This window comes from Streptomyces sp. NPDC001599 (assembly GCF_042893535.1).
In the GTDB taxonomy this organism is placed as follows: domain Bacteria; phylum Actinomycetota; class Actinomycetes; order Streptomycetales; family Streptomycetaceae; genus Streptomyces.
Genome location: NZ_JBIAVA010000005.1, coordinates 57,672 through 172,411, shown reverse-complemented (window position 1 = coordinate 172,411; position 114,740 = coordinate 57,672). Strand labels below are relative to the sequence as shown.

At 73.6% G+C, this 114,740-nt stretch carries 96 protein-coding genes, 1 tRNA gene and 1 pseudogene (1 of these 98 only partly in view); 42 read left to right on the top strand and 56 right to left on the bottom strand.

Annotation, left to right across the window (positions count from 1 at the left end):
- Positions 1-15: 15 nt before the first annotated feature.
- On the top strand, positions 16-1,305 hold the full coding sequence (locus ACFYZ3_RS15600; protein ID WP_388517197.1) for a citrate synthase: 1,290 nt from the start codon (positions 16-18) through the stop codon (positions 1,303-1,305).
- Positions 1,306-1,987: 682 nt separating this feature from the next.
- Here ACFYZ3_RS15600 and ACFYZ3_RS15595 read toward each other — a convergent pair.
- On the bottom strand, positions 1,988-2,470 hold the full coding sequence (locus tag ACFYZ3_RS15595; protein ID WP_388517194.1) for a hypothetical protein: 483 nt from the start codon (positions 2,468-2,470) through the stop codon (positions 1,988-1,990).
- An 82-nt stretch (positions 2,471-2,552) separates the two neighbouring features.
- Positions 2,553-3,593 (bottom strand): LysR family transcriptional regulator, encoded by a 1,041-nt coding sequence (locus ACFYZ3_RS15590; protein ID WP_388517192.1) that lies wholly within the window; start codon positions 3,591-3,593, stop codon positions 2,553-2,555.
- Between the two features lie 137 nt (positions 3,594-3,730).
- Here ACFYZ3_RS15590 and ACFYZ3_RS15585 point away from each other — a divergent pair, with 137 nt between their 5' ends.
- Positions 3,731-4,579 (top strand): SDR family oxidoreductase, encoded by an 849-nt coding sequence (locus tag ACFYZ3_RS15585; RefSeq protein ID WP_388517190.1) that lies wholly within the window; start codon positions 3,731-3,733, stop codon positions 4,577-4,579.
- Entirely contained in the window at positions 4,576-5,178 is a 603-nt protein-coding gene (locus ACFYZ3_RS15580) for a DUF1772 domain-containing protein (RefSeq protein ID WP_388517188.1), read from the top strand. The genes ACFYZ3_RS15585 and ACFYZ3_RS15580 overlap by 4 nt, the downstream gene beginning before the upstream one ends.
- A 68-nt stretch (positions 5,179-5,246) precedes the next feature.
- Here the strand turns inward: ACFYZ3_RS15580 and ACFYZ3_RS15575 are convergent, their stop codons facing one another.
- The 4 genes from ACFYZ3_RS15575 to ACFYZ3_RS15560 all read right to left on the bottom strand — a co-directional run bounded on the left by ACFYZ3_RS15575 (position 5,247) and on the right by ACFYZ3_RS15560 (position 8,746).
- Positions 5,247-7,541: a heavy metal translocating P-type ATPase gene (locus tag ACFYZ3_RS15575; RefSeq protein WP_388517186.1), complete on the bottom strand. Its 2,295-nt coding sequence runs from the start codon at positions 7,539-7,541 to the stop codon at positions 5,247-5,249.
- A 36-nt stretch (positions 7,542-7,577) separates the two neighbouring features.
- Positions 7,578-7,820, bottom strand: coding sequence for a heavy-metal-associated domain-containing protein (locus ACFYZ3_RS15570; protein ID WP_388517184.1), 243 nt, complete (start codon positions 7,818-7,820; stop codon positions 7,578-7,580).
- A 116-nt stretch (positions 7,821-7,936) separates the two neighbouring features.
- Positions 7,937-8,509: a GNAT family N-acetyltransferase gene (locus ACFYZ3_RS15565; RefSeq protein WP_388517182.1), complete on the bottom strand. Its 573-nt coding sequence runs from the start codon at positions 8,507-8,509 to the stop codon at positions 7,937-7,939.
- Positions 8,510-8,554: 45 nt separating this feature from the next.
- On the bottom strand, positions 8,555-8,746 hold the full coding sequence (locus ACFYZ3_RS15560; RefSeq protein ID WP_016326277.1) for an AlpA family transcriptional regulator: 192 nt from the start codon (positions 8,744-8,746) through the stop codon (positions 8,555-8,557).
- Positions 8,747-9,281: 535 nt separating this feature from the next.
- On the opposite strand from ACFYZ3_RS15560, the pseudogene ACFYZ3_RS15555 reads away from it, so the two are divergent.
- Positions 9,282-9,491 (top strand): annotated as a pseudogene (locus ACFYZ3_RS15555) (hypothetical protein); the annotation flags it as partial.
- A gap of 14 nt (positions 9,492-9,505) precedes the next feature.
- Positions 9,506-11,008: a CoA-acylating methylmalonate-semialdehyde dehydrogenase gene (gene mmsA / locus ACFYZ3_RS15550; RefSeq protein ID WP_388517180.1), complete on the top strand. Its 1,503-nt coding sequence runs from the start codon at positions 9,506-9,508 to the stop codon at positions 11,006-11,008.
- Positions 11,009-11,061: 53 nt separating this feature from the next.
- On the opposite strand, the gene ACFYZ3_RS15545 is transcribed toward mmsA, so the two are convergent.
- Positions 11,062-11,913 (bottom strand): hypothetical protein, encoded by an 852-nt coding sequence (locus ACFYZ3_RS15545; RefSeq protein WP_388517178.1) that lies wholly within the window; start codon positions 11,911-11,913, stop codon positions 11,062-11,064.
- Positions 11,914-12,257: 344 nt separating this feature from the next.
- Between ACFYZ3_RS15545 and ACFYZ3_RS15540 the strand changes: the two genes are divergently transcribed.
- From ACFYZ3_RS15540 to ACFYZ3_RS15520, 5 genes are all read left to right on the top strand, one after another.
- Complete coding sequence (locus ACFYZ3_RS15540; RefSeq protein WP_388517176.1) at positions 12,258-13,679, top strand: APC family permease; 1,422 nt, start codon at positions 12,258-12,260, stop codon at positions 13,677-13,679.
- 355 nt (positions 13,680-14,034) lie between these two features.
- The gene (locus ACFYZ3_RS15535; protein ID WP_388517174.1) at positions 14,035-16,686 is read left to right on the top strand and encodes a CocE/NonD family hydrolase; all 2,652 of its coding nucleotides are present in this window, start codon (positions 14,035-14,037) and stop codon (positions 16,684-16,686) included.
- Positions 16,683-17,582, top strand: a complete 900-nt coding sequence (locus ACFYZ3_RS15530) for an ABC transporter permease (protein WP_388517170.1) — start codon at positions 16,683-16,685, stop codon at positions 17,580-17,582. Before ACFYZ3_RS15535 ends, ACFYZ3_RS15530 begins: the two co-directional genes overlap by 4 nt.
- A 147-nt stretch (positions 17,583-17,729) precedes the next feature.
- Positions 17,730-19,328, top strand: a complete 1,599-nt coding sequence (locus ACFYZ3_RS15525; protein WP_388517167.1) for a von Willebrand factor type A domain-containing protein — start codon at positions 17,730-17,732, stop codon at positions 19,326-19,328.
- Between the two features lie 134 nt (positions 19,329-19,462).
- Positions 19,463-21,391, top strand: a complete 1,929-nt coding sequence (locus ACFYZ3_RS15520) for an AMP-dependent synthetase/ligase (RefSeq protein WP_388517164.1) — start codon at positions 19,463-19,465, stop codon at positions 21,389-21,391.
- 120 nt (positions 21,392-21,511) lie between these two features.
- On the opposite strand, the gene rdlB is transcribed toward ACFYZ3_RS15520, so the two are convergent.
- Positions 21,512-21,913: a rodlin RdlB gene (gene rdlB / locus ACFYZ3_RS15515; RefSeq protein ID WP_003976081.1), complete on the bottom strand. Its 402-nt coding sequence runs from the start codon at positions 21,911-21,913 to the stop codon at positions 21,512-21,514.
- Positions 21,914-22,174: 261 nt separating this feature from the next.
- On the opposite strand from rdlB, the gene rdlA reads away from it, so the two are divergent.
- The 3 genes from rdlA to chpA all read left to right on the top strand — a co-directional run bounded on the left by rdlA (position 22,175) and on the right by chpA (position 24,021).
- Complete coding sequence (rdlA, locus tag ACFYZ3_RS15510; RefSeq protein ID WP_352370135.1) at positions 22,175-22,570, top strand: rodlin RdlA; 396 nt, start codon at positions 22,175-22,177, stop codon at positions 22,568-22,570.
- Positions 22,571-22,856: 286 nt separating this feature from the next.
- Positions 22,857-23,084: a chaplin ChpD gene (gene chpD / locus ACFYZ3_RS15505; RefSeq protein ID WP_102929832.1), complete on the top strand. Its 228-nt coding sequence runs from the start codon at positions 22,857-22,859 to the stop codon at positions 23,082-23,084.
- Positions 23,085-23,235: 151 nt separating this feature from the next.
- On the top strand, positions 23,236-24,021 hold the full coding sequence (gene chpA / locus ACFYZ3_RS15500; protein ID WP_388517161.1) for an LAXTG-anchored chaplin ChpA: 786 nt from the start codon (positions 23,236-23,238) through the stop codon (positions 24,019-24,021).
- Between the two features lie 88 nt (positions 24,022-24,109).
- Here chpA and ACFYZ3_RS15495 read toward each other — a convergent pair whose 3' ends face one another.
- On the bottom strand, positions 24,110-25,408 hold the full coding sequence (locus ACFYZ3_RS15495) for an ATP-grasp domain-containing protein (protein ID WP_388517158.1): 1,299 nt from the start codon (positions 25,406-25,408) through the stop codon (positions 24,110-24,112).
- Positions 25,409-25,596: 188 nt separating this feature from the next.
- On the opposite strand from ACFYZ3_RS15495, the gene ACFYZ3_RS15490 reads away from it, so the two are divergent.
- On the top strand, positions 25,597-26,805 hold the full coding sequence (locus ACFYZ3_RS15490; RefSeq protein WP_388517155.1) for a glycoside hydrolase family 26 protein: 1,209 nt from the start codon (positions 25,597-25,599) through the stop codon (positions 26,803-26,805).
- 49 nt (positions 26,806-26,854) lie between these two features.
- Here ACFYZ3_RS15490 and ACFYZ3_RS15485 read toward each other — a convergent pair whose 3' ends face one another.
- The 8 genes from ACFYZ3_RS15485 to ACFYZ3_RS15450 all read right to left on the bottom strand — a co-directional run bounded on the left by ACFYZ3_RS15485 (position 26,855) and on the right by ACFYZ3_RS15450 (position 36,685).
- Positions 26,855-28,003, bottom strand: a complete 1,149-nt coding sequence (locus ACFYZ3_RS15485; RefSeq protein WP_388517153.1) for a GNAT family N-acetyltransferase — start codon at positions 28,001-28,003, stop codon at positions 26,855-26,857.
- Positions 28,000-28,719 (bottom strand): lipopolysaccharide biosynthesis protein, encoded by a 720-nt coding sequence (locus ACFYZ3_RS15480; protein ID WP_388517150.1) that lies wholly within the window; start codon positions 28,717-28,719, stop codon positions 28,000-28,002. Before ACFYZ3_RS15480 ends, ACFYZ3_RS15485 begins: the two co-directional genes overlap by 4 nt.
- Positions 28,716-29,897 carry a glycosyltransferase gene (locus ACFYZ3_RS15475; RefSeq protein ID WP_388517862.1) on the bottom strand — a complete coding sequence of 394 codons (1,182 nt, stop codon included), beginning with the start codon at positions 29,895-29,897 and terminating at the stop codon, positions 28,716-28,718. The genes ACFYZ3_RS15480 and ACFYZ3_RS15475 overlap by 4 nt, the downstream gene beginning before the upstream one ends.
- 10 nt (positions 29,898-29,907) lie before the next feature.
- Entirely contained in the window at positions 29,908-30,597 is a 690-nt protein-coding gene (locus tag ACFYZ3_RS15470; protein WP_388517147.1) for a polysaccharide deacetylase family protein, read from the bottom strand.
- 37 nt (positions 30,598-30,634) lie between these two features.
- Complete coding sequence (murJ, locus tag ACFYZ3_RS15465) at positions 30,635-32,440, bottom strand: murein biosynthesis integral membrane protein MurJ (protein ID WP_388517145.1); 1,806 nt, start codon at positions 32,438-32,440, stop codon at positions 30,635-30,637.
- 191 nt (positions 32,441-32,631) lie between these two features.
- Complete coding sequence (locus ACFYZ3_RS15460; RefSeq protein WP_388517142.1) at positions 32,632-33,948, bottom strand: O-antigen ligase family protein; 1,317 nt, start codon at positions 33,946-33,948, stop codon at positions 32,632-32,634.
- 5 nt (positions 33,949-33,953) lie between these two features.
- Entirely contained in the window at positions 33,954-35,408 is a 1,455-nt protein-coding gene (locus ACFYZ3_RS15455) for a sugar transferase (protein WP_388517139.1), read from the bottom strand.
- Positions 35,405-36,685, bottom strand: a complete 1,281-nt coding sequence (locus tag ACFYZ3_RS15450; RefSeq protein WP_388517136.1) for a glycosyltransferase — start codon at positions 36,683-36,685, stop codon at positions 35,405-35,407. The genes ACFYZ3_RS15455 and ACFYZ3_RS15450 overlap by 4 nt, the downstream gene beginning before the upstream one ends.
- A gap of 254 nt (positions 36,686-36,939) precedes the next feature.
- Here ACFYZ3_RS15450 and chpG point away from each other — a divergent pair, with 254 nt between their 5' ends.
- The 6 genes from chpG to ACFYZ3_RS15420 all read left to right on the top strand — a co-directional run bounded on the left by chpG (position 36,940) and on the right by ACFYZ3_RS15420 (position 40,839).
- Positions 36,940-37,179, top strand: coding sequence for a chaplin ChpG (chpG, locus tag ACFYZ3_RS15445; protein ID WP_030179666.1), 240 nt, complete (start codon positions 36,940-36,942; stop codon positions 37,177-37,179).
- Between the two features lie 277 nt (positions 37,180-37,456).
- Positions 37,457-38,188: a hypothetical protein gene (locus ACFYZ3_RS15440; RefSeq protein WP_388517133.1), complete on the top strand. Its 732-nt coding sequence runs from the start codon at positions 37,457-37,459 to the stop codon at positions 38,186-38,188.
- A 177-nt stretch (positions 38,189-38,365) separates the two neighbouring features.
- Positions 38,366-38,668: a hypothetical protein gene (locus tag ACFYZ3_RS15435; RefSeq protein WP_388517130.1), complete on the top strand. Its 303-nt coding sequence runs from the start codon at positions 38,366-38,368 to the stop codon at positions 38,666-38,668.
- 124 nt (positions 38,669-38,792) lie between these two features.
- Positions 38,793-39,308: a hypothetical protein gene (locus ACFYZ3_RS15430; RefSeq protein WP_388517128.1), complete on the top strand. Its 516-nt coding sequence runs from the start codon at positions 38,793-38,795 to the stop codon at positions 39,306-39,308.
- Positions 39,309-39,428: 120 nt separating this feature from the next.
- Positions 39,429-39,989, top strand: a complete 561-nt coding sequence (locus ACFYZ3_RS15425) for a tyrosinase family oxidase copper chaperone (RefSeq protein ID WP_388517125.1) — start codon at positions 39,429-39,431, stop codon at positions 39,987-39,989.
- On the top strand, positions 39,973-40,839 hold the full coding sequence (locus ACFYZ3_RS15420; RefSeq protein ID WP_388517122.1) for a tyrosinase family protein: 867 nt from the start codon (positions 39,973-39,975) through the stop codon (positions 40,837-40,839). Before ACFYZ3_RS15425 ends, ACFYZ3_RS15420 begins: the two co-directional genes overlap by 17 nt.
- Positions 40,840-40,896: 57 nt before the next feature.
- On the opposite strand, the gene chpF is transcribed toward ACFYZ3_RS15420, so the two are convergent.
- Positions 40,897-41,169, bottom strand: a complete 273-nt coding sequence (chpF, locus tag ACFYZ3_RS15415) for a chaplin ChpF (RefSeq protein WP_388517119.1) — start codon at positions 41,167-41,169, stop codon at positions 40,897-40,899.
- 267 nt (positions 41,170-41,436) lie between these two features.
- Here chpF and ACFYZ3_RS15410 point away from each other — a divergent pair, with 267 nt between their 5' ends.
- Positions 41,437-42,042 (top strand): DUF2087 domain-containing protein, encoded by a 606-nt coding sequence (locus ACFYZ3_RS15410; protein ID WP_388517860.1) that lies wholly within the window; start codon positions 41,437-41,439, stop codon positions 42,040-42,042.
- 6 nt (positions 42,043-42,048) lie between these two features.
- On the opposite strand, the gene ACFYZ3_RS15405 is transcribed toward ACFYZ3_RS15410, so the two are convergent.
- Both ACFYZ3_RS15405 and ACFYZ3_RS15400 read right to left on the bottom strand, forming a co-directional pair.
- Positions 42,049-43,041, bottom strand: coding sequence for a D-2-hydroxyacid dehydrogenase family protein (locus ACFYZ3_RS15405; protein ID WP_388517117.1), 993 nt, complete (start codon positions 43,039-43,041; stop codon positions 42,049-42,051).
- A 45-nt stretch (positions 43,042-43,086) separates the two neighbouring features.
- On the bottom strand, positions 43,087-43,863 hold the full coding sequence (locus ACFYZ3_RS15400) for a formylglycine-generating enzyme family protein (protein WP_388517114.1): 777 nt from the start codon (positions 43,861-43,863) through the stop codon (positions 43,087-43,089).
- Between the two features lie 213 nt (positions 43,864-44,076).
- On the opposite strand from ACFYZ3_RS15400, the gene ACFYZ3_RS15395 reads away from it, so the two are divergent.
- The gene (locus tag ACFYZ3_RS15395) at positions 44,077-44,268 is read left to right on the top strand and encodes a hypothetical protein (protein WP_388517111.1); all 192 of its coding nucleotides are present in this window, start codon (positions 44,077-44,079) and stop codon (positions 44,266-44,268) included.
- A gap of 69 nt (positions 44,269-44,337) precedes the next feature.
- Here ACFYZ3_RS15395 and ACFYZ3_RS15390 read toward each other — a convergent pair.
- Positions 44,338-44,410, bottom strand: a tRNA-Arg gene (locus tag ACFYZ3_RS15390).
- A gap of 331 nt (positions 44,411-44,741) precedes the next feature.
- Here ACFYZ3_RS15390 and ACFYZ3_RS15385 point away from each other — a divergent pair.
- The 4 genes from ACFYZ3_RS15385 (at position 44,742) to ACFYZ3_RS15370 (ending at position 51,122) form a co-directional block, all read left to right on the top strand.
- Positions 44,742-46,349: a dynamin family protein gene (locus ACFYZ3_RS15385; RefSeq protein ID WP_388517108.1), complete on the top strand. Its 1,608-nt coding sequence runs from the start codon at positions 44,742-44,744 to the stop codon at positions 46,347-46,349.
- Between the two features lie 3 nt (positions 46,350-46,352).
- Positions 46,353-48,779, top strand: a complete 2,427-nt coding sequence (locus ACFYZ3_RS15380; protein ID WP_388517105.1) for a YfjP family GTPase — start codon at positions 46,353-46,355, stop codon at positions 48,777-48,779.
- Between the two features lie 249 nt (positions 48,780-49,028).
- On the top strand, positions 49,029-49,499 hold the full coding sequence (locus ACFYZ3_RS15375) for a single-stranded DNA-binding protein (RefSeq protein WP_388517102.1): 471 nt from the start codon (positions 49,029-49,031) through the stop codon (positions 49,497-49,499).
- Positions 49,500-49,715: 216 nt separating this feature from the next.
- Positions 49,716-51,122: a Cys-Gln thioester bond-forming surface protein gene (locus tag ACFYZ3_RS15370; RefSeq protein WP_388517099.1), complete on the top strand. Its 1,407-nt coding sequence runs from the start codon at positions 49,716-49,718 to the stop codon at positions 51,120-51,122.
- 484 nt (positions 51,123-51,606) lie between these two features.
- Here ACFYZ3_RS15370 and ACFYZ3_RS15365 read toward each other — a convergent pair whose 3' ends face one another.
- Entirely contained in the window at positions 51,607-52,125 is a 519-nt protein-coding gene (locus ACFYZ3_RS15365) for an HAD domain-containing protein (protein WP_388517096.1), read from the bottom strand.
- A gap of 239 nt (positions 52,126-52,364) precedes the next feature.
- Between ACFYZ3_RS15365 and ettA the strand changes: the two genes are divergently transcribed.
- From ettA to ACFYZ3_RS15350, 3 genes are read left to right on the top strand one after another with little or no spacing between them, the layout of a single operon-like run.
- Positions 52,365-54,029, top strand: coding sequence for an energy-dependent translational throttle protein EttA (gene ettA, locus ACFYZ3_RS15360; RefSeq protein WP_109032875.1), 1,665 nt, complete (start codon positions 52,365-52,367; stop codon positions 54,027-54,029).
- Between the two features lie 2 nt (positions 54,030-54,031).
- Complete coding sequence (locus tag ACFYZ3_RS15355) at positions 54,032-54,442, top strand: thioesterase family protein (RefSeq protein WP_356861210.1); 411 nt, start codon at positions 54,032-54,034, stop codon at positions 54,440-54,442.
- The gene (locus ACFYZ3_RS15350) at positions 54,439-55,164 is read left to right on the top strand and encodes a hypothetical protein (RefSeq protein WP_388517093.1); all 726 of its coding nucleotides are present in this window, start codon (positions 54,439-54,441) and stop codon (positions 55,162-55,164) included. Before ACFYZ3_RS15355 ends, ACFYZ3_RS15350 begins: the two co-directional genes overlap by 4 nt.
- A gap of 24 nt (positions 55,165-55,188) precedes the next feature.
- On the opposite strand, the gene ACFYZ3_RS15345 is transcribed toward ACFYZ3_RS15350, so the two are convergent.
- The 4 genes from ACFYZ3_RS15345 to ACFYZ3_RS15330 all read right to left on the bottom strand — a co-directional run bounded on the left by ACFYZ3_RS15345 (position 55,189) and on the right by ACFYZ3_RS15330 (position 63,008).
- Positions 55,189-56,148, bottom strand: coding sequence for an ABC transporter ATP-binding protein (locus ACFYZ3_RS15345; protein WP_388517091.1), 960 nt, complete (start codon positions 56,146-56,148; stop codon positions 55,189-55,191).
- A gap of 52 nt (positions 56,149-56,200) precedes the next feature.
- Complete coding sequence (locus ACFYZ3_RS15340) at positions 56,201-58,924, bottom strand: FtsX-like permease family protein (protein WP_388517089.1); 2,724 nt, start codon at positions 58,922-58,924, stop codon at positions 56,201-56,203.
- A 169-nt stretch (positions 58,925-59,093) separates the two neighbouring features.
- Entirely contained in the window at positions 59,094-62,387 is a 3,294-nt protein-coding gene (locus tag ACFYZ3_RS15335) for an FtsX-like permease family protein (protein ID WP_388517086.1), read from the bottom strand.
- A gap of 207 nt (positions 62,388-62,594) precedes the next feature.
- On the bottom strand, positions 62,595-63,008 hold the full coding sequence (locus tag ACFYZ3_RS15330; RefSeq protein ID WP_011028501.1) for a globin: 414 nt from the start codon (positions 63,006-63,008) through the stop codon (positions 62,595-62,597).
- An 88-nt stretch (positions 63,009-63,096) separates the two neighbouring features.
- Here ACFYZ3_RS15330 and ACFYZ3_RS15325 point away from each other — a divergent pair, with 88 nt between their 5' ends.
- Positions 63,097-64,071 (top strand): methyltransferase domain-containing protein, encoded by a 975-nt coding sequence (locus tag ACFYZ3_RS15325; protein ID WP_388517083.1) that lies wholly within the window; start codon positions 63,097-63,099, stop codon positions 64,069-64,071.
- A 30-nt stretch (positions 64,072-64,101) separates the two neighbouring features.
- On the opposite strand, the gene ACFYZ3_RS15320 is transcribed toward ACFYZ3_RS15325, so the two are convergent.
- The 14 genes from ACFYZ3_RS15320 to ACFYZ3_RS15255 form a co-directional block, all read right to left on the bottom strand.
- Entirely contained in the window at positions 64,102-65,820 is a 1,719-nt protein-coding gene (locus tag ACFYZ3_RS15320; RefSeq protein ID WP_388517080.1) for an FHA domain-containing protein, read from the bottom strand.
- 46 nt (positions 65,821-65,866) lie between these two features.
- Positions 65,867-67,249, bottom strand: a complete 1,383-nt coding sequence (locus tag ACFYZ3_RS15315) for a VWA domain-containing protein (RefSeq protein ID WP_388517078.1) — start codon at positions 67,247-67,249, stop codon at positions 65,867-65,869.
- Between the two features lie 114 nt (positions 67,250-67,363).
- Positions 67,364-68,791 carry a PP2C family serine/threonine-protein phosphatase gene (locus tag ACFYZ3_RS15310; protein ID WP_388517075.1) on the bottom strand — a complete coding sequence of 476 codons (1,428 nt, stop codon included), beginning with the start codon at positions 68,789-68,791 and terminating at the stop codon, positions 67,364-67,366.
- A gap of 3 nt (positions 68,792-68,794) precedes the next feature.
- Positions 68,795-71,584 (bottom strand): tetratricopeptide repeat protein, encoded by a 2,790-nt coding sequence (locus ACFYZ3_RS15305; protein WP_388517072.1) that lies wholly within the window; start codon positions 71,582-71,584, stop codon positions 68,795-68,797.
- 58 nt (positions 71,585-71,642) lie between these two features.
- Positions 71,643-72,977, bottom strand: coding sequence for a hypothetical protein (locus ACFYZ3_RS15300; protein WP_388517069.1), 1,335 nt, complete (start codon positions 72,975-72,977; stop codon positions 71,643-71,645).
- Positions 72,978-73,048: 71 nt separating this feature from the next.
- The gene (locus tag ACFYZ3_RS15295; RefSeq protein WP_388517067.1) at positions 73,049-74,104 is read right to left on the bottom strand and encodes a glutamate ABC transporter substrate-binding protein; all 1,056 of its coding nucleotides are present in this window, start codon (positions 74,102-74,104) and stop codon (positions 73,049-73,051) included.
- 83 nt (positions 74,105-74,187) lie between these two features.
- Positions 74,188-75,552, bottom strand: coding sequence for a hypothetical protein (locus ACFYZ3_RS15290; RefSeq protein WP_388517064.1), 1,365 nt, complete (start codon positions 75,550-75,552; stop codon positions 74,188-74,190).
- A gap of 154 nt (positions 75,553-75,706) precedes the next feature.
- Positions 75,707-76,678: an N-acetylglucosamine kinase gene (locus tag ACFYZ3_RS15285; protein ID WP_388517061.1), complete on the bottom strand. Its 972-nt coding sequence runs from the start codon at positions 76,676-76,678 to the stop codon at positions 75,707-75,709.
- Positions 76,669-77,934, bottom strand: a complete 1,266-nt coding sequence (locus ACFYZ3_RS15280; protein WP_388517058.1) for a 6-phospho-beta-glucosidase — start codon at positions 77,932-77,934, stop codon at positions 76,669-76,671. Before ACFYZ3_RS15280 ends, ACFYZ3_RS15285 begins: the two co-directional genes overlap by 10 nt.
- A gap of 19 nt (positions 77,935-77,953) precedes the next feature.
- Positions 77,954-78,844: a carbohydrate ABC transporter permease gene (locus ACFYZ3_RS15275; RefSeq protein ID WP_388517055.1), complete on the bottom strand. Its 891-nt coding sequence runs from the start codon at positions 78,842-78,844 to the stop codon at positions 77,954-77,956.
- Positions 78,841-79,785, bottom strand: coding sequence for a carbohydrate ABC transporter permease (locus ACFYZ3_RS15270; protein ID WP_388517052.1), 945 nt, complete (start codon positions 79,783-79,785; stop codon positions 78,841-78,843). The genes ACFYZ3_RS15275 and ACFYZ3_RS15270 overlap by 4 nt, the downstream gene beginning before the upstream one ends.
- A gap of 6 nt (positions 79,786-79,791) precedes the next feature.
- Positions 79,792-81,129, bottom strand: coding sequence for an ABC transporter substrate-binding protein (locus tag ACFYZ3_RS15265; RefSeq protein WP_388517050.1), 1,338 nt, complete (start codon positions 81,127-81,129; stop codon positions 79,792-79,794).
- A 63-nt stretch (positions 81,130-81,192) separates the two neighbouring features.
- Positions 81,193-82,410 carry an ROK family protein gene (locus ACFYZ3_RS15260; RefSeq protein ID WP_388517047.1) on the bottom strand — a complete coding sequence of 406 codons (1,218 nt, stop codon included), beginning with the start codon at positions 82,408-82,410 and terminating at the stop codon, positions 81,193-81,195.
- Between the two features lie 225 nt (positions 82,411-82,635).
- Positions 82,636-83,820, bottom strand: coding sequence for a mechanosensitive ion channel domain-containing protein (locus ACFYZ3_RS15255; protein ID WP_388517857.1), 1,185 nt, complete (start codon positions 83,818-83,820; stop codon positions 82,636-82,638).
- 256 nt (positions 83,821-84,076) lie between these two features.
- Here ACFYZ3_RS15255 and ACFYZ3_RS15250 point away from each other — a divergent pair, with 256 nt between their 5' ends.
- Positions 84,077-84,613: an HNH endonuclease gene (locus ACFYZ3_RS15250; protein WP_061444733.1), complete on the top strand. Its 537-nt coding sequence runs from the start codon at positions 84,077-84,079 to the stop codon at positions 84,611-84,613.
- Between the two features lie 156 nt (positions 84,614-84,769).
- On the opposite strand, the gene ACFYZ3_RS15245 is transcribed toward ACFYZ3_RS15250, so the two are convergent.
- Together ACFYZ3_RS15245 and ACFYZ3_RS15240 are read right to left on the bottom strand one after the other, a co-directional pair.
- Positions 84,770-85,426, bottom strand: a complete 657-nt coding sequence (locus ACFYZ3_RS15245; protein ID WP_388517045.1) for a class I SAM-dependent methyltransferase — start codon at positions 85,424-85,426, stop codon at positions 84,770-84,772.
- A gap of 8 nt (positions 85,427-85,434) precedes the next feature.
- Complete coding sequence (locus tag ACFYZ3_RS15240) at positions 85,435-86,025, bottom strand: TetR/AcrR family transcriptional regulator (protein WP_388517043.1); 591 nt, start codon at positions 86,023-86,025, stop codon at positions 85,435-85,437.
- Positions 86,026-86,094: 69 nt separating this feature from the next.
- Between ACFYZ3_RS15240 and ACFYZ3_RS15235 the strand changes: the two genes are divergently transcribed.
- A complete protein-coding gene (locus ACFYZ3_RS15235) occupies positions 86,095-86,868 on the top strand; it encodes an oxidoreductase (RefSeq protein WP_388517040.1) in 774 nt (257 codons plus the stop codon).
- A gap of 33 nt (positions 86,869-86,901) precedes the next feature.
- Positions 86,902-87,360 (top strand): VOC family protein, encoded by a 459-nt coding sequence (locus ACFYZ3_RS15230; RefSeq protein WP_388517037.1) that lies wholly within the window; start codon positions 86,902-86,904, stop codon positions 87,358-87,360.
- Here ACFYZ3_RS15230 and ACFYZ3_RS15225 read toward each other — a convergent pair.
- On the bottom strand, positions 87,314-87,748 hold the full coding sequence (locus ACFYZ3_RS15225) for an Rrf2 family transcriptional regulator (RefSeq protein WP_388517034.1): 435 nt from the start codon (positions 87,746-87,748) through the stop codon (positions 87,314-87,316). The genes ACFYZ3_RS15230 and ACFYZ3_RS15225 overlap by 47 nt on opposite strands.
- Before the next feature lie 131 nt (positions 87,749-87,879).
- Between ACFYZ3_RS15225 and ACFYZ3_RS15220 the strand changes: the two genes are divergently transcribed.
- The 4 genes from ACFYZ3_RS15220 to ACFYZ3_RS15205 all read left to right on the top strand — a co-directional run bounded on the left by ACFYZ3_RS15220 (position 87,880) and on the right by ACFYZ3_RS15205 (position 91,733).
- Positions 87,880-88,617: an SDR family NAD(P)-dependent oxidoreductase gene (locus ACFYZ3_RS15220; RefSeq protein ID WP_388517031.1), complete on the top strand. Its 738-nt coding sequence runs from the start codon at positions 87,880-87,882 to the stop codon at positions 88,615-88,617.
- A gap of 310 nt (positions 88,618-88,927) precedes the next feature.
- A complete protein-coding gene (locus tag ACFYZ3_RS15215) occupies positions 88,928-89,239 on the top strand; it encodes a hypothetical protein (RefSeq protein WP_061444727.1) in 312 nt (103 codons plus the stop codon).
- A gap of 9 nt (positions 89,240-89,248) precedes the next feature.
- Complete coding sequence (gene malQ / locus ACFYZ3_RS15210) at positions 89,249-91,360, top strand: 4-alpha-glucanotransferase (protein ID WP_388517028.1); 2,112 nt, start codon at positions 89,249-89,251, stop codon at positions 91,358-91,360.
- Between the two features lie 85 nt (positions 91,361-91,445).
- Positions 91,446-91,733, top strand: coding sequence for a hypothetical protein (locus ACFYZ3_RS15205; RefSeq protein WP_388517025.1), 288 nt, complete (start codon positions 91,446-91,448; stop codon positions 91,731-91,733).
- A 214-nt stretch (positions 91,734-91,947) separates the two neighbouring features.
- On the opposite strand, the gene ACFYZ3_RS15200 is transcribed toward ACFYZ3_RS15205, so the two are convergent.
- Entirely contained in the window at positions 91,948-92,466 is a 519-nt protein-coding gene (locus ACFYZ3_RS15200) for a MarR family winged helix-turn-helix transcriptional regulator (protein WP_388517022.1), read from the bottom strand.
- Between the two features lie 115 nt (positions 92,467-92,581).
- Here ACFYZ3_RS15200 and ACFYZ3_RS15195 point away from each other — a divergent pair, with 115 nt between their 5' ends.
- Entirely contained in the window at positions 92,582-93,535 is a 954-nt protein-coding gene (locus ACFYZ3_RS15195; protein WP_388517019.1) for an EamA family transporter, read from the top strand.
- Between the two features lie 562 nt (positions 93,536-94,097).
- Here the strand turns inward: ACFYZ3_RS15195 and pepN (ACFYZ3_RS15190) are convergent.
- The gene (gene pepN, locus ACFYZ3_RS15190) at positions 94,098-96,671 is read right to left on the bottom strand and encodes an aminopeptidase N (protein ID WP_388517016.1); all 2,574 of its coding nucleotides are present in this window, start codon (positions 96,669-96,671) and stop codon (positions 94,098-94,100) included.
- Positions 96,672-96,783: 112 nt separating this feature from the next.
- Between pepN (ACFYZ3_RS15190) and ACFYZ3_RS15185 the strand changes: the two genes are divergently transcribed.
- Positions 96,784-97,260 carry a DUF1203 domain-containing protein gene (locus ACFYZ3_RS15185; protein WP_388517013.1) on the top strand — a complete coding sequence of 159 codons (477 nt, stop codon included), beginning with the start codon at positions 96,784-96,786 and terminating at the stop codon, positions 97,258-97,260.
- Here ACFYZ3_RS15185 and ACFYZ3_RS15180 read toward each other — a convergent pair.
- A complete protein-coding gene (locus ACFYZ3_RS15180) occupies positions 97,257-98,273 on the bottom strand; it encodes an aspartate-semialdehyde dehydrogenase (protein WP_388517010.1) in 1,017 nt (338 codons plus the stop codon). The two genes, ACFYZ3_RS15185 and ACFYZ3_RS15180, sit on opposite strands and share 4 nt — an antisense overlap.
- Before the next feature lie 266 nt (positions 98,274-98,539).
- Between ACFYZ3_RS15180 and ACFYZ3_RS15175 the strand changes: the two genes are divergently transcribed.
- Together ACFYZ3_RS15175 and ACFYZ3_RS15170 are read left to right on the top strand one after the other, a co-directional pair.
- Positions 98,540-99,076, top strand: coding sequence for a sigma-70 family RNA polymerase sigma factor (locus ACFYZ3_RS15175; RefSeq protein WP_388517007.1), 537 nt, complete (start codon positions 98,540-98,542; stop codon positions 99,074-99,076).
- Between the two features lies 1 nt (position 99,077).
- Complete coding sequence (locus ACFYZ3_RS15170) at positions 99,078-99,821, top strand: hypothetical protein (RefSeq protein ID WP_388517004.1); 744 nt, start codon at positions 99,078-99,080, stop codon at positions 99,819-99,821.
- Between the two features lie 138 nt (positions 99,822-99,959).
- Here the strand turns inward: ACFYZ3_RS15170 and ACFYZ3_RS15165 are convergent, their stop codons facing one another.
- The 3 genes from ACFYZ3_RS15165 to pepN (ACFYZ3_RS15155) form a co-directional block, all read right to left on the bottom strand.
- Positions 99,960-103,256, bottom strand: coding sequence for a S8 family serine peptidase (locus tag ACFYZ3_RS15165; protein ID WP_388517001.1), 3,297 nt, complete (start codon positions 103,254-103,256; stop codon positions 99,960-99,962).
- A gap of 267 nt (positions 103,257-103,523) precedes the next feature.
- The gene (locus tag ACFYZ3_RS15160; protein ID WP_388516998.1) at positions 103,524-104,594 is read right to left on the bottom strand and encodes a hypothetical protein; all 1,071 of its coding nucleotides are present in this window, start codon (positions 104,592-104,594) and stop codon (positions 103,524-103,526) included.
- A 214-nt stretch (positions 104,595-104,808) separates the two neighbouring features.
- The gene (gene pepN, locus ACFYZ3_RS15155; protein WP_388516995.1) at positions 104,809-107,391 is read right to left on the bottom strand and encodes an aminopeptidase N; all 2,583 of its coding nucleotides are present in this window, start codon (positions 107,389-107,391) and stop codon (positions 104,809-104,811) included.
- Positions 107,392-107,537: 146 nt separating this feature from the next.
- On the opposite strand from pepN (ACFYZ3_RS15155), the gene ACFYZ3_RS15150 reads away from it, so the two are divergent.
- Positions 107,538-108,176 (top strand): DsbA family protein, encoded by a 639-nt coding sequence (locus ACFYZ3_RS15150; protein ID WP_388516992.1) that lies wholly within the window; start codon positions 107,538-107,540, stop codon positions 108,174-108,176.
- A 59-nt stretch (positions 108,177-108,235) separates the two neighbouring features.
- Here the strand turns inward: ACFYZ3_RS15150 and ACFYZ3_RS15145 are convergent, their stop codons facing one another.
- From ACFYZ3_RS15145 to ACFYZ3_RS15115, 7 genes are all read right to left on the bottom strand, one after another.
- Positions 108,236-108,460: a hypothetical protein gene (locus ACFYZ3_RS15145; protein ID WP_356868352.1), complete on the bottom strand. Its 225-nt coding sequence runs from the start codon at positions 108,458-108,460 to the stop codon at positions 108,236-108,238.
- Between the two features lie 88 nt (positions 108,461-108,548).
- A complete protein-coding gene (locus ACFYZ3_RS15140; protein WP_388516989.1) occupies positions 108,549-109,442 on the bottom strand; it encodes a TauD/TfdA dioxygenase family protein in 894 nt (297 codons plus the stop codon).
- Between the two features lie 13 nt (positions 109,443-109,455).
- Entirely contained in the window at positions 109,456-110,829 is a 1,374-nt protein-coding gene (locus tag ACFYZ3_RS15135) for an LLM class flavin-dependent oxidoreductase (RefSeq protein WP_388516986.1), read from the bottom strand.
- Positions 110,829-111,560 (bottom strand): ABC transporter ATP-binding protein, encoded by a 732-nt coding sequence (locus ACFYZ3_RS15130; RefSeq protein WP_388516983.1) that lies wholly within the window; start codon positions 111,558-111,560, stop codon positions 110,829-110,831. The genes ACFYZ3_RS15135 and ACFYZ3_RS15130 overlap by 1 nt, the downstream gene beginning before the upstream one ends.
- Positions 111,536-112,387 carry an ABC transporter permease gene (locus ACFYZ3_RS15125; protein WP_388516981.1) on the bottom strand — a complete coding sequence of 284 codons (852 nt, stop codon included), beginning with the start codon at positions 112,385-112,387 and terminating at the stop codon, positions 111,536-111,538. The genes ACFYZ3_RS15130 and ACFYZ3_RS15125 overlap by 25 nt, the downstream gene beginning before the upstream one ends.
- Positions 112,384-113,448: an ABC transporter substrate-binding protein gene (locus ACFYZ3_RS15120; protein WP_388516978.1), complete on the bottom strand. Its 1,065-nt coding sequence runs from the start codon at positions 113,446-113,448 to the stop codon at positions 112,384-112,386. Before ACFYZ3_RS15120 ends, ACFYZ3_RS15125 begins: the two co-directional genes overlap by 4 nt.
- Positions 113,449-113,685: 237 nt before the next feature.
- Positions 113,686-114,740, bottom strand: the 3' portion of a protein-coding gene (locus ACFYZ3_RS15115) for an ROK family protein (RefSeq protein WP_388516975.1). Its footprint extends 145 nt past the window's final position; only the last 1,055 of its 1,200 coding nucleotides appear in the window; its start codon lies beyond the right edge, outside the window; it ends in the stop codon at positions 113,686-113,688.

Below are 114,740 nucleotides of genomic sequence, written 5' to 3'. Positions count from 1 at the left end.
CGGTGAGGGAAAGACGTGAGCGACAACTCTGTAGTACTGCGGTACGGCGACGGCGAGTACACCTACCCGGTGATCGACAGCACCGTCGGTGACAAGGGCTTCGACATCGGGAAGCTCCGCGCCCAGACCGGTCTGGTGACGCTGGACAGCGGTTACGGCAACACCGCCGCCTACAAATCCGCCATTACGTATCTGGACGGCGAGGCGGGCATCCTCCGGTACCGCGGCTACCCGATCGAGCAGCTGGCCGAGCGCTCCTCCTTCGTGGAGGTCGCCTACCTGCTGATCAACGGAGAGCTGCCGACCGTCGACGAGCTGTCCGCGTTCAAGGGCGAGATCACGCAGCACACCCTGCTGCACGAGGACGTCAAGAACTTCTACAAGGGCTTCCCGCGCGACGCCCACCCGATGGCCATGCTGTCGTCGGTGGTCTCGGCGCTGTCCACCTTCTACCAGGACAGCCACAACCCGTTCGACGAGCGTCAGCGCAACCTCTCCACGATCCGGCTGCTCGCGAAGCTTCCGACGATCGCGGCGTACGCGTACAAGAAGTCGATCGGCCACCCGTTCGTCTACCCGGCCAACGACCTCGGCTACGTCGAGAACTTCCTGCGCATGACCTTCTCGGTCCCGGCGCAGGAGTACGAGCTGGACCCGACGGTCGTCGCGGCGCTCGACAAGCTGCTGATCCTGCACGCGGACCACGAGCAGAACTGCTCGACCTCCACGGTCCGTCTGGTCGGCTCCTCGCAGGCGAACATGTTCGCCTCGATCTCCGCCGGCATCAACGCCCTGTGGGGCCCGCTGCACGGCGGCGCCAACCAGTCGGTGCTGGAGATGCTCGAGGGCATCCGCGACGCGGGCGGCGACGTCGACTCCTTCATCCGCAAGGTGAAGAACAAGGAGGACGGCGTCCGCCTGATGGGCTTCGGCCACCGGGTCTACAAGAACTTCGACCCGCGCGCCAAGATCATCAAGGCCGCCGCGCACGACGTCCTCTCGGCGCTCGGCAAGTCCGACGAGCTGCTGGACATCGCCCTGAAGCTGGAGGAGCACGCGCTCTCCGACGACTACTTCGTCTCGCGCAGCCTCTACCCGAACGTCGACTTCTACACCGGTCTGATCTACCGGGCCATGGGCTTCCCGACCGAGATGTTCACGGTCCTGTTCGCCCTCGGCCGGCTGCCGGGCTGGATCGCCCAGTGGCACGAGATGATCAAGGAGCCGGGTTCCCGCATCGGCCGCCCGCGCCAGATCTACACGGGCGTCGTCGAGCGCGACTTCATCCCCGTCGAGGAGCGCTGAGCCGCAAGGCACCCCCGCAGCGCAGCTGGTGAGTCCCGTACCGCCCCGAGTGGTACGGGACTTTTCCGTGCCCCGGGCGGTCCTGGAGGTCCCGTGAGGGTCCAGGAGGAGACGGACGGACAGCAGAAGGCGCCCTGGCGCCGGTCCCCCCACGGGCCGACGATCCAGGGCGCCTTCCCATGTCCCGGTGCGGATTCCCCCCACGGGATCCGGCCGGGCGTCTGTGAGGACAGCGCCTGAATTCGCTGTGTCGTGCTGGTGGTGCTGGTACTGCTGGTCGTGCCGGTGGTGCTTGCCGCGCGGTCTGCCGGGACAGCGCACGCCCGGGAGGGCCGCTCAAAGCTTCCCGGTGTACGTGTCCCGGCAACGCAGCTCTGGGAAAGTCCCCCAAGACATCCCCAGATGCCAGGTGGCGCCCCCCAAGACGCTGCCTGACATCGCCAACTTAGACCTTCGAACCCCTTCGATGGTTACGTTCGCATCACTGTGATCTGCGTCTCTTGCATATGTCCGTTAGGTGCGCAAGAGCCCCGTACGTCGCACGGGCCTCAAGCGTAAGGAAGATGCGCGAGCCTTGTGAAGAGCTTATGTGAGGTGCGTGCCGGACTCCAGAGGCGCAGCCCCTCTACCTGCATGAAATGCGGACCAGTCGTCGCGGCCCGTCCGCCCGTCCGCCCGCCCGTCACAGCGCGGCGGCCCGCCTGCGCACCAGGAGGTTCTGCGTCCCCAGACCGATCGCCAGGTACGCGTACAGCGACGCGGCCCCCAGCAGTCCGGCTCCGGCCGTGTGGTCCATCCACAGCGCCAGCACGATGTGTATGGCGACCGAGGCGAACCACAGGCCGGTCGTCGCCGCCGTCCCCTTGCGCAGCACCTCGCTCCGGGGCCCACGCCAGATCCGTACGGTCCGGGCCCTGGCCGCGCCGAACGACGCCGCGACGGCCAGGCTCGCCACCAGGAGGACGACGGACAGCGCGGTCAGGGGGTGGTGCTCGTCGACCGAGGCGATACCCAGGGCGAGCCCGGCCGCCCCAAGGACACCGAGGACCACAGGGGCGATCAGTGAGCCGGTGCGCCGCACGGGGCGGGTACGCAACTGCTGCCGCACCACCAGGCCCACGACCGCCACGGCCATGAGGGCAGGTCCGCTGTCGGTGTTCTGCACGTCAACTCCCCGTTGTAGTACCGCTGTGTGCGGCGGTGTCAGCGCTGATCGCGATCGAGACGGTCCGGGATCCTCGCGGCGCCTACGCGGGCGCGGTCAGTGGGTCGGGGTGCGCCGCCACGTAGTCGCAGGCCGCTTCGGAGAAGGCGTGGATGCGGTTGTTGTCCGCCGCGGAGAGCCAGATCAGGCGCCACTCGTACGGCGGGGCGCCCTTGACCGGGACGAACGCCACGTCGGGGCGGGCGTCGTACACCCTCGCGTGGGACGGGACGGGGAAGACCCCGTGGCCCGCGCCGACCAGCGCCCACATCTCCTGGACGCTGCCGAACTCCGTGCTCCTCCCGGCGGCCCGTCCCTGGGGCGCTCTGCCGAGGGGGGACGACGGCGAATCCGCCCGCCCCGCGCCGAACAACCGCTCCGCGCCCTCGGGAGCCTCCCATCGTGCCGTCTGCCCGGCGACGGTCCGCCCGGCCGCCTGCCCGGGAGCGGGGCTCCGCACCGTCTGTTCCGAAGACGCCCGCGGCCGCAGTACTTCGTACCGCGCGAGCTCCGCCACTTCTACCGCCGCCCGCCGCGCCAGCGGATGCCGTGCCGAGACGGCGAGCATCGGCGCCTCCCGGAACAGCACCGGGCCCGCGCTGTGCTCGGGCGCGAGCGTCGACACCGGAGCCGCGAAGTTGTCGATGAGCAGGACGTCGATCACGTCGTCGCGCAGTGGTGCCGTCCCGTCCGTGAAACGGCTCTCGTGCAGCCGTACCTCGCATCCCGGATGCCGGGTCCGCAGCAGCTCCGCCGCGCGCACCACGAACTCCGCGGTGGCCGTCCCCAGGAACCCGACCCGCAACACGCCGTCCACGCCCCGCCCCGAGGCAATGGCTCGCGCGAAGGCGTCCAGGACCGCCTGGTGCGCGGGCCTCAGATCCTCGAAGAGACGCCGCCCGATCGCGGTGAAGGCCACCCGTCGGCTGGTCCGTTCGAAGAGGGCCGCGCCGACCGACCGTTCCAGCTTCTGGACCGTCTTGCTGACCATGGCCACCGAGACGTGCAGCCGCTCGGCACTGCGCCCGAAGTGGAGTTCCTCGCCGACCGTCAGAAAGATCTCGATCTCACGTCGCTCCACCACGCCCCCCACCGTCAACCCACAGGTCAACGATCCTTGCACGATTGCCAATTGATGGCGATCCCCGGGTGGCCGAGGCTGGGAGCACACCGCGGGAACGCGGTCACGAAGCCCCCTCCACGAAAGCCGAGGCGATCACCATGACGTCCACGACGTCCCCCGCACTCACCCTGGTCCTGGGCGGAACCGGAAAGACCGGACGCCGTGTCGTGCGCCGGCTGACCGGACGCGGCCACATGGTCCGGATCGGCTCACGGTCCGGCGGAATCCCCTTCGACTGGAACGACTCCACGACCTGGCAGCCCGCCCTGACCGGCGTGGACGCCGTCTACGTCTCCTACCAGCCGGACCTCGCCGTGCCCGGCGCCCCCGAGGCGATCGGCGCCTTCGCCGAGCTCGCCGTACGGACCGGAGCACGCCGCCTGGTGCTGCTCTCCGGGCGCGGCGAGCCGGAGGCCGAGGCCTGCGAGAAGGCGCTGGCGGCCTCGGGTGCGGAGTGGACGGTCCTGCGTGCCTCGTTCTTCGCCCAGAACTTCAGCGAGGGCGACTTCCTCGGCCCGCTCCTCGACGGGGAACTCGCGCTGCCGGTCGCGGACGTCGAGGAGCCGTTCGTCGATGCCGACGACATCGCCGAGGTCGCCGCCACCGTCCTGGCCGAAGGCGGGCACACCGGCCGCACCTACGACCTGACCGGGCCCCGGCTGCTCACCTTCGCGCAGGCCACGGCCGCGATCGGAGCGGCGACCGGCCGCGAGATCGGCTACGTCACCGTCCCCGCGGAGGCCTACGCGGCCGAACTCGCCGCGCACGGCGTCCCGGCCGCCGTCACCGACCTGCTGACCTATCTGTTCACGAGCGTCCTCGACGGCCGTAACGCCCATCTCGGAGACGGCGTCCGGCAGGTCCTCGGCCGGCCGGCCCGCGACTTCGCCGACCACGTCGCCGAGGCCGCGGCCGCCGGCGTCTGGACCCCCGAGGCCGCCTCGTGAAAACCACGCAGACCGGTACCCTGCTCGCCTCCGTCATCGCCTCCGGCCTGATGGCGGGGCTCTTCGCAGCCTTCGCCTATGCCGTGATGCCGGGGCTGCGCGGCACGTCCGACCACACGTTCGTGGCGACGATGCAGGGCATCAACAAGGCGATCCTCAACCCCGTGTTCATGCTTCCGTTCGTGGGGACGATCCCGCTGATCGCTCTGGCGGTGTTCCTCGCCCGGCGCGGCCACGGGCGGCCGGCGTTGCCCTGGCTCGTCGCCGCGCTCGTGCTGTACCTGGTCGCGTTCGCGGTGACCGTCGCGGCCAACGTCCCGCTCAACGACCGGTTGGAGCGGGCCGGCGCGCCGGACTCCATCGGCGACCCGGCCGCCGTCCGCGAACGGTTCGAGGCGGCCTGGGTCACCTGGAACATCGTGCGCGCGCTGCTGCACACAGCGGCCTTCGCCTGCCTGGCCTGGGCCCTGGTCCTGTACGGCGCGGACCGGTTCCGCACCGACCGGGCGGCAGCGTCCACCTCCGGCGGGTCGCCGGCGTACGCGTACAGCGACGGTCACGAGCGGCCGCCCTTGACGATCGGCGCGAGCAGCATGTGAACAGAGGTGCGGCGGTCCGGTCGGCGGCCGGTGGGGGGACGGGTGCCGGGACCGGTGCCGGCGCGGGGCTATCGGAAGGCGCGCAGCCGGAGGCTGTTGGTGACCACGAAGACCGAGGAGAAGGCCATCGCCGCCCCCGCGATCATCGGGTTCAGCAGCCCGGCGGCGGCCAGCGGCAGCGCGGCCACGTTGTAGCCGAAGGCCCACACGAGATTGCCCTTGATCGTGGCCAGGGTGCGCCGGGAGAGCCGGATCGCGTCCGCCGCCACCCGCAGGTCACCGCGCACCAGCGTCAGGTCGCCCGCCTCGATCGCCGCGTCCGTCCCCGTGCCCATCGCCAGGCCCAGATCGGCGGTGGCGAGCGCGGCCGCGTCGTTGACGCCGTCGCCGACCATGGCGACCGTACGGCCCTCGGCCCGCAGCCGCTCCACCACCGCGACCTTGTCCTCGGGCAGCACCTCGGCGATCACCTCGTCGACGCCGACGGCCGCCGCGACCGACTCGGCCACCCGGCGGTTGTCGCCGGTCAGCAGGACCGGGTGCAGGCCCAGCCGGCGCAGCCCGGCCACCGCCTCGGCGCTGGTCTCCTTCACCGCGTCCGCCACGGCGAGGACCCCGCGCGCCTCGCCGTCCCAGCCGACGACGACGGCCGTACGGCCCCGCTGCTCGGCCTCGTCCCTGGCCCGGGACACCGCGGGCGGCAGAGCGTCGTAGAGGCGCCCCACGGCCACCTGACGGCCCTGCACACGCCCGCGTACACCGCGCCCGGGGACGTTCTCGAAGTCCTCGACGCCCGGCAGGGTGCCGAGCCGTTCCTCGGCACCGGTGGCGACCGCGCGGGCCACCGGGTGCTCGGAGGCGTGCTCGACGGCGCCCGCGAGCCGCAGCAGCTCCTCCTCGTCGGTGCCCTCGGCGGCGTACACCTCGTGCAGGGCCATGCGGCCGGTGGTGACGGTGCCGGTCTTGTCCAGGACGACCGTGTCGACGCGCCGCGTGGACTCCAGCACCTCCGGGCCCTTGATGAGGATGCCGAGCTGGGCGCCGCGACCGGTGCCGACCAGCAGCGCCGTCGGGGTGGCGAGGCCCAGCGCGCACGGGCAGGCGATGATCAGGACGGCGACGGCCGCGGTGAACGCGGCGACCGTGTCACCGGTGGCACCGAGCCAGCCGCCGAAGGTGGCGAACGCGATCAGCAGCACGACGGGGACGAAGATCCCCGAGATCCGGTCGGCGAGCCGCTGCACCTCGGCCTTGCCGCTCTGCGCGTCCTCCACCAGCTTCGCCATCCGCGCCAGCTGCGTGTCCGCGCCCACCCGGGTCGCCTCGACCACCAGCCGGCCCCCGGCGTTCACCGTGGCGCCGGTGACGGCGTCGCCGACGGTGACGTCCACCGGCACGGACTCGCCGGTCAGCAGCGAGGCGTCCACGGCCGAGGCGCCCTCGGCCACCGTGCCGTCGGTGGCGATCTTCTCGCCGGGGCGTACGACGAACCGGTCGCCCACCGCCAGGCGGGCCACCGGTATCCGCACCTCGCGCCCGTCCCTCAGTACGGCGACGTCCTTCGCGCCCAGCTCCAGCAGCGCCCGCAGCGCGGCACCGGCGCGGCGCTTGGAGCGGGCCTCCAGCCAGCGGCCGAGGAGCAGGAAGGCGGTGACCCCGGCGGCCGCCTCCAGGTAGATGGCGGAGGCGCCGTCGGTGCGGGAGACGGTGAGGTCGAAGCCGTGCCGCATGCCCGGCATGCCCGCGTCGCCGAAGAACAGCGCCCACAGGGACCAGCCGAACGCCGCCAGCGTGCCGAGCGAGACCAGCGTGTCCATGGTGGCCGCGCCGTGCCGCACGCCCGTCCAGGCGGCGCGGTGGAAGGGCAGCCCGCCCCAGACCACGACGGGCGCGGCCAGGGTGAGGGAGAGCCACTGCCAGTTGTCGAACTGGAGCGCCGGGACCATGGCGAGCAGGACGACGGGGGCGGCGAGGAGCACGGAGACCAGCAGGCGCTGACGCAGGGCCGACAGCTCCGGGTCGCCGTCGCCGTCTCCGGTGCCGCGCTCCTCGGCGCCGACCTCGTCCGAGGGCTCCGGCGGCGGCGCCGGCTCCTCTGCGGTGTACCCGGTCTTCACGACGGTGGCGATCAGGTCGGCGACCCCGGTGGTCACCGGGTAGCTGACCCGGGCCTTCTCCGTCGCGTAGTTCACCGTGGCGGTGACACCATCCATGCGGTTGAGCTTCTTCTCGACGCGGGCCGCGCAGGAGGCGCAGGTCATCCCGCCGATGAGCAGCTCGACCTCGGCGAGGCCGGGATCGGGGCCGGGATCGGGCCCGGTGGCCGTCGTGGAGGTGCGGGTGTCCGCGGTGGTGCTGGTCATGGTCCGGACTCCAGAACGGGGGTGGTTGCGCCGGGCTCAGACCCGGCCGACGAGCTCGAAGCCCGCCTCGTCCACGGCGGCGCGCACGGCCGCGTCGTCCAGGGGCGCCCCGGAGACGACGGTGACCTCGCCGGTGGCGGCGACGGCCTGTACGGAGGTGACGCCCGCGATCTCGGAGATCTCGCCGGAGACGGCGCCCTCGCAGTGTCCGCAGCTCATTCCGCTCACCTTGTAGACGGTGGTGACGGAGTCCTGGGTGGTGTCGGTCTGGGCGGTCATGTCGTTTACTCCTCGTCGGGGTGCGCGTGGGCGGGTACCGGCGGGTACCCGTGGTCCGGCCCGGACCACTCACCCTCCACCTTACCCCTAGGGGGTATAAAGGCGACGCTCACCCGTCACCCGCGTCCACCTGCGTCGCGTCCGTGCGCCTTCCACTCGTGGTCGAGGACCGCCATCAGCACCTCGTCCACCCGCACGCCGCCCCGCAGGGCGGCCTCCCGGCGCACCCCCTCCACCACGAAACCGGCCTTCTCGTACACCCGCCGGGCCCGCGGGTTGTCGGCGTAGACCTCCAGCTGGACGCGGTGCACGCCGACCTGTTCGAAGGCGTGCCCGACGATGAGCCGCGTCGCCTCGCTGCCCAGCCCGCGGCCGCGTCCCCGGGGCCCCATGAGGGTCCGGAAGGTGCAGCCGCGGGCCGCGGGGTCCCACTCGTACAGGACGACCTCGCCGACGAGTTCGCCGGTGGCGCGGTCGGTGACGGCGAGGTCGAGCCGGTCGGGATCGGCGGTGCGCACGCCGTACCAGGAGCGCAGTTTGTCGAGGGTGAGTTCGGTGGTGGGCTCGAAGGTGAAGCGGACCACCTCGGGATCGTTGACGATCTCCCACATCACGTCGGCGTCCTCGGCGGTGAACGGCCGCAGGACGGTCTTGTCGCCGGTGAGCACGGGTTTCTCGGAGAAGTCCATGCACGGCACTGTGCCCCACCCGGCGGTGGGGCACAGAACGGTTTTCTACCGGTTGCGGTTGCGGGGGCGGGACGCCACCCACGCCCGGACCGTCTCCGCGTACCAGTACGGCTTTCCGCCCTCCACGTGGTCGGGCGGGGGCAGCAGCCCGTGCTTGCGGTACGACCGCACGGTGTCCGGCTGGACCTTGATGTGGGCCGCGATGTCCTTGTAGGACCAGAGCCTTCGGTCGGTCACTAGTCGCACCTCCCTGCGCGCGCCGCGGCGGCGACCGGGGACGGCCGCCGGGGGGAGCCGGGCGCTGCTGGCGATCACCAAGCCTGTTCCGGGTGAACGACGCGGGGTGACGAGCGGTCAGGGCCCGTTCCCGGGTGTGACGGAAGACCCGCGTGCGCGTGACATGTGTGACGCGGAGGGCGCTTTTGTGACACGAGTGCCACACAGGCGTACGCCGTCGTTCAGGCGCGGCGCGTTGACTGCGGCGGACGCAGGCGTTCCGCCGTACGCCCCTCGGCCGCCACTCGGACTACGTCGTCCGAATGTCCGGACAAAACATTGACAGGCCGCACGCACGGGGCTAGAAACCGGGGTGACGCAAGGGCGCGGGCAAGGAGGGAACGCGATGGCGCACGACCCGACGGCACACGGCCGGGGCGCCGGTTCCCCCACCGAACGCCTCCGGCGCGGGAAGGCGGCCTCGCCCTGGCAGGAGCGAGGCACGAGCGCCAACTCCCCGCTCGCACCGGCTCCGCGCCGGAGGTTCCTGCGTCGCGCCCCGACGCGGGCCGCCCACACTGCCCCACGTGTCTACGCGGACACCCAAACCGCAGACACAGTGTCGGGCGCGCCCGCGGCGCCCGGCTGCTGGGATGGAGTCAGGGCCGAGACCGCGACCCGACCGTCCCCGGTCCCGGCCCGTGACCAGCACGAACAGCGTGAGCTGCACCAACGGCACGTCTCGACCCGTCGCCGCCATCTGTGAAGGAGTTCTCGGTCATGACGAACATCGTCAACCACTGGATCGGCGGCAAGACCGCCGAAGGCGCCTCGGGCACGTACGGGCCGGTGACGAACCCGGCGACCGGCGAGGTCACCACCAAGGTCGCCTTCGCCTCCGTCGACGAGGTGGACGCCGCGGTCGCCGCCGCCAAGGAGGCGTACCTGACCTGGGGTCAGTCCTCGCTGGCCCAGCGGACCTCGATCCTCTTCCGCTTCCGGGCGCTGCTGGACGCCCACCGCGACGAGATCGCCGAGCTGATCACCGCCGAGCACGGCAAGGTGCACTCCGACGCGCTCGGCGAGGTCGCGCGCGGCCTGGAGATCGTCGACCTGGCCTGCGGCATCAACGTGCAGCTCAAGGGCGAGCTGTCGACGCAGGTCGCCACCCGGGTCGACGTGTCCTCGATCCGGCAGCCGCTCGGCGTGGTCGCGGGCATCACGCCGTTCAACTTCCCGGCGATGGTGCCGCTGTGGATGTTCCCGATCGCCATCGCCTGCGGCAACACCTTCGTGCTCAAGCCCAGCGAGAAGGACCCCTCGGCCGCCGTGAAGGTCGCCGAACTGCTCTCCGAGGCCGGACTGCCGGACGGCGTCTTCAACGTCGTGCACGGCGACAAGGTGGCCGTGGACCGCCTTCTGGAGCACCCGGACGTCAAGGCCGTCTCCTTCGTCGGCTCGACCCCGATCGCCCGCTACATCCACACCACCGCCTCCGCCAACGGCAAGCGCGTGCAGGCCCTCGGCGGCGCCAAGAACCACATGCTGGTCCTGCCGGACGCCGACCTCGACGCCGCCGCCGACGCGGCCGTGAGCGCGGCCTACGGCTCGGCCGGCGAGCGCTGCATGGCGATCTCCGCGGTCGTCGCGGTCGGCGCCGTCGGCGACGAACTGGTCGAGAAGATCCGCGAGCGCGCCGAGAAGATCAAGATCGGCCCCGGCACCGACCCGTCCTCCGAGATGGGCCCGCTGATCACCAGGGCGCACCGCGACAAGGTCGCCTCCTACGTCGAGGGCGCGGCGGCCGAGGGCTGCGAGGTCGTCCTGGACGGCACCGGGTACACGGTCGACGGTCACGAGGACGGCCACTGGATCGGCATCTCCCTGCTCGACCGGGTGCCGACCACCGCGAAGGCGTACCAGGACGAGATCTTCGGCCCGGTGCTGTGCGTGCTGCGCGCCGAGACGTACGAGGAGGGCGTGGCCCTCATCAACGCCTCGCCGTTCGGCAACGGCACCGCGATCTTCACCCGGGACGGCGGCGCGGCCCGCCGCTTCCAACTGGAGATCGAGGCCGGCATGGTCGGCGTGAACGTGCCGATCCCGGTCCCGGTGGGCTACCACTCCTTCGGCGGCTGGAAGGACTCGCTCTTCGGCGACCACCACATCTACGGCAACGACGGCACGCACTTCTACACCCGCGGCAAGGTCGTCACCACCCGCTGGCCCGACCCGGCCGACGCCCCGGCGGGCGTGGACCTGGGCTTCCCGCGCAACCACTGACACACAAGGTGCCCCGTCCCGCTCCGGACGGGACGGGGCGCCTTCGCGTCTTCTCAGCCCTGCTGCACCCCGGCGTCCTTCACTTCCTGCGTGAGGTCACCGACCTGGTCGGCGGGCGGGGCGACGATGTCCTTCGTCGCGCCCCACTTGTCGAAGTCCATGGTGACCGTCATGGCTCCGAAGTCCTGCTTCAGGCGAACCGGCAGATCCTTGGCGCCCACCCAGATCTCCATGGTGATCGAGCTGCCGCCGGAGGCGGAGTTGAGCATGCTGTCGGCGCCGCTGAAGGCCTCCTTGAACTTGCCCATGTCCTCTTCGTCGAGCACCGCGCGGTAGTGGGTCGCCGGCTTGCCGTTGACGGTCTCCTTGCCGAGGTTCTCGACGTCACTGGCGTACTTCAGACCCTTCATGGAGTCCGCTGGGCTGCCCTCGCCACCTCCCCCGGCCATCGCGGCGGCACCCGACTCGCCGAATACCGCCGACCCGTCGATCTTCATCCACTCCTTGCCCGCGAGCGGGCCGGCGGGCTGCGGATCGATGTCGTAGTAGTACGCGCCGTCCACGAACAGGGTGCGCACGGTCGGCGAGTCCGTGAGCTCCTGCATCTGCGCGGCCTCGGCGTCCATCTCCACGTCGAGCGCGTAGCCGTCGCCCCAGGAGTACGTGCCGTCCATGGCGATCGGCTCGCCGGTGCCCAGCTCGGTCGTCGTCCTGACCTCGGCGGAGCCCAGCTCCTCGGTCCGGTCGGTGGCCCGGGTGAGGGCCGCCATGATCGTGTCCGCCTTGTCCACGGCCTTGTCGGCCGTCTCGGCCGCCGTCTTCGCGCCCTCCGAGCCGCACGCGGTCGCCGCCACCATCGCGGCCGCCGTGAGCCCCACCCAGGCCGCGGTGTACTTCAGCTTCATGAGTCCCCACCCGTTGCTGCGTTCCTGTGATTCAACTGTGCGAAGGACTCTACCGGGCCCCACCGACAGCCTCCGGATACCGGACGACGGCGGGTTTTTTCGGCCCGTCCCCTACGGTTCCCGCACGGCTCAAACTCCCGTTGCGTCAAGGGTCATGCTGCTGTTTCCGGATGTACAGACGGGTTTGATCAACGGTTTCCGTAGGTAAACACCCATTGACGCGGCGGTTTTCGTCGGGATTCCATCTGGCGTCGGGAGCGGACCAGAACCACGTACGACCCAGCCGCCGGAGGCGATAGCGCTCCCTCGCGAACCACGCCGCACGAGTCGATCGGAACCTCTCCATGACCGACACGCTCCGCCCCGTCGAGACCGCCGCCGCGCCCCCGGACGTTCCGGCACCTCCGGAGCCGAGGACGCTGAAGCGTTCCATCGGGGTCGTCGGCGGCACCCTCCTGACGCTGTCGTGCGTGACCCCCGCCTCCACGCTGTTCGTGGTCGTCCCCGACCTCTTCGGCTCGCTCGGCACCGCCACCGCGCTCACCATTGCCATCGGCTCCGTGCTCTGTGTCGCCGTGGCGTTCTGCTACTCGGAGCTGGGCACCCTCGTCCCCAGCGCGGGCGGCGAGTACGCCATGGTGTCGACGATGGCCGGGCGCCTGGCGGGTTGGCTGGTCTTCGTGCTGTCCCTGCTGGTCGTCATGATCGTGCCCCCGGTGATCGCCATGGGCACGGCCGACTACCTCGAACCGGTCCTGCACCTCGACCCCTCCCTGGCGGGCGCCGGCGTCATGCTGCTCGCCACCCTCGCCGGCCTGCTCGACCTGCGCGCCAACGCCTGGATCACCGGCGTGTTCCTGGTCCTGGAGGTCATCGCCGCGGCCGTCGTCGCGGTGCTGGGCTTCGCCCACGCCGAGCGCGGGCCCGGCAGCCTGGTGTCGATGGAGGTGGGCGCCACGGGCGGCAGTGCGGACCCCGTGACGGCCATGCTGGTCGTCTCCGGGCTCGCCATCGCCCTCTTCATCACCCAGGGCTTCTCCACCGCCGTCTACCTTTCCGAGGAGCTGGAGAACCCGCGCCGCAACGTCGCCCGCACGGTGCTGGCCACCCTCGCCATCTCCACCGTGATCATCCTGGTCCCGGTCGTCGCCATCACCTTCGGCGCCTCCGACCTGGCCGAACTGACCGGCGGCGACATCGGCGCCATGGTCACCGCCTGGTCCGACTCCGCCGTCGGCACCTTCGTGAGCCTGTGCGTGGCGCTCGCCATCGTCAACGCGGGCATCGTCATGGTCATCCAGAACTCGCGCGTGCTGTTCGCCTCCGCCCGCGACAGGGCCTGGCCCGCCCCGGTCAACGGACTCCTCGCCAGGCTCGGCCGGTTCGGCTCCCCGTGGGTCGCCACCCTCGCCGTCGGCGTGCCGGGCGCCGCGCTGTGCTACGTCGACCTCGACACCCTGTACGGCGTCACCGGCGTCTCGGTGACCGCCATGTACCTGCTGGTCGCGGTCGCCGCCCTGCTGTCCCGGCGCGGCGCGCACCGGCACGCGCACGCGTGGCGCATGCCCCTGTGGCCGGTGGTGCCGGTCCTGCTGATCGCGGTCCTCGCCTACGTCCTGACCCAGCAGGAGGCGAGCCACCTGCTGCTGACCGGCTCCATCGCCGCCGTCGCCACCCTGTACTGGGCCCTGTACCTGCGCCCGCGCCGCGACACCCGCTGGCTGGTGACGGTCCCGCAGGACGTCCGCGAGCCCGCGGGACCGTGACGGTCCGCTGACCGCTGTCCGCTGTCCGCTGTCCGCTGTCCGTTGTCCGCTGTCCGCTGTCCGCTGTCCGCCGGTCGCCGGTCGCCGACCGCCGGACCACGACGCCGCCGGGCCGGGACCGCCCGCTGGGCGTGACGGCTCACCGGACGGGACCACTCACCCGCCGGGACGGCCCACGGGGCCGTGACGGCAGCCCGGCTGCTCGGCGGTCTGCCGGACCTTGACCGGCCCGCCGGGCTCCGACCGGCCTACCGCGCCCGTGGTACGCGGGAGCGGCCCCGTACTTCCGTGGGAGGGCCGCCGGTTCAGCCCCGGGGCGGCCCCGGTTGTCGGCGGCGGCCCGTACCGTTGACACATGGATCTTCGACTGCCCCGCGTGCGAGGGCTGCTACGGGGGCCGCGGCGGATGCTCTCCGCCGCGGCCGCCGTCGTCGTGCTCGCCGGCGCCGGGACGTGGACGGCCGTCGCCGGTGACGACCCGGCCCCGGTGCGCCGTGCCGACCGGGTCATGGCGGTGGGCGACGGCGTGCGCCTGGACACCTCGTACTTCACGGCGGGCTCCGGCGGCCGCCGCCCGGCCGTCCTGCTGGCGCACGGCTTCGGCGGCAGCAAGGACGACGTACGGCAGCAGGCCGAGGACCTCGCCCGGGACGGGTACGCGGTCCTGACCTGGTCGGCGCGCGGCTTCGGGAAGTCCACGGGGAAGATCGGGCTGAACGCGCCGGACGGCGAGGTGGCCGACGTGTCCCGGCTGATCGACTGGCTCGCGGAGCAGCCCCAGGTCGAGCTGGACAAGGACGGCGACCCCCGCGTGGGCGTCGCGGGCGGTTCCTACGGCGGCGCGGTCGCGCTGCTCGCCGCCGGGCACGACACCCGGGTGGACGCCGTCGCCCCGGCGATCACGTACTGGAACCTGGCGGACGCGCTCTTCCCGAACGGCGTCTTCAAGAAGCTGTGGGCCGGCATCTTCGTCAACTCCGGCGGCGGCTGCGACCGGTTCGAGGCGGACCTGTGCCGCATGTACCAACGGGTCGCCGAGTCCGGCACGCCCGACGCCGAGGCCGTGAAGCTCCTGGAAGCGCGCAGCCCGCAGGCGGTGGGCGCGCGCATCAAGGTGCCCACCCTGCTGACGCAGGGCCAGACCGACTCCCTCTTCCCGCTCGGCCAGGCCGACGCCGCGGCGAAGGCGATCCGGGCGAACGGCGCCCCGGTGGACGTCGACTGGATCGCGGGCGGCCACGACGGCGGCGACCTGGAGAACGACCGCGTCCAGGCACGCATCGACGACTGGTTCGACCGCTACCTCAAGGACGACGAGGGCGCCGGCACCGGCCCGGCCTTCCGCGTCACCCGCACCGGAGGCGTCGACTCCACCGACGGACAGGCCCAGTTGCGCGGCGCTAGCGCCGACCGCTACCCGGGCCTGACGAACGGACAGCGCTCCGTGCCCCTGCGCGGCCGGGAGCAGAGCGTCGACAACCCGGCCGGAGCCAACCCGCCCGCCGTCTCCGCCCTCCCCGGCATCGGCGGCGCCGGCGGGCTCTCCCAGCTCTCCTCGCTCGGCGTCGGCGTCTCCCTGGACTTCCCCGGCCAGTACGCCGCGTTCGAGTCCGCCCCGGTCGGCGACGACCTGCGGATCACCGGCTCCCCGACGGCCACCGTCCACGTCCGCTCCACCACCGAGGACGCCGTCCTGTTCGCCAAGGTGTACGACGTCGGCCCCGGCGGCACCTCGCCCGTGCTCCCGTCGCAGCTGGTGACCCCCGTGCGCGTCGAGGACGCCAAGGCGGGCAAGGACGTCACGGTCACCCTCCCGGCGATCGACCACGAGGTGCAGAAGGGCCACCGACTGCGCCTGGTCCTCGCCTCCACCGACCTCGGCTACGCCTCCCCGGCCGCCCCGGCGACGTACACCGTCTCCCTCGAGGGCGACCTGAAGGTGCCCACCGCCCCCGGCGTGACGACCGCCGCCGCGCCGCTGCCCGCGTGGGTGTGGTGGCTGCCCCTGGCCGGTGCCGCCGTCGCCCTGGCCCTGCTGTGGACGGGCCGCCGCCGCACCGCCGCGCCCGCACCCGACCCGGCGCTCGCCGAGGTGCCCCTTCAGATCACCGGCCTGAGCAAGCGCTACGCCGGGTCCGCCGAGCGGTACGCGGTGCGGGAGCTGTCCTTCCGCGTGGAGAAGGGGCAGGTGCTCGGCCTGCTCGGGCCCAACGGCGCGGGCAAGACGACCACTCTGCGGATGCTGATGGGCCTGATCAAGCCGGACGAGGGCGAGATCAGGGTCTTCGGCCACGCCATCCGGCCCGGTGCCCCGGTGCTGTCCCGGGTCGGCGCCTTCGTCGAGGGCGCGGGCTTCCTGCCGCACCTGTCCGGCCGGGAGAACCTGGAGCTGTACTGGCGGGCGACCGGCCGCCCGCCCGAGGACGCCCACCTCGACGAGGCCCTTCAGATCGCCGGTCTCGGCGACGCGCTCGCCCGCGCGGTGCGCACCTACTCCCAGGGCATGCGCCAGCGCCTCGCCATCGCCCAGGCCATGCTCGGGCTGCCCGACCTGCTCATCCTCGACGAGCCGACCAACGGCCTGGACCCGCCGCAGATCCGCGAGATGCGCGAGGTGATGATCCGCTACGCGGCGGCCGGCCGCACCGTGATCGTCTCCAGCCACCTGCTGGCCGAGGTCGAGCAGTCCTGCACCCACCTCGTGGTCATGGACCGGGGCCGGCTGGTCCAGGCGGGCCCGGTCGCCGAGATCATCGGCTCCGGCGACACCCTCCTGGTCGGCACCGGCCTGCCCGTGGACGAACCGCTCGTGGACAAGGTCGCCGCCCTGCCCGGCGTCGCCTCGGTCGTGCACACCGACGACGGGCTCCTGGTCCGCCTCGCCCCCGGCGGCACGGCGCCCGGCCTGGTCGCCGAACTGGTCCGGCTGGAGATCCCCGTGGCATCGGTCGGCCCGCACCGCCGCCTGGAGGACGCCTTCCTCACCCTGATCGGAGGTTCCGCATGAGCACGCCCACCAAGCCGGCCACGACCGGACCCGCGCCCGAACCGGCGTCGGCGTCCGACTCCGCGTACGGCTACCGGGCGGGCCGCACGCTGCCCCTGCGGGTGGAGCTGGTGCGCCAGCTCAAGCGGCGCCGCACCCTGGTCATGGGCGCGATCCTCGCCGCGCTGCCGTTCGTGCTCGTCGTCGCCTTCGCGATCGGCGGCGAGCCGGAGGGCCCCGGCGACCGCATCACCCTGATGGACACCGCCACCGCCTCCGGCGCCAACTTCGCCGCCGTCAACCTCTTCGTCTCGGCGGGCTTCCTGCTGGTCGTCCCGGTCGCCCTGTTCTGCGGGGACACCGTGGCCTCCGAGGCGAGCTGGTCCTCCCTGCGCTACCTGCTCGCCGCGCCGGTGCCGCGCGCCCGGCTGCTCGCCTCCAAGCTGGCCGTCGGGCTGGGGCTGAGCCTGGCCGCGATGGTGCTGCTGCCGCTGGTGGCGCTGGCCGTGGGCACGGTCGCCTACGGCTGGGGGCCGCTGGCCATCCCCACGGGCGGTTCGCTCGCCCCCGGCACGGCCGCGCAGCGCCTGGTGGTGGTCGTGGCGTACATCTTCGTGTCCCAACTGGTCACCGCCGCACTCGCGTTCTGGCTGTCCACCCGGACCGACGCACCGCTGGGCGCGGTCGGCGGCGCCGTCGGCCTCACCATCGTCGGCAACGTCCTGGACGCGGTGACCGCGCTCGGCCACTGGCGCGACTTCCTGCCCGCGCACTGGCAGTTCGCCTGGGCGGACGCCGTCCAGCCGAATCCCGAGTGGTCGGGCATGATCCAGGGCACCGCCGTCTCGGTAACGTACGCGCTGGTGCTGTTCGCCCTGGCCTTCCGGGGTTTCGCCCGCAAGGACGTCGTCTCCTAGGTCAACGGAGGATCACCCACCGGTCTCGGCGGGCCGCCCCCGTGCCCGCTTCGAGACACAGCCGTAACACCCCGTGCCGCACGTTTCGCACCGCCGCCCCGTCACAGTCACGTACACCGGCGCCGAACAAGCACAGGGGGACGGACGATGAACCGGTACGGGACCGACGGGAAGCGGGGGCGGCGCGGCACGACCGCACTGCTCGCGCTGACCCTGGCGGGCGGGCTGCTGCTCACCGGCTGCGGGGGGACGGACGACGCGTCGGACGGGGCGAAGGACACCGCGGCCGACTCGCGGGGCGGCTCGGCCCCGATGCCCGCACCCGACCGCCCGCGCGGCGAGGGCGAGCAGCGCTACGACACCGGTACGAGGACCCCCGAGGGGGGCGAGGGCGAGAAGAACGGCGACTCCCGCCAGATCGCGCCCGACCCCGACTACCTGTCCACCTTCGCCCTCGACGTCGACACCGCCTCCTACGGCTACGCCCGCCGCACCCTGTCCGAGGGGCGGCTGCCCGACCCGTCCACGGTCCGCCCCGAGGAGTTCGTCAACAGCTTCCGCCAGGACTACGAACGCCCCGACGGCGACGGCTTCTCGGTGACCGTGGACGGCGCCCGCACCGACGACGAGGACTGGTCGCTGGTCCGCGTCGGCCTCGCCACCCGCACCGCCGAGGGCCAGGACGAACGCCCGCCGGCCGCCCTGACCTTCGTCATCGACATCTCCGGCTCCATGGGTGAACCCGGCCGCCTCGACCTCGCCCAGGAGGCCCTCGGCACCATGACCGACCGGCTCCGCGACGACGACTCCGTCGCGATCGTCACCTTCAGCGACGAGGCCGAGACCGTCCTGCCCATGACCCGGCTCGGCGACCACCGCGGCCGCGTGCACGACGCGATCGACGGCCTGGAGCCGACCGACTCCACCAACCTCGGCGCGGGTGTGGAGACCGGCTACGAGACCGCCGTCGAGGGCCGCCGCGAGGGCGTCACCAACCGCGTCGTCCTCGTCTCCGACGCGCTCGCCAACACCGGCGACACCGACGCGGACACCATCCTCGAACGCATCGCCACCGAGCGCCGCGAGCACGGCATCACCCTCTTCGGCGTCGGCGTCGGCAGCGACTACGGCGACGCCCTGATGGAACGCCTCGCCGACAAGGGCGACGGCCACACCACCTACGTCTCCACCAGCGAGGACGCCCGCGAGGTCTTCTGCGAACAGCTCCCGCGCCACATCGAGCTGACCGCGCGCGACGCCAAGGCCCAGGTCGCCTTCGACCCGGAGACCGTCGCCGAGTTCCGCCTCGTCGGCTACGACAACCGCCAGGTCGCCGACGAGGACTTCCGCGACGACCGCGTGGACGGCGGCGAGGTCGGCCCCGGCCACACCGTCACCGCCCTCTACGCCGTCCGCACCAGGCCGGGAGCCGACGGCCACCTCGCCACGGCCACCGTCCGCTGGCTCGACCCCGACAGCCGCACCCCGCACGAGGAGTCCGGCGACGTGGAGAGCGACGCCCTCGACGACTCCGTCTGGGAGTCGGACCGCGGGCTGCGGGTCACGGCGACCGCGGCCTACTTCGCCGACGCGCTCCGGTCCCCGGGCGGCGACGGCGGCTCCCTGCCGGGCGCACCGGGCCTGTCCGAACTCTCCGAGCGGGCCGACGGCCTGGCGGACCGCACGGAGAACGCGGACCTGCGCGAGCTGGCCGAGGCGATCGAGGACGCGAACCGGCTGACCTGACCCGGCCCCGGGGCGTGGTGCGCCCATTGACGTCTCCTTACGCGTGAGTAAGTTTACTCTGGAGTAAGTTCTAGGCGAGTTCGCAGCCGAGTACACGCGACAGCGCAGCAGTCCGACCGCGACCGGGAGCCGTCATGGGCGTACGCAGGGACCTGAAACGGGCGAGAGAGAGCGGTGACCTGGCGTCCCGCACCAGGACCGAGACCGTCAGGGGCGCGGACGGCACCGTCCGCGAGGCCCGCACCGCAGCCCTCGCGTCCCGCCCCGCCACGGGCAGCACCGCCGACATCCCGTTCACCAACGCCGCCGAGGACCCCGGCGCCGTCGTCCTGCGCCGCGAGGTGGACGGCGCCTGGCGGCCCGTCACCGCCGCCGAGTTCGCCCGCGAGGTCACCGCCGTCGCCAAGGGGCTGATCGCCGCCGGTGTGGAACCAGGCGGCCGGGTCGCCGTCATGTCCCGCACCCGCTACGAGTGGACGGTCCTGGACTTCGCGATCTGGGCGGCCGGCGGCCAGACCGTCCCGGTGTACCCCACCTCCTCGGCCGACCAGGTCGAGTGGATCGTCCGCGACTCCGGCGCCCGGTACGCCGTCACCGAGACCGCCGCCAACACCGCCACGGTCCGGGCCGGCACGGCCGACCACCTCAAGCACCCGCGCGTCTGGGAACTGGACGCCGGCGCGCTCGCCGACCTCACCGCCCTCGGCCGGGGCGTGAGCGACGAAGAGGTCACCAAGCGGCGCACCGCGCTGACCCCGGACACGGTCGCCACCGTCTGCTACACCTCCGGCACCACCGGCCGCCCCAAGGGCTGCGTCCTCACCCACGCCAACCTGCACGCCGAGGCCGCCAACACGGTCGAGCTGCTGCACCCGATCTTCAAGGAGGTCACCGGCCAGCGGGCCTCGACCCTCCTCTTCCTGCCGCTGGCCCACATCCTGGGCCGCACCATCCAGATCTCCTGCCTGCTGGCCCGCATCGAGATCGGCCACTTCCCGAGCATCAGGCCCGACGAACTGCGCCCCGCGCTCAAGTCGTTCCGGCCGACCTTCCTGGTCGGCGTCCCGTACCTGTTCGAGAAGATCCACGACACCGGCCGGGCGACCGCCGAGAAGATCGGCCGCGGCGCCTCCTTCGAACGCGCCCACCGCCTCGCCGTCCGCTTCGGCGCCGCCCACCTGGACCGCTTCCTCGGCCGCGGCAAGGGCCCCACCCCCGGCCTGTGGGCCGGCTGGGCCCTGTACGACCTGCTGGTCTACCGCCGGGTGCGCAAGGAACTGGGCGGCCGGATGCGCTACGCCATCAGTGGCGGCTCCCCGCTGGAGAGCGAACTCAACCTGTTCTTCTACGCCGCCGGAATCATGATCTACGAGGGCTACGGCCTGACCGAGACCACCGCGGCCGCCACCATCGTCCCGCCGCTCGGCCCCCGCCCCGGCACCGTCGGCCCGCCGGTCCCCGGCACCGCCGTGCGCATCGCGGACGACGGCGAGGTGCTCGTCAAGGGCGGCATCGTCTTCGGCGCCTACCGGGGCAACCCCGAGGCCACCGACGCGGCCCTCACCGACGGCTGGTTCGCCACCGGCGACCTCGGCTCCCTCGACGCCGACGGCTACCTCACCATCACCGGACGCAAGAAGGACCTCCTGGTCACCTCCGGCGGCAAGAACGTCTCCCCGGCCGTCCTGGAGGACCGTCTGCGCAGCCGCCCGCCCGTCGCCCAGTGCCTGGTCGTCGGCGACAACCGGCCCTTCGTCGCCGCCCTGATCACCCTCGACCCGGACGCCGTCGCCCACTGGCTGGCGGTGCGCGGGCTGCCCGCGAAGACGCCGATGTCCGAGGTCGTACGGGACGAGAGGATGCGGGCGGACGTCCAGAAGGCCGTGGACCACGCCAACGCGGCCGTCTCCCGCGCCGAGTCGATCCGCGCCTTCCGGCTGGTCGAGGGCGAGTTCACCGAGGAGAACGGCCTGCTGACCCCGTCCCTGAAGGTGAAACGGCACGCGGCCGTCGCGGCGTACGCGGACGACATCGAAGCGCTGTACACGACGCCGGGCCGCTGATCGGCGACCCGGCGACCCAACGACCAGGCGACCCGGCGCCCGGGCACGCGGGCATGCGGGCATGCGGGCATGCGAAAGGGCGGGCCGCCGAAGTGCTCGGCGGCCCGCCCCGGGGCGATGTCAGCCCTTGCCGCCCTCGCCGTTGGAGGACAGGATCGAGACGTCCTCCAGGAGGTGGGCCAGCGCACCGTCGCGCTTGGCCTGCGTCGAGTTCTCGGCGCACTGCTGGTTCATGTCGTCGCCCAGGACGTTGAGGTCCTGGATCGGCACGAGGCCGATGACACTGACCGGGATGTCGCTGACGGCGATGCACGGCTTGTTGAAGGAGCCCTGGATGAGCGCCATCTGCGGGCTCATGTTGCCCGTGGTCATCGAGTTGCCGAAGTACTGCGAGGCGCCGTTCCCGTTGGCCGAGACGGGTCCGCTGTCGTCGCCGATCGCCATCGCCTGCGGGGCCGCGGCAGCGGAGGCGCCCATGACGGAGGCGGCGATCGCCGCGTAGGCAACTACCTTCTTGATCACTGGCCAGTCCTTTCTGAGGAAACCCCGTCCACCGGAGCTCACTGGTCAACTCCGTGGGTCCGGTCGGGTTTCTCCCGTTCACTCCGTCGGCGGACAACGGGAAATGTGTACGGGTCCGCGTTCCACCCGGGATTCCGGGGATTTTTGCGGCGTTTTTGAGATCCCGTGCGGGCCAACCGGGTGAACGCCCGCAACCAATCATCGCGCACCGGGTTGATGAGGCCGTAGGACAGTGCGTCGCTACGACGAAAGGAACGCGAAGTGCTCAAGAAGGCAATGGTCGCCGCGGCGGCTGCCGCTTCTGTGATCGGCATGTCGGCTGCCGCCGCTCCCCAGGCCCTGGCCATCGGGGACGACAACGGGCCGGCCGTGGCCAACGGCAACGGCGCCACCTCGGCGTTCGGCAACTCGGCCACCAAGGGCGACATGAGCCCCCAGCTGTCGCTGGTCGAGGGCACGCTGAACAAGCCGTGCCTCGGTGTCGAGGACGTCAACGTCGCCGTCATCAACCTCGTCCCGATCCAGGACATCAACGTCCTGGCGGACGACCTGAACCAGCAGTGCGCGGACAACTCCACGCAGGCCAAGCGTGACGGCGCCCTGTCGCACGTCCTCGAGGACCTGTCGGTGCTGTCGGCGAACGGCGAGGGCCGCTGAGCCCAGCCCAGCCCGGACGGGCGGCCCGCTGACTTCCGCGTGGGCCGCCCGGCCGTGAACGGGACGGGAATTCGCCGGTGAGCGGAACGACGTCGTCGCTCTCCTGGGGGAACGGCCGGACCGGATCGTGAGGCATCCGAGTGAATTTCGGGGTGTCCCACGTTCATTAGTTTCCCCGGCCGTCAATTCCTCGTTTGCAGGCTGCAGGTCATGGTGCGAGCCGTCAATGCTGTGCTCGCGCGGTTTCGGCCGTCATTCAGGCATGACCGCAGAGAAGGGAAAGTTCATGAAGAAGAGCGCTGCTGTCGTCGCGGGCGCGATCATGGCCCTCGGCATGGCCGCCCCGGCCTTCGCCGACGGACACGCCGAGGGGGCCGCTGTCGGCTCCCCGGGGGTCCTGTCCGGCAACGTCGTCCAGATTCCGGTGAACGTCGACGCCAACGTGTGCGGCAACACCATCAACGTCGTTGGTCTGCTGAACCCCGCGTTCGGCAATGTGTGCGTGAACGACTGACGCAGTTCCGCACCGACCGGCTGCGTCACGGCCGGCCTTGGCCAACTCGTTTGGTTCGGGGCCGGCTTTTCCCCTTTCTGCAGCCCGTCCCCCCGGAGCGTTCTCCGGCCATCTCTCATCTCTCATCTCTCCAAGCAGGAAGACAACCAGAGTGCGACAGACCCTGAGCAGGGGGATGGTCGCGGCTGCCGCCGCGACGGGCATCCTTTCCCTGTGCGGCAGCCCCGCCCTTGCCGACTCGCATGCGGACGGGGCCGCCACGAACTCGCCGGGCGCCGTGTCCGGCAACGCCCTCCAGGTCCCCGTCGACGTGCCCGTGAACGCCTGCGGCAACACCGTCGACGTGATCGCCGCCCTGAACCCGGCCTTCGGCAACGAGTGCGAGAACACCTCGGACGAGAAGACCGACGGCAGCGGCGGCGGATACGGCGAGGACCCGTCGGAGGCCTCGTCCTCGTCCTCGACCTCGGCCTCCTCGTCCGGTTCCCACGCGGACGGCGCGACCGAGGGCTCGCCCGGCGTCGGTTCCGGCAACAACGCGCAGGTCCCGGTCGACGTGCCGGTCAACCTCTGCGGCAACACCGTCGACGTGATCGCCGCGCTGAACCCGGTCTTCGGCAACAAGTGCGAGAACGAGGCGGAGGAGCCCCCCGGCTACGGCGAGGAGGAGCCGCCGCCCCCCACCACGCCGCCCGGCTACGGCGAGGAGGAGCCCCCGCCGCCCACCCACGAGGAGCCGCCGCCGTCCTACGGCGAGGAGGAGCCCCCGCCGCCGTCCGAGGAGGGGCACACCCCGCCGGCTCCCCAGACGGAGCAGCCGCCCGCCCTGGCCGAGACCGGCAGTGAGGGCACGCTGGGCGCCGCGGCCGCCGGTGCCGTGCTGATCGCGGGCGGAGCGATCCTGTACCGCAGGGGCCGCGCCCTCACCGGCCGCTGACCTCACCAGCCCGTCCCGACGCCCCCGGCCGGCCCTCATGGGCCACCGGGGGCGTCGTCGTCGCCTCCGCCCCGGGTGGGCGGGCGGCTCAGCGGCTGCGCGCCCGGTCCTCGTCCGGGCGGTCGGCGTGGTCCGCCGGCGGGGCGGAGGCCTGGCGTACGACGCGGACGCCGGCCGGCGCCGAGGTGCCCGGCCGGGACCCGCCCCGGTGCACGCGGTCCCGCAGCCGGGCGCTCACGTGGCGGCCCCACAGGGCCCACAGCGCCCGGCCCGGCGCCCGGTCGTCCCGGGCGTGCCAGGCCAGCTCGCGCCCCCCGTGTGCCTCGCGGGCCGGACGCAGCGCGCTCAACGGCGCGTAGTTCTCCACCACGAACGCCCGCCCGGGCCGCGGCGCCCCCTGAGGCAGCGGGCGGTGGGTCAGGTCCAGGTGCAGGGCCCGTACGACGTCCAGTCCCGCGGTGTCGGCGAAGAGCCGGAACTGGGCGCCGGGGCGCGGATTGAAGTCGAGCAGGTGATAGCGGCCCGTCGTGCCGCAGCGACGGAAGTCGAGGTCGAAGACGCCCCGGTAGCCCAGCTCCGCGGTGACCCGCTCGGAGAGCGCCTGCACCTGCGGGTTCGGCGTCCAGCGGCCCACCGCCGTCAGACCGGCGCCGCGCGGCCTGGCCCGCGTCTTGCGGCCGGGACCACCCGCCCGGACCGTGCCGAAGCGGTCGGCGTACCCGTGGAAGAACCAGTCCCGGTCGGGGCCCGGCGGCAGGTATGCCTGCAGCAGCAGCCTGCTGCCCGCCTCCTCGGCCCGCAGGTACAGCTCCCCGGCCTCCCGCGCCGAGCGCACCAGCACCGTGCTGCGCAGCCCGCCGCCCGGGGGCACCAGCCAGGGGCGGCTCCACTTCGCCACCACCGGCAGGCCCAGCCGCCACGCCGCACGCGCCGCCTCCGCCGCGCCGTCCGGGACCAGCGTCTCGGGGTGCGGGACGTCCAGCGACGCGCACACACCGGCCAGTTCGGCCTTGTCGGCCACCCGGGCGGGCAGCTCGCCCGGCTGGTCGGGCAGCAGAAACAGGTGGGCCAGCTCCGCCCGCGCCCGGCCCACCGCCACGGCACAGGCGTCGTCCATCGGAATCAGCACGGCGGGCCGCGCGATCCGCGCGGCGACGCCGCGCAGCGCCGCCGCGATCTCGGCGGGCGGCGCGCCGGGCGGCGGCGGGGTGTGCAGCCCGCTCAGGTAACGGGAGGCGCGGACCGGGCTGTCCGCGCAGTCGGCGACCACGTGCACGTCCACCCCCGCGCGGCCGAGCGAGCGCACGGCACCCAGCGTTCCGTGGTGAAAGGGGTTCCGGTCGATCCGCAGCAGAACGGCGGGGACACGGGTGTCGAACAGCGACACGGGAGACTTCCTTCGGATTCGGGCTGGTTCGAGCGGATGCCGATTCGGTTCACCGGTGCGGGCGATCGGCGCACTCGAAAGCCGTAACAGCGGTGGCGTGACGGCATTTCATATGACTGGCTGTCAATAACGGGGAGCGATGCACGGCGAAGGACCAGAGAAGGACCAGAGAAACAAAGGAGGCCGGTATGGCCGCACGGCAGTCACGGACCCGGTCCGGGCGGCGTCCGGCGCGCGCCGCGGCGGCGGTGATCGCGGCGGCGGCGTTCCTGGCCGCGGGCCCCGGCGCCGCCGCCGGTGAACCGGCCGCACCCGAGCCCGGCCCCAAGCCCGGCCCCGCCTTCGGCGCCTACCTGGACTACGGCCCGCGCGGCGTGGCCCGGATGGCCGCGCTGAGCCACTGGCTGGGCGGCGCCGAACTGCGCGTCGGCCACACCTACCTGCCCGGCGACCGCTGGAGCAACATCGAGGGCGCCCCCGGCTTCCTCGACGTGTGGGCCGACTGGCGCACCCGCAAGGCCGACCGGATGCTCGTCCTCAACGTGCCCATGATGGAGCGCAACGAGGAGCACGTCGACGACGACGAGGTGCGCGACCTGCTGCGCCAGGGCGCCGCCGGACGCTTCGACCACCACTTCCGCGCCCTCGCCGAACGCCTCGTCGCCCTCAAGGTGCCCGACACGGTCCTGGTGCTCGGCTGGGAGATGAACGGCACCACCTACACCCACCGCTGCGGACCGGACCCCGAGGCGTGGAAGACGTACTGGAACCGGATCGTCACCACCATGCGCGCGGTGCCCGGCCAGAGGTTCCGGTTCGACTTCGCGCCGAGCCGCGGCCGGGACGCCGTGCCCTGGACCCAGTGCTATCCCGGTGACGCCACCGTGGACATCATCGGCATGGACTCCTACGACCAGCCGCGCGGGATGTCGTTCGACGAACAGGTGAAGGAGCCGTACGGGCTCCAGGCGCACGTGGACTTCGCGAAGGCGCACGGCAAGCCCGTCTCCTACCCGGAATGGGGACTGTTCCGCAACGGCGACAACGCCGCCTACATGCGGCGCATGCTCGCCTGGATGGACGAGCACAAGCCCGTGTACAACACGGTCACCGACTACTGCCCGCACGGCGTGTGGCAGTGCGACGACAATCCCCGCTCCACGGCCGTCTACCGGTCCGTGCTCTTCGGCCGCACCGACGAGCCCGAACCGACGGCCCCGACACCCCCGGAGCCCACCAGCCCCACCACTCCCACCGCGCCGCCCGTGCCCCCGGTGCCGTCCACCGTGCCCGAGCCCCCGGTCGGCTGCTCGCCGCTGGAGCTGGGCGACTGGGTCGAGTACTGGCTCGGCGGAAAGCTGTGCATGCGCCTGGACTGGTACGCGCGGGACAAGTAGCGGGACGAGCGGCGGTGTGCGGAGGGTGCCGCGGTGGCGGCCGGCCCGGTCAGGTGCCGCCACCGTCATGCTCCCTCCGCTCCGCCCGCCGCCGCAGCAACTCCTTGCCCCGCCGTCGGGCGGCGGCGTCGGCCAGCGCCGCCGCCAGCAGCGGGGCCGTGCGGCGGCGGGCCAGCAGCAGCCGCTGGTTCGGCACCGGCTCCGGGCGCCAGTGGTGCTTGTACGGCTCGTTGCCGCGCAGCAGGCTGAGCGTGCCGCGCCCCGGGGCACGGGCGTACTCGGCGCACGTGTCCAGCAGCATCACCGCCACGTCCGCCTTCCGCTCCCGCAGCCGGGGATGCGCGCCGTACAGATAGCCCCCGGCCAACCGGTGGGACAGCAGCGTCACGTCCACGGCCACCACCTCGTCGGCCATCCGGAACTCGGTGACCACCGCGTCCCCGGACCGCACCATCGGCCCCACCGCCCCCACCAGGTGCTCGCGAAAGCGGGTCCGCAGGTGCTCGCCGGTCACCTTCCGCCCCCGCCACTGCAACCGGTGCAGGTCCAGGAGCCGGCCCAGCGCCGCCTCCGTCTCGCCGGGCAGGACGGGACGGCCCTTGACGCCGAGCGCGTCCAGACGGCGCAGCTGGGCGCGGACCCGCTGCCTGGCCTTGGCCGAGGGCAGCCGGGCGACCAACTCGTCCATCGGCAGGGCGGGCAGCTCCAGGCAGAGCGAGTCCGCGAGCCGGTGCCGTGGCCCGTGCCAGTGCGTGTAGAGCCGTTCGGCGGCGGCGCCCGGCCGTACCTCGCGCAGGTCGACCAGCGCGGTGCGGGCCACCGCCGCGACGCCCACCGCGAGCGCGGCCACCGCGTCCGGGCCGCGCTCGTCGGCCAGCAGGACGTCCCCGTAGTCCGAGATCGCCCCGCCGAGCGGCACCAGCGCCGGAACCGGGCGCCGTACGAGCGTCAGCGGCGCCGCGCCGACCAGTTCACCGCCCTCGCGGGCCAGCACCAGGCGCAGCCGCCCGGCCGAACCGTACGCACGCCACCAGGAGAGCAGCCAGGCGTGGCTCTGGAACGGGGTCGCGGCCGCGCACCGGTCGTACAGCCGCCGCCACTGCGGGGCCAGCTCGGCGAAGGCGTCCTCGTCGGTGACCAGTTCGATGGTGTGGCCGGGCGGGAGCGTGCCCGGACACGGCCGCCCGCGGTGCGTCACAGCTGTCCGCGGACGTCGGCCGCCGACGCCGGTCCGGGTACGGGCGCCGCCGCGCGGCCGGGCTCCCGTGCGGCGCGGCGCGGCCGGACCAGCAGGGCCAGCCCGCCGAGGAGTCCGCCCGCGCTCGCGCCCACCAGGGACGTCATTGCGGTGGACGCCGAGGACGGCTCGGTGGGCTCGGTGGCCCGGGCGAACTGCCGCAGTTCCACGTGGGTGTCGTCGGCGGAGTCCGCCGCGTGCCGGGTCAGGGCGCGGGCGACGGCGTTGGCCATGTCGGCGGCCTCCTCCGGGTCGGCGGAGGTGGCCGTCACCGAGACCATCGGCGCGTCCGGCGAGGTCGCGGTGCGCACGCTCCGCTCCAGGGTCGCCACCGGCACGTGGGCCCACATCTGGGCGTCCCCGAGCACCGCGAGCTGTGTCGCGACCCGGCCGTAGGCCTGCGCGAAGCCCAGCGCGGACGCCGGGTCGGACTGGTCTGCGGGGACGGCGACGACGTAACCGGTCGCCGTGTACTGCGGGGTGGTGAGCAGGCCGTACCCGGCGCCGAGCAGCCCGCCGGCGAGGACGCCGGCCGCGAGCGGGGACCACGGCGGCAGGGAGCGCAGGCGGCGCGGGACGTGGCGCAGGGCGGCCCGGGCGCGGCGCGGGCGCGCGGGAGGTGCGGGCCCGTCGTCCGTCGCGGGTCCGGCCGGGGACTGGGTGAGGGGCTCGGTCATGCGGGGGTGACTCCCTGGGATGCCGGGAACGGGGACGACGGGGGCGGGGGCAGCGGTCGGGTGAGGGCGGTCGCGTACACGTCCATCAGCCGGGCGGCGCTGCGGGTGACGCAGTAGTGGCGGGCCGCCTCGGGTGCGATGCGCATGCCGGGGACCGGGCCGTGGGACGCGCGGGTCTCGGCGAGGGCGCGCGCGAACTCCCCGGCGCCGCCGACGACCCGCCGTGCCGTGGGCGCCGCCCCGGGGGGCAGGTCCTCGATCGCCGGGCAGGAGGCGTACAGCACCGGCAGCCCCGACGCGAGCCCCTCCACGGCGGCCAGGCCGAAGGCCTCCTCCGGCGACGGCGACGCGAGGACGTCCATCGCGGCGGCGAGGGCCGGCAGGTCGGGGCCGGGGGAGCCGTCGGGGAGGCAGGGGCGTTCGCCGGTGAGCAGGACCCGGTCGGCGACCCCGGCCTCGCGGGCGGTGCGGCGCAGCAGGTGCTCCGCCGGGCCGCCGCCGACCAGCAGCAGCCAGCAGTCGGGCGGGAGCAGGGCCAGGGCCCGGACCAGGACGTCGAAGCGTTTGGCCGCCGCCAGCCGGCCGACGCCGCCGACGACGTACGCGCCCTCGGGCAGGCCGAGGCGGCGCCGGGTGCGCAGCCGCCGGAGCGGGTCGAAGCGGAAGCGGGCCAGGTCGATGCCGTTGGGCACCACTTCGATGCGGGGCGCGGGCACGCCCCAGCGGCGCAGCCGGTCGGCGACGGTGGGGGAGACGGCGACCGTGGCGCTGCCGAGGCGCTCCCCGGCCAGGTACAGGGCGCGGACGCCCGGGGTGAGCGGGCGGCCCTCCATCTGGGAGTCGCCCAGGGAGTGTTCGGTGGCGACGACCGCGCGCACCCCGGCCAGCCGGGCGGCGACACGGCCGTAGAGGCAGGCGCGGTAGAGGTGGGTGTGCACCAGGTCGTAGCCGCCGGTGCGGATCAGGCGGGCCAGGCGGGGCAGCGCGGCCAGGTCGCGGTTGCCGGCCATGCCGAGGTGGACGACGTGCACGCCGTCGGCCAGCAGCCCGTCGGCGACCGGGCCGGGGTTGGTGAGCGTCACGACGTCGCAGTCGACGGGCAGATGACGCAGGAGCAGCCGCAGCTGCTGCTCGGCGCCGCCGACGCCGAGACCCGTGATGATGTGCAGGGCCTTCACGTCCGCCACCTCACACTCCCGCCGCGGCCCGGCGGCGCAGGCGGTGCAGCCGGGTCTTCAGCAACAGCCGTACGGGTGTGTCGTTCTGGCCCACGTGCACCCGCGGCAGGGCGTACGGGCCGGTCAGCGGGCCGGGGTCGATGGCGCAGGCGTAGCCGTAACCGGCGGCGCGCACGGCGTCGGCGGCGCGGGCGTCGACCGTGCCGTACGGATAGCAGAAGCCGGCGACCGGCGCGCCGGTCAACTCCGTGAGCAGTGCTCTGCTCCCGGCGGTCTCGGCGCTCAGCACGGTGTCGTCCGCCGTGGTGAGGTCGACGTGGGTGAGGCCGTGCGAGCCGATCTCGACGCCCTCGGCGGCGGCCCGCCGGATGCCGTCGGCGGTCAGCAGCGGCTTGCGCGGGCCCAGCGGGTCCCAGGAGTTGACGCCGCCGAGCCGCCCCGGCAGCACGAACAGGGTCGCCCCGCAGCCGTGGCGCCGCAGGCACGGCAGCGCGTGCTCGACGAAGTCGGCGTACCCGTCGTCGAAGGTCAGCCCCACCAGGTCCCGGCCACCGCCGCGGGCGCGGGCGGCCAGCAGCTCGCCGACCGGCACGCCGCGCAGCCCGCGGCGCCGCAGCCAGCCCAGCTGCGCGTCCAGCCGGTCGGGCGTGACCGTGATGCGGTACGGGTCGTCCGAGCGGTCGCCGACGGAGTGGTACATCGCCACCCAGGGGACGGGGCCGGGGCCGGGACGGGCGTCAACAGTCGGTGTCGCGGAAGGGGAACCGGAAGCGGAAACGGCCATGAGGGAGCCTTCGGGTAGGGAGCCTTCGGGTGGAGAACCTTCGTGTGACGGGGTGGAGGAGACGGACGGGACGGACCGGCCCCGGGGCGGCGGGGCCGGTCCCGCGGGCGCCCAGGGCGAGGGTCAGGACGACGAAGACACCGCCGACGGCCGTGGCGCCGACGGCCAGTGCGAGACCGGCCCGCGCGGCCTCGGCCGACGCGCCCCCGGGGCCGGTGACCCGGTCCGCCGCCAGTGCGCCCGCGCCGGTCGCCACGGCCGCCGCCAGCAGGGGACGGCCCAGGTCGCCCAGGACCCGCCGGACCCGCACCGGCACACTGCGCGGGCCCGTCCCGGCGAGCAGCAGGGCGGCGGTGACCGTGATGCCGGCGGCGTTGGCGGCGGCGATGCCGGTCACGCCCCACGGGCCGACCGCGGCGGCACCGGCCACGGCGGTGGCGGTGACGCCGACACCCATCGCGCCGAACGGGTACCAGGAGGCACGGCCCGCGCAGAAGTAGGACCGGGCCAGCGCGCCCACCACGGTCTGGCCGAGCAGCCCGAGGGCGTACACGCGCATGACGCCCGCGGTCGCCGCCGTGTCCGCCGCCGTGAACGCGCCGCGCTGGAAGAGCAGTTGGACGATCTGCGGTGCGCAGGCGACGACGGTGGCCGCGCCGAGGAGCACCAGACGGGCCGCCAGCGCCACGTCCCGCTCGACCCGGTCGCGGGCCCGTTCCGTGTCGCCGTCGGCCAGCGCGCGGGCGACCACCGGGAAGGTGACCGTGCACAGCATCAGCGACAGCGTCATGGGGATCTGGGCGACCTTCTGCGCGTAGTTCAGGTGCGAGATGGCCCCGGAGGGGAGCCCGGAGGCGAGGAAACGCTCGATGAGCACCTGGGACTGGCGGCACAGGGCGAACAGCAGGACGGTGGCGAACAGGGCGAGGGCGAGGGGACGCGCCTCGTCCCCGGTGCCCGGCGGACGCCCGCCGCCGCCCCGGCGGCGCAGTTGCCCGAGCAGCGAGGGCAGTTGCGCCACCACCATCAGGACACCGCCCACCGCGACCCCGACCGCCGCCGAGCGCACCCCCCAGCGCCCGCCGAGCACGAACATCGCCGTGATGATGCCGGTGTTGTAGGCGACGTAGATCGCCGCCGGTGCCAGGAAACGCCGGTGCGCCCGCAGCGCGGCGCTGCAGTACCCGGCGAGCCCGAAGCTGAGGACGCAGGTGGCGGTGAGCCGGGTGCAGTCCACCGCGAGGGCGTGGTCGGGCAGCCCCGGTGCCAGGGCCCTGACCAGCACCGGCGCGGCCACGGCGACCAGTGCACCGGTGGCGGCGAAGGCCAGGGCCAGCCGGGGCAGCGTCGAGGCGACCAGTGCGCGGACCTGGTCGCCGGGGGCGCCCCGGGCGCGGCGGGCCAGCGCCAGGCTGAACATCGGGACCAGGGCGAAGGCCAGCCCGTCCTCGATCAGCAGCGTCGCCGCGAACTCCGGCACCGTCCACGCCACCAGGAAGGCGTCCGTCTCGCTGCCGGCCCCGAACAACCGGGCCAGCGCCTGGTCCCGGACCAGCCCGAGCACCGACCCGGCCACCGAGAGCACGGCCGTCACGAGCGCGGCGCGGGCGAGGAAGCCCCCTGAGGACCGCCTCTCCTCGGCGGCGTCCGTGGTGTCCGGGGGCGGTGCGGTGACGCGGGCGCCGACGTGCGGTGCGTGGTCCAGGGTGGTGGCGGTGGCTGCGGTGGCTGCGGTGGTGGCTGTGGCCGCGGTGCTCATGGCGCCCGCAGTGCTCGTGGCGCCTGCGGTGTCCGCGGTGTCCGCGGTGCCTGCGGTACCCGCGATGCTCGTGGCGCCCGCGGTGCTCGTGGCGCCCGCGGTGCTCGCCTCCGGCGCGGAGGTGCGGGCCGGTGGGACGGCGTCCCCGACCGTACCGTCCGTACCGCCTGTCCCTCTCGTCCCGTGCGCCGTCAACGCTCGGCCACCTCCTGGGTCTGGAAGCCGAGCGCCCACCAGGCCGCCAGCCCGAAGCAGACCGCCGTCAGCACGGTCGACGGCCCGCCGATGTCGGCGTACGCGAAGTCGGTCAGCTGCCACACCAGCAGCCCGCAGGCGACCAACGCGCAGTCCGGCACCGCCCCGTGTTCCCGGCGTGCGGCGCGCAGCCTGCGCAGGCCCAGCACGAGGAGCGCCAGCCAGCTCCCGGCCAGCGCAAGCAGCCCGATCAGTCCCTGCTCGGCCAGCACCAGCAGATACATGTTGTGCGGGGACAGCAGCGGCTGCCTGCGGTACCCGGCACCCGCGCCGTCCGTCTCGCTGCCCGAGGACAGCGCCAGGGAGGCGTGCGCGTCACGGTGTTCGGGGAAGCCCTTCAGGCCCACGCCGGTCAGCGGCCGCTCCCGCCACATCCCGGCCGCCGCCGCCCACATCGTGTACCGGTCGGTCACCGACTGGTCGGGGGCGTCGGCGACCCGCGTGATGGAGCCGACCCGCTCCTGGAGCATCGCCGTACCCACTCCGAAGCCGCCCACCAGCACCACCGCCGCCGCGACCGCGGCCGCCCCCACCGCCAGCGCCCTGCGCACCCCCGCGAGCAGCAGCTGCACCCCGCACGTCACCGCCGTCGCGATCCACGCCCCGCGGCTGAACGACAGGGCGAGCGGCAGCAGCAGGACCAGCGCGCACCCGGCGGCGAGCAGCCGCTGCCGCCCCGGTGTGCGGCCCAGCGCCAGTCCGACCGCGCAGACCAGCCCCAGGGAGACCACGGTCGCCATCCCCATCACGTCCTGCGGCCCGAAGGTGCCCACCGCCCGGATCCGCTCGCCCTGGTAGGAGGCTCCGGTCCCGGTCACGTACTGGTGCACCCCGACCGCCCCCTGCCACAGGGCCAGCCCCACCATCGACCAGGTGAGCAGCCGTACGCCCGCCCGGTCGCGGACGAGCAGCAGGACGGCGGCCGGGACCAGGACGAAGACCTGGAGGTAGCGGCCGAGGCCCGCAAGCCCGGCCCCCGGCGACACGGCACCCGCCGCGGCGACCGCGAGGCCGAGCACGGGCAGCCCGAGCACCACGGCCGCCGTACGGGACAGGGGGCGCCGCCGGTCCCGTACCAGCCGCAGCGCGCAGTACAGCACCGCCAGCGCGGAGACCGCGTCGGCCGGGTGCGCGCCGCCACCGTCGTCCGGGGCGAGCGGCAGCGCGAGCAGCGCGATGACCGCGACCACGGCCAGTACGGGCGGCAGCCGCCGTACGCGCGCCGTCGGCCGGAGGGGCAGGGCGTGGGCCACCTGGGTCAGCTCCCCGTGGGGCGCACGAGCGCGGCGGCCGTGCGCAGCAGGATGCAGATGTCCCGCCACAGCGACCAGTCGTCGATGTAGGCGTTGTCGAAGCGGGCCCGGTCCTCGATGGAGGTGTCGCCGCGCAGCCCGTTGATCTGGGCCAGGCCCGTGATCCCGGCCGGCATCCGGTGGCGGGCCGCGTAGCCGGGGTGGGTCTGGCTGAACCGGGCCACGAAGTACGGGCGTTCGGGACGCGGGCCGACCAGGCTCATGTCGCCCCGGAAGACGTTCCACAGCTGGAGCAGCTCGTCCAGCGAGGTGCGCCGCAGGAAGCGGCAGAACCACGGCATCCGGCGTTCGTCCGCCACGCTCCACCGGGTCGCCGACTCGTGCTCGTCGGCCGGGCGGTGGGTGCGGAACTTCAGCAGCGTGAACGGCCTGCCGCCCTCCCCGACCCGCTCCTGCCGGAACAGCACGCCGGGACCGCCCACCACCCGCAGCACCGCCGCGCAGGCCAGCAGCAGGGGGCTCAGCAGCAGCAACAGCGCCCCCGCCACCGTCACGTCGAGGACCCGCTTGCCCGCGCCGCCGGGGCGCCGTGCCGCCGGCTCCAGGCGCCGGCAGGGGAACCCGGCGATCCGGTCCCCGGCCGGGCGGGCCGGGGCGTCGGCGTGTTCGGGTGCCTCCGCGTCCAGCTCCCACACCGTGCACCCCGACTCGGCCAGCGTCCGCAGCAGCGCCGCCTGTCTGGGCGGTGCGGAGGGGCTCACCGGGGACCCGGCGACCAGGACGTCCCGTACGCCGTTCTGTACGACCGCCCGCCGCACCTCCTCGCCGGTGGACAGCACGGGCAGGCCCGCGGTGCCGTCCGGGCCGCCGGTGACGACCCCGACCGGGCGCAGCCCGCAGCCCGGGTGGCGCAGCAGCGCCGAGGCCACGCGCTGCGCGGTCGCGGCGGGACCGACGACCAGGGCGGCGCGGGGGCGGTTCAGCAGCGCCGTACGGCGTCGGCGGTGCACCGTGCCCCGGCCGGCGCAGCCCGTCACCGCGTGCAGCAGGAAACCGGCGCACAGGGTGCGCACGGACAGGGCGTGCGACGGGTCGTACGCGGCGAGGAGCGCCGCGAGCACCAGCCACACCACCGCGACCCGGCCGCACACGGCGGGCAGGTCGTCCAGCGCGCCGGACGTCCGCCGGGACCGGCGCGGGCGCAGCAGGAGCGAGGCGGCGACCAGCAGGGCCGTGAGCAGCGGTTGGTGCGGGATGCCGGTGAGGACCAGCGAGCCCGGCAGGGCCGCCGTGCCGTCCGCGACGAGCAGCGGCAGCGGGAAGTCCTGCCGTGGTGCGGGACGCCGGTCGGGCAGTCGCGGGCCCGCGGTGCCGTCGCGCGGCGGCAGCACCGAGACGGGGGCGGAGCCGAGGCCGCGCGACTGGCCGGCGGGGGAGGGGACGGTGCTTTCCGCGCTCACGGGTAGGTGGACTCCCTGCACTCGATGGGCACGACGGCCGGCCGCCGCACGGCCGCGGGCCCGTCGCCGATGTCGCCGAAGCGGTCGCCGGTGCCGTCGCCGGTACCGGCGACGGTGTGCGCCGCGGGCGCGGGCCGTACGCCGTCCAAGAGGCCGCCGTTCAGGAGGCCGCCGTACAGGGCCGCTACCGCCGCGGCCGTGTGCCGTACGTCGTGCGCGGACCGCACGTGCGCCCGCCCCCGGCGGCCGAGCGACGCCCGCAGCGGCGCGTCGAGCAGCAGCGCGGCGGCGGCGTCGGCCAGCGCCGCCGGATCCTCGGGCGGCACCACACAGTGCGGTACGAGAGCGGGCGGCAGACCCTCGCGGGCACCGTCCACGTCGGTCACCACCACGGGCCGTCCGCAGGCCATCGCCTCCAGCGGGGCCAGCGCCATGCCCTCCCAGCGCGACGGCAGGACGACCAGGTCGGCGGCCCGGTACCAAGGGGCCGCATCGGCGACGGCACCCGCGAACAGCACGGACGCCGGGGCCCGCGCGGTCAGCCGGGCGCGGTCCGGGCCGTCGCCCACGAGGACCAGCCGGGCCTCCGGCACCCGCGCGAGCACGGACTCCCAGGCGCGCAGCAGGACGTCCTGCCCCTTCTGCCGGCACAGCCGGCCCACGCAGACCACCAACGGCGCCTGGGGGCCGACGCCGCGCAGCCGCCGCACACCGGCCGCGTCGGCGAGAGCGTCGGGGGCGTCGGTGAGGTCGATGCCGTTCGGGATCACCGTCCAGGGCCCGCGCAGTCCGGCCCGCGTCCCCCGCAGCCGTTCCGCCTCGCTCACGCACACCGTCCGTGCCGTCCAGCGCGCCGCCCACCGCTCCCAGCCGAGCGCGAGGAGCGCGGCGGCCCCGCCGACCGCCTCGAACGACCAGGCGTGCGGCTGGAACACGGTCGGGATCCGGCCCCGCACGGCGAGCCGTCCGGCCAGACCGGCCTTGGCGCTGTGCGCGTGCACCAGGTCGGGCCGTACGTCCTCGACCACGCGCACGAGCCGCCGTACCTCCGCCACCAGGGCCGGGCCGGGCGAGCGGGTCGACGGCCAGTGCCGCACATCGGCGCCCAGCGCACGCAGCCGGTCGGCGAGGTCCCCGGCGGGGCAGGCGACCGCGACGCGCAGTCCGGCGGCGAGCTGAGCCCGCGTCAGGTCCGCCACCACCCGGGCGACCCCGCCGTCCACCGGTTGGGTGAGGTGCAGAACCCGTGGCCGTAAGCCGGTCGGTGGCAGGTGCATGCGCGTTTCCTCGCCGTACGGGTGCGTCGAACGGGATGCGTCGAACGGGTGTGTCGAATGGGTGCGTCGAATGGTGTGGGACTCTAGCTGCTATCCGTACTAATACGGCGAAATCGGGTAAGTGTGTTGGATTTGTGAACGCCGGTATTCCGCGAGATCACCCCTTTGGCGGCACAACTCGCGCCCGTGCCACGCGTTGACACTGCGCCGGGCAGCCGCCCGGATGTGTGTACAACCCCAAGGAGCACTTCTCCATGTCGCGTATCGCGAAGGGCCTGGCCCTGACCTCCGTCGCCGCCGCCGCGGTGGCGGGCACCGCCGGTGTCGCCGCCGCCGACAGCGGCGCGCAGGCCGCCGCCGCCCACTCCCCGGGCGTCCTGTCCGGCAACGTGGTGCAGGTCCCGGTCCACATCCCGGTCAACGTCTGTGGCAACACCATCGACATCATCGGCCTGCTGAACCCGGCGTTCGGCAACGAGTGCGAGAACGACTGACGTCGGCTCACCACTTGCCGCACCGGCCGTCCGTACCGCGGTTCCTCCGCGAGCGGGCGGCCGGTTCGCGTTGCCTCGCGGACGGCGGTGTGCTGCCCCGAATGGGGGGACCGGGCCGCGACACGGCGCACGAACCTTGACAGGGCGTCTCACCAGGTAAGACGCGGCACCCGAGAAGGGGGGGGGCGGACGCCCCGGGTCGCCCCCTGCGTTGCAGAGCGCCGAGGGCGCTTCCACGGTGGGCACAACATCCGACGCACCACCGAAAGGAACCCCCATGCGTCTGCCCGCACGGCGAATCGCCACCTCCGCTCTCTGCGCCGGCCTGCTGATCGGTATCTCCGGTCCGGCGGTGATGGCGGCCGACGGCGACTCGGTCCGGGAACGCACCCACGCGGCGTCCCGCGCACCCCTCCCCGACGCCGAGGAACTGCAGAGCCAGGTCGGCAGCCTGGCCGATCTGGGCGACGTGCTCAGGCCCGTCACCGACATGCTCACCGCCATCCTCAAGGCCGACAACGGCCAGCTCTCCGCCACGGACGCCGACAAGCTCTCCACCGCCGTCGAGGAAGCCCTCGCCAAGGCGGACGCGGCGGACACGGACGCCGACGACGCGGCGACCACCCCCGGCACGACCACCCCGGCCCAGCCGGAGGCCGGGACCGACACCCCGGTCACGCTGCCGGCGCCCGTCACGGCGCCGGGCGACGACGGGACGGCGGCGGCCTCCGACCTGACCGCGACCGCCAACGCCGCGCTCCAGAAGCAGGTCGACGCCCTGGTCAAGGCCACCACCTCGGGTACCGCCGAACAGGTGAGCCCGGCCGTCAAGGACGTGATGACCGGCATCGTCAACGTCGTCGCCGCCACGCTCGTCGGCAACGGGCTGCCCGCCGCGGACCTGGCCGGCCTGCCCGGCGTACCGACCGCGCCGGAGGCCACGACCCCGGAGGCCACGACCCCGGAGGCGGCGACTCCGGAGGCCGCCGCACCGGCGAACCCCTCCTGACGCCGCCCCCGGCGTCCCGGGCCGTCGCGCCTCCCCTTCCGGAGGTGCGGCGGCCCTTTCCGTGCCCGGAGATCTCATATGTCTTCCGGACGGCGGAGTTTCCGGGCCCGGCGCAGGTCGTTAGGGAGGGCGTCAGCACACCCTCCGGTGACACGGGTCGCCGAAGAAAGGAACACGATGAAGTCCCTCAAGGCCGCCGCAGTCGTCGCCGGTTCCCTGGTCGCCGCAGGCTCCGCCGTGCCCGCGTTCGCCTACGACGCCGCCGACGCCGCCGCGCTCACGCCCACCAGCCTCAACGGCGCCGTGAACGCGCTGACCGCGGAGCCCATCGACGTCATGCCGATCAAGCACCAGTCGGAAGCGCGCTCCGACGCGCTGGACACCGAGAACAAGGACTCCGTGCTGCACACCGTGAAGGGCGCCACCACGAAGCTGAACTCCGCGAACGGCCTGCTGGGCGGCCTTCCACTGGGCGGCTGAACCACCCCGTTCCCGCGCCCGCTCCCGCGCCCGTCCCGCCTCCGCCTTCCCGACGCCCTACCTCCCGCCCTCTCGCCCTCCCGAAGCCGAACCCCCCGCCTGCTCGAAAGGGACCGTGTCTGTCATGAAGCCGACCACCAGACGAACCCTGGCCGCCGTGGTCACCGGTGTGGCCGCCGCCGTCGGCGTAGCCGCGACCCCCGCCGCCGCGGCCCGCGCGGTTCCCGTGCCGGTGCCGCTGGGCGGCGCGGAGACGGCCCTCGGCATGGAGCTGCCGGAGGTGGCCGGCGAGCTGCCCGTGCCGACGGCGGGCGCACCGGAGGGCCCGCGGTACGTCGAGGGCCGGCTGCTGCCGGAGCGGACGCTGCCGCAACTGCCGGTGCGCGGCGGGCTGCCCGGCGTCGACCTGCGCCAGCCGCTGCCGCACGTCCTCGGCGACGACTTCGACCACGCCGGTGTCGACGCCCCCGCCGCAGAGCTGCGCACCCTGGCGCCGGGACTGTCCCTGGACGCCCCGCTCACCGCGCCGAACCCCGAGGCCCTCGGCCTGCCGGCGCCCAAGCTGCCCGAGGTCGGCGTGCTCGCCCCGGTGGTCCAGACGGTCCCGGTGGCCGACCTGGGCGTCGGACCGGGCCTGTAACCCCCGGGCGGCCTCGCTCCCCGGAGCGGTCGTGCTCCGACTGGCCCTGCGAGCGGTGACCGCGGGGCCCGCCGTTCGGTTAGCGGTGCGGACCAACCGGAACCGGAAGAGGAGTGGGCCATGGTCGGCAACGCGGGTGCGAGGGCGAACGGCGCCGAGCGGGAGTACGCGGCGCAGGAAATGGCGGAGGACGCGGCGAGAGGCGGGCCGGCGTCCGGGACCCGGCGGCAGGTGATGCGGGGGCTGCTCGCCCCGGCCCTCGCCGTCGGCCTGACACCCCTGATCGCCGCCTCGCGACCCTCCCGGGCCGCGGAGGCGGCCACCACCGGACCGCGGCCCGCCCACCCCGGGCCGCACGCCGCCGAGTCCGCCGAGTCCGCCGAGGGCGCTGCCTTCGACGAGACCTACCGCGGCCGGCGCATCCGGGGCATCCGCTCGGCCGCCGGGCGGGCCGTGGGCGCGGGTACCTGGCAGGTCACCGTGGACGGCCGGCCGCTGCATCTGATGCGCCGGGCGGACGGCAGCTGGCTGAGCATGGTCGACCACTACCGGTCGTACCCCACCCCGCTCGCCGCGGCCCGCGGCGCCGTCGACGAACTCGGCCCCGGCGAGCATCTGCGCGACACCCCGTCCACGGGCCACGGCCGGCACTCCGGGGGGCGGCATGGCGTACACGCGTAAGGACGTCAGCACGCTGACCCGCACCGAGAAGCGACGGTTCGTCAACGCGCTGCTGGAGATCAAACGACGCGGGGAGTACGACGAGTTCGTGCGCACCCACATCGAGTACTACGTCTCCGACGGCGAGAAGGGCCTGCGTACGGCGCACATGGCGCCGTCCTTCCTGCCCTGGCACCGACGGTTCCTGCTGGACCTGGAGGAGGCGCTGCGCCGGGTCGACTCGTCGGTCACGGTGCCGTACTGGGACTGGACCAAGGACCGCGGCGCCAAGTCGACGCCCTGGACCGCCGACCTCCTGGGCGGCACCGGGCGGCGGTCCGACCACCGGGTGACCACCGGCCCCTTCGCCCACGCCGAGGGCAACTGGACCATCAAGGTGAACGTCACCGACACGGAGTACCTCACCCGGGACCTCGGCCGCGCCGCCGACCCCCTCGGCCTGCCCTCCAAGAGCGACCTGGAGTGGGCGCTGGACGACCCGAAGTACGACACCTCGCCCTACGACTCCACGGTCCGCAAGGGGTTCCGCAACAAGCTGGAGGGGTGGGGGGCGGGCCGCGGCAGCGTCTCCTGGCGCAACCACAACCGCGTGCACCGCTGGGTCGGCGGGGCCATGGTCGGCGGCGCCTCCGTCAACGACCCGGTGTTCTGGCTGCACCACGCCTTCGTCGACCTCCAGTGGTCCCGCTGGCAGGCCCGTCACCGCGGCGCCCGCTACCTGCCCGCCGAGCCGCCCGGCCGGGGCAGCGCACAGCGCGGGCGGATCGTCGCACGGCACGAGAAGCTGCCGCCGTGGGACGTGACACCGGACGAGCTGGAGGACGTCGGCCGGATCTACCGGTACGCCTAGGCCCATACGGGAGGAGCCCCGGCCGGGGAGGCCGGGGCTCCTCGCGGGTCGGGCGACTCAGCCGCCGTAGCCGCCGCTCTTGTCGTCGTCGTCGCCGTTTTCGCAGGCGTTGCCGAAGGCCGGGTTCAGCAGGCCGATCACGTCGATGGTGTTGCCGCAGAGGTTGACCGGCACGTGCACCGGGACCTGGACGACGTTGCCGGACAGGACACCGGGCGAGCCGACGGCCGCGCCCGCCGCGCCCGCGTCCGCCATGGCCATGCCGGTGCCGCTGAGCACCACGGCACCAGCGCCGAGGGCGATACCGGCGGCCTTCGCGATGCGAGACATCACGTTCTCCTTCTGACTCGGGGAGCGCGGCGGCAGGACGCGCCGCCGCACTGCCGGTTCAACGCACCCGGTCGCAGCGGGTCACGGGGGGAATGTGCGGATCACCCGTTTTGAACGCGGGGCCCGGAGCGGCGGCGTCCGCCGGAAAACCGTTCCCGTGCGCACCGGTGTGTCCACTAGCCTCCCGGCATGCCGAACGACCGAGCCGACTCGTCCAGCGAGGCCTCCGGGACTCCCGAGGCTTCCGGAACCTCCCAGACATCGTCCATGGCGTCCTCGCCGTCCTCGCCGTCCTCGCCGTCCGCGCTGGCGGCACTGCCCGCTCTGTTCGCCGAGGAGAGCCGGGTGCGGGCCTTCGCGGCCGTGGCGCTGGGCGCGGGCGACGCCGCGCAGGTGGCCCGGGCGGCCGGCCTCTCCGCGAAGGAGACGGCCGGCGCGCTGCGCCGACTGCGGGAGCGGGGCGTGGTGACGTCCGGGGACGACGGCCAACTCGTCGTCGCCCACAGCCGTTTCAGGGAGCTGGCCCGCGGCGGCCGTACGGCGTCGGTGGCGCCCCGGGACGCCGCCGCGGCGGGCGACGACGGGCCGGGCGACATGATCGTGCGGACCTTCGTCAGGAAGGGCCGACTGGTGCGTCTCCCCGCACGGTGGACGCGCAAGAAGGTGGTGCTGCGGCACATCGCCGAGCAGACCTTCGCACCCGGCGTGGAGTACCCCGAGCGCACCGTCGACGAGAAGCTGCGCGCGTGGTGCGAGGACGGCGAGGTCGACCATGTGACGCTCCGGCGCCACCTGGTGGACTTCGGCCACCTGCGCCGGAGCGACGGCATCTACGCGCGCCCGGCGGACTCCGCCCGGACGGGCACCGCCTGAGCCCGCCTACGCCCGGCTCGGGGCCGGCGGCGGGGATCCGACGGGCAGGCGCCGTACGGGGGAGCCCGCGAGGTAGGCCGCGATCGCCTCGACGGCCTGGCCGTAGTACGTGGCGTAGTTGGCGCGCGAGACATAGCCCAGGTGGGGTGTGGCGAGCAGGCGCGGGGCCGTGCGCATCGGGTGTCCGGCGGGCAGCGGCTCGGTGTCGAAGACGTCCACGCCCGCACCCGCGATGCGGCCCTCGTGCAGCGCGGCGAGTAGCGCCTCCTGGTCGACGATCGCCGCGCGCGAGGTGTTGACCAGGTAGGCGGTCGGCTTGAGCAGGGCCAGTTCGTCGGCGCCGAGCAGGCCGCGGGTGCGCTCGCCCAGCGCCAGGTGGACGGAGACGAAGTCGGCGGTTCTCAGGAGCTCTTCCTTGGAGGAGGCCAGTTCGACACCGACCTCGTCGGTGCGCTCCCGGGTCAGGTTCTGGCTCCAGGCGCTCACCCGCATGCCGAAGGCCAGGCCGACCTGGGCCACGCGCCCGCCGATCTTGCCGAGGCCCAGCAGTCCGAGCCGGCGGCCGTGCAGGTCGGCGCCCACCGTCTGCTGCCAGGGACCGCCCTCGCGCAGCCCGTTGCCCTCCTGGACGATGCCGCGGGCGAGGCCCAGCAGCAGGGCCCAGGTCAGCTCGACGGGCGGGGTCGAGGAGGAGGCCGTACCGCAGACGGTGACGCCGTGCGCGTCGGCGGCGGCGTAGTCGATCACGCTGTTGCGCATGCCGGAGGCGACGAGCAGCTTCAGCCGGGGCAGCCGGGCGATCAACGAGCCGGGGAACGGCACCCGTTCGCGCAAGGTCACCACGATGTCGGCGTCCGCGAGCGCCGCGGCGAGGGCGTCCTCGTCCGGGAAGTGACTGTCGTGGGACACGACCTCGACCCGGTCGGTGACCGGCGACCAGTCGGCCACCTCGGTCGCCACTCCCTGATAGTCGTCGAGTACGGCGCAGCGCAGTCGCACGGTGGGTGGTCCCTCTCGCCGAAGGTGCAGTGGCGGCCGCCGAGTCTACCGAGGCCGGGGACGCGCCGACGCGGGGAGTGCGGCCCCGGTTGCCGGTGCCGCGAGGCGCAGCCCGACGCCGATCGCCGCCAGGTCCTCCTCGTACGCACTGTGGCGGCGGGCGCACCTGGCCAGGTCCCGGTCGTGCCGGAAGGCCCCGCCACGGGTGATGTGGGGGTCGAAGGCCCAGTCCTCGACCAGCGGTACGCCGTCGGGGGCGCCCGGGTAGGGGGCGTACAGCGTGGACGTCCACTCGTCGGCGTTGCCCGCCATGTCCAGCACCCCGAACGGGCCCGCCCCGTCCGGGAACGAGCCGACCGGGGTGGTCGTACCGATGCCGAGGTCCACCAGGTTGGCCAGGCCGGGGCGGTACTCGTCGCCCCACGGGAACTCCCGGCCGTCGTCGCCGCGGGCCGCGCGCTCCCACTCGTCCTCCGTGGGGAGCCTGACGCCCGGGTCGCCGGTCCGCTCGCCGATCCACCGGCAGTAGGCCGTCGCCGCCTCCCAGCTGACGCCGGTGACGGGGTGGTCGTCGGGAGCCTCGGGCACGGGCCGGCGGGTGGCCGCGGCGAAGACGGACCACTGGCCCACCGTGACCGGGGTACGGGCGAGCCGGAAGGCCGGGAGGCGGATCTCCGTGCGCGGTGCCTCCTTGAGGTACCACTCCACCGGCACCCCCGTGTCGGCGTAACGCTCCGCCACCAGCGCAATGTCCTCGGTCGGGGTGCCTCGGTGCACCACTCCGGCCGGAATCTCCACCCAGTCCACCGGTTCGATCCGCATCGCCCCTCCTGGGCCTGTCCGACAGGACCACCATGATCGCCCGTACCCGCCCGGAGCGAACCCGCTCCGGGACGGAGACCGACCCGGCTTCCGAGCCCAGGGCCCCGCCCCGGCGTGGACGAGGAGCGCCGCCCCGTGGGCCAGGCCGCGCACTTCGCCGGCTCGTCGTGGCCGACCAGCACCTGGAGCAGTTCCCCGGCCCCCAGGTCGTAGATGCGGCTGGTGCGGTCGCGGGAGACGGTGGCGGGCAGCGGTCTGCCCGCCATGGTGGTCACGGACCCGCCGTTGATCAGCTCGCCGCGGCCGCCGAAGGAGCGGATCGGCGTGCCCTCGGTGGTGATGAGGTGGGCCCGGCGGTCGGCCGTGCGGGCGGGTGACGACCTGTCGGCCCTCGCGGCCGACTGACCCGCGTCGGCGGAGCGAGGCGGTGTCCGCACCGGAGAAGGTGCCCTCCCGGAGGGAGGGGTGTCCCGGCGCCCCCGGCAGGACTCGAACCTGCGGCCAAGCGCTTAGAAGGCGCCTGCTCTATCCACTGAGCTACGGGGGCCTGGTGTGGTGGCCTCGGTCGTGCGTGCCCGGGTGTGGGCCGGTCCGTGACCTCGCCGGGGACAAGGATAGGGCTCCCGGCTCCATGTCCCGGACGCTTCCCCTCCGTGGCTCGATGTGGAGGTTCGGTGAAGCGATCCCGATAATCGCAGGCAGTTACGAATCGTGCATCGCTTTTGGCGTCTCGCGCATCGGGTGTTGTCCACTCGTTATGCCTGGACTGTCCTCGCGCCCCAGTAGTCCCTTCCGTCCGGAGTGTCCGGTCGGCGCGCAGACATGCTCATCATGCTCATATGCTTCAGAATTCCCTCAAAATTGGGCATTCTTCACATGTGGTGACCTTGGACGTACGGCCTCAGCTGCTCGACGCACTCTCCGCCCTGCGCGACCGTGTCGCGGCCGCACGCTTCCCGCTGCCCCTCGCGGGGGCCCCACGCGCGCGTGCCAACCGTGACGAACTGCTCGCACAGCTCGACGACTACTTGGTGCCCCGACTGAAGGAGCCCGAAGCGCCGTTGCTGGCCGTGGTGGGCGGATCCACCGGCGCCGGGAAGTCGACCCTGGTGAACTCCCTGGTGGGACGCCGGGTCAGCGAGGCGGGTGTGCTGCGGCCCACGACCCGCACGCCGGTCCTGGTCTGCCACCCGGAGGACCACCACTGGTTCAGCGGCATGCGGGTGCTGCCCGACCTCACGCGCGTGTGGGTGCCCCACCGGGACCCGGACGACGACCTGCTGCTGCCCGGCGAGAACCCCGCGCGCGTGCTGCGGGTCGAGACCGCCGACACCCTGCCGCCCGGCATCGCCCTCCTGGACGCGCCCGACGTCGACTCCCTCGTCGCCGACAACCGCGTCCTGGCGGCCGAACTGATCTGCGCCGCCGACATCTGGGTGATGGTCACCACGGCCGCGCGGTACGCCGACGCGGTGCCCTGGCACCTGCTGCGCACCGCCAAGGAGTACGACGCCACCCTGGTCACCGTGCTCGACCGGGTGCCCCACCAGGTGGTGTCCGAGGTGTCGCGGCAGTACGGGGCCCTGCTCACCAAGGCCGGGCTCGGCGACGTCCCCCGCTTCACCGTCCCGGAACTGCCCGAGTCGGCCTGGGGCGGCGGCCTGCTGCCGGCCAGCGCCGTGGCACCGCTGCGGTCCTGGCTCGTCCACCGGGCACAGGAACTCGACGCCCGGCACCACGCCATGGCCCGCACGGCGCACGGCATCCTCGACTCGCTCAGGTCCCGGATGCCCGAGCTGGCCGGTGCCACCGCCGCGCAGTACGCCGCCGCGCTGCGTCTCACCGCCGCCGTCGACGGTGCCTACGACGCCGAGCACGCGCGCGTGCGGGGCCGGTTGCAGGCGGGCGCCGTGCTCGCCGGGGACGCGCTGAAGCGCTGGCGGGCCTTCCCCCTCGACTGCTCGCCGGAAGAGCTTCTCGACTCGCTGGTGGAGAGCCTGAGCGCCCTGCTGCTGTGCGCCGTCACGGCCGCCGACGAAAGCGTCGACGAGGCCTGGCGGCACGAACCGGCCGCGGGCGCCCCCGAACTCGCGGAGCACGTTTCCGCGCCGGAGAGCGCCGAGCAACGCATCGGGGTGGCCGTACGGCGCTGGCGGCGCGAGCTGGAGGAGTACGCCGAGGACGAGGTGCGCGAGCTGGACCGGAACCTGGCCCCGGACCCCGGGGTGGTGGCCGGCCTGGTCGCCACCGTGCTGCTGGGCGGGCGGCGCGCACGCGTCGCCGGGGAACGGCTCGCCGAGCGGATCGGCGCCCACGGCGCGCTGCGGCTGCGCGACCGGGGCGGGCGGCTGCTGGAGGAACACGTCGACCGGGTCATGCACGTCGAGCGCGAGCGCAGGCTGGCGCCCCTCGACGGTCTCGAGGTGCACCCCGAGCCGCAGGCAGAGCTCATCGCCGCGCTGTCCGTACTGCAGAAGGAGAGGTGACCGGTGACCGCCGTCACTGACCAGGACCCCACCGAGCACACGACGAAGGAGGCGGCGCGGGCGGACGACCGTACCGGCGATTCGGACTCCCGGGACGACCGGGACCGCCAGGATCGCGGGGATCGCGGGGATCGCGGGGATCGCGGGGACGACCGGGATGAACAGAACTGCCGGGACGACCGGGACGACGAGCGCAACCGGGACGGCCGGGGCCGTTGGGCTCGGCGGGGGAGCCGGGACGACCTGGACGACCTGGATGAGCGGGACGCCCGGGAAGACCAGGGCGACCGGGGAGGACGGGGCTCGCAGGGGAGTAGCGACAAGCGCGACCGACGAGATGACCGGGCCGATCGAGACAGCCGGGATCGCCGAGACGGGCGGGACCGGCGGGATGACCGGGACCGTCGGGACAGCCGGGACAGCCGGGACAGCCGGAGCCAGGAGGGCCGCGCCGAGAAGGTGGTCTCCCGTGAGCGCGCCGAGCGGGAGCGCCTCGACCGAGAGCCCGCCGCCGGGGACGTCCGGGATGCCGGGGACGCCGGGCGCGGGACGCGTCCGCGGGAACGGGGGAGCGAGCGCTCCGGCAGCGGCTCTCACGCGCGCGTGCAGGACGACGTCACCGGGGCGCACCGCCGCGCGGAACGCGCCGACGCCCCGGCCGGCGATTCGGCCGTTTCCGGCGACGGCGACGGGGACGGGGGCCGGGGCGGGGAGGAAGCCTGGGGCGACGGGCTGATCGCACGGCGGGTGGACGAGAACGGCGGGGCCGAGCAGTTCGCCGTCCTGCCGAGCAGGCCCGCCGCCTCCTCGGCCGCCCTGATGCCGCTCGCCTACGACGGGAACCTCAGGTCACGCCTGGACGCCCTGCGCGAACTGGTGGGCCTCTCCCGGACCCGGCTCGACAGCGGAACCCTGGCCGAGGCGGGCCGGGTCCTGGACGAGGCCGCCGCGCGGCGCAGGCTCTCCGGACAGCACACCGTCGTCGCCATCGCCGGCGCGACCGGCAGCGGCAAGTCGCAGTTGTTCAACACCCTCGCCGGGGTGACGATCTCCGAGACCGGCGTACGCAGACCGACCACCGCCGCGCCCATCGCGTGCAGTTGGAGCGACGGCGCCGCCAGCCTCCTCGACCGGCTCGGCATCCCGGGCCGGCTGCGCCGCCGTCCGCTCCAGCACCCGGACTCCGAGTCACCGCTGCGCGGACTGGTCCTGATCGACCTGCCCGACCACGACTCGGCCGCCGTGCAGCACCGCGAACAGGTGGACCGCATCCTGGCGCTGGTCGACGCCGTCATCTGGGTCGTCGACCCGGAGAAGTACGCCGACGCCGTACTCCACGAGCGCTATCTGCGGCCGATGGCGGGCCACGCGGAGGTCACCCTCGTGGTTCTCAACCAGGTCGACCGGCTGCCCGGGGAGGCCGCCGAGCAGGTCCTCGACGACCTGCGGCGCCTGCTCGACGAGGACGGCATCGCGCTGGGCGAGCACGGCGAACCCGGCGCGACCGTGCTCGCCCTGTCCGCGCTCACCGGGGAGGGCGTCGGCGAACTGCGCGAGACCCTCGGCCAGTTCGTCGCCGAGCGGCAGGCCCCGGCCCGCCGCATCGCGGCCGACGTGGACGCCGCCGCCCGGCACCTGCGCCCCGTCTACGTCACGGGGCGGCGCACCGGGCTCAGCGAGGAGGCGCGGGAGGAGTTCGCGGACCGGCTGGCCGACGCGGTCGGTGCCACCGCGGCGGGCGAGGCCGCCGAACGCGCCTGGCTGCGCAACGCCAACCGGGCCTGCGGGACACCCTGGCTGCGGCTGTGGCGCTGGTACCACGACCGGCGCGATCCCGTCACGGGACGGCTGTCGTCGCGCGCCCAGGCGGACGAGGAGGCCACGGCCCGTCAGCGCGTCGAACAGGCGGTGCGCACGGTCTCGGACCGGGCGTCGGCCGGACTGCCGGCGCCGTGGGCGCTGGCGCTGCGCGAGGCGGCCGTCCGCGGCGCCCAGGGGCTGCCCGAGGCCCTTGACGAGCTGGCGGTGCGCGCGGGGCTGCCGCCGGGGCGTCCGCCGCGGCCCGGATGGTGGCCGGTGGCGGTCCTCGCCCAGGCGACCATGACCCTGCTCCAGGTGGTGGGCGGCCTGTGGCTGCTGGGCCAGATCATCGGCGTCGTGCCGCCGAACCTGGGTGTGCCCGTGCTGCTGATGGTGGCCGGCATCGTCGGCGGCCCCCTCATCGAGTGGAGCTGCCGCCTGGCGGCCCGCGGCCCCGCCCGGCGCTACGGCCATGAGGCGGAACGCCTGTTGCGGGAGGCGGCCGCGGGGTGCGGCCGGGCCCGGGTGCTGGATCCGCTGGCGGCGGAACTGCTGCGGTACCGCGAGGTGCGGGAACAGTACGCGCGGGTCACGGGGGCGGGTCTGGGGGCGGGGGCGGCGACGAGGTAGCGGCGCGCGTCCACGGCTGCCGCCCGTGCGGGTCGGCGGCTGCCACCGTGCGCTTGCACGGTTGCCACCCGTGCGGGCCGGCGGTTGCCACCCCTGCGGGTGGCGGAGTTCTCCACAGGTACCGGGCCGGTCCACAGCCCTCGGCGGACCGGCCCGGACGCGGGCAGTCTGGCCTCCACGGCGATCGCGACGGACGCGGTCGCCCCGGCCGCCGTACGGGACAGGCCCGTGCGGGAAGGAGGACTCGCGATGAACGAGACGATGATCTGCGCGGTGGGGAACGTGGCCACCCAGCCGGTCTTCCGCGACCTGGCGAACGGACCGTCGGTGCGCTTCCGGCTCGCCGTCACCGCGCGCTACTGGGACCGCGAGAAGAGCGCCTGGACGGACGGGCACACCAACTTCTTCACGGTGTGGGCCAACCGCCAGCTCGCCACCAACGCCTCCGGGTCGCTGGCGGTGGGGGACCCCGTCGTCGTGCAGGGCAGGCTGAAGGTGCGCACCGATGTGCGCGAGGGGCAGAGCCGGACCTCGGCCGACATCGACGCGGTGGCGATCGGTCACGATCTCGCCCGCGGCACGGCGGCGTTCCGGCGCACCGGCAGGACGGAGGCGTCGACCTCCCCGCCCCAGCCGGAACCCAGCTGGGAGGTCCCGGCCGGGAGCACACCGGGGGATCCGGCCCCCGAACAGCGGCCGGATCCTGTCCCGGTGGGATGAGCGGAACCCCCCGGGCAGGATGGATTTGTCGATAATCCCTGTTCGAAAACGCTCTCGGCGATAACGATTCCGATTCGGATCACCGCGCGGACGACGATCACCGGCAAGCCCGGTCCCTCACGTCCTTAGGATGCCGAACGAGCCTTGTGTGGCTGCTGATTCTGCTGGTGGGACCGTTCCCCCCACGTCAACGGGTCCTGCTCGAAGGGGAATTTGGTGTTTTCTTCGCACGCTGTGCCGTCTCTGCCCGGTCGAGGGGCGGCGCGTCTCGCCGCCGGAGCGCTGGCGTCCGCGCTCGCGGTCGCCGGTGTGGTGACCGGTGCGGCTCCGGCCGCCGCCCAGGACGGGGCGGCGCGGGGCCAGGGCGGGGCGACGGCCACCATAGGCGGCCTCAAGACGCACGGCACCGCGGTCATCCACGGGCAGGACGGCGACCAGCAGGTGCCGGCCGGCCTGTTCGAGATGTCCGTCGAGGGCGGCGGCATGCTGCAGACGTACTGCGTCGACATCCAGAACCCGACGCAGAAGGACGCCAAGTACCAGGAGACCCCCTGGAGCGGGACGTCGCTGGGCACCAACAAGGACGCCGGCCGCGTCCGTTGGATCCTGCAGAACAGCTACCCGCAGGTCAACGACCTCGCCGCGCTCGCGAAGAAGGCCGGCCTCCGCGGCGGGCTCACCGAAGAGGACGCGGCGGCCGGCACCCAGGTCGCCATCTGGCGCTACTCGGACGACACGGACGTCGAGGCCGTCGATCCGCAGGCCGAGCGGCTCGCCGACTACCTGGAGGAGAACGCCCGCGACCTCGCCGAACCCGCGGCGTCCCTCGCCCTGGACCCGCCGGCCGTCTCGGGCCGCCCCGGCGAACGGCTCGGCCCGGTGACGGTCCACACCAACGCGGGCGGCGCGACGGTGACGCCGCCGGTGGATGCCACGAGCAAGGACGCGGTACGGATCGTCGACAAGAAGGGCGAGCCCGTCACCAAGGTCACCGACGGTGCCCAGATCTTCTTCGACGTGCCCGAGGACGCGGCGGCCGGTACCGCCCAGCTGTCCGTCCAGGCCTCGACGACCGTGCCGGTCGGCCGCGCCTTCGCCTCCGAGAGCCGGAGCCAGACGCAGATCCTGGCCGGGTCCAGCGAGTCGACGGTCGCGGCGACGGCGACCGCCACCTGGGCCGTCGAGGGCGCGATACCCGCCCTGTCCGCCGAGAAGGACTGCGCCGAGGGCACCCTGGACATCACCGCGCTCAACAAGGGCGACGAGCCCTTCACCTTCGAGCTGCTGGACACCGAGTACACCATCGCGCCGGGCGAGACCCGGACGGTGCCGGTACCGCTGCCCGAGGACCGCGCCTACGACTTCACGATCCGCGGTCCGGCCGGCTTCGAACAGCGCTTCACCGGCGTCCTCGACTGCCGCACCCAGAGCGCCACCCTGTCCGACACCACCCACACCCTCAGCGAACCGGCCCCCGCCCCGGTCGTCACGCCCTCCCCCAACCCCAACCTCGCCGAAACCGGCAGCTCCGACGCGACCCCGCTGATCGGCGGCGCGGCCATCGGCCTCGTGGTCCTCGGCGGCGCGGTCCTGCTGTTCGTCCGCAGGAAGAACGAGCAGTGACGACGCACCCCCGTGACGGCGCAGCTTGATGCACGCTCCCACCATCGCGAACACCGGCAAGGAAATAACTCCGCCCCGGCGGTCACGGGTACGTCATGACGGCCGATCGGCGTCGTCCTGACCGTGCTGTCCATGGAATCCCGATCAACTGATAGCGACGCCTGGGCTTCGCCGTATGGCCGACGACGCTCTGTTCTGTTCCAAGTGCGGGCAGCCCCTGAAGTCGGGCGGCCTTGTGCTGGTCAAGAGGAACGACGACGGCCGGAGGACTTGCCGATCTCTATGGCGTTGCGCAGATCAGCACACCTGGTGGCGGTGGGTGGACCGACCGGAGGAGCCGCTGGAAGTCTGCCCGGTTCCGCAGGCGTTCCGTTGGCATCCTGCCCTCACGCCGGGGGCCGGACCTCGGCCTACAGCCGCAATCCCATGCGGCCACTGGACGAGTGGACGGCGGCGAAGGCGGTAGATCGAGCCTGAGGTGTGCTCATCTCGGCGCGACGGCATCGAGCCATGCGGCGAGTGCGCGAAAGTCGGTGGCACTGAGGCCCTTGGCCGGCTCGACATGGTGCAGCAGTGAAGGCCCAGGATGGCTGGCGTCGACCCAGAGGCGGTCCATGGCGCTGATCTCGTCGTCGACCCAGATGAAGGGTCGGCCGGCGGCCCACTCGACCATGGGGCGAGTCTTCCAGTGGAGACCCTGCGGGGTTCCGCCCGCGTCGGCGTCCGGCCACTCCAGCACCGGCAGCTTCGGCAGGCCGATGCGCGGGGCGACGACTTCGTTCGCCTCTTCCATCCAGGTCGTCGCCCACACGAGTCGGCAGCGCAGAGCAATGAGGCGCACCCCGGTCCCGGGGTCGAGTCGGGCCAGCAGCGGATTCCCCTCCTCGGCGGTCGTCGAGGGGGAGGCAGCGGCGACCTCCTTCTGACCGGCCGAAGACCCGAACGGGATCAGTGGGCCGTCGACGTCGAGGAAGAGGAGGGGGCGCTCCGATGCGCTGGTCACGGCCGCACCGTAGCCCAGCGCGATGGGGGAGCGGCGCCCGCCGACTGGGCCGTCCCGGGGTGGTGCGAGGTGCCCGAGGGCGGTCGACAGTGATCGGCAGTGGCAGGTGGGACTCAGGCGGCGTCCAGGAAAGGCCAGGTCAGCGCGCCCGCAGGGAACGCGTTTCCTCGTAGGGGTGGCGGTGCGGCAAGATGGGGTGTATCTGCCCACTGCCTGATCAAGCTGCCGGACGGTTTCTCTTGGCTGAGTACATTTACACCATGCGCAAGGCGCGCAAGGCGCACGGCGACAAGGTGATCCTTGATGACGTCACCCTGAGCTTCCTGCCCGGCGCGAAGATCGGTGTGGTCGGACCGAACGGTGCCGGTAAGTCGACCGTTCTGAAGATCATGGCGGGGCTGGAGCAGCCCTCGAACGGGGACGCCTTCCTGTCCCCGGGCTACACCGTCGGCATCCTGCTCCAGGAGCCCCCGCTCAACGAGGAGAAGACCGTCCTGGAGAACGTCCAGGAGGGTGTCGCCGAGGTCAAGGGCAAGCTCGACCGGTTCAACGAGATCGCCGAGCAGATGGCGACCGACTACTCGGACGCGCTGCTCGAGGAGATGGGCAAGCTCCAGGAGGAGCTGGACCACGCCAACGCCTGGGACCTCGACGCCCAGCTGGAGCAGGCCATGGACGCGCTGGGCTGCCCGCCCGGCGACTGGCCCGTGGTGAACCTCTCCGGTGGTGAGAAGCGGCGGGTGGCGCTGTGCAAGCTGCTGCTGGAAGCGCCCGACCTGCTGCTGCTCGACGAGCCGACGAACCATCTCGACGCCGAGTCCGTCAACTGGCTGGAGCAGCACCTCGCCAAGTACGAGGGCACCGTCGTGGCCGTCACCCACGACCGGTACTTCCTGGACAACGTCGCGGGCTGGATCTGCGAGGTCGACCGCGGCCGCCTGCACGGCTACGAGGGCAACTACTCCAAGTACCTGGAGACCAAGGCCACCCGCCTCAAGGTCGAGGGCCAGAAGGACGCCAAGCGGCAGAAGCGCCTCAAGGACGAGCTGGAGTGGGTGCGCTCCAACGCCAAGGGGCGGCAGGCCAAGTCCAAGGCCCGCCTCGCGCGGTACGAGGAGATGGCCGCCGAGGCCGACAAGATGCGGAAGCTGGACTTCGAGGAGATCCAGATCCCGCCGGGCCCGCGCCTGGGCAACGTCGTCGTAGAGGTGAACAACCTCAGCAAGGCCTTCGGGGAGAAGGTGCTGATCGACGACCTCTCCTTCACGCTGCCGCGGAACGGGATCGTCGGGGTCATCGGACCCAACGGCGCGGGCAAGACCACGCTGTTCAAGATGATCCAGGGCCTCGAGGAGCCGGACTCCGGCGACATCAAGGTCGGCGACACCGTCAAGATCTCCTACGTCGACCAGAGCCGCGAGCACATCGACCCGAAGAAGACGCTGTGGGCCGTCGTCTCCGACGAGCTGGACTACATCAACGTCGGTCAGGTGGAGATGCCGTCGCGCGCGTACGTCTCCGCCTTCGGGTTCAAGGGGCCCGACCAGCAGAAGGCGGCCGGGGTCCTCTCCGGCGGTGAGCGCAACCGGCTGAACCTGGCGCTCACCCTCAAGCAGGGCGGCAACCTGCTCCTCCTCGACGAGCCGACCAACGACCTCGACGTCGAGACGCTCAGCAGCCTCGAGAACGCGCTGCTCGAGTTCCCCGGGTGCGCCGTGGTCGTGTCCCACGACCGGTGGTTCCTGGACCGCGTCGCCACGCACATCCTCGCCTACGAGGGTGAGTCCAAGTGGTTCTGGTTCGAGGGCAACTTCGAGTCGTACGAGAAGAACAAGGTCGAGCGGCTCGGCGCCGACGCGGCCCGTCCGCACCGCGCCACCTACAAGAAGCTGACCCGGGGCTGATCTTGCGGCACATCTACCGCTGCCCACTGCGCTGGGCGGACATGGACGCGTACGGCCACGTCAACAACGTGGTCTTCCTCCGCTATCTGGAGGAGGCCCGTATCGACTTCCTGTTCCGCCCGGAGAAGGACTTCAAGCAGGGGTCCGTGGTGGCACGCCATGAGATCGACTACAAGCGGCAGCTCGTCCACCGGCACCACCCGGTCGACATCGAGCTGTGGGTCACGGAGATCAGGGCCGCCTCCTTCACCCTCACCTACGAGGTCAAGGACGGGGACGTGGTCTACGTCCGCGCCTCCACGGTGATCGTGCCGTTCGACTTCGAGGCGCAGCGCCCCCGGCGGCTCACCGCCGAGGAGCGGGAGTTCCTCCAGGAGTACACGGACGCCAAGGAGGAGGCCGTCGCCGCATGACGGTGCTCCATCTCGCCGACGAGGGGGAGGCCGCGGATCTCGCGGCCTTCCTCTCCCGGCTGCTCCACTACGACCGTTCGGCCGCCGTGCGCCTCCAGGCGGCCGGCACCGCCCTCGCCGTCTTCGGCCGGCCGCCCTCCTTCGAGGTGCTGGCGGTGCGCGCGGTGCGGCTGGCCAAGCCGTACGAGAACGGGCTCGACAACACCCTCGACGTGACCGTCTCCGCCGGTGAACTGCTCGAGTCCGTGGACGAGCAGGCGGCCACCTCAGGTGTGCCGGACGCGGTGACCGGGCCGCCCTGGGCCGGGGTGCTGCCCCCGCGCGGGGGCTGGCGGACCGAGACGGGGCTGCCCGCCCCGGACGCCCTGCGCGCGCTGGTCGCCGCCGCGGTGGCGGAGTTCCGTACGCGCACGGGGGAGCTGGCCCCCGAGGACCGGACGCGGGCCGAGCTGGACCGGGTCGGGCGGGAGATCTGGTCCCGGACCGTCGGGGAGACCGGGCTGCCGGTGCGGGCCGTGCACGCGGCCCAGTCGCTCGGGTTCCTGCGGCCGCGCGGAGCCTCCGGCCCCGGTCACGACTCGCGCCTCGGCCCGGGTTCCGGCTCGGACGAGGGCGCGGCGAAGCTGCTGTCCTGCGGTGCGTGGCTGCGGCTGCGTACGCCCTTCGGGTCCGTCGCGCTGCGGCGGGCGGGGACCGGGGCCCTGGGCATCAGCGTGCGCTGAGGCCGCTCGGGCCGCCCCGGCCGCTCAGTGCTGGGGTTCGCTGTCGTCCGGACGTACGGCGATGTGGTCGCTCTCCAGTTCCAGGGCGACGCGGTCGCGCATGCCGAGGGCCGCGGTGTAGTCGGCGGGCAGCTGGAGCCGGCCGGCGCGGTCGAGCATGGCGTACTCGCGGGCGACCACCGTCTCGTGGCCGGTCTCGGCGTCCACCTCGCTGCGGCGCAGGACCTCCGTGGAGGTGCGGCCGTCGCGGATGGCGACGGTGCGGCGGACCTCGCCGGCCACCGCCTGGTCGTGGGTGACGATGACGACCGTGGTGCCCAGGTGCTCGTTGGCCGTGCGGAACGCGGCGAAGATCTGTTCCGCGGTGTGGGAGTCCAGCTCGCCCGTGGGCTCGTCCGCGAGCAGCACGGACGGGTTGCCCGCGAGGGCCACGGCGATGGCGACCCGCTGCTGCTGCCCGCCGGACAGCTGCTGCGGGCGCCGGTCGCGGCAGTCCGCGATGCCCATCAGGTCCAGGAGCTCCAGCGCGCGTTCGGCGCGCGCCGCCCGGCGTCCGCCGGTGCCGGACAGCTGCATGGGCAGCGCCACGTTCTGCGCGGCCGTCAGGTAGGGCATGAGGTTCCGGGACGTCTGCTGCCACACGAAGCCGACCACCGTACGGCGGTAGGCGAGGCGGTCCTTCGCCGTCATCGCGAGCAGGTCGCGCCCCGCGACCCGGGCCGCCCCGGCGGTCGGCGTGTCCAGACCGGCCAGGATGTTCATCAGCGTGGACTTGCCGCTGCCCGAGGCGCCCACCAGGGCCATCAGCTCGCCCTCCCGGACCAGGAGGTCGAGTCCCTGAAGGGCCTGTACCTCCACCCCGTCCGCGCTGAAGATCCGGACCAGGCGGTCGCAGGTGATCAGCGCGTCGTGTCCGTAGGCGGGCCGGTCCCGGGACGCCGTGGCGCGGTCGGCCAGCTCCGCGAGCGTGGGGTCGGTCGTCATCGGGTCTCCTCCGTGTCCGTGTCCGCGGTCCGCCGTGTCTGCGTTCGCGCCTTCACCGCGCGTCGCCCGCCCTGAGTTCCGCCACCGCTCCGCGCCGGCCCGACCACCACGCCTGGACGGCCGCCACCCCCACCGCCAGGACCAGCACCGCCACCGCCGGGACGGCCAGCGACCACGGGTCGGCGCTCAGCTCCGCGTGCCCCGCCGGGGACGTCGTGGCCGGCACCGCGAGGGTCGTCAGGTCGATGCCGGGGGAGAGGAGGCGTACGGCGGCCCAGCCGGTCAGGATGCCGCCCAGAGCCGCGGGCAGCGCCTGCGGGAGGGACTCCAGGACCAGCAGGCGGCGGCCCTGGGCGCGGGTGAGGCCCATGGTCCGCAGCCGGGCGAGGAGCGCGGCGCGTTCGGGGGCGGCGCTCGCGAGGGACAGCAGCAGGGCCAGGGCGGCGTATCCGGCGGCGGCGGCCACGGCGGCCGTGTAGATGCGCTCCCCGCCGGACTGCAACGGGGAGTCCACGTAGGTGCCGCGCTCCTCGGACCGCAGGTGGACGGTGCCGGCGTCGTCCGCCGCCCGGTGCAGCGCGCCCGCGTCCAGGTCGCCGCCGGTCAGCAGCAGTACGTTCGGCCGGGTCGCCCCGGCCGGCAGTCCGGCCCGGTCCACGACGAGGAAGTCGTCGCCGTACACGGCCGGGGTGCGGTCGCGGACCAGCGCGATCCGCAGGGTGGCGAAGGTGCCGTCGGCCAGGCGCACCTGGAAGGTGCCGCTGCCCAGCCGTTCGGCGACCGCGGGGGAGGCCAGCGCCGGCAGGACGGCGTTCGCCAAGCCGCCCTCGGCGCCGTCGGGCCGCCCCAGCTCGCCCGCGGGGAAGGCGCCGAGGCTCGTCCGCCCGGCCAGCGCCGCGTAGTCGGCCGGGTCCACCGTCGCGAGCGGCAGCGCCTGGCGGCCGTCCTGGATCCTGGCCTGGTAGTCGATGCCGACCTCGGTGACCTCCCGCACCCCGGGCGCCTGCCCGAGACGGCCGGCCAGCCCGGCGGGCAGCGCGGCCTCGGCCTCCACCCGGGCGTCGGCGCCGACCGAGAGCAGCGCCGCCCGGTCGCGGGCGTCGGCCACGCCGTTGAGGACCGACCCGCCGAAGGCCGCCACGGTGAACGCGGTCAGCAGCGCGAGCAGGGGCAGCACCGCGGATGCGGAGGTACGGCCCGCCCGGGCCAGCGCGAGCGGCCCGACGGCGCCCCGCAGCCGCCTGGCCGGGCGGGCCAGACCGCGCAGCGGCAGCGGGTACAGGCGCACCAGCACCAGCGCGGCGATCACCCCGACCAGGACCGGGGCCACCGCCACCAGGTCACCGGCGCCGTCCGTCGCCCCGCGCCGGCGCAGCATCTCGACCGCGCCGAGCGCGAGGACCACGACGGTCAGTTCGGCGACGGTACGGCGCCGGGAGGCACGCGCGGACGCCACGTCGCGCCGGCCGTCGTGGATCCGTACGGCGTGGTGGGCGGCGGCGGCCCGCAGCGGCAGCGCGAGAGCGGCCACGGCGGTGACCGCGGCGGCGGCCCAGAGCGCGGGCAGCGGCCGGGCGCCGGGCAGCGCCAGCAGGGCCGCGCCGAACCCGAGGGCGCCCGCGGGCACGGCCACCACGGCCGTCTCGGCGAGCAGCCGCCCCACCATGCCCCGTACGGAGGCGCCGCGGGCCCGCAGCAGGGCCAGTTCGGCGCGGCGCCGCTCGGCGGCCAGGCCGCCCGCCATCAGCAGGACCACGGCGGCGACCGTGCCCGCGCCCGACGCGGCGACGACGACCAGCGGGCCGATGTCGCCGCGGAGCTCCCCGTACGTGGTGAAGGCGGCGTCGAGTCCCGTCGTGGCGTCGGTGAGCGGGTTGATCGTCGCGTGCAGTTCCTCGAGGCCCGGACCGGACTCCAGGGAGGCCACGGCGGAGGCGAGACCGTCGAGGTCGCGGCTGTGCAGGGTGTCCGGGGCGGGGGTCAGGTGCCAGTAGCGGACCGTGGAGGTCACGCCCAGCAGCGCGGGCGCCGCCTCGGGGGCGAGCAGCAGACCGCCGACCCAGTAGGAGGGGTTGGAGGCACCCATCGGTCCCGGTACGCGCCGCAGGGAGGGGGCGCGCAGCAGGGATTCGACGGACCAGTAGGGGCTGTCGGCCTCCTCGGGCGTGACGATGCCGGTGACGCGGACGGTGAGGTCGCGTTGGGCCGGCACGTGGATGACCGAGCCCACCTCGATGTGCAGCGTGCGGGCCGTCTCCTCGGTCACCGCGGCCTGCACCTCGGTGGTCTCGACGCTGGCCTCCCCGCCGGGGACCTCGGGCAGCCGGCCGGAGCTCAGCCGGCTGTGGTCGGCGAGACCGTGCGGGGCGGCGAGGAGCAACTCCGCGGGGAGGCCGTCGGGCCGGGGCAGCCACTCGTCCGGCGAGGGCAGGGTGTCGGTGGTGCGGACGCCGTAGGAGGACCGCTTCCCGTCGATGACGAGCGGCCGTTCGACCACGTCGAGGGTGGACCTGTACAGCTCGGTGAGGCGTTCGGGCCGGACGCTCTCCTCCGTGTGGGCCACCCCTCCGTCGAGATCGGGACCCGTGGTCACCAGGATGCTGCTCTCGTCGACCGGGGCGCGCTCGACGGCCTGGCGCAGACCGGCGTCCGTGTACCGGTCCAGCGCCCGGGGGAACGCGGCGGCCAGGCACGCGGTCAGCGCCACCAGCACCGCCAGCGCGACGGCGGCGCCGGGGGCGGCCCGCAGCCGGGTGCGCACCCAGGGGGCGGTCACGCGGTTCACCGTCCGGTACCTCCCGGTCCTTCGGGGGCCGCCACCGTGTGTGTGCGGCGCGGCGCCCGTGCGGTGGTGGTCACCGGCACGGTGGTGGTCACCGGCACAGTGGTGGTCACCGGCACGGTGGCGGCCCTCTCGGCCGGTGGCGGCGGGGCGGTCACGCGGTTCACCGTCCGGTACCTCCGTGGTCCTTGAGGGTCACCGTCGTGTCGGTGCGGCGCAGGGCCAGTGCCGCGGTGACCAGGAGCGGGACGACGGCCATGCCGGCCAGCAGCAGGGCGACGCGGTCACCCGGCAGGGTCACGTGCACCTCCGGCACGGGGCGGGTGGCCTGCGGGGTCAGTACGGTCAGCGGGATCACCGCCCGGGTCAGGACCGCGCCCAGGGCGGCGCCGGTCAGCAGCGCGAGGCCGGTCAGCACGCCCTGCTCGGCGGCGACCGTCCGGGCCAGCCGGCCGCGCGAGGCGCCCAGGGCACGCAGTACGGAGAACTCGGTGCCCCGCTCGCGCAGCGACCCGGTGGCGCTCACCGCGAAGCCGACCGCCGCGAGCGCGGCCGCCACCAGGGTCGCCGCGGCGAACGCGGCCCCGGGACCGGCGCCGAACGGGTCGTCCCGCAGCCGCTCGGCGACCTCGTCGCGCACCAGTACCTGGGCCGGTGCGGTGTCCGGGAAGGCGCGCAGGCCCGCCGCCGCCTCGTCGGTCTCTTCCGGCCCGGTCCGCAGCCACCACTCGGTGGGCGCGACGGAGGCGCCGTACTTGCTCTGCAGGTGCCGGTTGACCGCGGGCAGGTCGACCAGCAAGGCACCGCCGAACTGCGCCGAGGGGGTCTCGGGCCCGGTGCCCGGCAGCTCGCGCACGGAGCGCACGATCCGCACCGGCACGTCGTGGCCGCCGATCAGCACCGTGACCCGCTGCCCGGTGCTCGCGCCCGAGGAGTCGAGGAAGCGGTCGGTGGCCACGGCGGTCACCTCGGCCGGCTTCGGCTGCGCGACCCGCAGCCGCACGGTCAGCGTGGTGATCTTCCAGCTGCCGGCCTCCGAGTAGCCCGTGGAGTACTCGACGGCGAGCGGACCCGGCTTCAGCAGGCGCGGAGTGGACGGGGCGCCCGGCGCGTCGGGCGTGACCGACGGCGGTGACAGCTCCGAGCCGGCCGTCCAGGTGTCCGGCAGCGGCACCGGGCGGACGGTCCCGTCGGCGGCCGTGGCCGTCACCCGCCGTACCGTCAGGCGGTGTTCCTCGCTCTCACCGCCGGGCTGGACCACCGTGAACTCGACGCCGGTCAGGGTGAGCGGTCCCGCGGAGACGTCCATGTCGAGGGCGTGCTCCCGGCCGTCGGCGGCCAGGGAACCGGCCGCCAGCCGGTACGGGCTGCCCCAGCGGTCCTCGACGGTGACCGTCACGTCCGCCGACCGGGAGCCGGCGAGGGCCGGGTCGAGGCCCGGGACGGCCAGGGTCGCCGCCAGCGTGAGCCGGGCCGTGCCCGCCGGGATCGCCGCGCCCTTCGACGGCTGTTCCGGCGCCATGCCGGACAGCAGCCCGCGCGGCGACTCGTCGGCCAGGTCGGGGCGCATCAGCATCAGGCCCGCCGCGTGCGAGGTGTCCAGCGCGAGCACCGTCGCCGTCCGGTCGCCGGACAGGGAGACCTCGGACCGGGCCGCGGGGGCGACCTCCGCCACCCCCGGGACGCCCGCGACCAGGTCGGTGCGGCCCGGTCCCGGCGTGCCGGAGGCCTGCACCCGGATCGGCGCCCCCGTGCGGAAGTCGGCCTGGTCGTCCTGCGAACGGGACCACGAGGCGCCCTGCCCGATCGCCACCGTGCCCAGCGCCACGGCGAGCACCAGCAGCAGCACCGGGCCCGCCCCGCGCATCGGACGGCGGCTCAGCTGCCAGCCCGCCAGCGCCGCCGCGAGGCCCCGCCCGCTCGCCGCCCGGCGCTCCGCGAGCCGCGCCACCAGCGGCAGCAGCCGCAGCGCCAGCACCGTCCCGGCCAGCAGCGCCAGCGTGGGCGTGGCCACGAACAGCGGATCGACCCCCAGGGTGCCCGGGGCGTCGGCGTCGCCCGTCCCGGCGGCGGAGGTCTGCTGGTCCAGCTGCCAGTAGGCGATACCGGCGATCACCAGCAGTCCCACGTCCGCGCCGGCCCGCAGCCACCCCGGCAGCGCCCGGGGCCGTCCGCCGCCGGCCTCCGGCGCGAGGGTCAGCGCGGGCAGCGTCACCGCCAGCGTGCACCCGAGCGCTGCGACCGCCGCCACCAGCCACACGGTGCCGCTGCCGCCGGCCGTCGGCTCCCAGCCGAGCCCGATCCGGGCCGGCGCCCCCTGCCCGGCCAGCAGCCGGACCAGCGGCCTGGCCAGCAGCGGCGCGCAGAGAAGCGCGGGCACGGCCAGCATCAGCGCCTCCAGCGCGGATCCGGCCGCCAGCCGGGCCCGGGAGGCGCCGCGCGCCCGCAGCAGCCGCAGCTCGCCCGCCCGCTCGACGCTCAGCAGCCGCGCCACCAGCAGCAGCGCGCCGCCCGCGAGCAGCACCAGCTGCGAGGCGATGACCAGGAGGGTGGAACGGGACACCGCCAGCGAACGGTCGAGGCGCTCCAGGATCGCGGGCAGTTCGGTGGTCGCCGCGGTGGTGCCGCTGAGCACCTGCTGCTCGCGCAGCCACGCCAGGCCGCCCCGGGCCGCGTCCCCGAGCGCCTGCGTCCGCCCGGTCGTCAGCGACGAGTAGTCCGCCGTCACCAGCCACCCGGACGACCCCGCGCTGACCCGGCCGCCGCTCAGCGCACCGGGCGGGGCGAGCAGCGGCCCGTACGTCGTGAAGCCGCCCTGCTGGAGGCCGCGCCCGGCCAGGTCGTCCAGGCGCCAGTAAGGTGATCCGGTGTCGACCGGCCGGTACAGGCCGCTCACCACGATGTCCACGGCCGGGCCGTCGAGCCGGTCGGTGAGGGTGAGCCGGTCGCCCGTGCCGACGCCGATGCGCTCGGCGGCGGCCACCGGCACCGCCACCTCGACCGCGCCGTCGGAGCCCCCGCCCGCGTCCCCGCCCCCGTCCTCGGGGAGCCGTCCCTCGTCGACGCGGACCTGCGTCGGGTCGAGCGACGCGAAGAAGGTCAGATCGGGGTCGCCGGACCGCTCGGTCTTGGGCCGCAGGGAGCCGGGCAGCGCGTACGGGCCCGAGCGCACCAGGGTCCGTACCGTCCGCGGCAGTCCGTCGAAGGTCTTCGCGGCGCCCTCGCGCACGGTGGCGTCCGCCGCCGACCGCTGGGCCGCCGGTACGTCCGCCTTCACGATCAGCGCGGCGTCGGCCCCGGTGCGCGAGTCCGCGAGGGAGTGCCGCAGGGCCGCGTCGCCGATGGCGCCCGAGTAGGCGGTCAGGGTGGCCAGCACCGTGGTGGTCAGCAGGACGGTGAGCAGGGCCGCGGCCAGCAGCAGGCGGTGCGCCCGCGCCCGCAGCAGCACGAACCCCATGAGCCCCCCGTACCCCGCCACCCGGCCCCCCGCCGCTGTTGTCCAGACCTCTCCGGGATGTTGTCAGAGGACGAGGTACGGAAGTAAGCGCTTGGGGCTTGGACTTGACCGGATTGTGACCGGAATTCGGCGTCTGATGACCGGAATGCGCCCGTCAGTCAGGGGTCCGACGCCGGAATCGGAGGCCGGAACCGGACGACGGACCGGTCAGCCCGGGGTGTTGATCATCGACGCCGCCGCGTACGTCAGGTACTTCCACAGCGTCTGCTCGTGCTCCTCGGACAGGCCCAGCTCGTCGAGCGCGACCCGCATGTGCTTCAGCCAGGCGTCGTGCGCGGCCCGGTCGACGGCGAAGGGGGCGTGCCGCATCCGCAGCCGCGGGTGGCCGCGGTTGTCGCTGTACGTCGTGGGACCGCCCCAGTACTGCATGAGGAACAGCGCGAAGCGGTCCTCGGCCGGACCCAGGTCCTCCTCGGGGTACATCGGCCGCAGGATCGGGTCCTCGGCGACCCCCTCGTAGAAGCGGTGGACGAGTCGGCGGAAGGTCTCCTCCCCGCCGACCTGCTCGTAGAAGGTCTGCTCCTGAAGCGTGCCGCGCCGAATCTCGTTCACGCCGTCCATGGTCTCAGACCCGGGGGCATAGGACTCAAGACCTAGGACCCCGCCCAGGGACCCTGCCCGCGGCCCGCCCGGCCCGTACTGTGGAGGCATGGGCGGGTACGAGGACCTGGACAGCCTCGCCGCCTCCGCGCGGGCGGAGCTGGTGCGGGAGATCGAGCTGAGCGGCGCCTGGGCGGCCGACCCGGTGTGGCGGGAGGCGTTCCGGGAGGTCCCGCGCCACCTCTTCGTGCCGTACTACTACGTCGGCGTCCGGGGCGGCTACGAACGCCGGTGGGGCGAGGACCCCGACCCGGGCGCCCGCGAGCGCTGGGTGCGCGGCGCGTACGCCGACGCCCCGCTGGCGACGCGGATGCGCGACGGGGAACTGCTCTCCTCCAGCAGCCAGCCCTCGCTGATGGCGATGATGCTGGTGGAGCTGGACGTGCGGGACGGCGACCGGGTCCTGGAGATCGGCGCCGGGACCGGCTACAACGCGGCCCTGCTCGCCCACCGGCTCGGCGACGACGAGCTGGTCACCACCGTCGACCTGGACCCCGAGATCACCGAGTCGGCCCGCCGGCACCTGGACGCAGCCGGGTACCACCCGGCCGTCGTCACCGGCGACGGCGCCCGTGGCGTCCCGGAACGCGCCCCCTACGACCGGATCCTCGCCACCTGCGCGCTGCCCTCGGTGCCGCGCGCCTGGCCGGCCCAGTGCCGTCCCGGCGGCCGGATCCTGACCCCGCTGGCCACCGGCCTGGTCGTCCTCACCGTCCGCGACGCCGAGCACGCCGAGGGGCGCTTCCTGCACACGCCCGCGTACTTCGTGCCGCTGCGCGGCGCGGACCGCGCCGAGCCCGAGACCCCGGGCCTGGGCGGCGTACCGCGGCGGGCCCGGGAGGACGACCTGTTCCGCTTCCTGCTGTCGCTGAGCCGGGGCGGGCTCGATCCTCAGGAGGCGTACGCGCTGTGGGACCGCGAGGACGCCCCGCGCCGCGAGCGCTACGGCATCACCGTCAGCGGCGAACGGTCCTGGGCGTGGCTGGACGACCCCGAGGGGCCGTACGCCTGGCCGTTCGCCTGACGCGGGCCCCTCTCGGGCGTATCGCCGTGCCTATCCCCGGCGGACCGTGATCGTCGTCCAGGCGCCGACGTGCACCCGGTCGCCGTCCTGGAGCGGCACCGGCACGAAGGGCTGGATCGGCTCCTCGCCGCCGTTGACCGTCGTGCCGTTCGTCGAGTTCTGGTCGACGACGGCCCAGCTGCCGTCCGGCTGCTGCACCAGCACCGCGTGCTGGTGCGAGACGCCCGGGTCCTCCGGCGGCACGGCCAGATCGATGTCAGGGGTGTCGCCGGTGGAGTGCCTGCGGCGGCCGATGGTGATCTGGTTGCCGGTGAGCGTGCGCTGCTGCTCGGGCGAGTACGCGGGCAGGTTCAGGCCCGCGGCCTCGGGGCCGGAGCGCTGCATCATCGCCATGAAGTACTCGCGGTCCGGACCGATCGTCGCCGACCAGGTGGTCGGCTGCTGGGGCCGCTGCGGCTGCTGCGGGAAGCCCTGGCCGGGCGGGGGCGGGGGTGCCTGGGTGGCGCCGGGCTGCGGGTAGCCGTAGCCGCCGCCCTGGGCCTGGCCGGGGCCCCCGGGGGCGCCGGACGTGGGCGGGGAGAGCACCCAGTCGTCGTCACCGCCACCGAAGGACGGGCCGCCCTGCTGCGGGCGGTTGGCCTCCTGCGGGAAGGCGGGCGGGGCCGGCGGACCGGCCTGGTACCCCTGCGGGGCGCCACCGGGGCCACCGGGGCCGCCGGGCCCGCCAGGTCCGCCGGCGCCACCGGGCGGGGGCGGGACGGGGCCGGGCGGAGGCGGGACCGGACGCGACGGGTCGCCGCCGAAACCGGGCGGGGCCGGAGGACCGGAGGGGCCGTTCGGGCCGCCGGGGCCGCCCGGACCGTTGAAGCCGCCGGGGCCGTTGGGGCCGCCGGGCCCGTCGGGGCCGTTGGGACCGCCAGGCCCGCCGAAACCGCTGGGGCCGACCGGACCGCCGGGACCACCGGGACCACCGGGACCGTTGGGCCCGCCAGGACCACCGAAACCGCCAGGACCGTTGGGCCCGCCGGGGCCACCCGGACCGTTGGGGCCACCCGGGCCACCGGGCCTGCCGAAACCGCCGGCGCCGTTGGGGCCGCCGGAACCGCCGGGCCCGTCAGGGCTGCCCGGGCCGCCGAAACCGCCGGGACGGTTGGGTCCGTCGGGGCCGCCGAATCCACCAGGCCCACCAGGCCCACCGGAGCCGCCAGGAGCACCGGGGCCGCCAGGAGCACCGGGGCCGCCAGGGCCACCGGGAGCGCCAGGGCCACCGCGGCCCGACGGGTCGGAGCCGAAGGGCGGCGGGCCCGGGGGGATCGGTTCTGCGGGGCGGTTCATCTGGGACGGGCGGGAGCCCTGGTAGTCGTACGAGTCACCGCCGCCGTAGGACGGACCCGCGGGCGGCTGCCCGAACTGCGGCGCCGGGCCGCCGGACGCCGGCGGGCGCGGGGCGGCCGGGGTGTACGAGGTGGCGGTGTTGGTCAGGAAGTTCCACCGGCACTCCTCGCAGAACGGCGCACCGCCCTCACGCGGTGTGCGGCACTGCGGGCACAACTGCGGCTCGCCGCCCGGACCGCCGGGCCCGCCACCGGGACCGCCGGGTCCGCCCGGACCGGCGGGCGGCGGGAAGCCGTAGCCGCCGCCCGGAGGCGGTGGTGGCGGAGGGGGCGGCACGGCACCGGCCATGCGGTGACCGCAGACCTCGCACCAGTCGTCGGAACCCGACTGGTGTCCGTTCGGGCAGGTCGGCATGTCGGAGCTTCCCTCTCTTGCGGGCGTGTCGCGCGGTTGTTGAGCGTCACTTCTTCACACGAACAGTCTTGGTCGACCGGGTCTCGAGAGTCATCTCGTCGGCCTCCTCGACCTTCGCTTTCAGTCGCACAGTACCTGCCGCCGCGTCCACCACGTCCACCACCTTCGCAAGCAGTTTCGCCGTATCCGCGTTTCCGGAGACTCCCGCGAGCTGAACCGCGCGGCCCAGTTTGGCCGTTGCTCCGTCGATGTCTCCCGCTTTGCGTAGATCGAGCCCTTGCTGGATGGCTTGTGCCAGTTCGGCCTGCCCGGTGTAGTGGGCGACTTGGGGGTTGATCGACGTGGAGGCGGTCATGTCGTCGGTCCACACGGCCCGTACGAGACCCTGCGCGCCGAGGTTTCGGACGCTGCCTCCCCCACTCTCGGCTTCGCTCGAGCGGGAGGTGCCCCCAGGCTCCGGGATGACCAGGGAGACGCGGGCGGCGAGCATCTCCTGGCCGAGGTCCGCGGCCGGTACCTCGACGCAGACGTGGTAGTCACGGGACTCGTCGCCCCAGGAACCGGTGGGGTAGTCACCGGCCCGCGGCCCCGCCTCGGTACGGCGGGCGGTCAGCTCCTCGACCGTCGGCGCGACCTGCTTGACGAACTTCACCGTGGTGCCGACCGGGGTCCACAGCCGCAGCGCGACGTCCGCGACCTCCTTGCCCATGGCCGTCTCCATCATCCGCGTGAAGTCGGCGGCCAGGCCCGCCGGATCGGCGACGATGTCGGCGGTGCCGAGCAGGGCGGAGGCGATCCCTGTGACTTCTTTCACCTCCCAGTCGGTGCCCACGCCCCGGGCGTCGCAGGTGAAACGCCCGGCGCAGGCGTCGAGCGCGGCTCTGAGGTCCTCCGGCGACTCGTGCTCGTTGCGGCCGTCGGTGAGCAGGATGCCGTGCCGGATGGCGACGTCCGCGGTGGACAGCAGCCGGTCCGCCAGCCGCAGCCAGGTGCCGATGGCGGTGCCGCCGCCCGCGCTCAGCCGGCGCAGCGCCTGCTTGGCCTGTTCCCGGGTGGTGGCGTCCGCGACCGCGAGCCGGCCGCCGCCCGGGTAGACCTCCTTGGCCACGTGGGTGCCGCCGACCACGGCGAAGTGCACGCCGTCGCGCAGGGTGTCGATCGCGGCGGACGTGGCGTCGCGGGCGTTGCGCATCTTGGTCGGCGGGTAGTCCATCGAGCCGGAGCAGTCGACCATCAACGCCACGGCGGCGGACGGCCCCTGGCCGGGCGAGTACAGGTGGGGCGCGGCGACCGCGCTCCCGACCGTGCCGCCGCCGGTCGCGGTGACCGTGACGATGGCGTTGACCTCACGGCCGCCCTCGGGCAGGTACTCGTTCTGGTAGACGTCCACCGCGAACTGCGGCACGTTCGACTTCGAGAAATTGGCCATGCCGGATCGCATCCCCCTCTACGTCCCCACAGCGGTGGGGGTCTTGGCTTGCTGGCGCGGACCGCCCCCTGCGGTCCGCGAGGCCGCCCCTCCACCCGTGTCCGTGCGGGGGCCTCAGGCCGATCCTGCCCCCTGCGGCGGGGCCGGGAACGGCAGGAGGGCCACTGTTACGTTGTCGTGGCCCCCGCCGTCCAGGGCGTGGCCGACCAGAACGCGGGCGCCGTGCAGCGGGCGGTCGGCGGCGTCCAGGGGCATGGCCTCGGCCATCTCCTCGGCGGACTCCGCGTAGTTCCACAGGCCGTCCGTGCAGACCACGACCACACCGGCGCGGTCCGGCTTGAAGGACGCGGTGTGCGGCTCCAGTTCGTAGGCGTCGGCGCCCAGCCAGCCGGTGATCGCGTGGGCGCGCTCGTCGGCGTAGGCCTCGGCCTCGTTCATCAGGCCGGCGGCGACCATCTGCGCGGCCCACGAGTCGTCCTCGGTGAGCCGGGCGGGCGGGGTGGCGCGGTCGGCCGGGACCCAGTAGACGCGGCTGTCGCCGACCCAGCCGACGACCAGCAGACCCGCGGTGACCACGGCGCCGACCAGGGTGCAGGCGGGCGCGTTCTGGTGCGGGGCCTGCTCGCGGGCGGTGGCGGGCTCGTCGGCCAGCGCGTTGACGGCGTGCGAGGCGGCGAGGATGGCGTCGTGCATGGCCTGCTGCGGGTGCGTGCCGCGCGGCAGGGCGCCGAGCAGCGACTCACCGGCCGCCCGGGACGCGGCGAGCGAGGCGTCGTCGGGGCGGGTCGCGGAGGACACGCCGTCGCAGACGATTGCCACGGAGGCGGGGGCGCCGTCGGGCAGCGCGGTGCAGCCCACCGAGAAGGCGTCCTCGTTGCGGTGGTGGCGCAGGCCGCGGTCGCTGACGGCGGCGATCGGGCCCGACTCCTGCTCCATGTGGTCGCGCTCGCGGGGCTGGGCGTGCCCGCAGTTCTCGCAGTAGCCGTCGTCGTCGACCCGGCCCGCGCGGCAGGCCACGCACACCTTCTCGGCCGCGGCCGGTGCGGCGGCGGGCCGTCGGGGAGCGGCGGCCGGTGCGGGGGCCGGGGCCCGTTCCGCTGTCAGCCGCGGGTCGGGCGCCTGCAACGGGTACTCGTCGGGCTCCCCCGGCCGGTCGAACCGCACCCCGGGCGCGGGTGACCCCGCCGGTGCCGAGGACGGTGCCGCGGGAGCCGTCGGTGCCGCCGGTGCCGAGGGCGGCGCGGCGGGCGGTGGCGGGGACGGCGGCAGCGGGGAGCCGCCCGAGTCGGTGCCCGGCAGTTCGGCCGCCGCGTGCACCGGGGCGGGGTGGCCGTGGCCGTCCGAGTCCCGGGCCACGGGCCAGTCCACGCCGTCCGGCCCCGGCACCGCGCCGTTGATGGCCAGGGTCGGGCTGTCCTCGGGCCGCGCCGGCACGACGGACAGGTCGTATCCGCACGCACCGCAGAACCGGTCACCCGACTCGAGGGGTTCCTCGCAGCTCGGGCACTTCGGCACGGCGGCCTGCTGGGGCATCTGCGACATCAACTACACCCACGTCCGGGGGCGGTAACGATTGGCACGTTCCACCAGGTCGATCCTCTCCTCGCCGCCCCGCGCCAGCCGGGCCAGCGTGCGGTACGAACGCTCCAGGCCGAAACGCAGGCCGCGTTCGTCCAGGCCGCTGCCGAGCAGCGTCCGTCCCCCGGCGGCATGGGGGTCCCCCCGCTCGAGCGAAGCCGAGAGCGGGGGAGGGACGGAACCCCGACCTCCGGAGAGTACCCAGTCCAGCGCGCAACCGAGGACCTCGGCCGACAGCTGCTCGCGCCGCGCCGGATCCAGACCGTACACGTCCAGCGCCTCGACCTGCCGCGCGGCGGCGATCAGGTCGTCCAGGAACCGCAGGTCGCCCGCGGCCGCGGTGCGCTGCCGCAGCCGCGCCCGGACGGCCGCCACGCGCGCCGCGGTGCAGTGGACGGACGACTCCGGCACCGACTCCAACGTCCGTACGGCCGCCGCCCGGTCACCCGCGGCCAGCTGCACCCGGGCCAGCCCGAACGCCGCGCTGACGTGGCTGGGGTCGGAGGACCACACCAGCCGGTAGTACTCGGCGGCGTTGTCGAGCTGCCCCAGCACCTCCGCGCACAGGCCGAGCGCCAGCTTGGGCGCGATCTCGCCGGGGAAGGCGTCGTAGATCGCGTCGAAGGCCAGCGCGGCGTCCTCGTGGGCGCCGGTCACCAGCGCGGCGAGACCGCGGTACCAGACCACCCGCCAGTCGTCGGGGCGCTCACCCTCCAAGGTCCCCAGCGCCTCCAGGGCGCCGGCCGCGTCGCCGTTCTCCAGCCGGGCCCGGATCTGCCGCAGCCGGGTCTCGGTCGACGGCGCCGGAGCGGCGGCCAGCGCGGTCAGCAGCTCGGCCGGTGCGGATGCCATCAGGCCCGCCAGGAAACCCGCGTTGGGGTCACCGGCGTCGACCCGGGGGACCGGCAGCGCGAGCGAGGCGGTGGGCGCGTCGGCATCCTTGACCAGGCCGAAGCCGCCGGTGCCGAGACCGCCGGGACCGCCGGGACCGCCGACCGTGCTGACCGCACCCGGCAGCGAGGCGCTCGCACCCCCGGACGCGGCGACCGGGGTGCCCGCCGCCCCCGCCCCGGTACCCGCGCCGACCGGCGGAGCGTGCGCGACGGTCCCGCCCGGTGCGCCCACGGCCGGACCGGCCCCGCCCGGCAGCGCGGGCGCGGCGCCCGCCCCGCCCGGCAGGGCCGCACCGGAGCCGCCCCGCCGTCTTCTCGTACGCGGGGCCCTGGCCCCCAGCCGAGACACCTCGCCGTCCAGGCGCGGGAACAGCTCCGTGTCCGTCACCCGCACCTCGGGCCCGAACAGGGTGGAGACGGCGGGCCTCGCGCGGCCCGTCTGGAGCGAGACGACCTCGCGCAGCACGCCCGTCAACTGCTCCGCCATCTCCTGCGCGGAGGCGAACCTGCGGGCCGGATCCGGGTCGGTGGCCCGCACCAGCAGCCGGTAGAACGACTCGTAGTCCCGGAAAACCTCGATGCTGTCGGGGTCCGGCAGCGAGTCCGCGTAGACGGTGGTGTAGCCCTGGAAGTCGAACGACAGCACGGCGAGGGTCCGCCCGACCGTGTACAGGTCGGACGCCACCGACGGGCCGACGTCGGTGACCTCCGGGGCCTGGTAGCCCACCGTGCCGTAGATCGCCGACTCGTCGTCGTCCATGCGGCGCACCGCGCCCATGTCTATGAGCTTGAGCTGGTCCTCGGTCTGGATGGCGTTGTCGACCTTGAAGTCGCAGTACAGCAGCTTGCGGCTGTGCAGGTGGCCGAGCGCCTCCAGCGCCTCGATGCCGTACGCGCAGGCCTGCTCGACCGGCAGCGGGTCGCGCCGTCCCTGGGGGGAGCGCCGGGCGTTGGCGATCTCCTTGAGCGACTTGCCGCCGACGTACTCCATGACGATGTAGCCGTCGAGGGAGCCGGTGCGCTGGTCGAGGTGCTCGACGAAGTTGTAGATCCGCACGATGTTGGCGTGCTCGATCTCGGCGAGGAAGCGCCGCTCGGAGATCGCCGCCGCCATCGCGTCCTGGTCGCCGGTGTCCAGCAGGCCCTTGAGGACCACCCAGCGGTCGGACACCGCCTTGTCCACGGCCAGGTAGATCCAGCCGAGGCCGCCGTGCGCGAGGCAGCCCACCACCTCGTACTGGCCGTGCACCACGTCCCCGGACTTCAGCTTGGGCACGAACGAGTACGGGTGGCCGCACTTGGTGCAGAAGCCCTCCGTGCGGCCCGGCCGCTCGCCGCGCGCCCGCCCGACCGGCGCCCCGCAGTCCGAGCGCGAGCAGAACCGCTTGCGCTCGGGCACCTCCGGGTGGTCCATCACCATCTCGCGCGGGTCGGGCCGCGGCACCGCCGGTACCTCGACGAGACCGACGCCGAGGCGCCCGCGTCCGGTGGAACCCGCGGCCGAACCGGAGCTGCGCACCGACACCGAACGCCCCGTGGAGCGGCCCGAGACCGCCCGGGAGAGCCTGCCGGACACCGAGCGCCGGGACTTCGACGAACGCGACGACTGGGACGACGTGCGCGAACTGCGGGCGCTGGAGCGGGAACCGCCGCTGCCCGACGAACCGCGTGACCCGCCGCGCGACCCGCGCGAGCCCCCGCCCCCGCCGCCTCCGGCGACGCCGGTCGGCGTGGAGCCGAGCGCGCCGCCGGCCGCGACGACCGGCGCCAGACCGCACGTGTCGCAGTACAGCTCGCCGCCGCCCATGTCCTCGTAGGTCCCGCCGCAGCCGGGACGCTGACACGTCCGCCCTGCCTCACTCATGACGCTGCCTCCCCCTTCTCGCTTCCGCGCCGGTCGCCGCCCGTGGGCCGGTTCTCGCTCATGCGCCGGGCCCCGTCCGGTCCACCGGTCCGCCCTGGCCGGGCACGCGCCGTGCGGTGCCGAGCAGTTCGGCCGCCGCGTGCTGGTAGCGCAGCACGGCCTGCTCCGCGACGCGCAGGTCGCAGGGCGCGCTCCACAGCATGCGCCGCGCCTTCTCGTACTTCTCGGCCAGCTCGGGATCCTCGGCGTGGCCCAGCCGGGCCATCTTCGCCTTGTACGCGTCCAGCCGGCCGCGCAGCTCGGCACGGACCGCGAGCGGCGCGGTGACCGCCGTCAGCGACTCCCGGGCCCGCAGCAGTTCGTCCTCCGCCTTCTCCTCCAGGGACTCCAGGAGCGGCGACAACCGGTGCCACTGGGCGTGCCTGCGGTACTCGGCGGCCGCCGCGAGCTGCTCCTGGAGCACGATCGGCGGCCCGCCGACCACCGGCACCTCCGTCGCGGCGATCTTCGCCAGCACCTCGCCGCGCGCGGTGCGGGCCTCGGCGAGCGTGCGGTCCGCGCGCGAGAGCACGTCCCGTAGCCGCACGATCCGCTGCTCGGCGTCCTGGCGCACGGCCAGCACCGCGTCGATCTCGCGGCGCACTTCCTCCAGGGCACGCGCCTCCCGGTCGTACACCGTGGTGTCCGGGCGGCCGCCGCCCGGTGCCGAACTGCCCCGGGCGGGCGTCCAGAAGGCCAGCGGGTCGGAGATCACCTGTTCGCGCAGCCGCGTCAGGGTGCGGGTGATCCGCTCCAGGTCGTCGCCCGCCGGGTGCTCGCCCGGGCGCACGCCCACGGAGTGCGCCAGCTTGCGGGTGCGCCCCAGCTCGGCGGCGAGTAAATCGATCCGGGCGGGCAGCGCCGACCACACCGCGTCGGCGGCGACCACCATGTCCAGGGAGGTCGCGTAGAGCTGGTTCATCCGCTCGACCAGCGTCACCAGCGAGTACCGCTCGCTGAGCCGGCCGGGACCGCCGTGCGGGGCGGGCGCGTTGGCGGTGGCGGCGGCCGAGCCGGCCACCGTGACGGCCTCGCCGCGCAGCAGCTCGGTCAGCTCCACCAGGTCCTCGCGGCTGGACCAGCGGCGTCGGGAGCGGATCTCCCGGGCCGAGCGCAGCGCGCCCGTGTACGCGTCGAAGTAGGTCCACAGCAGCGTGATCGACGCCTCCGCGGCCCCCCAGCGCTCGGCGGTGACGCCGGTCAGCGCGGCGCCTTCGAGGAGTCTGCGGCCCGCGTGGTCCTGGAGGGCGAGGAGCGAGGTCTCGATCGCCTCGTGCTCCGCGCCGAGCCGCGCCAGCGCACGGTCCACCTCGTCCCGGTCCATCACCGGCCCGGTGGGTCCCGTGTCGCCCATCGATCACCTCTCGCCGTCGCGGACTTGCGTGTGCCGTACGTGTGCTCTGTCTTCGCCTGCGCCGCCGCCGGTCAGCTCCCGCGCAGGTACTGCGGGTTCGGCGGCAGCGACTTGGCCGGGTCGTCCATGGTCTCCGACAGCCACTCCTCGTACGAGTGCTGCCACCCGTCGGCCTGGTCCGAGCGCCACTGTTCGAGGACGCGGTTGACCCGGCGTACCAGATCGTCGGCGTCCTTCTTCATCGCCACGCCGTAGTACTCGGTCGTGAAGGCGTCGCCCTTCAGCTCGACCGTCGGGTCCTGCGCGGCCTGGCTCGCGGCGAGGGCGCCGTCGGTGACCACCGCGTCGACCTCGCCGAGCTGGAGCCGCACCAGGCAGTCCAGTTGGTTGGGAACGGTGGTGCGCAGGTCGACGCCCTCGGCGAGCCTGCCGTCCTTCTGGTCCTGCTCCAGTGTGCTCAGCGCCGTCGAACCCGCGGCCGTGCAGATCTCCTTGCCGGCCAGCGTGCCGTTGTACCCCGTGATCTTCGAGGACTTGGGCGCCAGCACCTGCTGGCCGGTCCTGAAGTAGGGGGCGGAGAACGCGACGTCCTTCAGCCGGTCGCAGTTGATGGTCATCGTGCGGACCACCATGTCGACCCGGCCGTCCTGGATCGCGGGGACGCGCTGGTCGGTGGGTATCGCCTTGAACTGCACGGCGTCCTCGTCGCCGAGGATGTCCTTGGCGATCCGGTGCGCCAGGTCGATGTCGAAGCCCTCCAGTTCGGCGGCGCCGCCGCTGTTCGGGTCGCGGTAGCCCCAGCGGAAGCTGTTCTGGTCGACGCCGACGATCAGCTTGCGCTTCTCGCCCTCACGGGCGCGGATCTCGTCGATGGTGGGCCCGTCGTCCCCGGACGGGGCGAGGGTCTGCTTCTCCGGGTCGGTGCACTCCTGCGCGGCCCGCGCCTGGCTGCCGCCGGCGGCGCCGTGGCCGTCGCCCACCGCCCCACCGCCGCCGCCCCCGCCTCCGCCGTGCCAGGGGAGCGCCGGCAGGAGCAGGGCCGCCAGCACCGCGAGGCCGCAGGCGAAGGCCATCGCCCCCACTCCGCCCCAGCCCTTCAGGCCGGTCCGCAACCGTCCCGCACGCATCCTCACGCCCCCTCTCACGGGTCCTGCCTCCACGGGCCGCACGGGCGCCCCTTCCCACCGGCCCGCCGGGCCCGCACCCCGCCTCACCGGTACTCCGACAGCCTGCGGCCGATGCCGATGAGCGCCCCGGCCGCCCCCAGCGCGGCGAGCACGCCCGCGCCCTGCGGCAGGTAGCGCATCGCGTCCAGGCCGTCGCCCGCCGCCTGCTCGAACTCCGCCTTCTCGTGCTTCAGTGCGGTGGCGAGCGCGGCGTCGACGCCGTCGAAGCATTCCACCGTGGCGCCGTCTCCGCCGATCACCAGGTTCAGCGCCTGCTGGTAGTTGCCGTTCTCGTCCTGCGTACGGGCCGAGGTGTGGCGCTTCTTCCACTCCGTCATGTTGCCGTTCGCCGTGCCGACGGGCCGTTCGCCCGCCTTGTCGTCGGCGAGCCGCTCCGCCTCGGCCAGGGCCTTGGCGAGGCTGTCCATGTTCTTGCCGAAGGCCAGGTCGTAGGAGTCGTACGTCTTGTCGCCCACCTTGGTCGTCTCCGCGCCGCGGGAGACCAGGGTCAGGTTCTCGTTGCCCCGGGCCTTGAGGGAGGCGATGCGGGCCTCGTTCAGCGCGTTCAGGGAGCGCACGCCGTGCTCGTGGGAGTCGGTCAGGTTCGACCGCGCGACGCCGTGGCCGACGACCAGCCAGAGCAGTACGACGGCACAGGCGGCGGTCGCCGCGACCATCCCGTGGTTCAGGACGCGGTTGGTGCGCCGGTAGGTGCGGTGCTGGGCCCAGGCCAGTGCGGCGAGCAGGACGACGCCGAGGGCGATCGCCGCCCAGGGGTAGGGCTTGGCGTCGCCGTAGTCGGCGCCCAGCCGCTGGTTCTCCTTCTTGTAGAGGTCCTCCGCCGCCGGGAGCATCTCCTTCTGCATCTTCTCGTTGGCGTAGCGCAGATAGGCGCCGCCGACCGGGAAGCCCTGCCGGTTGTAGGTGCGGGCGCGCTCGACCAGGCCCTTGTACTCGGGCAGCAGGCGGTTGAGCTTCGCGATGGTCGTCGCCGCGGGAGACTTCGGCTCGGAGTTGGCGGCGGCCGTCACGAGCCCCTCGGCGGCGGCCCGGATCCCGGTCTCGTAGCGGGTGCGGGAGTCCTCCGTCTCCTGGCCGCCGGCCAGGAAGCCGCTGGAGGCCGCGGTGTTGGCCTCGGCGAGGGAGCGGTAGATGTCGGCCGCCGCGGAGCTGAGCGGCTGGCTGCGGGTCAGCACGTCGTCGGCGGCGGCGGCCCGCTCGTTCATCTGCCAGGCGGTGACGGTGCCGAAGGCGACGACGAGCACGGCCAGCAGCGCGCCGATGATGCGCAGCCGCCCCGGCTCGGTGACCGCCGCCGCGCGCAGCCGGTCCACGCCCTCGGCGAAGGCGGTACGACGCGGCGCCGTGTCCGGCGGCGGTGCACTGCCGCTCTTCGGCGGTTGAGTCACTGCCGACCTCCCCCATGGTCATCCGTCGCCGCAAGTATCGCCGCCCGCACCGACATTCGCACCGGCCTTCGTCCGATCTTGATGTGATCCCGGTGCAACGCACCACCCCTGCCCATGAATACGCCACGGGAACCGGTTCGGTTCCCGTGGCGGCTCAGGCGGTGAAGTGCTCCCGGGCCCGCTCCCGGGCCCCGGGGGACGCGCCCAGGTGGTCGAGCCCCAGGAGCACCGCGCCGAGCACGGGCCGGGCCGTCACCACCCGGGGTACGGCCTTGGGGGCGCGGGCCGCCAGCAGCTCCCGTATCCGCCCGTCGAGCTGCGGATGCCGGGCCGCCAGCACACTGCCGCCCAGCAGCACCGGCGCCGGTTCGGCCAGCAGGTCGAGCCGGGTCAGCGCGACCGTGGCCATGGCCACCACCTCGTCGGCCTGCCGGTCCACGACCGACCGGGCGAGCGGGTCGCCGTCGGCCGCCGTGGCGAACAGCACCGGGGTCAGCTCGTGCCGCCGTACCGGCTCGATCCGCCGCAGGTGCAGGGCCTCGATGAGCGCGTACATCGAGTCGAGGCCGAAGTGGGCCGGCAGGGTGCGGGCCAGCTCGGTCGGCTCCCCCCGGCCGTCCTCCGCGCGGGCGGCGTGCCACAGCGCCTCCTCGGCCAGCCCCCAGCCGCCGCCCCAGTCCCCGGAGATGCGGCCGATGGCCGGGAAGCGGGCGGTGCGGCCGTCGGGGCGCATGCCGACGCAGTTGACGCCCGCCCCGCACACCACGGCGACGCCCAGCGGCTCGGCGACGCCCGCCCGCAGGATGGCGAACGTGTCGTTGCGGACCTCGACGCTCCCGCCCCACGCGCGCGCGTGCAGCGCGGCGGCCAGCTGTTCCTCCTCCACGGGCAGGTCGGCGTTGGCCAGGCACGCCGACACGTGGTCGACGGAGGTGACCCCGGCCGCCGCGAAGGCTCGCGTCACCGCGTCCGCCAGGGCGTCGACGGCCCGCTCGACACCCACGGCGGGCGGCCGGAAGGCCCCGCCGCGGGCCGTGGCGAGGACCTCGCCGTCGGCCGCCACCACGGCCACGTCGGTCTTGCTGTTGCCCGCGTCGACGGCGAGGACGCCTGCGCTCAGGCCCACGCCAGGTGCTCCCGGTTGTGCGCGATCAGCCGGTCGGTGAGCTGCTCGGCGTACGCGTACTGCCCGACGAGGGGGTGGGCGAGCAGCGCCCGGAAGACCCGGTCCCGCCCGCCGCGCAGGGCTGCGTCCAGGGCCAGGTCCTCGTAGGCGGTCACGTTGGCCATCAGCCCCGCGTACAGCGGGTCGACGTCCGCGACCGGCAGCGGGGAGGCACCCTTGCCGCCCACCGCCACCGGCACCTCGATCACCGCGTCGTCGGGGAGGAAGGGCAGCGTGCCCCGGTTGTAGGTGTTCACCACCTGGTACGGGGAGCCCGCGCCGCCGAGCAGGGCGGCGGCGAGGTCGACGGCGGCCTCGGAGTAGTAGGCGCCGCCGCGCTTGGCGAGCAGCGCGGGCTTCTCGTCCAGGGCCGGGTCGCCGTACATCCGAAGCAGCTGCCGTTCCATCTCCGCCACCTCTGCGGCCCGGGACGGCTTGGTGCGCAGCTCGTCGACGACCTCGTCGTGGGCGTAGTAGTAGCGCAGGTAGTAGGAGGGGACGACGCCCAGGCGGTCCAGGAGGGGCCGGGGCAGGCGCAGGTCGGCGGCGACCGCCTCCCCGTGCTCGGCCAGCAGGCGGGGCAGCACGTCCTCGCCCTCGGGGCCGCCGAGCCGTACGGCGGTCTCCCAGGTGAGGTGGTTGAGGCCCACGTGGTCCAGGTGGACGTCGGCGGGCGCCACCCCGAGCAGCGCGGCGAACTTGCGCTGGAGCCCGATCGCCACGTTGCACAGCCCGACCGCCCGGTGCCCGGCCTGGAGCAGGGCACGGGTGACGATGCCGACCGGGTTGGTGAAGTCGATGATCCAGGCGTCCGGGTTGGCCCGGCGCACCCGCTCGGCGATGTCCAGCACCACCGGCACGGTGCGCAGCGCCTTGGCGAGGCCGCCCGCGCCGGTCGTCTCCTGCCCGACGCAGCCGCACTCCAGCGGCCAGGTCTCGTCCTGCTGCCTGGCCGCCTGCCCGCCGACCCGCAGCTGGAGCAGTACGGCGTCGGCGCCGTCGACGGCCGCGTCCAGGTCGGAGGTGGTGACCACGCGGCCGCCGTGCCCCTGCCGGGCGAAGATGCGGCGGGCGAGGCCGCCCACCAGCTCCAGCCGGTCCGCGGCCGGGTCGACGAGCACCAGCTCCTCCACCGGCAGCGTGTCCCGCAACCGGGCGAAGCCGTCGATCAGTTCGGGCGTGTAGGTCGAACCGCCGCCGACCACGGTGAGTTTCATGAAGTCATCAGTCCTTTGCTCATCCCTTGACTCCGGTCAGCGTGACGCCCTCGACGAACGCCTTCTGCGCGAAGAAGAACACGAGGATCACGGGGGCCATGACCAGCACGGTCGCGGCCATGGTGAGGTTCCAGTCGGTGTGATGGGCGCCCTTGAAGGACTCCAGGCCGTAGGAGAGCGTCCAGGCGCCGGGGTTCTCGGAGGCGTAGATCTGGGGGCCGAAGTAGTCGTTCCAGGCGTAGAAGAACTGGAAGAGGGCCACGGCCGCGATGCCCGGCCTGGCCATCGGCAGCACGACCTTCAGCAGGGTGCGCACCTCCCCGCAGCCGTCGACCTTCGCCGCGTCCAGGTACTCGTCCGGGATGGTCAGCAGGAACTGGCGCAGCAGGAAGATGGAGAAGGCGTCGCCGAAGGCCATCGGGACGATCAGCGGCCACAGGGTGCCGGACAGGTCCAGCTGCTTCGCCCAGAACAGGTACATCGGGATGATGATCACCTGCGGGGGCAGCATCATCATCGAGATGACCAGCATCAGCGACAGATGCCTGCCCCGGAAGCGGAACTTGGCCAGCGCGTACGCCACCGGGATCGACGACGCCACCGTCAGCACGGTGCCGAGCCCCGCGTACAGCAGTGTGTTCTTCCACCAGGTGAGGAAGCCGGGCGTGTCCAGGACGGCCCGGTAGTTGCCCCACTCCCAGGTGTGCGGCCACAGGTCGCGGGTGAGGGCCTGCTGGTCGCTCATCAGCGAGGTGAGGACCACGAAGACGAACGGCAGCGTGAAGAAGAGGGCGGCGGCCAGGCCCAGCGAGTGGACGGCGATCCAGTGCAGCAGGACGCGCCGGCGGGCGGTGCGCTCCTCGGTGGGCGGGGTGCCGGCCACCACGGGCCGGTCAAGTACCTGGGTCATCGGTCACCTGCCTGGAGAAGTCCGCCCCGGCGGCGCATCAGCAGCGCCGTGAAGGCCATGGCCAGCGCGAACAGCACGAGCGCGACCACGCAGGCGGAGCCGTAGTCGAAGCGCTGGAAGCCGAGGTTGTAGACGAGCTGGGGGAGGGTGAGGGTCGACTTGTCGGGATAGCCCGGCTCGAAGGACTGCCCGGAGCCGCCGATGATCCCGGAGGCGACCTTCCCGGCGACCAGCGGCTGCGTGTAGTACTGCATGGTCTGGATCACGCCCGTGACCACGGCGAACAGCACGATCGGCGAGATGTTCGGCAGCGTCACGAACCGGAACCGCTGCCAGGCCGACGCCCCGTCCAGCTCGGCCGCCTCGTACTGCTCCTTCGGTACGTCGAGCAGCGCGGCCATGAAGATCACCATCAGGTCGCCCACGCCCCACACGGCGAGCGCGGTCAGCGCGGGCTTGGACCAGGCGGCGTCCGTGAACCAGCCGGGCGCCGGTACGCCGAGGCCCTCCAGGACCGAGTTGACCGGTCCCGTACCGGGGTTGAGGAGGAAGACGAAGGCGAGCGTCGCGGCGACGGGCGGGGCGAGGTAGGGCAGGTAGAAGAGGGTGCGGAAGACCCCCGCGCCCGTCCTGACCTTCGTGATGAGCAGCCCGACCCCGAGTCCGAACACCACCCGGCAGGTCACCATCACCAGGACCAGCCAGAGGGTGTTGCGCAGCGCGGGCCAGAACAGCGGGTAGTCCTGGAAGACGTACGCCCAGTTCTCCAGGCCCCGGAACTCCGGGACGCCGAAGCCGTCGTACTTCATCAGCGAGAAGTACACGGTGGACACCAGCGGGTAGGCGAAGAAGACGCCGACCCCGACGAGCCACGGCGACATGAAGGCCGCCGTCCGAAGCGCCGAGGAACGGCGCTTCGCGCGGAGCGTGTTGGTGGCCATGGACCGCTACTTCGTCTGCTCGATGTCGCGGTCGATCTGCGCGGCGGTCTTCTCCAGACCGGCCTTGAGGTCCTTCACCTTGCCCGACTCGTACTGGTAGCCGAAGTCCTGGAGGGTCAGCTGGTAGGTGGCGCCGTTGACGGAGGCCGGCGGGGAGTTCGACTCGGGGTGCTGGGCGATGTCCAGGAAGGTCTTGAACGCCGGGTCGGTCTTCAGGCCGGGCGACTTGAGGGCCGGGAAGGTGGAGGGCACGTTGCGGATGGCGTTGGCGAAGGCGACGACGGCCTCGGTGTCGGTCGTCATGTACTTCACCAGCTCCCACGCGGCGTTCTGCTTCTTGCTCTGCGGGGCGATGCCCATGACGGTGCCGGAGAGGAATCCCTTGCCGTACTCGGCCACCTCGTCGTCGGCGACGGGCATCGGCGCGGTGCCGATCTCGAAGTCGACCCCGGCGTCCTTCGCCATGCCGAGCCGCCACTCGCCGTCCAGCTGCATGGCGACCTGGCCGGTCTGGAAGGGGTGCTTGGCGCCCCACTCGTCGCCGAAGGTGTTGCGGTACTTCTCCAGCTTCTCGAAGCCGCCGAGGTCGTCGACGAGCTTCTTCTGGTAGGTGAACATCTCGGCGAACGCCGGGTCCTCGGCGACGCTGGACTTGCCGTCCTCGTCGAAGTAGGCGTGGTCCCACTGGGACATGTAGTGGTCGACGACGGTCTCGTAGCCGTGGTAGTTCGGCATGAAGCCGAGCTGCTGGTACCCGTCGCCCTTGGTCTTCGTCAGCTTCTTCGCCACTTGGGCGAACTCCGACCAGGTCTTCGGCGGGGCCTTGATCCCGGCTGCCTCGAAGGCGTCCTTGTTGTAGTAGAGGCCGTAGGCGTCGCCGAGCAGGGGCAGGGCGCAGCGCGTCCCCTCGAACTGGGTGTACTCCAGCATCGGCTTCGGGATGAGCGCGTCCAGGTCGAGCTTCGACTTCTCGACGAACGGCTTCAGGTCGAGGAAGGCGCCCGAGGAGCAGAACTTGCCGATGTTCGAGGTGGTGAACGAGGACACCACGTCGGGGCCGCTCGAACCGCCCGCGCGCAGGGCCTGGTTGAGCTTGTCGTCGTTGATGTTGCCGACGACCTTCACCTTGATGTTGGGGTGCGCCTTCTCGAAGCGGTCCACGTTCGCCTGGACGGCCTTCACCTCGGCGGGCGCGCTCCAGCCGTGCCAGAAGGTGATGGTCGTCTCGGCGTTCGGGTCGTCGGAGGCGCCGGATTCGGACTGGCCGGTACAGGCGGTGGCGAGCAGGGCGAGGCTGGCGGAGGCGGCGACCGCGAGGGCCGCTTTTCTGGATATTCCGGGCATGGCGAAGCTCCCAGGGGCAGGGTGGGGACAGGCGGGTGGAGCGAGTGGGTGGCGGTACGGGGGTCAGCGCGAGGTGTCGAAGACCTCGTCGCGGGTGGTCGCGAGCGCGCTCTCCAGCGCGCCGCGCAGGACGGGGTGCTCGGTCACGTCACCGACGGCGAGCCGGGGCCGGGAGGCGGCCAGTTCCTCCAGCTCGTCCCGGACCAGGTCGCGCAGCGCCTCGCCGCCTGCGGTGAGGGAGGTGCCGCTCAGGACCACCAGCTCGGGGTCCAGGACCGAGACGAGGGAGGCGAGGCCGGTGGCCAGGCGGGTGGCGTAGGTCTGGAGCAGCCGGCGGTGCGGATCGTCGTCGGAGCCGGCCTGCGCCGCGCGGGCGACGAGGGCGGCGGCGACCTCGGTGTACGGCCCCGAGGGCACGTCGGTGACGCCCAGCTCTCGGGCCAGTCCCGGCAGGGCCTGCGAGCCGGCCAGCTCCTGGAAGCCGCCGCTGCCGGTGCGACTGACCTTGCGGACCAGCGGGGCGCCCGGCACCGGCAGGAACCCGACCTCCCCGGCGCCGCCGGTCCAGCCGCGGTGCAGCCGCCCGCCGAGGACCAGCGCGGCGCCCAGGCCCTCCTGGTTCCACAGCAGCACGAAGTCCTCGTGACCCCGGGCCGCTCCGAGGCGCTGCTCGGCCACGGCGGCGAGGTTCACGTCGTTCTCGTACTCCACCGGCATCGGCAGCGCGGCGGCGAGTTCGTCCAGCAGGGTGGGGGAGTGCCAGCCGGGCAGGTGGGAGGCGTAGCGCAGCCGTCCGGTGCCCGGGTCGAAGGCGCCCGGCGTGCCGATGACGAGGCGGTGGACGTCGTCGCGGGCGAGCCCGGCGGCCTTCACCGCGCCGTCGAGGGCGTCGGTGACCTGCTGGACGACGGGGGCGGCGGCGCGCCGGCCCGGGGTGGGCAGCTCGAACCGGCCGACCGTGCGGCCGGTGACGTCGGCGACCGCGGCGAGGACCCGGCCCGGGGTGACGTCGATCCCGGCGGCGTACGCGGCGGCCGGATTGACCTCGTAGAGCTGGGCGCCGGGCCCGGGGCGCCCCTCGGTCGTCCCCCCGGCCAGGACCAGCCCCGCCGCCTCCAGGCGGGCCAGCAGCTGGGAGGCGGTCGGCTTGGACAGGCCGGTCAGCTTGCCGATCCGGGTCCGGGACAGCGGCCCGTGCTCCAGCAGGAGGTCGAGGGCGGCCCGGTCGTTCATGGCGCGCAGGACGCGCGGGGTGCCCGGCGTACCGGCGGTTCCTGCCATGCGTGTCCACACCTGCCTCTCGACCGCTCAGCTTTTCAGGGGGCGGTGGGGGAAGTCCACCGCGCGGATCACGGGAAACGTTCCGGCGGGACGCCTGGAGAGCGTCTGTTAGGAAAGTTTCCTGTTGGCTGGAGAACGTAGGCCCGCCCGCAAGGAGCCGTCAAGAGACCGCCCCCGAGGCAACGCAGTCGTTACCTCGGGGGCGGGAAGCGCACGGAGCGCGGGCTACTTGCTGGTGCTGGGCGGCGGAATGGGGGACGCCGCCACGGACTGCGGCGACACCGTGCTCGCGTACGCCGACGGTGCCGCGACGCCCGCCGTCGGGTCGGCGGCGGCCGGGGCGCCCTCCAGCGGGACCGTGGCACCGCCGACGATCGCGATGCCGGCCGCGTCGAAGGCCCGCTTGATCCGCCAGCGCAGCTCACGCTCGACGGTGAGGGACTTGCCGGGCATGGTCTTCGCGGAGACCCGCACCACCATCGAGTCGAGCAGTACGGAGTCCAGTCCGAGGGTCTCGATCGGCCCCCACAGCATCTCGTTCCAGGGCTCTTCCTTGCTCATCCGCTCGCCGACCGCGGAGAGGGTCTCCTTCACCTTGTCCAGGTCCTCGTCGGAGCGGACGGTCACGTCGACCCCGGCCGTGGACCAGCCCTGGGAGAGGTTGCCGATGCGCTTGACCTCGCCGTTGCGGACGTACCAGATCTCGCCGTCGACGCCGCGCAGCTTGGTCACCCGCAGCCCGACCTCGATGACCTCGCCGGAGGCCACCCCCGCGTCGATGCTGTCGCCGACGCCGTACTGGTCCTCCAGGATCATGAAGACGCCGGACAGGAAGTCGGTGACCAGGTTGCGGGCGCCGAAACCGATTGCGACACCGGCGACACCGGCGGAGGCCAGCAGCGGGGCCAGGTTGATCTGGAAGGTGCCGAGCACCATCAGGGCGGCGGTGCCGAGGATGAGGAAGCTCGCCACCGAGCGCAGCACGGACCCTATCGCCTCGGAGCGCTGTCGGCGCCGCTCGGCGTTGACCAGCAGCCCGCTCAGCGCGGTGCCGCCGGACGCCCCGCTCCTGCGGTTCATCCGCTCTATCAGCTTGGTGATCGCCCGCCGCACCACGGCGCGCAGCACGACCGCGATCACCACGATCAGCAGCACCCGCAGCCCGATCGCGAGCCACGTCGACCAGTTCTCCTCGACCCAGCCCGCGGCGTTCGTCGCGCTCTCGTGTGCCTCCTTCAGCGAGGGCACGGTCGGGGCCGTCGGGGACGGCGACGGCGAGGGCGACGACGCGGACGACGCGGACGACGAACCGGCGGCCAGCAGGGGCAGGACGGCGGCGGACAGGGACACGGCGGAAACCTCCAGGTGCGGCGGCCCGTCCTGCGCGGTCCGGTCCGAGGTCCGGTCCAAGGTCACGGAAAGGTCACCGGACGGGCAGATGCACCACACTAACGGGGCACCGGACCCGGTTCGGCCCGAAACCGGCGGGGGAGACACTGCTCACCCGCGCCCGAACTGGTCACGCCCAAGCCCACGCGCCCCGTGTGGTCGAAAACACTCCCAGCCCGTTACCGGGACATGGTGGCGCTACGACCAGGCATGAGGGGAGACTGAACCAGATCGTCCCGGCGCGAGCCACGCGCCGCCGACGCCCAAGGAGGCACCCGTGCCGCATGTCCTGGTCCTCAACGCGTCGTACGAGCCACTCGGCGTCGTACCGCTCCGCCGCGCGCTCGTCCTCGTCCTGGAGAACAAGGCCGTGTGCCTCGAGGAGTCCGGCGCCTACCTGCACAGCGCGACCGTCACCGTGCCCGCACCCAGCGTGGTCCGGCTCAAGCGGTTCGTGCGGGTGCCCTACCGGGGCCCCGTCCCGCTCACCCGCCGTGCCCTGTTCGCCCGCGACGGAGGCCGTTGCATGTACTGCGGCGCCGTCGCCACCAGTGTCGACCACGTCATCCCGCGCAGCCGCGGGGGCCTGCACGCGTGGGACAACGTGGTGGCGTCCTGCCGCCGCTGCAACCACGTCAAGGCCGACCGCCACCTGGTCGAGCTGGGCTGGCGCCTGCGCCACAAACCGGCCCCGCCCACCGGCCTGGCCTGGCGCATCATCGGCACCGGCCATCGGGACCCGCGCTGGTTGCCGTACTTGCAGCCGTACGGCGCGGAGGACGCCATGGCCCGGATCGACGGCATTTCCGCCTGAGGTCCGGGCCTCCGCTTGCTCCGGCCCCGGGTCGGCGCACCCGGTTCTTCCGCGGCCCGGTGTCCAGGGCGATCCCGACCGGCTCGGGCAGCGCGACCTCCTTGCCGCGCCCCAGGCGTGGGCGCGGTGCGTGAGGGAGCCGGGGCGGCGGGCCGGTCAGGGGCGGCGCCAGGTGAGGGTGTAGCGCCAGAAGAGGCGTCGGCGCAGTCGGGCGCCGGGCAGAAGCGTGCGGGCCGCGGCAGTGACGTCGGAGAAGGACATGCCGGCCGGTCGGGTCCGGGCGGTCATTGAGTTGGGTGGGGCGGCGTTCCGGCCCCTGTTCTTGAGCCACCCGATGGCGGCGTTGGGGAGGACGGCGGCCGCGCCGAGCAGGTGGTCCGTGGCCGTCTGCGGCCGAAAGAGGCCGACGACGACCAGGGTGCCGCCGGGGGTCAGGTGCCTGCGGAACGTGTCGAGGGCCTCGGCGAACGGCAGATGGTGCAGGGTGGCGACGCAGGTGATGACGTCGTGAGGTCCGGCGGGGAGTCCCGTCAGGGCGTCCGCGACGGTGAAGGACGCCGCCGTCGGCTCCGGGGTCAGCGCGCGCGCCCGCGAGACGACCACGGGGTCGGAGTCGACGCCGTGGACCTCGTCGGCGCGGGCGGCGAGCAGGCGGACCAGGTCACCGGTGCCGGACCCGACGTCCAGCGCGCTGCCGAACCGGTGGGGGAGCCGGCGCAGGATCCAGCGGTGGTAGTGGGCGTTGTGGTCCCAGGGGTGAGCGGCGTTGAACCGGTCGAGCGCCTGGACGAGGCGATGCGGCAGTGACGTCATGCGCTTCCTCAGGTTGGACGCGGAGCACTGTGCCGCAGGCCGTCGAGGAGGAGGCCGGTGATGGTCCGGGCCTCGTCCAGCCATCCCTCTCTCACGCGCAGGGCGCAGACGCCGCCGAGGGCCCGCAGCAGGGTGGGGCCGGAGACGTCGTCGCGGACGGTGCCGGCCGCGACGCCGGCGTCGAGCAGCCGGGTGAGAGCGTCGCTCATGCGGGAGCGGGCGTCGTCGAAGACCGGTGACTCGCTCGCCATGATGCTCTCCAGCGCCACGGACATCCCCTTGCCCACCGCGGCGTGGTCCACGAGCAGCAGCAGGAAGCGACGCAGGGCCTCCGCCGGAGCGTACTGGGCCAGCAGGTGCTCGGGAGCGGCACACAGGTCGTCGACCTCTTTGCGGTAGACCTCCTCGATCAGCGCGTCGCGGGTCTCGAAGTGGCGGTAGAGCGTCCCGACGGCCACCCCGGCCCTGCGGGCGATGTCCTCCACGTGCGCGTCGGTGTCCCCGTCGAGGAACGCCTCGCGTGCCGCGGCCAGCAGTGCCTCGCGGTTGCGCCGCGCGTCCCGGCGCAACGGGCGTGGTGTCGTCAAGGAAACCTCCATAAGGTGAGTCCGACTCCGTTTAGGTGTACGGTTTCCGGAGTCAGGTTCACTTTACTGAGGGGATCTCCCGTGCCGAACATCGACAGGAGTCTGGACGGCCTGCGCGTGCTGGTCACCGGTGGCAGCCGCGGACTGGGCGAGGCGACCGTGCGCCGGTTCGTCTCCGCCGGCGCGACCGTGCTGACGGCCTCCCGCACCCCGCCCGCCACGGACGGCGGCGCCACGTTTCTCGCCGCCGACCTGTCCACGGAGCAGGGCGTGGCCGACCTCGGTCGCCGCGTCGTCGAGCACGTGGGCGGTGTGGACGTACTCGTGAACAACGCCGGAGCGGCGAGCGCGCCGACGCCGACCCTGAGCCGCTCCGACGCGTCCTGGCGGGCGGACCTGGAGATGAACCTCCTCGGCGCGGTGCGCCTGGACCGGGCCCTGGTGCCGGGGATGGTCGAGCGCGGCTCCGGCGTCGTGGTGCACGTCTCCTCGATCGCCAGCCAACTGCCCCAGCGCACCGAGGCGTCCTACGCCGCCGCCAAGGCCGCGCTGAACACCTACAGCCGTGAGCTGGCCATCGAGGTCGGTGACCGCGGCGTGCGGGTGGTGTGCGTCCTGCCCGGCTTCGTCGTCACCGACGGCGCCACCGCCCACCTGCGCCACATGGCCGAGCGGCAGGGCGTGACCACCGACGAGGTCACCCGGCAGCTCGTGGACCACCTGAAGGTCCCTCTGGGCCGCCCCGGGGATCCCGAGGACGTCGCCGAGATGATCGCCTTCCTCGCCTCCGACCGCGCGAAGTGGCTCACCGGCGCGCAGTTCCGCGTCGACGGCGGCATCCTCCCCACCGTCTGAACCCCGACCAACAGGAAGAACGGGTCGCGGACCATGCCCATCACCCTCACTTCCGTGATCATCGACGCCACCGACATCGAGACGGAGGGCGCCTTCTGGCACCGCCTTCTCGGTGGCTCCGTCCACCGCATACCGACGCATCACTTCGTTCAGGCTCCCGGCCTGCAGGTGGTCGTCGTGCGGTCGGCCCCCGGACACGTCCCTCCGGGCCGGCCCGACGGCACCTCTCGGCGGCTGCACCTCGACTTCGGCGTCGAGGACCTCGCGAGCGCCGACCGCACGGTCGCCGAGGCGGGCGGCACCCGCCTGCGGCCGACCGGGGAGAGCTCCGCGGACGACCACACCGGCAGCCGCGTCCACGCCGGCCCCGCCGGGCATCCCTTCTGCCTTCGCGCCTGGGACCGCACAGCGCCGGACAACCGCCTTCGGCGCCCTGACGGGGAGGCTAGTGAGGTGCCGCGAGTACGTTCCGGAGTACGTCTTCGAGCGTGACGCGGGCCAGCTCGTGCCGCACGGTCTCCTCGATGCCCTCGTAGATGTCCTGCATCGCCGGCTGGATGCCGTGACCCACCACGCATCCCTGGTCCGGGGTGGCGCGGTGCATCGCGAACAGCGGGCCGGGTTCCACCGCCTCGTACACGTCGAGCAGGGTCATCGACCCCAGCTCGCGCGCCAGCGACCAGCCCGCGCCCACACCCCGTCGGGACTCCACGAGCCCGGACCTGCGCAGCTCGCCCAGCAGCCGCCTGATCACCACGGGATTGGTGTTCGCGCTGGCCGCGATCTGCTCGGAGGTGGCGACCTCATGGCCCTGGCGCTGGTAGAGGCCGATCCAGGCCAGCGCGTGGGCGGCGATGGTCAGCCTGCTGTTGGCGCTCATGAGTCCCTCCTCCCGGCCGCAACGCTTTATGTTACGACAGCTGAGTCGTAACAGCGAAGGTTGCGACAGATAGTCGTAACAATTAATGTTGCGACTATCTGAAGGATCGAACGATCAACGAGGTGGGACGAATGGGCAAGTCACTCGCGGGCAAGATCGCCGTGGTCACCGGGGGCAGCACCGGCATCGGATTCGCGACCGCACGCGCGTTCCGCGACGAGGGTGCCAGGGTTTTCGTCACCGGTCGCCGCAAGGACGCGCTCGACGCCGCGACCGCCGAGCTCGGACCTGCCGTGACCGGCGTGGTCTGCGATGTCTCCGTGCTCGCCGACCTCGACGCGTTCTACGGCACGGTGCGCGACCGGGCCGGCCGCATCGACGTGCTGGTCGCCAATGCCGGCATCGGCATCGCGGCTCCGTTCGGGGAGGTGACGGAGGAGCTGATCGACTCGGTGTTCGCCGTCAACGTCAAGGGAACGATCTTCACCCTGCAGCAAGCGCTGCCGCTGCTCAGCTCCAACGCTTCGGTGATCCTCACGGGTTCGACCGCCTCGGCACGGCCCACCCAGGGACTCGAGGTCTACGGGGCGTCGAAGGCCGCCGTCCGCAACCTCGCCCGTGGCTGGGCCCACAGCTCGCGCACGCACGGCTTCCGGGTCAACGTCGTGTCCCCGGGCGGGACGCGCACCCCGGGTCTGCTGGAGCTGGTCCCGCCCGAGGCTCTCCGGCAGTCCGAAGGCGAGGTCCCGCTCGGCCGGCTCGCCGAACCCGAGGAGATCGCCGCCCTGACGACGTTCCTCGCCTCGGACGCGTCGAGTTACGTCAATGGTGCCGAGTTCTTCGCCGACGGTGGTTACGCGCAGGTGTGACACTCGCGCCGTCGCGTGCCCGCACCGCGGCGGCGTGTTGAAGAGGGGCGCGCATGTGCGACCGGTTTGGGTGATCCGTGCGCGGGTTAGGTGATTTTTTGGCCGGGTCCGGGCGTATTCGAGAGGGGGTGGATGTGACCAGGGCCACGTTGGCGGTATTGGGGCGTCTGTCCTCGTGCGGACTGGGTAGGGGCTGCCGTAACTCGCCACAAGCGTGCTCGGTACGACGCCTCACCCAGAGCCCGACCCAGAGCCCGATGACGGGCCCGTTCCACCGTCCGACCCAGAGCCTGATCCAAAGGAGACCCCCGTGGCTGCACTGGCGCCCCTTCTGCTCCCGGCCCCTTCCAAACCCGTGGCGGAGCCGTCCACTCCCTGGGCGGAGCCCTCCGCCGCCTCCGAGACCCCGCACTACTGCGTCTTCGGCGCCACCGGCAGCTGCGCCGAGACCCCGCTCACCAGCGAACCGCCGCTGCCCGACGCCGAGCCCCTCACCAGCGAGTCGCCGTTCGCCGACGCCGTACCGCTGACCAGCGAGTCCTCGCCCGAACTCACGGCCGACGTGCCGGAGCAGGGCGGCCCCTCCTTCGCCGTCCCCGTCCCGGAACCCACGAGGTCGTAGAGGAAGCAGATGCCCGCAGCCCAGCCGGCCGAGCCCCCCGCCGAGGACCTTCCCGAGGATCTGACCAGGCTCGCCGCCCTGCACGGCGTCGCCACCTCCTACCGCCCCTCCCCGGACCGCACCGTCCCGGTCACGGCCACCGCCGTCACCCTCGCGCTGGCCGCCCTCGGCGTGGACGCGAGCAGCGCCGGGGCCGTACGGGCCGCGCTCACCGCCCGCGAGAGCGAGCTGCGCGAACGGCTGCTGCCACCCACCGTCGTCCGCTGGGACGGCGGCGGCACCCCGGCCGCGCTGTCCGCCCTGCCCGCGGGCACCCGGCTGCGCGTCGACACCGAGCAGGGCGAGCGCCGCGACGGGGCAGGTCCGCTTCCGCCCGGCGTCCACCGGCTGACCGCCACCGCGCCCGACGGGCGCACCGCCGAGGCCCACCTGATCGTCGCGCCCGCCCGGCTGCCCACCCCCGCCGCCCGCTCCCACGGGCTCCTCGTCCAGCTCTACTCCCTCCTCTCCCGTCGCTCCTGGGGCATGGGCGACCTCGGCGACCTCGGCGAACTGGCCGCCTGGGCCGGACGCTCCCTCGGCGCCGGATTCGTGCAGGTCAACCCGCTGCACGCGGCCGTACCCGGCGCCCCCACCGACCCCTCCCCGTACCGGCCGTCCTCGCGCCGCTTCCCCGACCCGGTGCACCTGCGGATCGAGGACGTGCCGGAGTACGCGTACGTCACCGATCCCGAGCGGGGCCGGGCCCTGCGGGAACGGGCCGGGCGGCTGCGCGAGGGCGTTCTGGACAAGGGCGCCCTCATCGACCGGGACGCCGTGTGGGAGCTGAAGCGCGACGCCCTGGAGCTGCTTCACGAGGTCCCGCTCGGCCCCGGCCGCCGCGCCGCCTACTGCGACTACCTCGCCGAACAGGGCACCGCCCTGGAGGACCACGCCACCTGGTGCGCGCTCGCCGAGGTCCACGGCCCCGACTGGCACCGGTGGCCGGACGGCCTGCGTGACCCCCACTCGGCCGACACCGACCGCGCCCGCCGCGAGCTGATGGACCGCGTCGACTTCCACTCCCGGCTCACCTGGCTCACCGACACCCAGCTGACCGCCGCCCAGCACACCGCCCGCGAGGCGGGCATGCCGGTCGGGATCGTCCACGACCTCGCCGTCGGCGTGCACCCGCGCGGCGCCGACTCCTGGGCGCAGCAGGAGTACTTCGCCGCCGGGATGTCGGTGGGAGCGCCGCCGGACGCCTTCAACTCCCGCGGCCAGGACTGGGGCCTGCCGCCCTGGCGCCCGGACCGCCTGGCCGAGTCCGGGTACGCGCCCTTCCGGGAGCTGCTGCGCGGCCTGTTCCGGTACGCCGGGGCGCTGCGCGTCGACCACGTCATGGGCCTGTTCCGGCTCTGGTGGGTGCCCGAGGGCCGGCCGCCCACCGAGGGCACCTACGTCCACTACGACGCCGAGGCCATGCTCGCCGTCCTCGTCCTGGAGGCCGGCCGGGCCGGTGCCGTCGTCATCGGCGAGGACCTGGGCACCGTGGAGCCCGGGGTGCGCGAGGCGCTGCGCGAGCGCGGGGTGCTGGGCACCTCGGTGCTGTGGTTCGAACGGGACTGGACCGGCGACGGCCGCCCCCTGCCGCCCGAGCGGTGGCGCGCCGACTGCCTGGCCACCGCCACCACCCACGACCTGCCGTCCACCGCCGCCCGCCTCACCGGAGAGCACGTCGGACTCCGCGACCGGCTCGGCCTGCTCGCCCGGCCCGTGGAGGAGGAACGCGCCGAGGCCGCCGCGGACGCCGCGGAGTGGCTCGACGTACTGGCCCGGCTCGGCCTGCTGCGCGGCACCGGCGGCGACACCGGAACGCCCGCCGAGGAGGCGGAGATCCAGGCCGTGCACCGCTTCCTGCTGCGCACCCCCGCCCGCATGGTCGGCATCTGGCTCCCGGACGCCGTCGGCGACCGCCGCCCGCAGAACCTGCCCGGGACCTCGGACCAGTACCCGAACTGGCGGCTGCCCGTCGCCGACGCCGAGGGCCGCCCGGTGACGCTGGAGGACCTGGCCGCCTCGCCCCGGCTGCACGCCCTGATCGACGTCGTACGGGAAGGGGACGGGGGCCGGGGTGACTGAACGGGGCGACCGCGCCGTACGCCCGCGGGCCCCGTACGGGCACCCCGGGCGCGCGGCCGCCCGGACCGTTCGCTAACTTGGCACCGTGGACAAGAAGAACGCCCTGCGCGCCGGCGCCCTGGCAGCCGGTACGACGCTGATGATGCTGCTCATGTCGTCCCCCGCGCTCGCGCTGACGCGCGACGACGGCGACGACCCCGGCACCGGCCTGAGCGTCGTCGAGACGCTGGGCCTCTACGTCCTGGCACCGCTCGCGCTGTTCGCGATCATCGCCGGCCTGGTCATGGTCCTGGACCGGTCCCACCCGGACCACCGGGTGTCTGCTCCCGGCGCGAAGACCAAGGCCAAGGGCAAGGTCGCCGCGAAGGCCTGACCTCCCGCACCCGCTTCACCGAGGGCGCCGCCCCGCCGCACGTACGCGCATCAGCCGTACGCCGACGGGGACGGCGCCCTTCGGCGTTCGCTGCGGCGGTCAGGGGTTCGGCGCCGTCAGGCAGCGCTGGAGCGCGGGCGCCGGCCAGGCCACGACCTCCTCGCGGCGGACGCTTCGTGCTGATCACCTTGCCCGCCCCTTGCCCGCCCCTCGCCTACCCCTCGGTACCGGCGAGGAGGTCCCGCAGCAGGTCGGCCAGCTGACCGGCCCGTTCCGCGTCGAGGGAGGCCAGCGCCTCGGTCTGGGCGGCGAGGCCCGCGCCGACCGCCTCGTCGATCAGCTCCAGGCCCCGCTCGGTGAGCGTGACCTGGAGCCCCCGGCGGTCGTGCGGGTCGGGGGAGCGACGCAGCAGGCCCGCCCGTTCCAGCTTGTCCAGCCGACCGGTCATGCCGCCGGTGGTGAGCATGAGCGTGGCCGACAGCTGCCGGGGCGAGAGCGTGTACGGCTCGCCGGAGCGGCGCAGGGTGGCCAGGGCGTCGAACTCCCCGCGAGAGATGCCGAAGCGCGCGTACGCCCGCTCCATCCGGTCGCCCATGGCGCGCGCCAGCCGGAAGACCCGGCCGAAGACCTCCATGCCGGCCGTGTCCAGATCGGGCCGCACGGCCGCCCACTGGTCGATGATCACGTCGACGGGGTCCTTGCGCGGTCCGGGCTGCGGGGGGCGTTCAGTCATGCGACGAGTATCGGGGCCCTTCCGCTCGGCCGCAAGAAAGTGGCTTGACGGAAACTAGCTTAGAAGTAAGCTACTAACTGCTGAGCTTTCCTCGATCCCTCCGAAGGGTGCCCTCGTGCCCGCCACCCGCCCCGCCCTCATCGCACTCACCGCCCTCGCCCCCGTCTCCTGGGGCACCACCTACGCCGTGACCACCGAGTTCCTGCCGCCCGACCGGCCCCTGTTCACCGGCCTGATGCGCGCCCTGCCCGCCGGGCTGCTGCTCCTCGCCCTCGCCCGGGTACTGCCGCGCGGCGCCTGGTGGGGGAAGGCGGCGGTGCTGGGCGCGCTGAACATCGGGGCCTTCTTCCCGCTGCTGTTCCTCGCCGCGTACCGCATGCCCGGCGGGATGGCCGCCGTCGTCGGCTCGGTCGGCCCACTCCTCGTCGTCGGCCTCTCGGCCCTCCTGCTCGGGCAGCGGCCCACCACCCGGTCCGTGCTCACCGGCGCCGTCGCCGCGATCGGCGTCAGCCTGGTGGTGCTGGAGGCGGCCGGGGGGCTGGACACGCTCGGCGTGCTGGCGGCCTTCGCCTCCACCGCCTCCATGTCCACCGGCACCGTGCTCGCGGGGCGCTGGGGCCGTCCCGACGGCGTCGGCCCGCTCGCCCTCACCGGCTGGCAGCTGACCGCGGGCGGCCTGCTCCTCGCACCGCTCGCCCTGCTGGTCGAGGGCGCCCCGCCCGCCCTGGACGGCCCGGCGATCGGCGGCTACCTCTACCTGGCGCTGGCCAACACGGCGCTGGCGTACTGGCTCTGGTTCCGCGGCATCGGCCGGCTCTCGGCGACGCAGGTCACCTTCCTCGGCCCGCTCTCGCCGCTGACCGCCGCCGTGATCGGCTGGGCGGCGCTCGGCGAGGCACTCGGCCCGGTCCAACTGGCTGGGATGGCCCTGGCGTTCGCGGCGACCCTCGCGGGCCAGACGGCGCCGCGCACGCAACCGGTCGCCGTGAGTGGCGGACCCTTCAGTCCTGCTTCACGGAACGGTCGAAAAGATTCGACGGACCTGACGGGTACCGTCCTGCGACGGTAGGCCCGCCAGGCCTCCGCCGCTGTCTCCGAGGGCCCGCGAGGTGACGAAGCCGCCGGACCGTGCCGCCGGTCCAGCCCGCCTTCTGGCGCTGGGTGGTGGCCCTCGCGGTCGTCGCCCCCTCCGGGGCGCGGCAGGGGTCTGCTGGTCGCCCGCCTTCGTGCCGTGTCCGGCGGCACGGATCGTGTTCGTGGTCCGGGGATACGGAGGCGGGGTCCCTCACGTCCGGGGCTGCAGCCACCGCGCACCCCACGCCGGGGTCGTTCGGATCCGATCCGTGGCCGGCCTCGCCCACGCGGCGGAGCCGCACGCCGATACAACCCCGCACTCCTCATGGCACACCTCATGCCTGTCTGCTGGGCGCTGGGCAGGCTCGCGGCGGTGCGGGGCCGACCGTGCGCCACTCGGTCCGGCAAGTTGTCGCGTCCGGGTGCCGCAGTCACTGGTCGTGGTGCTGCGGGCGGCGGACGGACGTCCGTGGACAGGCCTCCCGAGCACGCGCCCCCGAGTACACGTGGAGGGCGCCCAGTACGACACCGGGCGCCCCCTCACACCTGCCGACCGCCTACTCGGCCGCCGCCGCGTCCGCCGCCTGGGCCTTCAGCGCGCGCTCGACGCCCGAGCGGGACTCCGAGACCAGCCGGCGCAGGGCCGCGTTCGGCTCGGCGGAGGCCAGCCACGCGTCCGTGCGGTCCAGGGTCTCCTGCGACACCTGCACCGCCGGGTACAGGCCGACCGCGATCTGCTGGGCCATCTCGTGCGAACGGGACGCCCAGACGTCCTTCAGGGCCTCGAAGTACCGCTCCGTGTACGCCGCGAGCAGCTCGCGCTGGTCGGTCTGGACGAAGCCGGCGATGACCGCCTCCTGCACGGCGTTCGGCAGCTTGTCGGACTCCACGACCGACTCCCAGGCCTCCGCCTTGGCGGCCTCGGTCGGGCGGGCCGCCCGCGCGGTGGCCGCGTGGCGCTCACCGGCCGCGGTCTTGTCCCGCTCGTACTCGGCCGCGATCTCCGACCCGCCGAACCGGCCCACCGCCGCGAGCCGCTGCACGAACGCCCAGCGCAGCTCGGTGTCGACGGCCAGGCCCTCGATCGTCTGCGTGCCGTCGAGCAGCGCGTCGAGGAGGTCCAGCTGCTCCGGCGTCCTGGCCGTCGCGGCGAACGCCCGCGCCCACGCCAGCTGGTGGTCGCTGCCCGCCTCGGCGGCCCGCAGGTGGGCCAGCGTGGCCTCGGTCCAGCGGGTGAGCAGCGCCTCGCGGGCGGTCGGGGCGGCGTACTGGTCGATGGCCAGCTTCACCTGGCGGTGCAGCGACTGCACGACACCGATGTCGGACTCCTTGCCGATGCCGGACAGCACCAGCGAGAGGTAGTCCCGGGTCGCCAGCTCCGCGTCCCGGGTCATGTCCCACGCCGACGCCCAGCACAGGGCGCGGGGGAGGGACTCCGTGAAGTCGCCCAGGTGCTCGGTGACCACGGCCAGCGACTGCTCGTCCAGGCGGACCTTCGCGTACGACAGGTCGTCGTCGTTGAGCAGGAGCACCGCCGGGCGGGGCTTGCCGACCAGCTGCGGCACGGCCGTCAGCTCGCCGTCCACGTCCAGCTCGACCCGGTCCCCGCGCACCAGCTTGCCGTCGCCGTCGAGGTCGTAGGCGCCGATCGCGATGCGGTGGGGGCGGAGGGTGGGCTCGCCCTTCGCCCCGGTGGGCAGCGCGGGGGCCTCCTGGCGGATGGCGAAGGAGGTGATGACACCGTCGGCGTCGGTCTCGATCTCCGGGCGCAGCACGTTGATGCCGGCCGTCTCCAGCCACGCCTTCGACCAGGTCTTCAGATCGCGGCCCGAGGTCTCCTCCAGCGCGCCCAGCAGGTCGGACAGGCGGGTGTTGCCGAACGCGTGCCGCTTGAAGTACGCCTGCACGCCCCGGAAGAACGCGTCCTCACCGACGTACGCCACGAGCTGCTTGAGGACGCTGGCGCCCTTGGCGTACGTGATGCCGTCGAAGTTGACGAGCACGTCGTCCAGGTCGCTGATGTCCGCCATGATCGGGTGCGTGGACGGCAGCTGGTCCTGCCGGTACGCCCAGGTCTTCATCTGGTTGGCGAACGTCGTCCACGAGTGCGGCCACTTCGACCCCGGCGCGGCGGCCTGGCAGGCGGCCTCGGCGTAGGTGGCGAACGACTCGTTCAGCCACAGGTCGTTCCACCACTCCATGGTGACCAGGTCGCCGAACCACATGTGCGCCAGCTCGTGCAGGATCGTCGCCGCCCGCACCTCGTACGCCGCGTCCGTCACCTTGGAGCGGAACACGTACTGGTCGCGGATGGTCACCGCACCCGCGTTCTCCATCGCGCCCGCGTTGAACTCCGGCACGAAGAGCTGGTCGTACTTCTTGAACGGGTACTGGTAGTCGAACTTCTCCTGGAACCAGTCGAAGCCCTGCCGGGTGACCTCGAAGATCGCGTCCGCGTCGAGGTGCTCGGCCAGCGAGGGGCGGCAGTAGATGCCGAGCGGGACGGACTGGCCGTCCTTCTCGTACACGCTGTGCACCGAGTGGTACGGGCCGACGATCAGCGCCGTGATGTACGACGAGATACGCGGGGTCGGCTCGAACTCCCAGACGTTGTCCCTCGGTTCGGGCGTCGGCGAGTTGGAGATGACCGTCCAGCCCTCGGGGGCCTTCACGGTGAACTGGAACGTCGCCTTCAGGTCCGGCTGCTCGAAGCTGGCGAAGACGCGGCGCGCGTCCGGCACCTCGAACTGGGTGTACAGGTACGCCTGGTCGTCCACCGGGTCGACGAACCGGTGCAGACCCTCGCCGGTGTTGGTGTACGCGCAGTCCGCGACCACGCGCAGGATGTTGCGTCCCGGCAGCAGGCCCGGCAGGGCGATGCGGGAGTCCTGGAACACCTCGGCGGCGTCGAGGGCGTCGCCGTTCAGCGTCACCTCGTGGACCGTCGGCGCGACCAGGTCGATGAAGGACTCGCCGCCGCCCTCGGCGACGTCGAAGCGCACCGTGGTCACGGACCGGTAGGTGCCGCCCTCCTGCGCGCCGGTGAGGTCGAGATCGATCTCGTACGAGTCAACGGTCAGCAGCGTTGCCCGCTGCCGCGCCTCTTCGCGAGTCAGGTTTGTGCCAGGCACGCGGTCATCTCCTCGTTATGTGTGGGTTGCGCCATCCTTCCACGTGGCCGGGACGGAACGCGATGTCCATTTCCCGCCGGTGCCCGGCGCGCCCGCCCGCGAGCCTGGACCCATGAACGGCCACACCGCACAGCCCATCCCGCCGGGCGTCCTCGACGAACTCCGCGCCACCGACGACGCGGGCCGCGTCCCCGCGCCCACGACCGACGACGAGGGCGGCGCCCCGCTGCGCTGCTGCCTGCGCCGCAGCCGCGCCGGTGAGCGGATCGCGCTCGTCTCCTACGCCCCGCTGCGCCGCTGGGCGGCAAGGACGGGCGCCGACCCGGGCGCCTACGACGAGCGGGGACCGGTGTTCATCCACGCCGAGGAGTGCGCGGGACCGGAGACGGACCGTCTTCCCTTCACCAACGCGCATCGCACCCTGCGCCGCTACTCCGCCGACGGGCACATCCTGGGCGGGCGGCTGGTCGAGGGCGCCGACGCCTTCGCGCCTGCCCTCCGAGAAGCGCTCGACGACCCGGCCGTGGCGTTCGTCCACGTCCGGGCCGTCGAGTACGGCTGCTTCCTCTACGAGGTCACCAGGGACTAGCCCTTCAGCTCCGCCGCCACCAGCTCCGCGATCTGCACCGCGTTCAGGGCCGCGCCCTTGCGGAGGTTGTCGTTGGAGACGAACAGGGCGAGGCCGTTGTCCACGGTCTCGTCCTGGCGGATCCGGCCCACGTACGACGGGTCCTGACCGGCCGCCTCCAGCGGCGTCGGCACCTCGGTGAGGGCCACGCCGGGGGCGCCGGCCAGCAGCTCCTTGGCGCGCTCCACGCTGATCGGGCGGGCGAAACGGGCGTTGATCTGCAGGGAGTGGCCGCTGAAGACGGGCACGCGCACGCAGGTGCCGGACACCTTCAGCTCCGGGATCTCCAGGATCTTGCGGGACTCGTTGCGGAGCTTCTGCTCCTCGTCCGTCTCGTGCAGGCCGTCGTCGACGAGGGAACCGGCCAGCGGCAGCACGTTGTACGCGATGGGCGCCACGTACTTGTCCGGCTTCGGGAACTCGACCGCCGAACCGTCGTGGGTCAGCTTGGGGGCGTCCGCGCCGACCTTCTGGACCTGCTCGAACAGCTCGTCCACGCCGGCCAGGCCGGAGCCGGACACCGCCTGGTAGGTGGCGACGACGAGGGCTTCGAGGCCCGCCTCGGCGTGCAGCGGGCGCAGCACCGGCATCGCGGCCATCGTGGTGCAGTTCGGGTTGGCGATGATGCCCTTGGGACGGTCGGCGATCGCGTGCGGGTTCACCTCGGAGACCACCAGCGGGACCTGGGGGTCGCGGCGCCAGGCGGAGGAGTTGTCGATCACGACGGGGCCCTGCGAGGCGACCTTTTCGGCCAGCGCCTTGGAGGTGGCGCCGCCCGCCGAGAACAGCACGATGTCCAGCCCGGAGTAGTCGGCGGTGGCCGCGTCCTCCACCGTCACGCCGTCCAGCTCCTTGCCGGCGCTGCGGGCCGAGGCGAACAGGCGCAGTTCGGTGACGGGGAAGTCGCGCTCCGTGAGGATCCTGCGCATGACCGTGCCCACCTGACCGGTGGCTCCGACGATTCCGACCCTCACGGTGACTCCTTCTCCGTCTTGTACGCGTGTCCTCACGCGCGCTTTGCTCGGCCGAGACTTTTCCATCATGGGGCGAAGCCCGGCCCGCCTGTCCAATCCTTTGCACGGTGTTCCCGCACCTTGGGACGCGGTGGCTCGGTCCGCCCCTGCCCATCCCTTCCCGCCGCACACGACGATGTGACGTACGCCTCGCGCCGAAAGGCGGCCGCCCGGGCGAACGTTTCGGGCTGCTCGCGCGTCGTAGGGGAAACGTGGCCGGGGGAGGAATGGCTTTGCTGCGCAGAAGGGCCCGCCGCGGCCAGGGGGACGACGTACGCGACGACCCCCTGGACGCGGCACAGGAACGCCGGGTGCGGGCGGTGCTCGCGCTCGGCGGGGTGCCGCAGGCAGACCTGCCGGACGGGGTGCAGCAGGTCCGCCTGCGGCTGCTGGAGCGGACGGCCGGCGGCCGCGAGGCGCCGCGCGACGTGTCCGCCTGGGCGGCGGTCGTCGCCTCCAACCTGGCCATGGACTGGCACCGGGCCAGGCGCCGCCAGGACCGGCTCGGGGAACGCCTGGCCGCGCTGCGCCAGACGGAGCACCCACGCGACGAGGACACCAGCGTCCTGTCCCTCGCCGTCGCCCAGGGCCTGGACGAGCTGCCCGACGCCCAGCGCCAGGTCCTCGTCCTGCGCTTCTACGCCGACCTGTCGGTGCGCGGCATCGCCGAGGAGCTGGGCATCCCCGAGGGCACGGTCAAGAGCAGGCTGCACACGGCGGTACGGGCCCTGCGCGCCCGCCTGCACGAGGACGAGGTGGTGTGAGATGGCCGCCGAACAGCACCCCGGTGGGTACGACGCGCTGATGGCCGCGATCACGGGCGAGCCGCTGCCGCCGGACGCGGGGCCGGACGCCCGCGGCGAGCACCGGTCGGCGACGGCCGACGTGGCGCTGCTGCGGGAGCAGCTGGCCCTGCTCGGTGACGCCCTGGGCGAGGCGGTCCCGGCGGAGCGACCGGCCCCCGCCCCCGTTCGGGTCCCGGCACCGGGCCGCCGCCGTCCCTTCCGCCTCGCCCTGGGTGTCCTCGCGGCGGCCTGCGCGGGTGTCGTGGTCACGGGCCTGGGCTGGCTGGTCGTGCAGGACGGCACCGGCGCCACCCAGGACGCGGCGAGCGACAGCGCGGCCGACCGGTCCGGGGCGCGGCCGGACAGCCCGTCCGCGGGCCAGGAGGCCGCCGTGGTCTTCGGCACCCCCCGCTACCTCGCCTGCGCCCGGCTGGTCGCCGAGGGCACGGTGACCGCGGCCGAACCGGTACCGGGCACCGCGCGGCACCGGATCACGCTCCGCGTGACGCACGCCTACGCGCCCGGGGAGAGCACCGGGCCGACGACGACGTTCGTCCTGGACGACAGCCTCGCCACCCTCGCCCCGGGCCGGCAGGTGCTGGTCGGCGCCCTGCGGGACCGGCCCACCGCGGACACGGTGATCACCGGCGACCGGAACATCGCCACCGCCCGCACCTGGGTCACCGCCTCCCTCCCCGAGTCCCGCACCCTCACCTGCGACTGACCCATCCGGAGGCAAGCGAAAGGGGCGGGCGCCCGGCAAAGGTGCGCCCGCCCCGGGGCCTGCCGCCACATTCCCGCCTGCCCGGCTCTCCGGGCGGACGACGGGGAATGTGGCGGCAGGCCCCCGTACCGCACCGGACTACGGCACGACCTTCCCGATCCGCACGCTGCCCAGGCCCGCGACCGTGCCGTGGGCGTTGACCAGCTGGACGCGGCCGAAGAACTCGCGGCCCTCGGGGGCGGCGGCCAGGGCCGTGACGCTGCCGGAGACCGTCGCGGAGTCGCCCGTGCCGAGCTGCACCGTCGCCGAGTCGTCCACCGTGACCGAGCCGAGCGTGGCGGCGAAGTACACGTCCCGGTAGTCGTACTCCGTGCTGCCCGACGGCACCGAGTAGCCCGCGACCTCGACGGTGTACGTGCCGGCGGCCGGCTTCGCGATCGACACCGACTCCTCCGAGTCGCCGTCGGCGGACTGGGCGACGACGGCGCCGTCCGCGCCGTAGACCGTCAGGTCCAGGTCGGCGGCCGCGTCCGAGACGCCCCCGATGGCGACGTCCAGCGACTCGGCGCCCTCGGGCACCTCGACCGTGGAGGTGGCCGTCTCACCCTGCTTGATCGTCGGGCGGGACGTCTCGGACGAGCCGAGCGGGCCGCCGACCAGCTTGCCCTCCAGGGCGGCGTACTTGTTGGTCACCGTCCAGGAGGCGTCGGCCGGGGTGCCCGCCTTGGCCTCGGGCACGGTCACGACCTCCGGGTCGAAGTCCGCGCCGAGCACGGTGACGTCCAACTGGTAGGGGTTGTCGAGCAGCGGCGAGGTGCGCCGTGCCTCGACCTCGACCTCCCAGACGCCCGGCTGCGGGTCCGCGTAGGCACGCACGTCGGGGCGGCAGCCGTTGCCGTCGAGGTAGTTGTTGTAGCAGTACGGCGTCGAGGTGTTGTCGGACGGGACGCCGTACGGGTGGATGGAGATGAACCGGGTCTGGCTCTCACCCTTGAGCCCGCCGATCGCCACCTCCAGCGCCTTCGCGCCCTCGGGGACGGTCACGAAGTACGACGTGGTGCTGTTGCGCTGCACCGAGCTCTTCGCGGAGAAGTCGTACTTCAGCGGGGCGGAGACCACGACCGTGGTCAGCACCTGCTGGTCGACGCCCTCGGTGCGCGGGTCGTCCACCTCGAGGATCGCGCTCTTGAGCCCGGCGGAGCCGGGGCGCGCCTCGACCTTGACGGTCACCGGCTCGTTCAGCGGCAGCCTCACCTCGTCGCGGCCGACGATCCGGAAGGTGTGACCCGCGTTGTTCTCGAAGTCCAGCTCGTGCCGGACCGCCCGGTCCGGTCCTGTGGTACGGGTGAGCGTGATCTCGTACGTCTTCTTCTGCCCGGCCTTCAGGCCGCCCTCGCGGTCGTAGAGGCCGGTGCCGTAGCCCGGCGTCTCGAGGAACTGGTCGATCGCGGTGTCGACCGGCGCCTTGACCGTGTACTCGTGGGCGCTCGCGCCGCGCCGGATCGACTTCCAGGCGTCGGGGATGTCGATCAGGCCCGCGCCCTCCTCGTACGCCTGCACGCCCCTGATGTGGTCGGCGGTGGAGGTCAGCGCCGTGCGCAGCTTCGCCGGGGTGAGGTCGATGCGGGCCTGCTCGGCCGCCGACAGGAGCAGCGCCGAGGCGCCCGCGGCCTGCGGGGAGGCCATCGAGGTGCCCTGGAGCATGCCGTAGCCGGCGGGGAGGTCGTAGCCCGCCTCGGGGACCGGGGCGCCCGGCATCCAGGTCTGGATGGAGTTGACCGCGGCGCCGGGCGCGGTCAGCGTCGGCGTGAAGCCGCCGTCCTCACGCGGTCCGCGCGAGGAGAACGGCATCATCTGGTACTTGGTCTTCACCGCGGAGCCGTAGTTGGCGGCCCAGGTCTCGCGGGAGATGGACGCGCCGACCGAGATCACCTTGTCGGCGAGGCCGGGGTCGCCGATGGTGTTGGCGCCGGGGCCGGAGTTGCCCGCCGAGATGACGAGCTGGACGCCGTAGGTGTCGATGAGCCGGGTGTACAGCTCGGAACGCGCGTTGTTGCCGTCGTTGAGGGCGGGCAGGCCGCCGATCGACATGTTGACGATGTCGACGCCCCGGTTCACGACGAGGTCGATCATGCCCTCGGTCAGCGCGACGTTGGTGCAGCCTCCGCTCCAGGTGCACGCGCGCGAGGAGACGATCTTCGCGCCGGGTGCGGCACCGTCCATCCGGCCGCCGAACAGCCCGTTGGCGGCGGCGAGTCCGGCGACGTGCGTGCCGTGCTCGGACTCGATGACGCCGATGTTCACGAAGTCCGCCTTGGCGCCCGCGGAGTTGTAGACGACGTCCTTGCGGATCTCGACCACGAAGGGCTGGCGCTCGGCCACGTCCGTCTTCGGGTCGTCGGTGCCGAAGTACCCGACCTGGAAGCCGTCCTTGTAGGGCTTCATCGGGGTGTCGTCGGAGAAGTCGTGGTTGTTGTTCAGGTCGACGCGGACCGTGCCGGCCTCGGCGTCGTACAGGACGCCCCAGGAGTCGGTGGTGTCGCCGTCCCGGTTGGCGTCGCCCGCGGCGTCACCGCCGGTGGTGTACGACTCCAGGAAGGTGCTGACCCGGTACGCGCCGGCGGGCGCCGTCCAGGTCTGCCCGCCGTAGGTGAAGGTGGGGCCGGAGACCGAGGCGGTCATCGGGCGCCAGGTGCGGTCGCCGTCGACGACCGGGTCGGTGGCGGTGACCCAGTCGACGATCTTGCGCTCGCCCGTGGTGGTCTTCTGGAGCGCCGGGTGGCCGAGGTCGACGCCGGAGTCGAGGATGCCGATGGTGACGCCGCGGCCGTCCGACTTCGGGTACTTCTTCACGAAGTCGACGGCGCCCGTCTCGAAGGACGGGTTGTACGGGTTCTCGGCGGGCGTCCAGCGGTTCGGCGCCGGGTAGGAACGGCCCTTGTGCGAGGCGCCCTTCGCCATGTCCGCGCTCGGCGTCGGGTCGTCCAGCGGGATCTCGTCGCGCAGGTCGATGCCGTGGACGGAGGAGAGCTTGGCGGCGGCCGCGATGGCCGAGTCCGCCTTGGCGGTGGGCACGGTGGCGCGCACGTAGCCCAGCTCGTCGTAGGTGCGGCCGACGGTGCCGCCGGAGACCGCGTCCAGCTCCTTCGCCACCTGCTCGGTCCGGCCCGGGGCGGTGGCGACCATCATCGTGACGTTCTTCTCGCCGTCGGCCTTCGCCTCGGCGAGCAGGTCCGCGTCGTCGGAACCGAGCTTGTCGTGGGCGGACTTGACGGAGGCGTCGACCGGTGGCGCGGTCGTCGCGGGCCCGTCGGCGGCGAGGGCCAGGGGCACGGGCCCGACGGCGGCGAGCGCGGCGGCGAGACCCGTGGCGACGGCCAGGCGGGCCGCGCGTCTCGCGCCCGGTATCGGTTCGCGCTGGGGGCTGTTGGTCATCGGCATCCCTTGGGGTGAAGGAACGGGCGGTACGACCAAGGCCGACCGGCCCTGGCCGAGGCAGTCCGGAATCCGATCCCGGACGACCGCTCAGCTTTACTCAAGAGATCACCGATTGGGGAGAGTTGTCCGGGACGGGATGAAGCCATGGCGTACTTCCGCCATGCGCCATCGGGGACACAAGGGGCGGGTCATGACAATCCCGTTTCCCGCCCCGGGCCGTGCGGCTCCCGACCCGCGTCCCCCGGTGGCCCGCCCGGCGCCCTCCTACCGCGGCAGCACCACGACGTACGCGGCGGGCTCCCGGTCCCCGGCCGCCATCAGCGCCGTCCGTACGACGGCCGCCTGGTGCTCCGGGCAGTCCCGCAGCTTGCGCGGGGTGAGGTGTACGACCGTGATGCCGAGCCGTTCCAGGTGCTCGCGCTTGCGGGCGTGCTCCGCCCGGGCGGCGTCGTCCTCCTGCTGCCGGTGCGCCCGGACGTCCAGCTCCAGCGCCACCGCCTGCTCGGGCCAGAAGGCGTCCACGCCGCCCAGGCGGGGGCCGCCGGGCAGGCGCAGGTCGACGTTCCAGACCGGCTCGGGCAGGGCGTGCTCGCGCACCATCCGGTACAGCCGCTGCTCGGCCAGCGCCCGCCCCTCGGCGACCAGGGAGTCCACCGCGTCCACGACGTGCGGGCGGCTGAGCAGCCGCGCCCGGTTCAGCTCCCGTACCACCGCGGCCGGTTCGCAGTGACCGCCGCGCACCGCCTCCGTCAGCAGCCGGCGGACCGTGCCCGGGTCGGTCAGCTCCGCGACCGCGTCCGCAAGGGCCCGCGCCACCGGCGCCACCGGAACCCCCGTCAGCTCCACGGCGGTCGGCAGCGCGGTGGTGCGGACGACGCGCGCACAGCCCGTCGTGCGCAGCCGGCGCAGCCGCGGGACCAGGACGTCGATGAGCTCCAGGGCGGACAGCGGGGGAGCGGCGGAGAAGCCGTGCAGCGTCAGCGCGGCCAAGCCCGTGATCATCGCCTCCGCGTAGGCCGGCACGGGCGGGTGCTCCCCGCCCGGCTGGACCGGCACCGAGGCGCTCACGCCGGGTGCCGTGCCGGAGGTGCGGTCCCGCGCCGCGTAGAGCAGCACCGCGTGCAGGCGCTCGTCGCTGGTCGGCGGCCCCGGGTGCAGCAGGACGACGTTCGGGAGGAGCTGCTGCCAGGGCCCGCCGGGCCGGCACTGCTCGTTGGTCTCCGCGGCGGAGACACCGTGCGCCCGCAGCTGGGCGGCCGTCATCAGCCGGCGCCGGCCGTCGGCCAGTGCGTGCAGCGGGCGGGGGCGGGGGGAGAGCGGGGTGTTGTGCGTCATGACCGGCAATTTCCCGCGCCCGATCGGCCCCCTAACCGCTGTTACACGTCCATCGCCGAACCGGGACAAGCCCGGACTAAAGGACGGGTGTTCGGATGCCGAAACCCCTGGTCCGAACGGGTGGGACCAGGGGTTACGGCCGGCCGGGCACGCATCTTGTAACGATGACGGAACGCCCGATCATTGGCCAAAGATCAGGCGGGGAGGGGGACCGCTACCGAACGCCCGCCGCCGCGTCGCAGGCCTGCCCGCGCAGCGCCCGCGCCAGGTCGTCCCGCGCCTCCAGCACCAGCCGGCGCAGCGCCGGGGCCGCGTCCTCGTGCGCCGACAGCCACGCGTCGGTCGCGTCCAGGGTGTCCTGGGAGTCCCGCAGCGACGGGAACAGGCCCCGGACCACGTCCATCCCGATCTGGATGGACCGCTCGGCCCACACCCGCTCGATCGCCGCGAAGTACTTCTCGGTGTACGGCGCGACCAGGTCCCGCTGCGAGGGCTGCGCGAACCCGGCGATGGTCGCCTCCACCAGCGCGTTCGACAGCGCGTCCGACTCCACGACCTGCGCCCAGGCCTGCGCCTTCACCGCCGCCGAGGGGCGGGCCGCCAGACAGCGCACCTGGTGGCGCTTGCCGGAGGCCGTGTCGTCGCGGGCCAGCTCGGCGGCCAGGACGCCCTCGTCGGCCTCGCCGTGGGCCGCCAGCGGCGCGAGGAAGGCCCAGCGCAGCTCCTGGTCCACGTCCAGGCCCTCGATCTTCTCGGTGCCCTCCAGCAGCCCGCGCAGCAGCTCCAGCTCCGCCCCGTCGGACGCCACCGACGCGAAGAACCGCGCCCACGCCAGCTGCTGCTCACTGCCCGGCGCCGCGTCCCGCAGCTCGCGCAGCGCACCCTCGCCGAGCAGCCGGCCGCCGGTCTCCCGCCAGTCGGGCGCCGCGTAGTGCACCAGCGCCGAGTTCGTCCAGGCGTGCAGCATCTGAAGGACGCCGATGTCCGACTCGCGGCCCGCGAAGCGCAGCACCAGCGCCGCGAAGTCCCGGGCGGGCAGCAGCGCGTCCCGCGTCATGTTCCACAGCGCCGACCAGCACAGGGCACGGGCCAGCGGGTCGGTCAGGGACCCCAGGTGCTCGCGCAGCGTCTCCAGCGAGGTCGCGTCGAACCGCGTCTTGCAGTACGTGAGGTCGTCGTCGTTGACCAGGACCAGCTCGGGCGCCTCGGCACCGGCCAGCTCCGCCACCACCGTGCGCGGCCCCTCGACGTCCGCCTCGGCGCGGGCGTACCGCTCCAGCGCGCCCTCGGCCGTACGCCGGTACAGGCCCACCGCGACGCGGTGCGGGCGCAGTTCGGGATGCGACTCCGCCGCCTCCTGCACCACGGCCAGCTCGTCGACGGTGCCCGCCTCGCCCAGCAGCACCTGCGGGGTCAGCGAGTTGACGCCGGCCGTCTGGAGCCAGGAGCGCGACCAGGCCGCCATGTCCCGGCCGCTGGTCTCCTCCAGGACCGACAGCAGATCCCCCAGGCGCGTGTTGCCGTACGCGTGCCGCTTGAAGTAGCGCCGCGCGCCCTCCAGGAACGCGTCCTGCCCGACGTACGCCACCAGCTGCTTGAGCGCGGAGGCGCCCTTGGCGTAGGTGATGCCGTCGAAGTTGAGCTTGGCGTCCTCCAGGTCACGGATGTCGGCCGTGATCGGATGCGTGGAGGGCAGCTGGTCGGCGCGGTACGCCCAGGCCTTGCGGCGGTTGGCGAAGGTGATCCAGGCGTCCTTGAAGCGGGTCGCGCCGACGTTGGCGAAGGCGCCCATGAAGTCGGCGAAGGACTCCTTCAGCCACAGGTCGTCCCACCACTCCATGGTGACCAGGTCGCCGAACCACATGTGCGCCATCTCGTGCAGGATCGTGTTGGCGCGGCCCTCGTACGACGCCCGCGTCACCTTCCCGCGGAAGATGTACTCCTCCCGGAAGGTCACCATCCCCGGGTTCTCCATCGCGCCGAGGTTGTACTCCGGCACGAACGCCTGGTCGTACTTCCCGAAGGGGTACGGGTAGTCGAAGTGGTCGTGGAAGAAGTCGAAGCCCTGCTTGGTGATCAGGAAGACGTCGTCGGCGTCGAAGTGCGGGGCGAGTCCCTTGCGGCACAGGGCGCCGAGCGGGATCTCCAGCCGGGTGCCGTCCTCGAAGACGCGCTCGTAGGAGTCCGTCACGTAGTGGTAGGGACCGGCCACGACACACGTGATGTACGTCGAGATCGGCTTCGTCTCCGCGAACCGCCACACCCCGTCGACGCGCTCACCGACGCCGTTGGACCACACCGTCCACTCCTCGGGCGCCCGCACCTCGAAGCGGAAGGGCGCCTTCAGGTCCGGCTGCTCGAAGTTGGCGAAGACCCGGCGCGAGTCGGCCGGCTCGTACTGGGTGTACAGGTACACCTCGCCGTCCTCCGGGTCGACGAAGCGGTGCAGGCCCTCGCCGGTGCGGGAGTACGCGCACTGGGCGTCGACCACCAGCTCGTTGTCGGCGGCCAGGTCCTCCAGGACGATCCGGGAGCCGTCGAAGACCTCGCTCGGGTCGAGGTCGCGGCCGTTGAGCGACACGGCGGTGACGCTCGGTGCGACCAGGTCGGCGAAACTGCTCGCGCCGGGCTCGTTGCAGCGGAAGCGGAGCGTGGTGACGGACCGGAACGTGCGCGGCCCCTCGCCCTGCGCGTCACCGACGGCCGAGCGCACGTCGAGGGACACCTCGTACCCGTCGACGGACAGCAGGGCGGCCCGCTCCCGGGCCTCGTCGCGGGACAGATTCTCACCGGGCACGGGCGGCACTCCCTCGGATGGTGTTCAGTATGCGGACAGCACCGATCCTGCCATGCGCCCCTGACGCGCGGCAGCCGGGAATGGGCGGGCCGGTCGTTCGGTTCCCGGGGATGAGTACTCGTTTGCGGCGCCTCATGAGGAGAGACATGTCGGAGAAGACGCCCGTCGACTTCTGGTTCGACCCCCTGTGCCCCTGGGCCTGGATGACCTCCCGCTGGGTCCTGGAGGTGGAGAAGGTCAGGGACATCGAGGTCCGCTGGCACCTGATGAGCCTGGCCGTCCTCAACGAGGACAAGCTCGACGAGCTGCCCACCGATTACCGCGAGCTGCTGGAGACCAAGGCCTGGGGCCCGGTCCGGGTCGTCATCGCCGCCCAGGAGGAGCACGGCGCCGACGTGCTCGGCGACCTCTACACTGCGCTCGGCACCCGCATCCACAACCAGGAGGAGGGCCCGGGCCGGGAGACGGTCGCCGCGGCCCTGAAGGACGTCGGTCTGCCCGAGTCCCTCATGGACCACTGGGACGACACCCCCTACGAGCCGCAGCTGCGCGCCTCCCACAAGGAGGGCATCGACAAGGTCGGCCAGGAGGTCGGCACCCCGGTCATCGCCGTGCCCGGCGCCGACGGCGGGCAGCTCGCCTTCTTCGGCCCGGTCGTCACCCCCGCCCCCAGGGGCGAGGACGCCGGCAAGCTCTGGGACGGCACCCTCGCCGTGGCCTCCGTACCGGGCTTCTACGAGATCAAGCGGACCCGCACCAAGGGCCCGGACTTCAGCAACCTCTGATCCGGACGCGCGTGTCCCCGCGCCCCCTGCCCGGGGACACGGGGACGCGGAACGGGCGGTCAGTCCTCCTCGGGCAGCGTCGCGCCGACGCGCCACCGGTCCTTGCGCTGGATCCGGCGGCAGCCGTTGTACGTGCAGCGGTGATAGGCCTTGGCGACGAAGACCTCCCCGGCCGCCGGCAGCTCCGCGAGGGCCAGCCGGGCCGCCGCCTTCTCCTCGTCCCCCTCCAGGTCCCGGAACTCCTGCATCGTGTCGCCGCAGTTCGGACACCGTACGTACGCCATGAGCGCCTCCTCGGGTGAACGGTGGGTCCTTTCCCCCGCAGGAGGCGCCCTACCCCCGCGCTCACGGGGGGCCGGGTCCGGTCCGCCGTTACGCGGCGACCGGGGTGTAGTGCGAGGCGTCTCCCTCGATCGAGTAGCTCTCCTTGCCCTCGATGCCCACGGGCACGGGACCGGCCAGCGTCACCCGGTGCAGCCGGCGCGGCCGGTCGTCGTAGTTGTCGACGGCGTAGTGCTGGGTGATGCGGTTGTCGAACAGCACCAGCTGGTTCTCCGACCAGCGGTGCCGCAGCACGTTCTCCGGGCGGGTGACGTAGGACTGGAGCAGTTCGAGCAGCTTGCGCGACTCGCCCACCGACAGGCCCACGATCCGCTGCGCGAACCCGCCGATGAACAGTCCGCGCTCGCCGGTCAGCGGGTGGACCCGCACCACCGGGTGGGCCGTGCGGTACTTGATCGAGGTGAACCGGGACCGGTGCGCGGCCTGCTCGGCGTCGACGTCCTCGTCCGCGACCGCGTAGTCGTAGTCGTTGGTGTGCTCCGCCCACAGGCCGTCGGCCAGCCGCCGCAGCGGCTCGGGCAGGTCCCGGTAGGCGCCCGCCGAGGACGCGATCAGGGTCTCGCCGCCGTACGGCGGGACCGTCAGGCTGCGCAGCGAGGTCGCCTGCGGCGGGTTGAGGACGAAGGTGACGTCGGTGTGCCAGTGGTTGGCACGGCCCCGCTCGCTGTCGACCGGCAGCACGTTGGGGGCGCCGTCCACCGCGCCGACGGTCGGGTGGGCGGTGGTGAGGTCCCCGAAGGCGCGCACGAAGTCCTGCTGGCCCTCGTCGTCGAGGTCCACGTCGTCGAAGACCAGCGCCTTGTGCTCGGCCAGGGCGGCCCCCAGCGCGGTGACGGTCGCCCCGTCCAGCGGTCGGGAGACGTCGACGCCGGACACCTTGGCGCCGATACGGGACGTGATCCTGGTGATCCGCAGATCGCTCATGCCGGTTCCTCTCTCAGATACGGGTGAGTGCGGCCGGTGCCCCGGCCGTGGCCGGGCCGGTGGCTTCGGTGACGTACTGGTTGCGGGGCCGGGGCAAGCCGTAGCGCTCGCGCAGGGTCTGCCGGGGCCCGTACGCGGTGCGCAGCAGGCCGCGCTCGCGCAGGACCGGGACGACGTGGTCCACGAAGTCCTCCAGGCCCGAGGGCAGCACCGGCGGCATGATGTTGAAGCCGTCGGCCGCACCCTCCGTGAACCACGACTCGATCCGGTCGGCCACCTGCTCCGGTGTCCCGGTGAAGGTCAGATGGCCGCGTCCGCCGCCCAGCCGCCCGATCAGCCGCCGCACGGTCAGGCGCTCGCGCCGGGCCAGCTCCACGATCAGCGTGTAGCGGCTCTTGGCGCCCTCGATGGCGCTCTCCGGCGGCAGGTCGTCCGGCAGCGGACCGTCCAGGTCCAGGGTGCCGCGCTCCAGCCGCAGCAGGTCCTCCAGGCGCCGTACGCCGTGCGCGGGCACGATGTGGTCGTCCAGGACCTGCTCCGCGGCGCGCGCCTCCGCCTCGGTGGAACCGAGCACGGGGACGATGCCCGGCAGCACCTTGAGGTGCTCCGGATCGCGACCGGCCCGCCGGGTGCGGGACTTGATGTCGGCGTAGAAGGCCTGCGCGTCCCCGAGCGTCTGCTGCGCGGTGAAGACCGCCTCCGCGTACCGGGCCGCGAAGGCCTTGCCGTCCGCGGAGGAGCCGGCCTGCACCAGCAGCGGGTAGCCCTGCGGGGTGCGGGGCACGTTGAGCGCGCCCTCCACGCTGAAGTACGTCCCCTTGTGGCGCGGCGGATGGACGCGGGCGTCGTCGCCCCACACACCGGCCGCCTTGTCGGCGAGGACCGCGTCGTCCTCCCAGCTGTCCCACAGCTTCAGTGCCACGTCCAGGAACTCGGCGGCACGGGCGTAGCGTTCGGCGTGCGCGGGCTCGGCGTCCAGGCCGAAGTTGCGGGCCGCCTCGGCCCCCGCGGTGGTGACGATGTTCCAGCCGGCCCGGCCGCCGCTGACGATGTCCAGCGAGGCGAACCTGCGGGCCAGGTTGTAGGGCGAGTTGTAGGACGTGGACGCGGTCGCGATCAGCCCGATGTGCTCGGTCGCCGTGGCCAGCGCCGTCAGGAGGGTGAGCGGTTCCAGCGCGCCGGCCGGCCGCTGTGCGAGGTTGCTCCACAGCTGCGGGCCGTCGGCGAGGAACAACGAGTCGAACGTGCCCCGTTCGGCGGTCCGGGCGAGATTCACGTAGTGCGCGAGGCTCACGTGCGCGTACGGGTCGCTCTCCGGCAGCCGCCAGGACGCCTCGTGGTGACCGGTGTTCATCAGGAACGCGTTCAGATGCAGTCGGCGGGTCATCAGTGGTCCTCCGTCACACCGAGGGCGGCCAGCAGCCGCTCCCGGTACTCGCCCAGCTTCGGCTCCCGGTAGGAGCGCGGATGGGGGCGGTCGATGGTCAGGTCGAGGCCGATACGGCCGTTCTCCAGCACCAGCACCCGGTCGGCGAGCACGATCGCCTCGTCGACGTCGTGGGTGACCAGCAGCACCGTGGGCCGGTGGCGCTTCCACAGCTCCCGCAGCAGGCCGTGCATCCTGATCCGGGTCAGGGCGTCCAGGGCGCCGAACGGCTCGTCGGCGAGCAGCAGCTGCGGCTCCCGCACCAGGGCCCGGGCCAGCGCCGCCCGCTGGGCCTCGCCGCCGGACAGCTCCCCGGGCCAGGCCCGTTCACGCCCCGCGAGACCCACCTCGGCCAGGGCGGCCCGGCCGCGCCCGGCGGCCTCCTTGCCCTCCGCGCCGAGCAGTACGTTGTCCAGCACCCGGGACCAGGGCAGCAGCCGGGAGTCCTGGAACACCACCGACACCCGCTCCGGCGCCGACAGCCGCCCCTCGCCCTCGACGCCGTGGTCCAGTCCGGCCACGGCCCGCAGCAGCGTGCTCTTGCCGGACCCGCTGTGCCCCAGCAGCGCCGTGAACTGACCGGCGGGCAGTGCGAGATCGATGCCGTCGAGGACCGTACGGCCCTTGAACGACCTGGTCAGCCCGTGCAGCCGGACGGCCGGCAGGGTCAGCTGCTCAGTGTGCGTCGCCACGACAGCACCCTCCGCTCGATCAGACGGACCACGCTGTCGGAGACCAGGCCGAAGACGCCGTAGATCAGCAGGCCGACGAGGATCACGTCCGTCTGGCCGTAGTTCTGGGCCTGGAACATCATGTAGCCGAGGCCGCTGGTGGCGTTGATCTGCTCCAGCACCACCAGGCCCAGCCAGGAGCCGGTCACACCGAGCCGCAGCCCCACGAAGAAGCCGGGCAGCGAGCCGGGGATCACCACCCGGCGGACGAACCGCAGCCGGGACAGTCCCTGCACCTCGGCCAGTTCGACGTAGCGGCTGTCGATGCCGGACAGCGCGGCGTGCGTGTTCAGGTACATCGGGATGTACACCACGATCGCGATGATGGCGATCTTGAAGGTCTCCCCGATGCCCAGCCACAGGATGAACAGCGGGATCAGACCCAGGGTCGGAACGGCCCGGTTGAGCTGCACCGTCCCGTCGATCAGGGCGTCGCCCACCCGGCTCAGCCCGGCGGCCAGCGCCAGCAGCACCCCGGCACCGAGCCCGATCGAGAACCCGATCGCCGCCCGGCGCAGCGAGGTGACGACATCGGTGGCCAGCGTCCCGTCCGACCACAGCCGGCCGGCGGTCTCCGCCACCGTCCAGGGCGCCGGGATCGCGCCGGGATCCAGCGCCCCGGCGGCCGAGGCGGCCGTCCACAGGACGACCACCAGCAGCGGACCGGCGAGCCGGGCGGCCGGCCACCGCTTTCCGGGCGAGAGCCGTCGGCGCCTGCGCACCTGACGGGTGTCCTCGGCGACGGTGACCGCGCTCTCGGCACTCGCGAGGGTGGTCACGGCGCTCACCTCCGGTATTCCGCCGTCGCGGCCCGTGCCGCGATGGCCTCGAAGCGGCGGTCGAAGAGCTGCGTCACGTCGAACTCCTTCACGAAGCCGCCCTCCGCCAGCAGGTCCGCCGTCTCCTGCTCCCACCTGATCGCCTCGTCCCAGCTCGGCGGGAACAGCGGCTTGTTGGCCAGTTCGGTGACGGCCCGCGCCTGGTCGAGGGTCAGGTTCTGGGTCTTGACGTAGTACTCCTCGTTCCACCGGTCGGGGTGCTCCCACGTCCAGATGAGGCCCTTGACCCACTGCGGGATGTAGGCGGCGACGGCGGCGGCCTTGGCGGGATCGTTCAGTACGGACTGCGGCGCCCACAGCAGGCTGAGCAGGTCGACGACGTCGGTCTCGATGGTGTGCGCGCCCTTGGACCCGTACTGGTCCAGATAGGCGGGGGCCTGGCTGTTGGCGAGCGGGGCGACGTCCACCTGACCGGACTGGAGGGCGGTCAGGAACTGGTTGCTGGTCAGCGGCACCAGTTCGACCTGGTCGTGGTCGAGTCCCGCCTTCTTGAGCGCCCGCAGCAGCACGACGCCCTGCGCCTGCCCCTGCGAGAAGGCCAGCTTCCTGCCCTCGAAGTCGGCCGGGGTGCGAATGTCGCTGCCGGGCTTCGTCGCGAACAGGTAGTTCGGTCTACGGGTGAGGTTGACGGCGACGATCCTCGCCTTGAAACCCTGGTAGTGGGCCTGGATCGGCGGAATACCCGCATTGTTGGCGAGGTCCAGGGAGTCCGCCCGGAAGGCGTTGATGACATCGGGACCCGCACCGATGTTCAGCCAGTCCGACACCTTGAACGGGACGGTCAGCCCGGCCAGTTCGAACTGGATTTGCTGAGTGTTCTGATAAGAGGAGATCTTCAGGCTGGTGCCCTCGGGCACCGTGTCGGAGAGCGGAGCGGTGGAGGCGCCCTTCGTCTCGGCGGCGGCACTGCCGCCGGCGCAGCCGCTGAGCCCGGCGACGGCTGCCGAAGCGCCGATCAGCGAGGTGAGGAAGAGGCGGCGGTCAATGCCTGTGGCAGGCGGAGCGGGCATGGGAGAACTCCCTGATCTCATACGGACGGGGCACGGCGGCAGCCGGGAAGACAGAACGGCACGGCAAGGTGGTGCCAGGCAGTGGGGCATACGGAATTCCGGTGACGAAAAAGGGAATTCACGCAGCGGGATACGCGCTCCGGGCGCGCCGGGGCGTCAGCAACAGAGGGTGCGACAGCTCATGAGGTGAATGCTTCCGGTCATCGGTGATCCGTGTCAACATTCCGCGACGCTGAATTAATTGGCCTCGGGTGAAGCGCCCAACGGATCCCGGTACAGCACGTCGAGAACGACCGAGCCACCCGCGACGGCCGGCACGGATTCGGGAAAACTCGTCGGGAAGACGGCCGCCGCGCGTTCCGTGCCGACCTCCTCCCGCAACGCCGCCAGGCAGTCCGTGCGGTGCATGGCGCCGATCTCGGTCACCACCACCGTCTCCGGATTGAGGACGTCCGCCAGCAGCCCCGCCGCCCGCCCGGTGGCCCGCGACCGCTCCAGCAGCAGCGCGGCTGCAACCGGGTCACCGGCGTTCGCCGCGGCGAGCACGTGCCGCGGACTGCTCCCGTCGGTGATCCCGGCCGCACGGGCCCGGCGGCACAGGGTCCGCTCGCTCAACTCCGCCTGGAGGCAGCCGGTACGCCCGCACGGGCACGGCTCGCCGCCGCCGGGCACCGGCAGATGCGCGATCGCGCCCGCCTGGGAACGCGGCCCGTGATGCACCTCGTCGTGGGTGGCGAAGGCCGCGTCGACCATGTTGCCGACGAACAGGTGCAGCACGCTTCCGCCGCCCCGCGCCCGCCCGAACAGCCGCTCGCCGTTGACCAACGCCCGGGCGTGCCCGTCGACGTGGACCGGCAGCCCGGTGTGCGCGCCGAGCACCTCCCGCACCGGCACGTCCCGCCAGCCCAGCAGCCCGTGCTCGACGATCACGCCGCAGTCCCGGTCGACCCAGCCGCCGGCCGCGAACCCCACCCCGAGCGGCCGGGCGTCGCGGACCTCGGCCAGCAGCGCCGCCAGCGCCTTTGCCGCGCGGGGCAGCACCCACCGCGGATCGGTGCGCTCGTGCTTCAGCTCCCGCTGCCGCACCACCCGGCCGCGCAGGTCGAGCAGCGCGACCGTGGTGTGGGGGACGGCCACGTGCACCCCGCCGACGACGAACCGCGAGTCGTCGAGGTCCAGGGGCACGTGCGGACGGCCCACCCCCTTCGGCCGCCGGGGCGGCTCGGCCTCGCGGACCAGCCCGAGCCGGGTGAAGCGGGCGCAGTAGTCCGTCACGGACGCCGGGGACAGGC

Coding starts and splice junctions, on each gene's coding strand:
- ACFYZ3_RS15585 (WP_388517190.1), top strand. CDS start 3,731: ATGACGTCCACGACGTCCCCCGCACTCACCCTGGTCCTGGGCGGAACC.
- ACFYZ3_RS15575 (WP_388517186.1), bottom strand. CDS start 7,541: ATGACCAGCACCACCGCGGACACCCGCACCTCCACGACGGCCACCGGG.
- ACFYZ3_RS15570 (WP_388517184.1), bottom strand. CDS start 7,820: ATGACCGCCCAGACCGACACCACCCAGGACTCCGTCACCACCGTCTAC.
- ACFYZ3_RS15565 (WP_388517182.1), bottom strand. CDS start 8,509: ATGGACTTCTCCGAGAAACCCGTGCTCACCGGCGACAAGACCGTCCTG.
- mmsA (WP_388517180.1), top strand. CDS start 9,506: ATGACGAACATCGTCAACCACTGGATCGGCGGCAAGACCGCCGAAGGC.
- ACFYZ3_RS15545 (WP_388517178.1), bottom strand. CDS start 11,913: ATGAAGCTGAAGTACACCGCGGCCTGGGTGGGGCTCACGGCGGCCGCG.
- ACFYZ3_RS15540 (WP_388517176.1), top strand. CDS start 12,258: ATGACCGACACGCTCCGCCCCGTCGAGACCGCCGCCGCGCCCCCGGAC.
- ACFYZ3_RS15535 (WP_388517174.1), top strand. CDS start 14,035: ATGGATCTTCGACTGCCCCGCGTGCGAGGGCTGCTACGGGGGCCGCGG.
- ACFYZ3_RS15530 (WP_388517170.1), top strand. CDS start 16,683: ATGAGCACGCCCACCAAGCCGGCCACGACCGGACCCGCGCCCGAACCG.
- ACFYZ3_RS15525 (WP_388517167.1), top strand. CDS start 17,730: ATGAACCGGTACGGGACCGACGGGAAGCGGGGGCGGCGCGGCACGACC.
- ACFYZ3_RS15520 (WP_388517164.1), top strand. CDS start 19,463: ATGGGCGTACGCAGGGACCTGAAACGGGCGAGAGAGAGCGGTGACCTG.
- chpD (WP_102929832.1), top strand. CDS start 22,857: ATGAAGAAGAGCGCTGCTGTCGTCGCGGGCGCGATCATGGCCCTCGGC.
- ACFYZ3_RS15490 (WP_388517155.1), top strand. CDS start 25,597: ATGGCCGCACGGCAGTCACGGACCCGGTCCGGGCGGCGTCCGGCGCGC.
- ACFYZ3_RS15480 (WP_388517150.1), bottom strand. CDS start 28,719: ATGACCGAGCCCCTCACCCAGTCCCCGGCCGGACCCGCGACGGACGAC.
- ACFYZ3_RS15470 (WP_388517147.1), bottom strand. CDS start 30,597: ATGTACCACTCCGTCGGCGACCGCTCGGACGACCCGTACCGCATCACG.
- murJ (WP_388517145.1), bottom strand. CDS start 32,440: ATGAGCACCGCGGCCACAGCCACCACCGCAGCCACCGCAGCCACCGCC.
- ACFYZ3_RS15450 (WP_388517136.1), bottom strand. CDS start 36,685: ATGCACCTGCCACCGACCGGCTTACGGCCACGGGTTCTGCACCTCACC.
- chpG (WP_030179666.1), top strand. CDS start 36,940: ATGTCGCGTATCGCGAAGGGCCTGGCCCTGACCTCCGTCGCCGCCGCC.
- ACFYZ3_RS15440 (WP_388517133.1), top strand. CDS start 37,457: ATGCGTCTGCCCGCACGGCGAATCGCCACCTCCGCTCTCTGCGCCGGC.
- ACFYZ3_RS15435 (WP_388517130.1), top strand. CDS start 38,366: ATGAAGTCCCTCAAGGCCGCCGCAGTCGTCGCCGGTTCCCTGGTCGCC.
- ACFYZ3_RS15430 (WP_388517128.1), top strand. CDS start 38,793: ATGAAGCCGACCACCAGACGAACCCTGGCCGCCGTGGTCACCGGTGTG.
- ACFYZ3_RS15425 (WP_388517125.1), top strand. CDS start 39,429: ATGGTCGGCAACGCGGGTGCGAGGGCGAACGGCGCCGAGCGGGAGTAC.
- ACFYZ3_RS15420 (WP_388517122.1), top strand. CDS start 39,973: ATGGCGTACACGCGTAAGGACGTCAGCACGCTGACCCGCACCGAGAAG.
- chpF (WP_388517119.1), bottom strand. CDS start 41,169: ATGTCTCGCATCGCGAAGGCCGCCGGTATCGCCCTCGGCGCTGGTGCC.
- ACFYZ3_RS15410 (WP_388517860.1), top strand. CDS start 41,437: ATGGCGTCCTCGCCGTCCTCGCCGTCCTCGCCGTCCGCGCTGGCGGCA.
- ACFYZ3_RS15400 (WP_388517114.1), bottom strand. CDS start 43,863: ATGCGGATCGAACCGGTGGACTGGGTGGAGATTCCGGCCGGAGTGGTG.
- ACFYZ3_RS15395 (WP_388517111.1), top strand. CDS start 44,077: ATGCGGCTGGTGCGGTCGCGGGAGACGGTGGCGGGCAGCGGTCTGCCC.
- ACFYZ3_RS15375 (WP_388517102.1), top strand. CDS start 49,029: ATGAACGAGACGATGATCTGCGCGGTGGGGAACGTGGCCACCCAGCCG.
- ACFYZ3_RS15350 (WP_388517093.1), top strand. CDS start 54,439: ATGACGGTGCTCCATCTCGCCGACGAGGGGGAGGCCGCGGATCTCGCG.
- ACFYZ3_RS15345 (WP_388517091.1), bottom strand. CDS start 56,148: ATGACGACCGACCCCACGCTCGCGGAGCTGGCCGACCGCGCCACGGCG.
- ACFYZ3_RS15335 (WP_388517086.1), bottom strand. CDS start 62,387: ATGGGGTTCGTGCTGCTGCGGGCGCGGGCGCACCGCCTGCTGCTGGCC.
- ACFYZ3_RS15330 (WP_011028501.1), bottom strand. CDS start 63,008: ATGGACGGCGTGAACGAGATTCGGCGCGGCACGCTTCAGGAGCAGACC.
- ACFYZ3_RS15325 (WP_388517083.1), top strand. CDS start 63,097: ATGGGCGGGTACGAGGACCTGGACAGCCTCGCCGCCTCCGCGCGGGCG.
- ACFYZ3_RS15320 (WP_388517080.1), bottom strand. CDS start 65,820: ATGCCGACCTGCCCGAACGGACACCAGTCGGGTTCCGACGACTGGTGC.
- ACFYZ3_RS15315 (WP_388517078.1), bottom strand. CDS start 67,249: ATGGCCAATTTCTCGAAGTCGAACGTGCCGCAGTTCGCGGTGGACGTC.
- ACFYZ3_RS15310 (WP_388517075.1), bottom strand. CDS start 68,791: ATGTCGCAGATGCCCCAGCAGGCCGCCGTGCCGAAGTGCCCGAGCTGC.
- ACFYZ3_RS15305 (WP_388517072.1), bottom strand. CDS start 71,584: ATGAGTGAGGCAGGGCGGACGTGTCAGCGTCCCGGCTGCGGCGGGACC.
- ACFYZ3_RS15300 (WP_388517069.1), bottom strand. CDS start 72,977: ATGGGCGACACGGGACCCACCGGGCCGGTGATGGACCGGGACGAGGTG.
- ACFYZ3_RS15295 (WP_388517067.1), bottom strand. CDS start 74,104: ATGCGTGCGGGACGGTTGCGGACCGGCCTGAAGGGCTGGGGCGGAGTG.
- ACFYZ3_RS15280 (WP_388517058.1), bottom strand. CDS start 77,934: ATGAAACTCACCGTGGTCGGCGGCGGTTCGACCTACACGCCCGAACTG.
- ACFYZ3_RS15275 (WP_388517055.1), bottom strand. CDS start 78,844: ATGACCCAGGTACTTGACCGGCCCGTGGTGGCCGGCACCCCGCCCACC.
- ACFYZ3_RS15270 (WP_388517052.1), bottom strand. CDS start 79,785: ATGGCCACCAACACGCTCCGCGCGAAGCGCCGTTCCTCGGCGCTTCGG.
- ACFYZ3_RS15265 (WP_388517050.1), bottom strand. CDS start 81,129: ATGCCCGGAATATCCAGAAAAGCGGCCCTCGCGGTCGCCGCCTCCGCC.
- ACFYZ3_RS15260 (WP_388517047.1), bottom strand. CDS start 82,410: ATGGCAGGAACCGCCGGTACGCCGGGCACCCCGCGCGTCCTGCGCGCC.
- ACFYZ3_RS15245 (WP_388517045.1), bottom strand. CDS start 85,426: ATGACGTCACTGCCGCATCGCCTCGTCCAGGCGCTCGACCGGTTCAAC.
- ACFYZ3_RS15240 (WP_388517043.1), bottom strand. CDS start 86,025: ATGGAGGTTTCCTTGACGACACCACGCCCGTTGCGCCGGGACGCGCGG.
- ACFYZ3_RS15230 (WP_388517037.1), top strand. CDS start 86,902: ATGCCCATCACCCTCACTTCCGTGATCATCGACGCCACCGACATCGAG.
- ACFYZ3_RS15225 (WP_388517034.1), bottom strand. CDS start 87,748: ATGAGCGCCAACAGCAGGCTGACCATCGCCGCCCACGCGCTGGCCTGG.
- ACFYZ3_RS15220 (WP_388517031.1), top strand. CDS start 87,880: ATGGGCAAGTCACTCGCGGGCAAGATCGCCGTGGTCACCGGGGGCAGC.
- malQ (WP_388517028.1), top strand. CDS start 89,249: ATGCCCGCAGCCCAGCCGGCCGAGCCCCCCGCCGAGGACCTTCCCGAG.
- ACFYZ3_RS15200 (WP_388517022.1), bottom strand. CDS start 92,466: ATGACTGAACGCCCCCCGCAGCCCGGACCGCGCAAGGACCCCGTCGAC.
- ACFYZ3_RS15185 (WP_388517013.1), top strand. CDS start 96,784: ATGAACGGCCACACCGCACAGCCCATCCCGCCGGGCGTCCTCGACGAA.
- ACFYZ3_RS15175 (WP_388517007.1), top strand. CDS start 98,540: ATGGCTTTGCTGCGCAGAAGGGCCCGCCGCGGCCAGGGGGACGACGTA.
- ACFYZ3_RS15170 (WP_388517004.1), top strand. CDS start 99,078: ATGGCCGCCGAACAGCACCCCGGTGGGTACGACGCGCTGATGGCCGCG.
- ACFYZ3_RS15165 (WP_388517001.1), bottom strand. CDS start 103,256: ATGACCAACAGCCCCCAGCGCGAACCGATACCGGGCGCGAGACGCGCG.
- ACFYZ3_RS15160 (WP_388516998.1), bottom strand. CDS start 104,594: ATGACGCACAACACCCCGCTCTCCCCCCGCCCCCGCCCGCTGCACGCA.
- ACFYZ3_RS15150 (WP_388516992.1), top strand. CDS start 107,538: ATGTCGGAGAAGACGCCCGTCGACTTCTGGTTCGACCCCCTGTGCCCC.
- ACFYZ3_RS15145 (WP_356868352.1), bottom strand. CDS start 108,460: ATGGCGTACGTACGGTGTCCGAACTGCGGCGACACGATGCAGGAGTTC.
- ACFYZ3_RS15140 (WP_388516989.1), bottom strand. CDS start 109,442: ATGAGCGATCTGCGGATCACCAGGATCACGTCCCGTATCGGCGCCAAG.
- ACFYZ3_RS15135 (WP_388516986.1), bottom strand. CDS start 110,829: ATGACCCGCCGACTGCATCTGAACGCGTTCCTGATGAACACCGGTCAC.
- ACFYZ3_RS15120 (WP_388516978.1), bottom strand. CDS start 113,448: ATGCCCGCTCCGCCTGCCACAGGCATTGACCGCCGCCTCTTCCTCACC.